The sequence below is a fragment of the Burkholderia diffusa genome, from assembly GCF_902499115.1.
Taxonomy (GTDB): domain Bacteria; phylum Pseudomonadota; class Gammaproteobacteria; order Burkholderiales; family Burkholderiaceae; genus Burkholderia; species Burkholderia diffusa.
Genome location: NZ_CABVPN010000001.1, coordinates 227,254 through 338,325 on the forward strand (window position 1 = coordinate 227,254; position 111,072 = coordinate 338,325).

Here is a 111,072-nt window from a genome sequence, read left to right on the forward strand (position 1 = left end):
GCGCATGCGTGCGGCCGTCGCGAACCAGCCGATCTCGGTCCGGCCCGAGCTGTTCGCACCGTTCATCGCCGATGTCGAGACCGCACGCCGCGCGCCGCCGATCACGCGCGCGGACCTGCGCGGCACGTCGATGGCGCTCGCCGTCGACGCGCTGCTGACCGAGCGCGCGGGCCGCTGGAGCGCGATGTTGCCGCTGCGCGCGCCTGATGCCGCACGTACCGCGTCGCCGGCCACGCCGGCGCTCGACGCCGCGTCGATCCGCGGGGCGGTCGCGCGCGCCGGCGTGCCGGATGCGCTGTTCGTCGACATGAAGGCCGAGGCCGACCGCCTGTACGTGAACTACGTGCACGAGGACATCCGGCTGTCGCTCGCGGGTTTCGCGGCGATCGCCGTGCTGCTGCTGATCGCGCTGCGCTCGCCACGTCGCGTCGTGCGCGCGCTCGCGCCGCTGGTCGCGGCCGTGCTGGTGGTGACGGCCGGCTTCGCGCTCGCCGGCGTGCCGCTGACCATCCTGCATCTCGTCGGTATGCTGCTGATCGTCGCGGTCGGCTCGAACTATGCGCTGTTCTTCAACAAGCGCGACGACGCACAACCGGTCACGCCGCATACGCTCGTGTCGCTGCTGATCGCGAACCTCGCGACGGTGGCCGGCTTCGGCCTGCTCGCGATGTCGCGCGTGCCGCTGCTCGAAACCTTCGGGCTGACCGTCGGCCCTGGCGCGATGCTCGCGCTCGCGTTCGCCGCGATTCTCGCGCCACGCGCCGCAGCGACGAGCAGCGCTCGTCCCAACCTGACAGGAGCCCGCGCATGAATGCGCCGTCGTCCGTTCCACCGCGGCAGCCCGGCGATGTGCGCCGCTGGAAACCGACGCCGCTGATCGCGGGCACGGCGGCGCTGCACGCGGGCGCGCTCGCGGCCGTCGTCGCGCAACCGGCTGCATGGCCGTGGGCAGCCGGCGGCGTGGTCGCGTCGCATCTCGCGCTGACTGCCGCCGGCCTGTGGCCGCGCAGCGCGCTGCTCGGACCGAACTGGACGCGCCTGCCGGCGGGCGCCGGCCGCCGGATTGCGCTGACGATCGACGACGGCCCGGACCCCGACGTCACGCCGCGTGTGCTCGACCTGCTAGATCGTCACGATGCGCGCGCGACGTTCTTCTGCATCGGCGATCTCGCGCGCCGCCATCCGCGGTGGATCGAAGCGATCGTCGCGCGCGGCCATGCGGTCGAGAACCACAGCCAGCGGCACCGGCATACGTTCTCGCTGTCGGGGCCCGCCGCGCTGCGGCGCGAGATCGCGGCCGCGCAGCAGACGCTGACCGAGATCGCCGGCACGCGCCCGCGCTTCTTCCGCGCGCCGGCCGGCCTGCGCAATCCATTTCTCGAGCCGGTGCTGTGCGAGCTCGGCCTGCAGCTCGCCAGCTGGACGCGCCGCGGCTTCGACACGCGCGCGAGCGACGCGGACATCGTCACGCGGCGCCTGCTCGACGGTCTGGCGCCGCGCGACATCCTGCTCGTGCACGACGGCCACGCGGCACGCGACGCGCGCGGCGAACCGGTCGTGGTCGACGTGCTGCCGGCGCTGCTGCGCGCCGCCGCCGATGCGCAGTTGCAGTGGACCACGCTGCGCGCCGCGCTCGCGCCCGAATCGCCCGCCCAGCCCGGCACGCCGGCCCCCCCGTTTGATAAAATCTGACCCTGCCCGGCGCGCCCGCCAGCCCTGCTGCGGCGCCCGTTCCGGCCACCGGATACGACCCTCGTGAAACCTCTCCTGCTCTCGCACTTCACCGCCACCAGTTGCATCGGCAGCGGCCTCGATGCGACCCTCGACGCGCTGCGCAATGCACGCGGCGGGCTCACGCCGTGCGACTTCGAACGCGCCGATCTCGACACCTGGATCGGCGCGGTGGACGGCGTCGATGCGCATCCCGTGCGCACGGATCTGGCCGACTTCGACTGCCGCAACAACCGCCTCGCACAACTCGGCCTCGTCCAGGACGGCTTCGACGCACGCGTCGCGGCGGCCGTATCGCGCCATGGCGCCGCGCGCGTCGGCGTGTTCATCGGCACGAGCACGTCCGGCATCCTCGAGACCGAACGCGCGTACGCGCAACGCGATCCGGCGAGCGGCGCGCTGCCCGCAGGGTTCCGCTATGCGCACACGCACAACCCGTATTCGCCGGCCGCGTTCGTGCGCGCGTATTTCGCGCTGCGCGGGCCGGCGATGGCGATCTCGTCAGCGTGTTCGTCCGGCGCGAAGGTATTCGGCTCCGCGCGCCGGATGATCGAAGCGGGGCTGATCGATGCGGCCGTCGTCGGCGGCGTCGATTCGCTGTGCCTGACGACGCTGTACGGCTTCAATTCGCTCGAACTGCTGTCGCGCAGGCCGTGCCGGCCGTTCGACGTCGCGCGCGACGGCATCTCGATCGGCGAAGCGGCTGCGTTCGCGCTGCTCGAACGCGTGCCGGATACACGCGCCGCGCTCGACGACGACGCGATCCTGCTGCTCGGCATCGGCGAATCGAGCGATGCGCATCACATGTCGTCGCCGCATCCGGAAGGGCTCGGCGCGCGCATCGCGATCGAACAGGCACTCGCGTCGGCCGGCCTCGCGGCAGGCGACATCGACTACGTGAACCTGCACGGCACCGCGACGCCCAGCAACGATGCCGCCGAAAGCCGCGCCGTCGGCGCGCTGCTCGCGCGCACGCCGTGCAGCTCGACGAAGGGGGCGACCGGGCACACGCTCGGTGCGGCCGGCGCGCTCGAAGCGGTCGTCGCCGCGATCGCGCTGCGCGAGCAGTTCGTGCCGGCCGGCGTCAACACGACGCAGCCCGACCGGGCGCTGGCCACCGACTACGTGCTCGCGAGCCGCGCGGCGCGCGTGCGTGCGGTCCTGTCGAATTCGTTCGGATTCGGCGGCACGAACTGCAGCCTGATCCTCGGCCGCGCCGAGCATGCCCGCCGCCGGGAGCCGACATGACCCTCACCGCCTTCATCGAAAGTGTCGGCCTCGTCGGGCCGGGATTGAACGACTGGCCGCACGCGGCCGACGTGCTCGCGGGCCGCGCGGCCTATGCGAGCGCGCGCACCGTGCTGCCGCCTCCCGCCAGCCTGCCGCCGGCGGAACGCCGCCGCACCGGCCCCGTCGTGCGCGTCGCGCTTGCGGTCGGCCTCGAGGCGGCAGCCGCGAGCGGGCGCGATGCCGCCACGCTCGCGACCGTGTTCAGCGCGTCCGGCGGCGACGGTCAGAACTGCCACGCGATCTGCGAGACCCTCGCCGGCGACGATCGCCACCTGTCGCCCACCCGCTTTCACAACTCCGTGCACAACGCGCCGGCCGGCTACTGGAGCATCGCGACCCGCGCGATGGCGACGTCGAACGTGCTGTGCGCTCACGACGGCAGCTTTGCCGCGGGCTTGCTGGAGAGCCTGTGCCAGGTCGCGGTCGATCATGTGCCGAGCCTGCTGATCGCCTACGACACCGACTATCCGGAGCCGCTGCGTGCGGTGCGACCGATCGTGGACGCATTCGGCGTCGCGCTCGTGCTCGTGCCCGACGCGAGCGAACGCACGCTCGCGCGCATCGACGTGCGGCTCACCGACGCGCCGGCGACGACGCTCGCGAACCCCGAACTCGACGCGCTGCGCACCGGCAATCCGGCCGCGCGCGCACTGCCGCTGCTCGACGCGCTCGCGGCTTGGCACACGGCGAGCGTCGTGCTCGACTATCTGGACGATACACGCGTGCAGGTCGATATCGCGCTGGCGAATCCCGCGGCGGAGCACGCGCAATGACGACGCCGACGCCCGCGCTGACGACGGCAACGCTCGATCGCGCATGGATCGCCGCGCACATTCCGCACGAAGGCGCGATGTGCTTGCTCGATCGCGTCGAAGCATGGGATGCCGTGCGGATCCGCTGCAGCGCGACGAGCCATCGCGATCCGCACAACCCGCTTCGCTCGCACGGCCGGCTCGCATCGGTCTGCGGAATCGAATACGCGGCACAGGCGATGGCCGTGCATGGCGCGCTGGTCGGTACGCAACACGCGCAAACGGAACCTGCGCGGCCGCGCGCCGGCTATCTGGCGAGCGTGCGCAACGTCGACGCGTTCGTCGATCGGCTCGACACGTTCGAGCTGCCGCTGATCGTCGACGCCGAGCGCATCGGCGGCGACGACCGCTCCGTGCTGTACGGCTTCACGCTGCGCTGCGGCGAGCGCGTGCTGCTCGGCGGCCGCGCCGCGGTGATGCTCGATGCATCGGCGGCCGGCGTATTCGTTCCGCCGCCTGCCGGCGGCGCGGACCCTCGATGACTAGCCCCAAGGAAACCAGGTCGTGAAAGCACGTCAGTTCATTTGCACCGCGTTCGTTCTCGCGTTGATCAGCCCGATCGCGCACGCGGACATGTCGGAAGTGAAGCAGGACATCAAGCGCGATTCGAAAGAAGCTGCGCACAAGACCGGCGAGGCCGCGCGAAGCTTCGGCCACGCAACCGCGAGCGCCGCGAAGACGGTCGGCCACGGCATCGCGCACGCGTCGCGCGAGGGCTGGGATGCCACCAAGCGCACGACGAAGCGGATCTTCCACAAGAACGATTCGGGCGAAGGTTCGGCGAAAAGCAGCGATTGACCGCGGGCGTTCCGCGTACCGCACACGAACGCGCGCGATGCGGCACGACGCGTGAACGCGCCGTTGCCGCACCGCCGCCGTCAGCGCGCGCCGCTACGCGTGCGACGCGCCGGCCCGCGCGCGAGTCGCTTGCCATACGCGACGAGCCAGCAATCGAGAGGATCGAAGTTGCGCAGCCGCCGCGCACGGCGCCGCTCGAGCCAGTGAAGCGCGATCGCCATCGTCAGCGCGACGGCCAGTGCCGAGCCGCCGATCGCGAGTCCCATCCAGGTGTCACCCATGCCTCCTCCAGAATGCGAGGCCGGGGCGGCGCGCGTGCCGCGCCGCGGTAGTCGGAACGCGGGCGCACACGGCCCGCCGCATGCGCGGCGAACCTGCGTCCGTGATCCGTCACCGCGCGCATGCCGCGCCATCCCGGCGCTGGATACAGCGGAAGCACGGCCCGGGCGCGCGCGAACGCCGCCCGGGCCGCCGCACGTCAGTGCATGTGCTGGCCGCCGTTGATCGCGATGTTGGAGCCCGTCACGAAGCCGGCCTCCTCCGAGCACAGATACGCGATCAGCGCCGCGACTTCCTCGGGTTGACCGAGCCGTCCCGCCGGAATCTGCGGAAGGATCTTCGTATCGAGGATGTCCTGCGGGATCGCCGTCACCATCTTCGTCGCGAGGTAGCCCGGCGATACCGTATTCACCGTCACGCCCTTGCGCGCGATCTCGAGCGCGAGCGATTTCGTGAAGCCGTGCATGCCGGCCTTCGCGGCCGCGTAGTTGGTCTGGCCGACCGAGCCCTTCGAGCCGTTGACCGACGAGATGTTGACAATGCGTCCCCAGCCGCGCTCGACCATGCCGTCGCAGACCGGCTTCGTCATGTTGAACACGGAATCGAGGTTGGTGCGGATCACCGCATCCCAGTTGACCTTGTCGAGCTTGCGCAGCGTCATGTCGCGCGTGATGCCCGCGTTGTTCACCAGGATGTCGACCGGGCCGACGTCCCGCACGATCGTGTCGATGCACTGCTGGCACGAATCGTGGTCGGCCACGTCCACCGGATACGCATGGAATTCGCGGCCGGCCGCATGCATTTCCGTCAGCCAGCGATCGGCGCCCGCGTTGTTCGGCGAATACGTGACGACGACCCGGTGGCCCGCATCGTTCAACCGGATGCTGATCGCTTCGCCGAGGCCGCCCATTCCACCAGTCACAACTGCAATTCGCTTAGTCATCCTATAAGTTACCGACAAAAAGGTAGTCAATGATGCGGAGCGACGGCATGGCACATGCTGCCGCCCCACCGCTGCGATGCGCTGGCACCCGCAAGGCGGGCGCGGCGCACCGGTACATCACGCTTGTTGTTGGTTGCTTGTTCCGCGCGAAGGTTGCTGCGCACGCGGGCGGCACCGGCCGGCGCCGTCCGCGTGCAATATCGTCAGACCCTGCTCAACCGCGTTCGACCGCGAGCGCGACGCCCATCCCGCCACCGATGCACAGCGACGCCAGCCCGCGCTTCGCATCGCGCTTGACCATCTCGTGCAGCAGCGTCACCAGGATCCGGCAGCCCGACGCGCCGATCGGGTGACCGATCGCGATCGCCCCGCCGTTCACGTTCACCTTCGACGTGTCCCAGCCCATCTGCTTGTGCACCGCCAGCGCCTGCGCCGCGAATGCCTCGTTGATTTCCATCAGGTCCAGGTCGCCCGGCGTCCAGCCCGCACGCTCCAGGCAACGGCGCGAGGCCGGCACCGGACCCATGCCCATCACGCTCGGATCCACGCCCGCGTTCGCGTATGCCTTGATCCGCGCAAGCGGCGTCAGGCCCAGCGCTGCCGCCTTCTGCGCCGACATCACCAGCACCGCCGCCGCGCCATCATTCAGCCCCGACGCGTTCGCCGCCGTCACCGAGCCGTCCTTCGAGAACGCCGGCTTCAGCCCCGCCAGCGATTCCGCCGTCACGCCGTGACGCACGAACTCGTCAGTCGCGAACTGCAGCGGCTCGCCCTTGCGCTGCGGAATCGACACCGGCACGATCTCCGCATCGAAGCGCCCGGCCTTCTGCGCGGCTTCCGCCTTGTTCTGCGACAGCGCCGCGAACGCGTCCTGCTCCTCGCGCGTGATCCCGTATTCCTTCGCGACGTTCTCCGCCGTGATGCCCATGTGGTACTGGTTGTACACGTCCCACAGGCCGTCCACGATCATCGTGTCGACCAGCTTCGCGTCGCCCATCCGGAACCCGTCGCGCGAGCCCGGCAGCACGTGCGGCGCCGCGCTCATGTTTTCCTGGCCGCCCGCGATCACGATGTCCGCGTCGCCCGCCACGATCGCGTTCGCCGCCAGCATCACGGCCTTCAGGCCCGAGCCGCACACCTTGTTGATCGTCATGCCCGGCACCGCGGTCGGCAGGCCGGCCTTGATCAGCGATTGGCGCGCCGGGTTCTGCCCCGAACCCGCCGCCAGCACCTGGCCCATGATCACTTCGCTCACCTGCTCGGGCTTCACGCCCGAACGCTCCAGCACCGCGCGAATCACCGTCGCCCCCAGCTCCGGTGCCGCGATCTTCGCGAGCGAACCGCCGAATTTGCCGACCGCGGTCCGCGCGGCCGATACGATCACTACGTCCGTCATGTTCTCTTCCTGCATTGAAATCAGTGGGTCGATCCGTATTGCGTGCCGGTACCGCGCGGCGGCGGCGCGTGAGCGCCGTGCGGCCGGCGATGCGGCTGCACGTTCGCACGCTCACGCGTGCCGCTCATCCGCCCGCCCCGACCGTGTCCGGGCACGCTGCGGCGGCCGGACATACGCCGAACGCCACGCGGCACACGCGGCGGCCGGCGCCCGCCGGCGCCGCTCAATCAGTGTCGCGCCAGCGCGCGACATGCGCTTATGCGGCCGATTCGCGCGAAGCGGTTTCCTTGCGAGCGGCGGCGGCGGTCTGCTTGGCACCGCGGGCCGTCGTTTCGCTGACTGCGTCGAAACCGCTTTGCGCGGCTTCGATCGCCTGCCCCGTCGCTGCACGCACGGAGTCGGCCGCGGCCGTCGCCGCGGACAGCGCCGAATTCAGCGCGGCGACCACGGCGCCCGAACCCGCCGGCGCATGCTTCGTCAACTCGCCGACCACTTCCTTCACGCGCTGGTCGTTCTGTTCGTACTGAGCCTGGGCAACCTTCGCCCACTCGGCCTGAGTCGACACGGCAATATCGAACAGATGGCGACCGTATGCGACGGCCTTGCCGGCGGCTTCCTGCGGTGCGGCGACTTGCTGCGCGAAGCCTGCAGCCGGGTTGCTCGCGTTGAACGCGTTCTTCAGCTTGTCCTCGTATTCCTGGAGCGCCGTCTTGGCCGCTTGCAGGTTGAGTTCGACGACTGCCTCGAAACCATTGATTGCCGGACGGGCAATCGCGAACCATGCGGCGATTCCGGACTGATAATCGGCGGCGAATTTTTCGGGGGCAAATACGGACATCGGGCACGCTCCTGTTGGCAATGCGAGAGACGACGTAAAGAAAATGGAAGTCAGATCGAGGGCCTGCTTCCTTATTCACAACCCTCAGGCACGATTGATTGTGAAGAGTTGAGGATGGCCATTTTAGATGGATTAATTGTCAATTAAGTGGCATTAATACTAGGTGAAAACCCTTAAATGTCGAAGTGACCGCTTCATGACGGCGCTTGTTAATAATGGGGTCGCCTCGCAACACCTTGCCTGACAATGACTTTTACTTTTTTACAGCATAACCCACCGTAGCCAGCCGCAACATTTACCCCGTCATTATTCCCGTTATTAGAAAAAGGGCGCGCATTGAAAACGGGACAGATGATTATGTAATCGTTTTTCCAGATTTATTTTGAAATCGTTTCCGGGATTATTAATGGCGAATTCAATGATCGTATATGAATTGCCGGGAGGGGGCTGCGGCGACCCCCTCACCCGACCAGTTCGCGATGCAGTGCCCGAAACTCCTGCGCGAGCTTGTGCGCCGGCTCGAGATGAATCACCGGCGTCGACTGCTGATGCGACTCGCGGATCTTCACCGACGCCGACAGCCGCGACGCCAGCACCGGCAGGCCTTCCTCGACGAGTTCGTCGACCAGCCGCTGCGGCAGGCTCGCGCGCGGCTGGAACTGGTTGATGACGATCCCTTCGACCTCGAGCGCCGCGTTGTGGTCCTGCTGGATTTCCTTCACGTTCTCGAGCAGCGTGTACAGGGCCCGACGCGAGAAGTCGTCGCAGTCGAATGGAATCAGGCAACGCTCGACCGCGATCAGCGCCGAGCGCGTGTAAAAATTCAGCGCGGGCGGCGTGTCGATGTAGACGGCATCGTAGGTGTCGAGCTCGTTGAGCGCATCGCGCAGCTTGTAAATCTTGTAGCGCGATTCGAGCTTGCCGTGCAGCGCGTCGAGGTCCGGATGCGCAGGCATCACGTCGAGCCCGTCGAACGGCGTCGGATGGATGAACGAGGCAACGTCGACCGGCCGGAAGTTGAACGTCAGCGCGGTCTCGAAGAATTCGGCGACGCCGGGATGCGCGTCGGCCGCGCGGTCGCCGAGCAGGTAGCGCGTGGAATTCGCCTGCGCGTCGAGGTCGATGACGAGCGTGCGCAGCCCTTCGCTCGCGCTGATCGCCGCCAGGTTGCAGACGATCGTCGACTTGCCCACACCGCCCTTCTGGTTGAATACGACCCGCCGCATGGTGTCTCCTTCGATCGAAACGTCGAAAGGACGAGCTTAGCCGGTCAATCGTGGCGACCGCGTGACATACGTCAGATGCGCGGCAGCGGTCCCGACACATGACGGTTGCCGGGCACGCTCCATCGCCAGGGCAGCTCCTGGCCGACGCGAATGCCGACGCGCGGCCCGCCCGCCAGGTTCGCGGGCGGCGCCATGCCGTCATCCACGAGCGCGAAACCTTCAAGCGCGGCGACCAGATCGACCCCGTCCTGCGCGCCGGCGATGCCGAGTGCCTGGGTCAGCCGCGCGGGCCCCCGGCACAGATCGCGGTCGCGCGTCAGCGGCGGCCGGGCCGCACGCATCCGTTCGAGCCCGTGCAGCGGCTCCAGCGCACGGATCAGCACGCCCGTCCCGGCGCCTTGCGGACCGCACACGCAGTTGCAGCACCAGTGCATGCCATAGGTGAAATAGACGTACATATGCCCGGGCGGCCCGAACATCGTCGCATTGCGCGGCGTTTTGCCGCGGTAGGTGTGCGCGGCCGGGTCGATCGCACCCGCATAGGCCTCCACTTCGACGATCCGGCCGGCACGGCCGTCCGCTGCCGCCAGGATCTTGTTCAGCAGTTGCGGTGCGACTTCGGTGGCCGCGCGATCGAAGAACGCGCGCGGCAACAGCGCGCCCGGCCAGCACGACGCGGGCTTATTGCTCGGCATCCGACGTCCCCTTCTGCCGGCGGCCCGAAACGGCTTGCGCCGCTTCTCGTAGCTCGCGATACGCGTCGACCAGGTCGTCGATGCCGAATGCGCGGTTCCTGCCGCTCGGATTCGGCAGGATCCAGACGGTCGCGCGCTGCATGTGCTCGGCTTGCCGGCCCCACGTGATCTCGCGTCGTCCGGAGAGCGCGGCGTACGCGGCCTTGCCCAGGAACGCGACGAAGCGCGGCGCGTAATGCACGATCTTCTGCTCGAGGACGGCCACCTCGGCGACGAATTCCGCGTGCGACAACTGATCGGCGCTCGCGGTCGGTCGCGGTACGACCGCGGTCAGCCCGCATCCGTACGCGAGGATCGTCCGGTCGTCCCTCGGCGCGATTTCGTCCGGCGTGAAGCCCGCGAGATGCAGCACGCGCCAGAAGCGGTTGTTCCTGCCCGCGAAGTGATGCCCTGTCGCGGCGGCGGTCATGCCGGGGTTGATCCCGCAGAACAGCACATCGAGCCGCGGGGCGATGAGGTCGGGGAGCGCGTCAGCCACTGGCGGTCTCCGGGGCGCGGGGCGTAAACGGAAAAAGACCCGAAGGTCCGTGCCAAGCGATTGGCTTGACTCGGACATTCGGGCCCATTCCGGTGCGGGATGCCGACGTTCCGTCAGAACGGAATATCGTCGTCCATCTCGTCGAAACCGCCGCCTGCCGGCGCGCTCGGACGGCTCTGACCGCCGCCTGCACCGCCGCGCGGCGCACCGCCGGCACGGCCGCCGCCACCGCCGCGTTCCATCTGTTCGCCGCCGCGACCGCCGCCACCACCACCGTAGCCGCCGCCGTAACCGCCTTCGTCACCGCCGCCACCGCCGCCGCCCGAACCGCCGCGGCCGCCGAGCATTTGCATCTGGTCGGCGACGATTTCGGTCGAATAGCGATCCTGGCCGTCCTGGCCCTGCCACTTGCGCGTGCGGATACGGCCTTCGATATAGACCGACGAACCCTTCTTCAGGTATTCGCTGACGATTTCAGCGAGACGGCCGAAAAACGCGACGCGGTGCCACTCGGTCATTTCCTTGAAATCGCCGCTTGCCTTGTCCTTGTAGCGATCGGTCGTCGCGAGACGGATGTTCGCAACCGCGTCGCCGCTCGGCAGGTAACGGACTTCAGGATCGGCGCCGAGATTGCCGACGAGGATGACCTTGTTGACGGATGCCATGTGTTTCTCCAGTAAATTCGATGCCGGGCCGCCCGCGAATATCGTCGGAGCGGCCCGCCGGGCAAGCCGGCGAGCGTCGCCGGTGCCTGCCCGAAAAGAGGGTTCAGGCCTTGCGCGGCGGCGCTTTCATGCTGGCCGCGATTATAAGCCACGCCGCCACGAGCCCCGAGCAGGCATAGAAGACGGTGTTCGCGCCGCCGTGCTTCAGCAGCCAGCCGCCCACGATGCCGCCGAGCGCGAGCCCGATCGATTGCGTGGTGTTGTAGACGCCCGTGGCCGCGCCCTTGCGCGAACCGGGCGCGAGCTTCGACACGAGCGACGGCTGCGACGCTTCCAGGATGTTGAAGCCCAGGAAGTACACGAACAGGATCGCCGCCACAATCAGGATGGTATGCGGTGCGCTGCCGAGCAACAATTGGCCGATCAGGATAGCCAGAATGCCGCCGAGCAGCACCGGTTTCATCTTGCCCCGTTTTTCTGCGACGATGATCGCCGGGACCATCATCACGAACGCGAGCCCCATCACCGGCAAGTAGACCTTCCAGTGCGCGGCGACCGGCAGCCCGCCATCGACCAGCAGGCGCGGCACGACGAGGAACAGCGCCGTCTGCGTCGCGTGCAGCACCAGCACGCCGAAGTTCAGGCGCAGCAACTCGACGTTGTGCAGCACCTCGCCGAACGGCGCCGGCACGTGCACGGGCTTGGCTGCATCGGGCACGATCCACACCACGACGCCGATCGCGAGGATCGACAGCACGCCGACGATCGCGAACAGCCCGCTCATCCCGACCCAGTGGAACACGATCGGCGCGCCGACGATCGCGACCGCGAACGACACGCCGATCGAGCCGCCGACCATCGCCATCGCCTTCGTGCGGTTTTGCTCGGAGGTCAGGTCGGCGATGAACGCGAGCACTGCGGACGACACGGCACCCATGCCCTGGATCACGCGGCCGACGATGATCCACGTGATGTCGTGCGCGAACGCGGCGACGAAGCTGCCGAGCGCGAAGATCAGGAGGCCGGTGGCGATCACGGGCTTGCGGCCGAACTTGTCGGACGCCCAGCCGTAGAAGATGTAGAACAGCGACTGCGTGACGCCGTAGGCACCGAGCGCGATACCGACGAGCAGCACGTTATCGCCGCCCGGGATGGTTTTCGCATAGACCGAGAACACCGGCATGATCATGAACAGGCCGAGCATGCGCAGCGCGAAGATCGCCGCGAGCGACGTGGTCGCGCGCAATTCGGGCGCGGTCATGCGGGAAGACGTGGCGGACGGATTGGACATCGGGAATGAATTTCGAATGATCGGAATGTCCGCCCGGCGGCGGGCGGCGGAAGATCAGGGCCACCGGCCCGGCAGGCGCTTTCCGGGACCGCTTTCCGGGAGGTCACGCAGGCTGCCTGCGGGCCGCCTCGAGCCGTGCGGCGCGGCCGCTTCCCCGGCGTGGACACCGCCTTGCTGCCAGCTGCTGCAAAGGCTGGGGACCCCCAACGACGGCCTCGAAAAGCCGTTATAGTAGCAGGTTTGGTTCCCTCCATTTTCGCCAGGTTCATGGAACAGATCCGTATCCGTGGGGCACGCACCCACAACCTGAAAAACGTCAATCTCGACCTGCCGCGCCACAAGCTGGTCGTGATTACCGGGTTGTCCGGGTCGGGCAAGTCGTCGCTCGCGTTCGACACCCTTTATGCCGAGGGCCAGCGCCGCTACGTCGAAAGCCTGTCCGCGTACGCCCGCCAGTTCCTGCAACTGATGGAGAAACCCGACGTCGACCTGATCGAGGGCCTGTCGCCCGCGATCTCGATCGAGCAGAAGGCGACGTCCCACAACCCGCGTTCGACCGTCGGCACGGTCACCGAGATCCACGACTACCTGCGACTTTTGTTCGCACGTGTCGGCACGCCGTATTGCCCCGACCACGACATCCCGCTCGAGGCGCAGAGCGTGTCGCAGATGGTCGACGCGGCACTCGCGCTGCCCGAGGAAACCAAGCTGATGATCCTCGCGCCCGTGGTCGCGAACCGCAAGGGCGAGCACGTCGAGCTGTTCGAGGAGATGCAGGCGCAGGGCTTCGTGCGCTTTCGCGTGCGCTCGGGCGGCGGCACCGCGAACGAAGGCGTCGCGAAGATCTACGAGGTCGAGTCGCTGCCGAAGCTCAAGAAGAACGACAAGCACACGATCGACGTCGTCGTCGACCGCCTGAAGGTGCGCCCGGACATGAAGCAGCGCCTCGCGGAATCGTTCGAGACCGCGCTGCGCCTCGCCGACGGCCGTGCAATCGCGCTGGAAATGGACACCGACCGCGAACACCTGTTCAGCTCGAAGTTCGCCTGCCCGATCTGCTCGTACTCGCTGCAGGAGCTCGAGCCGCGCCTGTTCTCGTTCAACAACCCGATGGGCGCGTGCCCGGAATGCGACGGCCTCGGCCAGATCACGTTCTTCGATCCGAAGCGGGTCGTCGCGCACCCGTCGCTGTCGCTCGCCGCGGGCGCCGTGAAGGGCTGGGACCGCCGCAACCAGTTCTACTTCCAGATGCTGCAGAGCCTGGCGGCATTCTACGAATTCGACATCGACGCCGCGTTCGAGGACCTGCCGGAGAAGATCCGCAAGGTGCTGCTGTTCGGCTCGGGCAAGCAGACGATCCCGTTCTCGTACATCAATGAACGCGGTCGCACGACGATCCGCGAGCACGTGTTCGAAGGGATCATCCCGAACCTCGAGCGCCGCTACCGCGAAACCGATTCGGTCGCGGTGCGCGAAGAACTCGCGAAATACCAGAACAACCAGCCGTGCCCGTCGTGCGACGGCACGCGGCTGCGCCGCGAGGCGCGCCACGTGCGGGTCGGCACCGGCGACTACGCGCGTGGCATCTATGAAATCAGCGGCTGGCCGCTGCGCGACGCGCTCGGCTATTTCGACGGCCTGTCGCTCGACGGCGCGAAGCGCGAGATCGCCGACAAGGTGATCAAGGAAATCGTCGCGCGCCTGACCTTCCTGAACAACGTCGGCCTCGACTACCTGTCGCTCGAGCGCAGCGCCGAGACGCTGTCCGGCGGCGAGGCGCAGCGCATCCGCCTCGCGTCGCAGATCGGCTCGGGCCTGACGGGCGTGATGTACGTGCTCGACGAGCCGTCGATCGGCCTGCACCAGCGCGACAACGACCGCCTGATCTCGACGCTCAAGCACCTGCGCGATCTCGGCAACTCGGTGATCGTCGTCGAGCACGACGAGGACATGATCCGCACGGCCGACTACGTCGTCGACATGGGCCCCGGCGCGGGCGAGCATGGCGGCGTGGTGGTCGCCGAAGGCACGCCGAAGCAGGTGCAGTCGAACCCGCAGTCGCTGACGGGCCAGTATCTCGTCGGCAAGCGCACGATCGAATATCCGGACGAGCGGATCGCGCCCGATCCGGAGCGGATGCTGCGCATCGTCGACGCGCACGGCAACAACCTGAAGCACGTCGATCTCGAGCTGCCGGTCGGCCTGTTGACCTGCATCACCGGCGTGTCGGGTTCCGGCAAGTCGACGCTGATCAACGACACGCTGTACCACGCGGTCGCGCGCCACCTGTACGGCTCGTCGGCCGAGCCGGCGCCGCACGAGGCGATCGAAGGCCTCGAGCACTTCGACAAGGTGATCAACGTCGACCAGTCGCCGATCGGCCGCACGCCGCGTTCGAACCCGGCCACCTACACGGGCCTGTTCACGCCGATCCGCGAGCTGTTCTCGGGCGTGCCGACCGCGAAGGAGCGCGGCTACGATCCGGGCCGCTTCTCGTTCAACGTGAAGGGTGGCCGCTGCGAGTCGTGCCAGGGCGACGGCGTGCTGAAGGTCGAGATGCACTTCCTGCCGGACGTCTACGTGCCGTGCGACGTGTGCCACGGCAAGCGCTACAACCGCGAAACGCTCGAAGTGCAGTACAAGGGCAAGAACATCAGCGAAGTACTCGACATGACGGTCGAGCACGCGTACGAATTCTTCAGCGCGGTGCCGGTCATCGCCCGCAAGCTGAAGACGCTGCTCGACGTCGGCCTGGGCTACATCCGCCTCGGCCAGTCGGCCACGACGCTGTCGGGCGGCGAGGCGCAGCGCGTGAAGCTGTCGCTGGAGCTGTCGAAGCGCGACACGGGCCGCACGCTGTACATCCTCGACGAGCCGACCACCGGCCTGCATTTCCACGACATCGCGCTGCTGCTCGAGGTGATCCACCGGCTGCGCGACCAGGGCAACACGGTCGTGATCATCGAGCACAACCTCGACGTGATCAAGACGGCCGACTGGGTGATCGACCTCGGCCCCGAAGGCGGCGCCGGCGGCGGCCAGATCATCGCGCAGGGCACGCCCGAGCAGGTCGCGAAGACGAAGGCGAGCTTCACCGGCAAGTACCTCGCGCCGCTGCTCAAGCGTCCGACCCGCAAGGCGGCGGCCGGCTGACAATTGCCGTTCCCGCGCGCGGCTGCCGGCCGCGCGCGCCCGGCGCCCGCGGCGGCGCCGGCGTCATCGTTTTCCCTTCCGCGGTTTTCCCCTCTGCGTTTACACCACGAGCCAAACAGCCCCGTGGCGGACCATAATGGCAGCTATACTTTACGGTCGTAAGGTTCGCCATCCGCACCAATCCGGTGCGGCGCCGGGCGACCGCCGTCCTGCCGCCCACCGCGCGGCATGACACACGAACGACAGGAATCCACGATGGAGAAGCAACAAGAGTCGCGCGACGCCCAGAGCCGCGAGCCGCACCTGCGCAGTGTGCGGCTGACGAGCGACTTCAGCCTGCCGAAGCTGTCGGCGATCGAGATCGGCAGCTATCTGTTCGCCCTCGTCGCGATGGTGCTCGTCATCGAGCTCAAGCTGCTGGGCGGGCTGCTGGCCGGCCTGCTGGTCTATCAGCTGATCCACACGATCGCGCCGGTCATCGAACGCCACACCACAAGCATGCGCGCCCGCTGGGTCGCCGTCGTGCTGCTGTCGATCGCGATCGTCGGCGGGCTCACCGGCCTGACGATCGGCATCATCGAGCACTTCGAGCACACGGTGCCGAACCTGCAGAGCCTGCTCGACCAGCTGATGCAGATCGTCGAGCAGACCCGCGCCCGCACGCCAGCCTGGATCGCGAACCTGCTGCCCGTCGACGTCGAACAGATGAAGACCAAGGCGGCGCTGCTGATGCACTCGCACATGGATCAGCTCCAGCAAGGCGGCAAGAGCGTCGCGCGCGGCTTCGGCCACGTGCTGTTCGGGATGATCATCGGCGCGATGATCGCGATCGGCGTCGAGCACGGCAAGGTGCGCCGGCCGCTGTCGACCGCGCTCGTCACGCGCGTGTCGCGCTTCGCCGAGTCGTTCCGCCGGATCGTGTTCGCGCAGATCAAGATCTCGGCGATCAACGCGGCATTCACCGCGGTCTACCTGCTCGTCGCGCTGCCGATCTTCCACCAGCGGCTGCCGCTGTCGAAGACGCTCGTGCTCGTCACGTTCATCGTCGGGCTGCTGCCGGTGATCGGCAACCTGATCTCCAACACGCTGATCGTCGCGGTGTCGCTGTCGGTCAGCATGGGCACCGCGATCGCGTCGCTCGCGTTCCTCGTCGTGATCCACAAGTTTGAATACTTCCTGAACGCGAAGATCATCGGCGGCCAGATCGAGTCGCGCGCGTGGGAACTGCTGCTCGCGATGCTGATCATGGAAGCCGCGTTCGGGCTGCCGGGCGTGATCGCCGCACCGATCTTCTATGCGTACCTGAAGCGCGAGCTGTACATGCTGCGGCTGATCTGACGCAACGCTGCCCGGCGCGTCACGCGCGTCACGCGATAAAAAAACGCCGCGCCCCGTCAAGGGCGCGGCGTTTTTGCATCCGGGCCAGCGGCCGGCCAATGGCCGCCCCGCACCGCCGATCAGCGGAACACGACCGTCTTCGTGCCGTTCAGCACGACCCGGTGCTCGACGTGCCACTTCACTGCGCGCGCGAGCGTCACGCACTCGACGTCGCGGCCGATCGCGGTGAGCTGGTCGGGCGTCATGCTGTGGTCGACGCGCTCGACTTCCTGCTCGATGATCGGGCCTTCGTCGAGATCGGTCGTCACGTAGTGCGCGGTCGCGCCGATCAGCTTCACGCCGCGGTCGAACGCCTGGTAGTACGGTTTCGCACCCTTGAAGCTCGGCAGGAACGAATGGTGGATGTTGATCGCCCGGCCGGCGAGCTGCTGGCACATATTCGGCGACAGGATCTGCATGTAGCGCGCGAGCACGACGAGATCGGCCTGGTGTTCGTCGATCACTTCGAGCACACGCGCTTCCTGCGCGGCTTTCGCCGCATCGGACGAACCGCCGACGAGCGGGAAGTGATGGAACGGAATGTTGTAGCTCGCGGCGAGCTGGTAGAACTCCTTGTGGTTCGACACGATCGCCGGGATCTCGATCGGCAGCTGGCCGGTGCGGTAGCGGAACAGCAGGTCGTTCAGGCAGTGGCCGATCTTCGACACCATGATCACGACGCGCGGTTTCACGGCCGCGTCGTGCATCTCCCAGCGCATCGCGAACTGCTCGGCGAGCGGCGCGAATTCGTTGCGAAGCGTGTCGAGCGCCGACGCGGCATCCGCGCCCCCGCCGTCCTGCACGAAGTGCACGCGCATGAAGAACTCGCCGGTGCGGCTGTCGCCGAACTGCGCCGAATCGAGGATGTTGTTGGCGCGTTCGAACAGGAAGCCCGAGACTGCGTGGACGATGCCGTGCCGGTCGGGGCACGACAGTTTCAAGATAAAGCTGTGATCGGTCGACATGACCGCTACTCCCTTCGTTTCGGTGTTCGTCAAATAGGCCATTCGTTCGGCCGCGCCCGGGCCGGCGTGCTGCGCATTACGCGGCCGGCGCGAACAGCGCGTCGATGCCCGCTGCGTCGGCCGCCGCGAGCCAGCGATGGCGCAGCAGCGTGTCGAGCATCGCGAGGCTCGCATCCATCGTCGCGCGGCCTTCGCGCAGCCAGCCGACCACTTCGGATACACCGGCCAGCAGGTGCTCGGCCACTTCGCCATCCTGGTTGTGCGGCGCGAAGTCGCGCGGCAGCGGCAGGTCGTACACGAAGATCAGTTCGGACTGCGTGCCTTCCGGCAGCGAGCACAGCACCTGCACCGCCCGGCCCGCGATCGCGCGCGCCGCCAGTTCGGCCGGCATGCCGGCCTCTTCCCAGCATTCCTTCGTGAGCGTCTCGTGAACGCCCAGGCCCCAGCCGATGCCGCCCGCGACGACGTTGTCGAGCATGCCGGGATCGGTTGCCTTGGTCGCGCTGCGGCGGCCGAGCCACATCCGCGGCACGGCCGGCTCACCCGGCGCAACCGCATATTCTACGATGCCGTTCAGGTGCACTGCATAGGTCTGCGTGCCGAAGAAGCGCGACGCGGCGCGTTCGATATACGCGAGCGGTGGATCGTCGAAGCGGTTGCGGATCGCGTAGATCTCGTCGCGCCAGCCCGGAATCGCGCCCTCGGCCGCCAGCGCACCGATCGCGCTCGCGAGCGCCATGCTGCGCGCGTCGACCGTGTCATAACGTGCCGACAGCACGACGCGCGTGTCGGTCAGCTCGAACACGTCGGGCCAGCGGGCGAGCTTGGCGATGTCCTGGCGACGCACCCAGCCGACCTGCTCGCCGGCGATCTCGAAACGCAGGTGCGCGGCCGGATCGAAGCGGCGCGCGGCCGCGATGCAAGGAAACGTCATCGGGCTCAGTCCTTCAGCGCGACGCGAATGCCGATCGCGATGAACGTCGCGCCGGCGATCCGGTCGAGCCATACGCCGGCCTTCGGGCGGCGCTTCAGCCATGTGCCGATCGCGCCCGCGCCGACGCCGAACAGCGAGAACACCACGGCCGTCTGCAGCATGAACAGCGCCCCGAGCTCGAACATCTGCAGCGTCACGCCCTGCACGCCATGCGGATCGACGAACTGCGGCAGGAACACGACGAAGAACAGCGTGACCTTCGGGTTCATCAGGTTACCGATCACGCTCTGCCGGAAGATCGCGCCAAGCGGCTGCGGCGGACGCGCGTGCGCGTTCGCGAGCCCCTGGCTGCGCAACGCCTTGATGCCGATCCACACGAGGTACGCGGCGCCCGCGAGCTTCAGTGTCTGGAACGCGACCGGCGACGAGCGCAGCACGGCCGCGACGCCGAGCGCCGCGAGCGTCGTATGGAACAGGATCCCGGCCGTGAAGCCGAGCGCGGCGACGAAGCCGGCCGCGCGGCCCTGCGAGATGCCGCGCGCGAGCACTTGCAGGTTGTCGGGACCCGGCGCGAACGTGATCGCGATCGACGTGGCGAGAAACAGCATGAAGTTGGGCATCGTGACCTCGCGGCGTGGGCCGGCGTCCAGTGGTTCAGTGGCCGGCGAATTCGGTGACGGTATAGACGGGCAGCCCCGCGTTGCGCAGCAGCGTCGAGCCGCCAAGATCGGGCAGATCGATGATCGCCGCACCTTCGACGACGACCGCGCCGAGCCGCTGCAGCAGGTTGCGCCCCGCCATCATCGTGCCGCCGGTCGCGATCAGGTCATCCATGATGATCACGCGGTCGCCGGCGCGGCACGCGTCTTCGTGGATCTCGACGGTCGCGCTGCCGTATTCGAGGTCATACGACTCCGAGCACGTCTTGTACGGCAGCTTGCCGACCTTGCGGATCGGCACGAAGCCGACGCTCAACTCGTACGCGACGATCGGCGCGATGATGAAGCCGCGCGCGTCGAGGCCCGCGACATAGTCGAGCTTCGCATCGACATAGCGTTCGACGAACAGGTCGACGAGGATGCGCAGCGCCTTCGGGCTCTGCAGCAGCGTCGTGATGTCGCGGAACATCACGCCCGGTTGCGGCCAGTCGGGCACGGTGCGGATCTGGCTGTGGATGAAGGCGACCGGATCGAGCGGTGCGCCCGACGACGAATGCGGCATGAAATTCTCCGAAAAAAACGGTGCGCGAAGATCGGGCACCGTTTCGAGTAAATACGGGTCAGGTTATCGAATCGCGACTCACGCGACTGCGGCCGGCGGTTCGCGCCGATGCCGCGACAGCCGCTCCTCGGCAAGCGCGAGCGCCTCGGGCAGCCCGCGCAGCACGACGATGTCGCTCGCGCGCAGCTTGGTCTGCGGATCGGGTTCGACGCCGCGGATGCCGTGCCGGCGGATCGCCGTGACTTCCAGCCCGAGCGCATACAGCCCGAGTTCCTCCAGCGAGCGTCCGACCGCATCCGCGCGCGCGTCGACCGGCACCGATTGTAGCCGCACCTGCTCGTGATCGTCGTCGTCCGCATCGTCCGCGCCGCGGAAATAGCCGCGCAGCAGGCTGTAGCGCTCGTCGCGCATCTCCTCGACGCGCCGCACGACCTTGCGCATCGGCACGCCGACCAGCACCAGCGTGTGCGACGCAAGCATCAGGCTGCCCTCGACGATCTCCGGAATCACCTCGGTCGCGCCGGCCGCGAGCAGCTTCTCGAGATCGGCGTCGTCGACCGTGCGCACGATCGCCGGCAGCGTCGGCTCGAGTTCGTGCACGTGATGCAGCACGCGCAGCGCGGACGGCGTGTTCGCATACGTGATCGCGACGGCCGCCGCGCGATGGATACCGGCCGCGAGCAGCGACTCGCGACGCGCCGCGTCGCCGAACACGACCGATTCGCCGGCCGTCGCAGCCGCGCTCACGCGATCGGGGTCGAGGTCGAGCGCGACGTATGGAATGCCTTCCTGCTCGAGCATGCGCGCCAGGTTCTGCCCCGCGCGGCCGTAGCCGCAGATGATCACGTGGCCGCGCTGCTTGAGGCTTTGCGTCGCGATCCGCGTCATCTGCAGCGACTGCTGCATCCATTCCGTCGACGACAGCCGCATCACGATCCGATCGGCGTTCTGGATCAGGAACGGCGCGGCGAGCATCGACAGCAGCATCGACGCGAGGATCGCCTGCAGCAGCGTCGAATCGACGAGATGGCGGTCGAGGATCAGGTTCAGCAGCACGAAGCCGAATTCGCCGGCCTGCGCCAGGCCGATGCCGGTGCGCATCGCGACGCCCGGCGTCGCGCCGAACAACCGCGCAAGTCCGGCGATCGTCGTCGCCTTGAACAGGATCTGCCCGACGAAGAAGCCGAACACGAGCACCGGATGCTCCCAGATCACGCGCGGATCGAGCAGCATCCCCGTCGTCACGAAGAACAGGCCGAGCAGCACGTCGCGGAACGGCTTGATGTCCTCCTCCACCTGATGGCGGAACGGAGTCTCGGAGATCAGCATCCCCGCGATGAACGCGCCGAGCGCGAGCGACAGGCCAAAGCGGTCGGTGATGAACGCGGCGCCGAGCGTGACGAGCAGCAGGTTCAGCACGAACAGCTCCTGCGAGCGGCGCCGAGCGACGACGTTCAGCCAGCGCGTCATGAAACGCTGCCCGATGACCAGCAGCAGCGTCAGCGCGATCACGATCTTGACCGCCGCGAAGCCGAGCGTGAGCGCGAGATCCTTCGACGACTCGGCGCCGAACGCGGCGATCACGATCAGCAGCGGCACCACGGCCAGATCCTGGAACAGCAGCACGCCGAAGATGTTGCGGCCGTGCGCGGTCTCGATCTCGAGCCGCTCGGCGAGCATCTTCGACACGATCGCCGTCGACGACATCGCGAGCGCGCCGCCGAGCGCGATGCAGCCCTGCCACGTGATGTGCACCCAGCGCTCGAACAGCAGGCCGAGCGCCAGCGCGAGCACGAGCGTCGCGACCACCTGCAGGAGACCCAGCCCGAACACGAGCCGCTGCATCGCCCGCAGCTTCGCGAGCGAGAATTCGAGGCCGATCGAGAACATCAGGAACACCACGCCGAATTCCGCGAGATGCTCGGCCCGCTCCAGATCCGCGGCGACGCCGAACGCGTGCGGCCCGACCAGGATGCCGACGGTCAGGTAGCCGAGCATCGGCGGCAGGTTCAGCGAGCGAAATACGACGACGCCCACCACCGAGGCCAGCAGCAGCAGCAGGGTCATTTCGAGCGGGGAAATCACGGGCGAAGCGTCCTCGTTCGTCGGGGCCACGGCAATGCGGGCGCGGGTGGTGGCGGTGGGCAAGCGGCATCGGACGAGTCCGAAGGCGCGGCGCGGCGAACAAACGCCTTTGCTATACTCCGCGCATGATAGCGAAAATCAATGATGATCGGGCGCTCGCGCTCGCCCGCGACGTGCTCGACATCGAGGCGGACGCCGTGCGCGCGCTGCGCGACCAGCTCGACGGCGACTTCGTCCAGGCCGTCGCGCTGCTGCTCGGCTGCCGCGGTCGCGTCGTCGTATCCGGCATCGGCAAATCCGGGCATATCGCCCGCAAGATCGCGGCCACGCTGGCGAGCACCGGCACGCCGGCCTTCTTCGTCCACCCGGCCGAGGCCAGCCACGGCGACCTCGGCATGGTCACGTCGGACGACGTCTTCATCGGCATCTCCTATTCCGGCGAGTCGGAAGAACTCGTCGCGATCCTGCCGCTCGTGAAGCGGATCGGCGCGAAGCTGATCGCGATCACGGGCCGTGCGGAATCGAGCCTCGGCACACTCGCCGACGTGAACCTGAACGCCGCGGTCTCGAAGGAAGCCTGCCCGCTGAACCTCGCCCCCACCGCGAGCACGACCGCCGCGCTCGCGCTCGGCGACGCGCTCGCCGTCGCGGTGCTCGACGCGCGCGGCTTCGGCTCCGAGGATTTCGCGCGCTCGCATCCGGGTGGCGCGCTCGGCCGGCGCCTGCTCACCCACGTGCGCGACGTGATGCGCTCGGGCGACGACATTCCGCGCGTCGGGCTCGACGCGACGCTGTCGGACGCACTGTTCCAGATCACCGCGAAGCGCCTGGGCATGACCGCCGTGGTCGACACCGACGGCCGCGTGGCCGGCATCTTCACCGACGGCGACCTGCGCCGCGTGCTGGCGCGCGACGGTGATTTCCGCACGCTGCCGATCGTCGACGTGATGACGCGCGAACCGCGCACGATCGGCCCCGACAATCTCGCGGTCGAGGCCGTGGAACTGATGGAGCGCCACCGGATCAACCAGATGCTGGTGGTCGATGCCGACGGTGCGCTGATCGGCGCGCTGAACATGCACGACCTGTTTTCGAAGAAGGTGATCTGATGAGTGCAGCGCTGACTGCGGCCGAACGCGCGAGCCGCGTGAAGCTGATGGTTTTCGACGTCGACGGCGTGCTGACCGACGGTGGCCTGCTGTTTACCGCGGCAGGCGACGCGATGAAGTCGTTCAATTCGCTCGACGGCCACGGCGTGAAGCTGCTCGGCGAGGCCGGCATCGCAACCGCGATCATCACCGGCCGCCGCTCGGACATCGTCGCGGCCCGCGCGAAGGAAATGAAGATTGCGCATCTGTTCCAGGGCGTCGAGAACAAGCTCGCCGTGTTCGGCGACCTGATCGCGTCGCTCGGCATCACCGCCGACGCTTGCGGCTATATGGGCGACGACTGGCCCGACCTGCCGGTGATGCTGCGCTGCGGCTTCGCGACGGCACCGGCCAACGCGCACCCCGAGGTGATCGCCCGCGCGCACTGGGTGGCCGAGGCCCGTGGCGGCCACGGCGCGGTGCGCGAAGTCTGCGACGCGATCCTGCGCGCGCAGCGCCGCTACGACGCGCTGCTCGCCGCTGCCTGCGGAGCCTGACGGATGAACACGCATTTCCGCTGGACCCAGCTGCTGCCGCTCGTCGCGGTCGCCGCGCTCGCGGGCATCACGTGGTGGCTGCTGCAGGCGACGCTGCCGCCGCCCGGCGAAGGCACCGTGCAGCCGAAGCGCCACACGCCCGACTATTTCGCGGACAACTTCTCGGTCACCGAGCTCGACCAGACGGGCACGACGCAGTACCGTCTGACGGCCGCGAAGCTGATTCATTACGAAGACACCGAAAACAGCGACCTGACCGATCCGGCCATGCGCGCATTCCAGCCCGGCAAGCCGGTCGTGACGACCACCGCGAAGCGCGGCACCGTCAACGGCGACGTGTCGATCGTCGACTTGTACGACGACGCGCGCATCCTGCGCGTGGCCGGCGGCGGCGACCCGCAGATGCAGGCCGATTCCCAGCATTTCCGGATCTTCGTCAATGACGATGTGATCCAGACCGAAAAGCCGGTTAAACTTCAGCGCGGCCTGTCGCTCGTCAACGCGACCGACGGCATGAAGTACAACAACGTCACCCGGGTCATCGAGCTTTACGGCAACGTGCGCGGCACGATCGCCGCGGCGGACACGTCCGGCGGCTCGAAAGGTCAATCCAGGTGACGCATCCCTCACGTGACTGCATGAACGAACCGTTCCCTCGACAGAATTCCGGCGGCGCTGCGCGCGCCGTCCGCGCCGCGCTCGCCGCGACGCTCGTGGCGCTCCCGCTCGTCGGGCTGGCGCCGCTCGCCCATGCCGAGAAGGCCGACCAGAACAAGCCGATCAACGTCGAGGCGGACAACCTGACCTATGACGACCTGAAGCAGGTGACGGTCGCGACCGGCAACGTCGTGATCACGAAAGGCACGATCATCATCAAGGGCGACCGCGTCGAAGTGCGCCAGGATCCCGAAGGCTATCAGTACGCGACATCGTTCGGCAGCGGCAAGAAGCACGCGACGTTCCGTCAGAAACGCGAAGGTCTCGACGAATACATCGACGGCGACGCCGAGCGTATCGACTACGATGGCAAGCAGGACCTGACGACGCTGACCACCGCCGCGACCGTGCGCCGCCTGCAGGGCACGTCGACGATCGCCGACACCGTGCACGGCAGCGTGATCACGTACGACGGCCAGCGCGACTTCTACACCGCGAAGGGCGGCAAGGACGTGGCGGCACCGGGCAACCCGAACGGCCGCGTGCGCGCGATGCTGTCGCCGAAGAACGGTGGCCCCGGGCAGCTGAACGGCGCGCCGGCGAAGTTGTCGCCGTCGACCACGATCCAGGGAGCGCCGGGCCAATGAACGCGCTTTCGAACCGCCAGCCGGCCGGCACGACGAGCTCGCTCGTCGTCCGCAACCTGAAGAAACGCTACGGCTCGCGCACGGTCGTCAAGGACGTGTCGCTCGACGTGAAGAGCGGCGAAGTCGTCGGCCTGCTCGGCCCGAACGGCGCCGGCAAGACGACGTCGTTCTACATGATCGTCGGCCTCGTGCCGCTCGACGCGGGCGAGATTTCGCTGAACGGCAGCTCGATCAGCCTGCTGCCGATCCACAAGCGTGCGTCGCTCGGCCTGTCGTACCTGCCGCAGGAAGCGTCGGTGTTCCGCAAGCTGACCGTCGAGGAAAACATCCGCGCGGTGCTCGAACTGCAGCACGGCGACGACGGCAAGCGGCTGTCGAAGGACGCGATCGCGGCGCGCACCGAGGCGCTGCTCGACGAGCTGCAGATCGGCCACCTGCGCGAGAACCCGGCGCTGTCGCTGTCGGGCGGCGAACGCCGTCGCGTCGAAATCGCGCGCGCGCTGGCGACCAACCCGAACTTCATCCTGCTAGACGAACCGTTCGCCGGCGTCGACCCGATCGCAGTGCTCGAGATCCAGAAGATCGTCAAGTTCCTGAAACAGCGTAACATCGGCGTGTTGATTACCGATCACAACGTCCGCGAAACGCTCGGCATCTGCGACCACGCATACATCATCAGCGACGGTTCGGTGCTCGCCGCCGGCGCGCCGAGCGAAATCATCGAAAACGAAAGCGTGCGCCGCGTGTACCTCGGCGAACACTTCCGCATGTAACCTTCCCCGCGGCTGGCCGCCCCCTCCGGCGTCCGGCGGCTCCCGCCTGCGGCCGTGCGCCGCGCCGCGCGTAATCGCGGATGGCTCAAGGCACCTGGGTCGTGGCAAACTGCCGGTATGACTCCCTCTCTGCCATGAAAGCCAGCCTTCAACTCCGCCTGTCGCAACACCTGGCACTGACACCGCAACTGCAGCAGTCGATCCGGCTGCTGCAGTTGTCGACGCTCGAACTGCAGCAGGAAGTCGCGATGGCCGTCGCGCAGAATCCGCTGCTCGAGAACGATGACGAATGGATCGCGAGCCCGCTGCGCGTCGCGGCGGACGGATCGCTGATCGCGCAGACGCCTCCCAGCCAGAATACCGAGTCGGGCGCCGCGAACGGCAGCAGCCAGTCGAGCGATCGCGCCGAGCGCGACGAACCGGCCGCCGCCGACGAATACGACAGCTACGCATCGGGCGACGCGGGCGACGGCCCGCAGTGGAATCTCGACGAGTTCGGCCGTTCGAGCGGCGCATCGGACGACGACGACCTCCCGCCGCTGCAGGTGCAGGAAGCCGCGACGTCGTTGCGCGACCACCTGTCCGCGCAATTGCGCGTCACGCAGGCCAGCCCGCGCGATCGCGCGCTCGTGATGTTCCTGATCGAATCGCTCGACGACGACGGTTACCTGACCGCCTCCCTCGACGAAGTGCTCGCCGACCTGCCGCCGGAACTGGAAATCGACTGCGACGAACTGAATGCGGCGCTCGCGCTGCTGCACAGTTTCGACCCGGCCGGGGTCGGGGCCCGCTCGGCGTCCGAATGCCTGAAGCTGCAGTTGCTGCGCCTCGATCCGTCCCCGACACGCACGCTCGCGCTCGAGATCGTGTCGCAGCATCTCGAACTGCTCGCCGCCCGCGACTTCACGCGGCTGCGCAAGCACCTGAAGGCGAGCGACGACGCGCTGCGCGACGCGCACGCGCTGATCCGTTCGCTGGAGCCGTTCCCCGGCGCCGCGTACGGCAAGGCCGAGGCAGACTACGTCGTGCCCGACATCATCGTGAAGAAGGCCGGCCAGGGCTGGCTCGCGGAACTCAATCCGGAAGTGATGCCGCGCCTGCGAATCAACAACCTGTACGCGAACATCCTGCGCAACAGCCGTGGCGACCCGTCGGCCGGATCGTTGAAACAGCAGCTCCAGGAAGCACGCTGGCTGATCAAGAACATCCAGCAGCGATTCGACACGATCCTGCGTGTCGCGCAGGCTATTGTCGAACGTCAGAAGAATTTCTTTGCGCACGGTGAAATTGCCATGCGCCCCTTGGTTTTGCGGGAAATAGCTGATACGCTGGGCCTACACGAGTCGACTGTCAGCCGTGTGACAACTGGCAAGTACATGCTGACCCCGTTCGGGACGCTTGAATTTAAGTACTTCTTCGGATCACACGTTTCGACCGACACCGGAGGCGCCGCATCGTCGACCGCCATCCGAGCCCTGATCAAGCAACTGATAGGAGCTGAAGACCCAAAATCGCCACTTTCGGACAGCCGCATTGCCGAGCTGCTGGCAGAACAGGGATTCGTGGTCGCGCGCCGCACGGTTGCCAAGTATCGCGAAGCCCTCAAAATCCCGGCAGTGAATCTGCGCAAGTCTCTTTAAGCCTGCTGCCTGCCCGGCGGCAGGCGTGTTCCGGCCACCGCGCACACGGGGAACAGGCCGGGCGACTTGTCCGCGAATGTGCCGCTACCTGCGGCAGGGGCAAGTCGACCGGAGCGCCGCCTCGATGCGGCCGGGTGGTCACTCGCTTGGAGAAGCACTATGAACCTGAAGATCAGTGGACATCATCTCGAAGTCACGCCTGCAATTCGCGAATACGTGATCACCAAGCTGGACCGGGTGCTACGGCATAGCGATCAGGTAATCGATGGCACTGTGATCCTCTCGGTCGACAATCACAAGGAAAAGGACAAGCAGCAGCGCGCGGAAATCAATCTGCATCTGAAGGGCAAGGACATCTTCGTCGAAAGCGCGAACGGCAACCTGTACGCTGCGATCGATCTGCTGATCGACAAGCTGGATCGCCAGGTCGTCAAGCACATGGAGCGTCTGCAGACCCATGCGCACGACCCGATCAAGCTGCAGCCGTCGATCGACCAGATCGAACTGCCGCCGCAATAACGTTCACCGCAATACACATGCCGCCCGGTTCGCCGGGCGTTTTTTTTGTGTCCGAGCGGCAGTGGTGCGACCGGTCCGTCCATGCCGCGCCACGCACGCGGCTGTGCTCTATAATGTTCCGGTTATCGCCGGGGGGCGTTGGGTGCGGTAGCTGCCTTGCAGGTTTCCGATGCCGAACGCCTTGATATCGCCGAACATGGAAAATCAGTCTGCCGCCGCAAGGAGACCCCAGGCCGCCCAATCGCCTGCCAACATGAATCGCCTAGCCAAAATCCTGCCCATAGAGAACGTCGTCATCGACCTCTCCGTCACCAGCAAGAAACGCGTCTTCGAACAAGCCGGGTTGATCTTCGAGAATCAGAACGGCATCGCCCGCAGCACCGTCACGGATAACCTGTTCGCGCGCGAGCGCCTCGGTTCGACCGGGCTCGGCGAAGGCGTCGCGATTCCGCACGGGCGCATCAAGGGGCTCAAGCACCCGCTCGCCGCGTTCGTGCGGCTGGCCGACGCGATCCCGTTCGAAGCGCCCGACGGCCAGCCCGTCGGTCTCCTGATTTTCCTGCTCGTCCCCGAGCAAGCCACCCAGCAGCACCTCGAGATCCTGTCGGAAATCGCGCAACTGCTGTCCGATCGCGACGCGCGCGAGCGTCTGCACAACGAAACGGATATCGCCGAGTTGCATCGCCTGCTCACTCAGTGGCAACCTTGAGTTGATCCGGGCGGAATTTTTCCGGTACGCGGCGGCACACGCCGTCGTCCAGGGCCGCCCGGCATGGCGACGTCCGTCGCCGCGCGCCTGCACACCGGCCCATTGGAGTGACGAGAGTCATGGATACGTCCAGCATCAACGCCCAGAGCATCTTCGACGACAACGCGGCCACGCTGAAGCTGAGCTGGCTGACGGGGCATGAAGGCTGGGAGCGCGGTTTTTCGGCCGACACCGTCGCCAACGCAACGTCGAGCGCCGACCTCGTCGGCCACCTGAACCTGATCCACCCGAACCGGATCCAGGTGCTCGGCGAAGCCGAAATCGACTACTACCAGCGGCAGACCGACGAAGACCGTTCGCGCCACATGGCCGAGCTGATCGCCCTCGAGCCACCGTTCCTCGTCGTCGCCGGCGGCGCTGCGGCGCCGCCCGAACTCGTGCTGCGCTGCACGCGCTCGTCCACGCCGCTGTTCACGACGCCGATGTCGGCCGCCGCGGTGATCGACAGCCTGCGGCTCTACATGTCGCGCATCCTCGCGCCGCGCGCGACGCTGCACGGCGTGTTCCTCGACATCCTCGGGATGGGCGTGCTGCTCACCGGCGACTCCGGGCTCGGCAAGAGCGAACTGGGCCTCGAACTCATCAGTCGCGGCCACGGCCTCGTCGCGGACGATGCCGTCGATTTCGTCCGACTTGGCCCCGATTTCGTCGAAGGCCGCTGCCCGCCGCTGCTGCAGAACCTGCTCGAAGTGCGCGGTCTCGGCCTGCTCGACATCAAGACGATCTTCGGTGAAACGGCGGTCCGCCGGAAAATGAAGCTGAAGCTGATCGTCCAGCTCGTGCGCCGCCCGGACGGCGAATTCCAGCGGCTGCCGCTGGAAAGCCAGACGGTCGACGTGCTTGGCCTGCCGATCAGCAAGGTCACGATCCAGGTTGCGGCCGGCCGCAACCTCGCGGTGCTCGTCGAGGCGGCCGTGCGGAATACGATCCTGCAGTTGCGCGGAATCGACACGTTGCGCGATTTCATGGATCGGCAACGACTCGCAATGCAAGATCCCGACAGTCAGTTCCCCGGCAAGCTCGTGTAACGCTCCCCGCGCCGGCCTCGCAGCGCCGACGCGTCGAGCCGGTGCTATGATGAAACGTCAGGATTCTCTGCTTCCCATGCGCATCGTCCTTATCACCGGCATCTCCGGCTCAGGCAAGTCCGTCGCGCTGAACGCGCTCGAAGACGCAGGCTACTACTGCGTCGACAACCTGCCGCCGCACGTGCTTCCCGAACTCGCCCGCTACCTGGCCGACGGCGGCCAGCACCGGCTCGCAGTCGCGATCGACGCGCGTTCGAGCGCGTCGCTGGACGAAATGCCCGGTCTGATCCGCGCGCTGTCGCTCGAGCACGATGTCCGCGTGCTGTTCCTCAACGCGAGCACGCAGGCGCTGATCCAGCGCTTCTCCGAAACGCGCCGGCGCCACCCGCTGTCCGGCTCGCCGTCGCACGACGCGAACGTCGGGCTGCTGTCGTCGCTCGAGGAAGCGATCGAGCGCGAACGCGAGCTGGTCGCACCGCTCGCCGAATTCGGCCACCAGATCGATACCAGCACGCTGCGCGCGAACGTGCTGCGCACGTGGGTCAAGCGCTTCATCGAGCAGAAGAACAACGACCTGATGGTGATGTTCGAGTCGTTCGGCTTCAAGCGCGGCGTGCCGCTCGATGCCGACCTGATGTTCGACGTGCGCGCGCTGCCGAACCCGTACTACGACCATGAGCTGCGCCCGCTCACCGGGCTGGACCAGCCGGTCATCGCCTTTCTCGACGCACTGCCGATCGTCCACCAGATGATCGACGACATCCATGCGTTCCTGACGAAATGGCTCCCGCACTTTCGCGAAGACAACCGCAGCTACCTGACCGTCGCCATCGGCTGCACGGGCGGTCAGCATCGCTCGGTGTTCATCGCGGAAACGCTCGCCGCGCGCCTCGCGCACGATGCGAACGTGATCGTGCGGCATCGTGACGCGCCCGTGGATGTCGACGCGTCGTCGCGGCTCGTCGCCGAGGTCGAACGACCTTAGCGACACCGCCCTCTTGCCGGTGCGCCATGTCCACGCTATCGACCACCCTGATCGACCTGCCGCTGTTTCCGCTGCACACGGTGCTGTTCCCCGGTGGCTGGCTGCCGCTCAAGGTGTTCGAGGCGCGCTATCTCGACATGTCCCGCGCATGCCTGCGCGACGACGCGCCGTTCGGCGTGTGCCTGCTGAAGAGCGGGCCAGAAGTCGCGCAGGACGGCGCCGTGTCGGTGCCCGAGACGATCGGCTGCATGGCGCGCATCACCGAGTGCGATACCGGCGAATTCGGGATGCTGTACCTGCAGGCGATCGGCACGCAGCGATTCGAGCTGCTGTCGTATCGCGTCGAAGGCAACGGGCTGCTGGTCGGGATCGCGGAGCCGCTGCCCGACGACATCCCGCTCGAAGGTGAACAGGCGCTCGCGCAATTCGGCTCGTGTGCCGAGGTGCTGGAGCGCATCATCGAAGCGCTGAAGAAATCCGAACCGGACAAGATGCCGTTCGCCGAACCGTTTCGTCTCGACGACCCGAGCTGGGTATCGAACCGCCTCGCTGAACTGCTGCCGCTCGACCTGCGTGCGCGGCAGAAATTGATGGAATTTCCGGACGTCGGCGCGCGGATCGATGCCGTGCACCACGTGCTCGATCGGCACGGTTGGCTGTAAGCCTCGGCTGACCAAGCGCGTCGCAGCGGCGTCGCCGAGCGAATCATCCTGGCGGGCAAAACACCCGCGGCGGCCCGGCGCTTCCGTGAGCGCGCCGCGCCCTTCCCTTTTCTTTACAGCAGCGACCCGCTCAACGCATCGAGTAGCTTGCGCACGGGCGCCGGCACGCCGTACGCATCGAGCCCCGCCAACGGCACCCACGCCGTCTCGGCATCCTGCACGTGCGTGAGCGGCCGCCCGCCGTTCGCCACATCGCTCAGCCGCGGCTCGATCTCGAGCCGGAAATGCGTGAACGTGTGCGTGAACGGCGCGAGCGGCACCGGGCCGCCACCGCCGAAGCCGCGTGCGAGTTCCGCGAGTGCCACATCGCCGTCTGCCTGCGGCAGGCACCACAGGCCGCCCCAGATGCCGGCCGGCGGACGCCGCTCGAGCAGCACGGCGTCGCCGTCGCGCAACACGAGCATCCAGGTCTTGCGCGTCGGCACCGCCTTCTTCGGCCGCGCGGCCGGAAGTTCGCGCTGCCGGCCCGTCGATTGCGCGACACAGTCGCCCGCGAACGGGCAGCGCGCGCAATCCGGCTTGCCGCGCACGCACAGCGTCGCGCCGAGATCCATCAGCCCCTGCGTATAGGCACTCACGTCGGCCGCGTTCGCGGCATCCGGCAGCAGCGATTCCGCAAGCGCCCACATGTCGTTCTCGACGCGCTTCTCGCCCGGAAAGCCTTCGACGCCGAACACCCGCGCCAGCACGCGCTTCACGTTGCCGTCGAGGATCGTCGCGCGCGCACCGTACGCGAACGACGCAATCGCCGCGGCCGTCGAACGGCCGATGCCCGGCAGTTCGGCGAGCGCTTCCGGCGTCGACGGGAATACGCCGCCATGCTCGGCGACGACGACCTGCGCGCAGCGATGCAGGTTGCGTGCGCGCGAGTAGTAGCCGAGCCCGGCCCACAGCGCCATCACGTCGTCGGACGGCGCGGCCGCGAGCGCGGCGACGTCAGGAAAGCGCTCGAGAAAGCGCGTGTAATACGGGACGACGGTCGAGACCTGCGTCTGCTGCAGCATGATTTCCGACAGCCAGATCCAGTAGGGATCGCGGGTGTTCTGCCACGGCAGGTCGTGGCGACCGTGCACGCGCTGCCAGGCGATCAGGCGCGTGGCGAACGTGCGATGCAGCGGTGTGACGGGGAACGGAGCGGGAGCAATGCGGGGCGGCTTCAAGTGTTCGAATCTTTGGAAAGAGGTTGCAACGCGCGACTCAACGCTGGCAGGTCGGGCAGAAATAGGTCGAGCGCTGCCCCTGCACGATCTGGCGGATCGGCGTGCCGCATGTGCGGCAAGGTAGCCCCGCCCGGTCGTAGACGAAGCAGTCGAGCTGGAAATAGCCGCTTTCGCCGTCGCTGCCGACGAAATCGCGCAGCGTGCTGCCGCCGCGCTCGATCGCGTCGGCGAGGGTCGCGCGCACCGCGTCGGCCAGCCGCTCGTAGCGCGGCAGCGACACCTTGCCGGCGGCGGTCGTCGGCCGGATGCCCGCGCGAAACAGGCTCTCCGACGCATAGATGTTGCCGACGCCGACGACCATGTTGCCCGCGAGCAGCGCCTGCTTGACCGACACCGTGCGGCCGCGCGTGCGCGCGTGCAGCAGCGCGCCGGTGAACGCCGGCGAGAACGGCTCGACGCCGAGGCTGGCGAGCAGCGGATGCGCATGCACGTCGCCCGCTTCGCGCGGGTGCCACAGCACCGCGCCGAAACGGCGCGGATCGCGGAACCGGAGCACGAATTCGTCGAAGATCCAGTCGATGTGGTCGTGTTTCGCGGCGACCGGCACGCCGGCCGCGGGCAGCACGCGCAGCGTGCCCGTCATCCCGAGATGAACGATGAACCAGCCCGCGTCGACCTCGAACAGCAGATACTTGCCGCGACGCTCGACGGCGAGCACCTCGCGCGCGCGCAATTGCTCGGAGAGCTCCGCCGGCACGGGCCAGCGCAGCATCGCGGTACGGACGTCGACACGCTCGACGCGGCGGCCCGCGACAAAGGGCTCGATGCCCCGGCGCGTGACTTCGACTTCTGGCAACTCTGGCATGTTTTGCGGGTCTGAGACTGGATTCACGATCGTGCGTGTATTGTAGCGAGCGCGTTACAATCGGTTGAAACATCGAACGGATTTCCATGACCCTGCCCTCGAAGCTGCTTCTGAAGCGCCCCGCCGCCGTGCGCGGCGCGCGCGCCTTCCCGGTCCGCCGTGCGCTCGGCGCCGCGCTGTTCGCCGCGTGGACCCTCACCGCCTTCCCGGCTCACGCGCAGAATCCGGCATCGGACGACGCGGCGCCGCAGGGCGCGTTCGAGCACGTAATGCCGGACGAGAAAAAGGATCTCCCGGGCGTCCCGCTGACGAGCCAGATCGTCTATCAGGTGCTGGCCGCCGAGGTCGCGCTCCAGCGCAACCAGCCCGCGCCGGCCTACCAGACCTACCTCGCGCTCGCCCGCGACACGCGCGACCCCCGCATGGCGCAGCGTGCGACCGAGATCGCGCTCGGCGCGCAAAGCCCGGCCGACGCGCTGTCCGCAGCCAATCTGTGGCGCCAGTACGCACCCGATTCGAACCGCGCATCGCAAGTCGACGCCGCGCTGCTCGTGCTCGCCGGCAAGCCGGCCGACGCGCAGCCGATGCTCGCGCGCGAACTGGCCCGCGCGACCGGTGAAACGCGCGGCCCCGCGATCCTCGCGCTGCAGGCACTGCTGGTGCGCGGCGCCGACCGCGTCGGCGGCCTCGCGGTGCTGAAGGACATGCTGAAGAACGACATGAACCGCCCCGAGGCGCAGCTCGCGATCGCGCGGCAGCAAATCGCGGTCGACGACAAGGAAGGCGCGGCGCAGTCGCTGAAGCAGGCGCTGCAGATCCGCCCCGACTATCTGCCGGCGGCGCTGATGCTGTCGCAGATGGGGCCCGCCGAGCGCGCGGCCGGCATCGCGTCGTTCGAGAAATATGTTCAGCAGAATCCGAAGTCGCGCGATGCGCGCCTCGCTCTGTCGCAGCTCTATCTCTCCGACGACCGCCTCGACGACGCGCAGAAGCAGTTCGAGACGATGCGCAAGCTCGACTCGAAGGACCCGACGCCGCTGATGGCGCTCGCGCTGATCAAGATCCAGCAGAAGAAGCTCGACGACGCGAGCGCGTACCTGAAACAGTACGTGCAGCTCGGCGACAAGCAGCCGAACCTCGACGTCGGCCAGGGCTACATCTACCTCGCGCAGATTTCGATCGAACAGGGCAACGATGCGCAGGCGTCGCAATGGCTCGACAAGGTCGACCAGACGAGCCAGCACTACCTGCCCGCGCAGATCACGCGCGCGCAGCTGCTGCAGAAACAGGGCAAGACCGACGAGGCACGCAAGGTGCTCGACGACCTGCCGATCAGCGATCCGCGCGATGCGGCCGTGGTCGCACGCACCGATGCGTCGATCCTGTTCACCGCGAAGCGCTATCCGGAAGCCGAGGCGCGACTCGCGCAGGCAGTCCAGGATTTCCCGGACGATCCCGACCTGCGCTACGACTACGCGATGGCGGCCGAGAAGACCGGCCACTACGCGGCGATGGAAAAGCAGCTGCGCGAGCTGATCCGCACGCAGCCCGACAACCCGCAGGCGTACAACGCGCTCGGCTATTCGCTGGCCGATCGCAACCAGCGCCTGCCCGAGGCCAGCAAGCTGATCGACAAGGCACTGTCGCTCGCGCCGAACGACGCGTACATCATGGACAGCCTCGGCTGGGTGAAGTACCGGATGGGCGACACGGCGGGCGCGACGAAGGTGCTGCGGCGCGCGTACGAGCTGCAGCCGAACGCCGAGATCGGCGCGCACCTCGGCGAAGTGCTGTGGAAGAGCGGCGCGCAGGACGACGCGCGCGTCGCGTGGCGTGCCGCGCAGAAGCTCGAACCCGACAACGACACGCTCGTGCAGACGCTCAAGCGCCTGCAGGTCAACGGCCTGTGATGCGGATGTTCCCGATGCTTTCCCCGTCTTCCCGCGCGCTGCGCGCGCTTGCCGCGGCTGGCGCCGCGCTCGCGCTCGTCGGCTGCGCGAGCACGCCGCCGTCGGCAAATGCGCCGTCGGGCGCCGTGCTGCAGACGGCCGCGACACACGCGTACCACGGCCGCTTCGCGGTGCAGTACAGCGACCGCCTCGGCCGACCACAGAACGTGTACGGCAACTTCGACTGGCAGGAGCACGGCGACGACGTGTCGCTCGAACTGCGCAGCCCGCTCGGCCAGACGCTCGCGGTCGTGAAATCGACGCCGCAGGCCGCATCGCTCGAACTGCCGAACCGCCAGCCGCAATACGCGACGGACGTCGGCGAACTGATGCAGAACGCGCTCGGCTTCTCGCTGCCGCTGGCCGGTCTGCGCTATTGGCTGCTGCCGACGCCCGCGCCCGCGACGCCCGCGCAGACGGTGCGCGACCCGGCGGACACGACGCACGTCAAGCAGATCCGCCAGGACGGCTGGACGATCGACTATCTCGCCTACGCGGACGCACCGGCGACGGGCGTCAAACGCGTCAACCTCGTGCGCGCGACGCCGCCGCTCGACATCAAGCTCGTGCTCGACCAGTAAGCACGTGAACCTAGCCCCGACATACGCATGACCGATTCGACCCGCTCGCTGCGCAACTGCCTTGCGCCCGCGAAACTCAACCTGTTCCTGCACATCACCGGCCGTCGACCGAACGGCTATCACGATCTGCAGAGCGTGTTCCAGCTGCTGAACTGGGGCGATACGCTGCACTTCACACTGCGCGACGACGGTCGCGTCGCACGCGTCACCGACGTGCCGGGCGTGCCCGAGGAAAGCGATCTCGTCGTGCGCGCGGCTAACCTGCTGAAAACGCACACGGGCACCACGGCCGGCGTCGACATCGAGATCGACAAGCGCCTGCCGATGGGCGCGGGCCTCGGCGGCGGCAGCTCAGACGCGGCGACGACGCTGCTCGCGCTGAACCGCCTGTGGCAACTCGATCTGCCGCGCACGGAACTGCAGTCGCTCGCGGTGAAACTCGGCGCGGACGTCCCGTTTTTTGTTTTTGGAAAAAATGCGTTCGCAGAGGGTATCGGAGAAGAATTAGCTGAGGTAGAATTGCCGACTCGCTGGTTCTTGGTTGTGACGCCACGAGTTCATGTCCCCACCGCTGAAATTTTTTCAGATGAGTTGTTGACAAGAGATACGAAGCGCGTCACAATTACGGACTTTCTTGCACAGCAAAGCCGCGATGCGGGATGGCCAGACAGCTTCGGCCGGAACGACATGCAGCAAGTTGTGACAAGTAAGTACGCGGAAGTTGCGCAGGTGGTCAAATGGTTGTATGATGTGACCCCCGCGAGGATGACCGGCTCCGGAGCAAGCGTGTTTGCAGCGTTTCATAGCAGGCACGAGGCAGAAGCGGCGAAAGCCAAGCTGCCCACCAGTTGGAACGGTGCAGTTGCCGAGAGTCTGAACGAGCATCCGCTCTTCGCTTTCGCGTCATGAAGTTTTGCTTTATCGGATAGCCTACAAGTCCGGTGAAGTTATCAGTTGAGTGTAGGGGAGTCGCCAAGTTGGTCAAGGCACCGGATTTTGATTCCGGCATGCGAGGGTTCGAGTCCTTCCTCCCCTGCCAAAAATTTTCCCGCATTTCCCGCCTAAGCCTGAAGCAGGTGCACGATGAGCAGCCACAGCCATGATGGCTTGATGGTCTTTACTGGCAACGCGAATCCCGCGCTCGCCCAGGAAGTCGTCAATATCCTTGGAATCCCCCTCGGCAAAGCAATGGTCAGCCGTTTCTCCGACGGCGAGATCCAGGTCGAGATCCAGGAAAACGTGCGCGGCAAGGACGTCTTCGTCCTGCAATCCACGTGCGCGCCCACGAACGACAACCTGATGGAACTGATGATCATGGTCGACGCGCTCAAGCGTGCGTCCGCCGGCCGGATCACTGCCGCCATCCCCTACTTCGGCTATGCCCGCCAGGACCGTCGCCCGCGCTCGGCGCGCGTCGCGATCTCGGCGAAGGTCATCGCGAACATGCTGGAAATCGCCGGCGTCGAGCGGATCATCACGATGGATCTGCACGCCGATCAGATTCAAGGCTTCTTCGACATCCCGGTCGACAACATCTACGCAACGCCGATCCTGCTGGGCGACCTGCGCAAGCAGAACTACTCGGATCTGCTCGTCGTGTCGCCGGACGTCGGCGGCGTGGTCCGTGCCCGGGCACTCGCGAAGCAGCTCAACTGCGATCTCGCGATCATCGACAAGCGTCGTCCGAAGGCGAACGTCGCCGAAGTGATGAACATCATCGGTGAAGTCGAAGGCCGCACCTGCGTGATCATGGACGACATGGTCGATACGGCAGGCACGCTCTGCAAGGCAGCGCAAGTGCTGAAGGATCGCGGTGCGAAGCAGGTGTTCGCGTACGCGACGCACCCGGTTCTGTCGGGCGGCGCCGCCGACCGCATCGCCGCATCGGCACTCGACGAGCTGGTCGTCACCGATACGATCCCGCTGTCGGCCGAATCGCTGGCGTGCTCGAAGATCCGCTCACTGACGAGCGCGAGCCTGCTGGCCGAAACGTTCTCGCGGATTCGCCGCGGCGACTCGGTGATGTCGCTGTTCGCGGAATCCTGATCGCGGAACGACACGACATAGCATGCGCGGAAAGCGAAGCGGCAACGCTTCGCTTTTTGCACAATCGGACGGGATAGACGAAGCCACGTCCGTTTCATCGGGGGCCGCCATTTCGCCGGCCCCGTTTTACTGCCTGGTCGCGGGCAGCTAATGGAGAATCACATGAAAGTCGTCGCTTTCGAGCGCCAACAGCAAGGTACGGGTGCGAGCCGCCGCCTGCGCAACGCCGGTAAGACCACGGGTATCGTCTACGGTGGCGAAGCAGCCCCGCAAAAGATCGAACTCGATCACAACGCGCTGTGGCACGCACTGAAGAAGGAAGCCTTCCACTCGTCGATCCTCGACCTCGAAGTGGCTGGCCAGTCGCAACAGGTTCTGCTGCGCGACGTGCAATACCACCCGTTCAAGCAACTCGTGCTGCACGTGGACTTCCAGCGCGTCGACGCGAAGAAGAAGCTGCACACGAAGGTGCCGCTGCACTTCCTGAACGCTGAAGTCAGCCCGGCAGTGAAGCTGTCGAGCGCAATCGTCTCGCACGTCACGACGGAAATCGAAGTCGAGTGCCTGCCGTCGGCTCTGCCGGAATTCCTGGAAGTCGATCTGTCGAAGATCGAAGCAGGTCAGTCGCTGCACGCGAAGGACATCGCACTGCCGAAGGGCGTGACGCTGGTCGCGCACGTCGACGCGGAAAACCCGGTTGTCGCATCGGCGACGGTCCCGGCTGGTGCCGTGTCGGACGCAGCAGGCGAAGGCGAAACGCCGGCTGCCTAAACGGCCGCCTACGCGCCCGTTCGATCCGTTTCAAGAAACGGTCGACACAACCCGCCGCGGCTTGCCCGGCGGGTTTTTCTTTTTCTGCGCCCAGGCGGGCGCTGCCGCCTACGAAACGTCATGATCAAACTGATCGTCGGCCTCGGCAATCCCGGGGCAGAATATACTGCGACGCGCCACAACGCCGGCTTCTGGCTGATCGACCAGCTCGCCCGCGAAGCAGGCGCGACGCTGCGCGACGAGCGCCGCTTCCATGGCTTCTATGCGAAGGCGCGCCTGCACGGCGAGGAAGTCCACCTGCTCGAGCCGCAAACCTACATGAACCGCTCCGGCCAGTCGGTCGTCGCGCTCGCGAGCTTCTTCAAGATCCTGCCCGACCAGATCCTCGTCGCACACGACGAACTCGATCTGCCGCCCGGCACGGTGAAGCTGAAGCTCGGCGGCGGCAGCGGCGGTCACAACGGCCTGAAGGACATCACCGCGCATCTGTCGTCGCAGCAGTACTGGCGCCTGCGCATCGGCATCGGCCATCCGCGCGACCTGATCCCGGAAGGCGCGCGCGCCGGCGCGAAGCCCGACGTCGCGAACTTCGTGCTGAAGCCGCCGCGCCGCGAAGAGCAGGACGTGATCGACGCATCGATCGAGCGTGCGCTCGCCGTCATGCCGATGGTCGTCAAGGGCGAACTCGACCGCGCGACGATGCAGTTGCATCGCAACTGACTGCGCACCGCACCGGCATGGTGCAACGTGCCGTCCGGCGCCGCCGGGCGGCGTCTCGGTCGTGCGCAATCGCGCACCGCCGCATCCACATGCGGTAATCTGGTTGTTTTTGCCCGTCAGGAGCCAAGCGGTGAGCCGTTACTGGAGCGACATCGTTCAGCAACTCGTGCCTTACGTGCCGGGCGAACAGCCCGCGCTCGCACACCCCGTCAAGCTGAACACCAACGAGAATCCCTATCCGCCTTCGCCGCGCGTCGTCGCGGCGATCGCACGCGAACTCGGCGACACCGGCGACACGCTGCGCCGCTATCCCGACCCGCTCGCGCGCGCACTGCGCGAGACGGTCGCGGCCCATCATCGCATCAAGCCCGAGCAGGTCTTCGTCGGCAACGGCTCCGACGAGGTGCTCGCGCACGCGTTCCAGGCACTGCTCAAGCATGACCGGCCGCTGCGCTTTCCCGATATTTCGTACAGCTTCTACCCGACCTACGCGCGCCTGTACGGTGTCGAGACCGCAATCGTGCCGCTCGCGGACGACTTCTCGATCCGTGTCGAAGACTATCTCGACGATGTGGGCGGCGTGCTGTTTCCGAACCCGAACGCGCCGACCGGGCGCGCGCTGCCGCTCGCGGACATTGAGCGGATTGCGGCCGCGAACCCGTCGTCGGTCGTGTTGATCGACGAGGCGTACGTCGATTTCGGCGCGCAATCCGCGATCACGCTGATCGACCGCCATCCGAACCTGCTCGTCGTGCACACGACGTCAAAGGCGCGCTCGCTCGCAGGCATGCGCGTCGGCTTCGCGTTCGGCGATGCGGCGTTGATCGACGCACTGAATCGTGTGAAGGACAGCTTCAATTCCTATCCGCTCGACCGGCTCGCGCAGGTCGCCGCGCAGGCGGCATACGAGGACACCGACTACTTCGGTGCGACCTGCCGACGCGTGATCGACAGCCGCGCGCGGCTCACGCACGCGCTGGAGGCACTCGGTTTCGACGTCGTGCCGTCGAGCGCGAATTTCGTGTTCGCGCGCCATCCCGCGCACGATGCGGGCACGATCGCGGCAAAGCTGAAGGATCGGGAAATTTTTGTACGGCACTTCCGGGCGCCACGCATCGACCAGCATTTGCGCATCACCGTCGGCACCGACGCCGAATGCGACGCGCTCGTCGCGGCATTGCGCGACCTGATCGGCTGAAGCGAAGGGAGAAGTGGAACCGGCGCCGAACGGCGCCGGTCAGGGAATTCATGACGTTGCGACGCGCGCGTCACCACACGGTCACTGCGCGTCGTCGCCCTTCGCGGCGGTCAACGCGTGATACTTCGCCATCAACTGCGCGTGCGATTCCTCATGCTGCGGATCGCGCGGAATGCATTCGACCGGACACACCTGCTGGCATTGCGGTTCGTCGAAATGGCCGACGCACTCGGTGCACTTGTTGGGGTCGATCACGTAGATATCCGGGCCCATCGAAATCGCGCCGTTCGGGCACTCTGGCTCGCACACGTCGCAATTGATGCACTCGTCGGTAATCATCAGGGCCATGCTTGAACCAACTTTCCTAGAAAAAACAATACATTATAGCTTTTCAGCCTTCCGCACGGTCGTGCTAAATTCCCCGAAATCCATGTTTTTGAGTTGCGGCTGAGTTGCACAGGTGTTGCAGATTTTGCAGCGCGCAAAGTCGAGATAGCACGCCACGCCATGAGCAACAAGACGTTTTCAGCACAATTGCGACGTATGCGAGCCCGAGTGCCCGAACGGCGCGATTTCGATGGGCCCGGAAATCGACGTGGTCGATCCGACACGGCTCAGCAGTAACCAGCAATTGTCGGTCAACCGACATAGCAGATCTCAGAAATCGCCGCCAAGCCACTGCTACCAGTGCTCTTCTGCTGATGAGCACGTCGTTGCAGTTACGTCTGAACCCCCGTAGTATTTCCCCATATCAAAAAAAGCTACGGGGCTATATGGCTGGTTTTCGCTATTACAACGTGCAGTTGCTTCCCATCAACGTGCACGAGCGGGGCGACGTCGGGAAAAAAGGGTATCAAACGTTTTTCGCCGGTCTGAAACAACGCGTCGTCAAGGCGGTACAGGATCGCCGAGTTGAGGCAATCGCATACGGCCTTCGGAGCGGCCTACTCTTTTCGGCCTTCACCGTTGAGCCCGCCGACGATTACGCTCGCGGCAAATTTCTGAAATTCGACGTTGCCGAATCGGTCATAGACATCTACACCAGCCAGACCGTGTTCACGGCTTCCCCTGGCGCGAGCGCTCACCCGACGTACTTCCGGTTCGCCTTCGACTATGATCGGCACATCTTGGCAATCGAAGACACGCAGGGTCGGCTACCGTCGACTGGACAACTGATCAAGGCTTTATCGCATCTGCTTGAGCCGGTCCGATCTGACCTCTACCCAGAATACATTCTGACGATTGATCAGCTTACCGCAAGCGACGCCGTACAAAAAGTCTTTAAGGAAGCAAAGGGCTTCAGACGTGTTCACGTGACGGTCACGTTCGCAAATTCGGACAAATTCGTCCAGAGCTTGCAGAAAGAGCTTCGTGACAAGAATATCCATCAGGTTGAGCATATCGAAAAGGCGAGCAAGGGCAGCCTTATGGATTCACCAACCGAGTTCGGGAAATTCCTCTTGCAAATCGCTCAACGTTATGGGAACGCATCAATAAATTACGTCGCGGGCCAAGGGAAAACCCTGAAACGAAAAATCTTTCGCATGAAGGATCACCCTGTTAGGCAAATCCTCAAGGAAGGAAAGAAGGAAACCGAACCTCAGTTCATCGATCGCGTATTCCAATCAATTCCCGGTGCCGAAAAGAAAGCCAGCGCGCCCGTAAACGACGCTCACGATTGAACGCAAAAATGTGGGACTCCATCCATCGATTTCTGTATGCGCTCTTGATCCGGGTTCCGATCTTGGGAGATGTCGTTCTCATCGTGAACGGTTACGCTTATGAGGGTGAGCACGACGCACTGGTGAGATTCGCACCGCCAATGCACTGGTTTCGTCGAATTGTTCCGAAGCTCGTGCTATCTGGGCTTTTTGCAATTTGGATCACATGCAAGCTAACGTCGCACTTCAGCAAGCTCCCAGATCCGGCGACCAAGTTTACCGACATGCTAACTGGCATATTTCCCAATCTGCTTGGCTTCGGAATTGGGGTTTATGCGTTAATTTTCGCCCTACCCGAGTCTTTCTTTAAGTCTTTGCGAGGGGAGCGAAAAACAACGACGCAGACCGCTGGGCAGCCGAGTTCACCGCAAGCAAATTCCGAAACGCCTCCAAACATGATTAATGCGGATATGGCGTATCCGCTGGTCATGATAGCACTATCGATCGCTTTCGGTGCTTTCGTACAGTTCTTCATGACCATTTTGAGCTTCTATGTCTCAGTGTGGCTGCTTTCATACTGCTTCGTCCTGATGCTTGAGCTGATCAGCCTAATTTACGTTTCCGCCTATAAGTCGATCAGTGACAAGCAGTGAAAAATGCGGCGAAACCGCGTCGTATGTGAATCCGCCACAAGTCCACGGAAGGTCTGTCAAACCAGCGCCTCGCTGCCTGCGACTGTCCATGTAATCGACATTTCCCCTACGGTTGGCCCAACGAGCCGCCAAGCGTTTCTCTAGCCGAATCGACACCAGCGCAGCCTCACGCTAAAGCAAAGCGCCAGAACGCCGTTAAATCGATGCGGCAGCACGGCACGCGTCCTCCTCCGAAATTTCCTCAACATCTCATGATTGACACCGTACTTACACGCAAATTCGGCGAACCTTTCCCAATCTTTGACTCGATCGAAGCGGCATCCGACGCAATCATAAAAGCGGCGTTTCGTCTCTACGTTGTGATGAACCCCAATCATTCGGCAGACGATTTTCTAACGGAAATCCTCATACCTATAGCGCAGTCATCGCCTGAAAATCCCGCGCAGATCGAGGTTCGCGCATTCCAGAACCACTCGAAGCACTCATTCATGATCTACATGCGGGCAATCTGCCATGCCTGCGCATACGTGCAGGCGGCGCGCAACGCTCACGAGGAAGGCCGCGACCGCGAAGGATGGTCCCATATCGCCAACGCACACTATCTTCTGGGGTTCGCAGAGGGCGTTTTCGCGCTGGAACCTGCGCTGGTTGGTGTCATCTCGCGCCAAGGCAAGGCGGGCTCGACGGCGCGTAACGAAAAATATGACGCGTTGCGCCAATTCGCACGTGAGCTTGCTAAAAAGGGGGGCTACCCAAGCAAGCGTAATGCCGCGTTGTCCATCAAGCCGATGGTTCTAGCCAAAGCGAAAGCCGATGGAAAAGTAAATCTATCAGAAGCGCAGGCGGAACGCACCATTACCAAGTGGCTTGACGGTATGACGTTTGCCCGCAAACAGTGAACCACTTACAGGCGAACGGTGTACGTGATGTAGAACACGGGATATTTTTTAAAGCCGCTCCGAAATAAAGTTTTCCTTGTCGATTAACTGATCGACAATTATCTTAACTTTACAGGAGAATTTCATGAACGCCTCCGCACAAATTTCGCGCATTACAAGTCGACGTAGACATAACCTCAAGGGCAATCCCATGATTGCCCGCATCAAGATCGGCAGTCGCGATACACTGAACGTCAAGTGCAAAACGGAAAGTCGATCGCAAACGTCCGAGCCTCCCGAGCAACCAACTACCAACAGCAAAAATTACGTCCGCCCCGCCTTTGATAAAGGCACTGTTCTACCGCAGTTTCGCGCCGCCCTTTCTGAAATTTCTGATCTCGGGAAGGAGATTACTGAAGTCGAGGAGGAATTTCGAACAAACATTCAGGATCGCGCTATTGCAGGGTTAGCGAAGATTCTTGAAGTACGCCGCGCATATTTCGATTCCGCCACCCCTGAGATCAGCAAAGTACTTCTCGACGATCTATATCAGCAGTGTAAAAACCATGGCCTCAAAGGTCGCACGATTAGAACGACCGAATTTCATCTTCTCTCGCGCTTGCTACGTAAATCGGATCGGAAACAGGCATCTGCCGACGCGAAAATCTTGATTCGAGCACACAACGAAGGACAATCGTCGGAGACTTTTCCTGAGTGGGTGAAGAAGCTTAATGGGCTAAACGCGATCAGAAAAGATATCGAATCTCACGAGAAGGGAAATCGCTCTAGTAAAGCTCGGAACGAGCTAGCTCATATCAAAAGGCAACTTTATGCGAGCGTGAAGAAAGGAACGGGATTTTGGTCTAGCCGCTTAGTCTTTCCATTTGATGGCCCACACGATACTTGGACTGAATTGCTTCCGGAAGACAACTCATGGACAACGGTACTCGTCAAGAGAGAAGGGAATCAAGTGAAACTCTATGCTCTGCCGGCAGATGATAGTGATTCGCCGGCATCAACATAGCCCACGTCGTGAAATTTTTAGGCTCCCCAGCTGATAATCGTCGGCGCCTTAAACTGAACTCATGCGGTGGAATGTCGGCCGGACCGACATTCCGAGCAACGACGAACATCGTCCACAACCGTGCCGGTGCTCGTTAAACAGAGAGGCGAACCGGGACGCCCGACTGCCCTGCTTTTCTTACGGAACCGTTAGATTAGACCTTGGGGAGTAGCAAGCCAAAATCTCGTGCCTGCAAGCGACGCTCGCCGCTCTTGCGCTTGGCTCTGAATACGCTATACTTTTTATATCGTTATAAATTTCATACCAGAACAGCCCTAATCCGGCCCACGCCATGCGCGACTACCCACGGCAAGATATGTACGCGATCACCCACTTTCACAATTTCATGTCCTTGTACCAAGGACGCTTCGCAACCGCCCTTGCGAAAACCCTCAATACATCGGTGTTCGCAGCAAGTGCCCTCGACATCGCGCTGGCGACAGGTGCTATCTCACTCGACAAGCTGCATCTGCTGCTAGGATGCAGCCGAGGTCAGGCGATCGGCGGCGCTTTCGATCTGCAGGAACAGGGACTCGCCAAGGACATCGAATCCACGAAAAGCCAGAGTGGGGAATACTTCCTCGTTCCCATCGATGAGCGATGCGAGGCCGCCCGGCTCTACCGGACAAAGCTGGAAAAATTGAGCCGACAGCAGGGCTTGTCTGATGCCTTCGACAAAACGCTGCCCGCTTTACAGGCAATCTTCCTGGAAGCGCTGTCCGCAATGGAAAGCAAACATATCAATCAAAGCTCATCCTGATACGATCCGTTTGTCCCCGTCGGCACCGTCTTTCCGCGTCATGTTGCGACGCTCGGCCGGGCTTGGAAGTACCGACAGCAGTATCTTGATGGTGTACAGGATGATTAGAGTGCCTGACAGGTCACCGACGAACATGGCAAAGAATCGTTCGCCAATGTTCGTCGTTTGCCCGCGCAACGCCAACCAGATGTTAGTCAACAGCGGATTCGCAACGGAAAAGGCAAGGGCTAGGACAAGCAATCGCTTCGGCGTGAGATTGGTCAGCGAGGCATGCAGGCCGTAATGCTCTCTTGCAAGCCGGTATGTCGCATAGGGAGCAACCGTCGCAATGATGCCACCAGCTATCGAGCGGATCGGATCGTTAGGAAAGAAGTACAGGAAGTCCACCAGCCAGCTTGCTACAAGCAGGCCGATAGCGCCATCGCTACCGAGCAGCAATGTCGCAAGAAGCCTGACGCCCGACGGCAAGTAGATCCAGTTCACGCCACGCACGAACTCCGAATGCGTGAACACCTCTTGATTCACCCAGAGCGAAACAACGAAAACCAAGGCTGTGCCGATGACCGATGCGAACCGTAAGCGCCAGTTGCTCATTGAAGTACAATTCCCCGTTCCGATGTACACCGCCGACGCATCGATCTTCGTTTTCCGTACGGCGGTGTTAGCGTTCTGGTCAACGGAGCGTCGGACTCGATATGACACGCCCTGCTGATATCTACCTACGCTTTCTGCAACTTACTGAAGCCCTGCGCGGACTACCGTCGCTACCGGCGCTTGACCCACTCGAAGAAAAGATCCTTGAGTTCGTTGCTCGCATGACGCAAAAAAACGAGCGTCTCTCCGTACGCGACATGATGGCACAGAGTGATCTCGGTTCGCCGGCAACACTGCACGCCCGACTCAAGTCGATGCGTGAAAAAGGCTGGCTCACACTTGGCGACACCGACGACTCGCGGCGCAAACAGATCGAACTCACTCCTGCCGCCCTAAAGCATTTCGATAAACTCGCCGAAGCGTTCGCCAGAGCCGCCAAGGGTACCTGACTTCCCTCTGGATTGTCGGTTAAACCGACAATTCGATCCGCCGCTCCGGAAATTTACCGAACGGGCTTCATAGTGCCGTGACCTCCGCAACGCAAGCAACCGTCGTTGCTGCTCCAATTGTGGTTCGTACAGCGATGATCGCGGCATCCGACAGCGCCGCATTTCATGCAACGGTAGAGCGTCGCAGAGTGTTGACCTGCCTGATTGGGAATGCGACCTGCGCAACTTGCCATGAGATTTTTCTCCGTAGGTTTTCTATACGTTCGTGACCCTGAATAGGCCTGCTTTGTCCGACGGCGCAAACCGGGCAATGCCGTTGCGCCGATTGAATAGTTGGACTGCTTTCTCAAAATACTGCTGATCGGTCAGCCGGTGCATGTCCTGTCCGAGCGACCAGCCGTTACCGAGTACGTGCGCCAGTTCCGGCCTGTTGTCATGCCTGAACGCAAGAGCAAACCGGCGACGTGCTTCTATCTGAGCAAAATTCGGGCGGCTCATCACACAAGATCCACGGCCTTGCGCTGCATGTCGTCGTTGACGTCGATGTATCGCTGCGTTGTCGAGATATCTCGATGTCCAGCAAGCGACATCAACACTCGCACGCCGACGCCCTTGCTTGCCAGATTCGTGATGAACGAGCGTCGGCCAGAATGGCTGCTTGCGCCTTGAATGCCCGCTTCCTTGTAGAGCCAGTGGAAGTACTGGCAGAGCGTGTTGGCCGTGAATCCGGCCCGCTTCTGCGTATAGAACAGCGGTTGTTCCGGTCGCGGATTCTTCAGGCTCGCAACATACGCGGCCAGCTCACGCCGCAATTTCTGCCCGAGGAAAACCGTGCGCGCATGTCGGCCCTTGGTCTGTTCTGGGGCAAGCCGGATTTCTGACTTGATCGAGCCATCCGTATCGAGCACGTCGCCCACGAACAGCGCGGCGACTTCTCCAACACGCATGCCCGCCCAATGCGTCAGCAGCACCATCACTCGATTACGCAGCGCGTGACGTCGCAACGAGATATAGGTCAGTACCTGCTTGAGTTCCTTTTCCGTAAATGTCTTGGCCTGCTTCATTTCGCCCCTGAACAAATAAAAACCACGCCCAGAGGATGTATTCTTTAGTTATACGTATCAACAAATGAATGACACCGCGCAGATACCAGAGGAAACAAGCACTTGCGCAACAACCAAAGGTTTTAGCAAAAACCTTTAATTTCGACCTGATGCCGAAATGGAATGTCGGTTAAACCGACAAGTGCGAGTGCGCTGCTGCGGAAATTTCTTGCTAACAACGCCGTTGAAGTGGAAACGGAAGTAAGGGGGAAGTGAAAAAGTAACAAATGTGATGTCGTCTGGCTATTTCTTATCGTATGTCCTACTCGACATTTGCTCTTCGCATTGCATCACATGTAGATATCTGTAATTTCTTCGAGCAGTTCTTCATCGGAATCTATAACCGTAGTAAATCATTAAAGAGCCTCGCATGCTGAAGCTCTTCGTGTTGAAAGCTGCGAGGACATTTAGTCATCACGCAGCTAGGCGTTTCTGTCGGAACTTTATTCTTCGGGTATGTGGACGTTATCGTAGTCCACGTTGTCGGCGTCGCCTATGCCGACTTCTTTGGTGATGTAGTCGATCCAGCCTTCCGAGGTCAGAGATTGAATGTCGATCTGAACATTGCCGAAGTCTGTTTTAAGCCATGCGGTACGGATTGCACTGTCGATCAGTGCTTCGTCGGCACCTACGCGGAAATTTCCGATCATACAGTGATAGTGCAGTTGCTTATTCGTTGCAAGACCTTCCAGAACAGGGATCACATGAACACTTGCACCGAATCGCTTGGCGGCGTTGCCGTACACGATGGAGTTCAGGCATTGAATAAATTGTCGGAAATTCTCTTTCGCCTCGATTTCCGTCAGATACCTTTGCATGAGCCCCTTGGGACCCATATATTCGCAACGAGACTTCATCGTAAGCGTGACCGCATGAGTGAAATTAGATGCATGCTTACACATCCAATCCTGCGTCTCTTGCCTTAGTTTTTCGTTTTTGTTTGTCATAGCCGTATTTATTTCAGCCAGGACAAAACAGCCTATATAACGTCGAAATTATGTTGATTTCACCAGTGGCCGAATACATCCTCCTCTGTATCGAAACGACATATGAGGCATACATGAGCGTAATTGCAAATCTGAAGATCGTCGCCGCTAAGCGTCCCGGCGCACTGCCGCAGATCGTACAGCGTCGTAACCGGCTGATCGCTCAAATCTGGGAACAGACGGAACTGGCGAAGGCTCAACAGGCCGGAACGTCGTTTACACCGACGAAGTTTCGCTCAGTTAAGGATGCCGAAACCGGCGAACGGCGTAACGTGGAAGTGCAGAAGCGCATTCGTGCTTGGTGGTGGACCGCAGAGAACGGCCGCGTCCACATGTTCGTCAAGTACGGTGCTAAGACGCTGGAACTTGCCAAGGGCAAGACGGCCATCGAGATCGGTGTTCTGGAAGACCTGATTCCGACGCTCGACACACTCAAGGCGGCAGTTACCGCCGGCGAACTCGATGCTCAGATCGAGGCTGCCAGTGGCCAGATGCGCTCAGGGTTTGTTAGCAAGAAGTGAAGTGCCTGGCAGGTCCGAACTTCGGACCTGCCATTAATCACTTATCGGTCTGTCGCAGGCTCTTGATACATTTTAAATCCCTCGACATGCTTGAGATCGAGCCGCCTGAATCGCATCAATCCCCCTTGAGATGTTGGCCAAACACCTTTTATATCTGGCGAAACATGCACGGCATTTACACCGCCGCTGAGTTTTGTCGCATCCCACACACATGAACCGATGGCTTTAGGTTGATAGTTGCCGGGCACGCCTACTAAGGTGATCATCGCTTTACTCATCGCCAGTCCAACCCCAAGGGAAATTTCTGGCAGATTGTAGCGTTCCGCGATTGCGTCATTAATCAGCGTCCTCATACCACCGATACAGTCTTTCGCGGCACGGTATGCGAGCCGAACAGAACTTTCCCTATCGTCCTTGTCTACACTGAACAATACCAATCCGCCATCACCTAAATATTCTGTAACCATGCCATCTTTGAAGCCGCAGGTAACGGCGACAGCTGGGAGAAGTGCTGACGTTTCGTAGTAAACCCGTTGTAGCCCATTGACTTTCGCATTTTTTATATGCGTCTTGAGTCGTTGGGTGGATCCACGCATGTCAATTACCAGCGCGATAAACTCATCGACTTGCGGATGATCTGCCGACACAACCCGATAACCCGGGATGTTTGAGTCGGCGCTGTCGGCAGCGTATGACTCCATTGACTTTTGTAGCCGTGCCTCTACCAACAAATGCCCGACTTTTCTCCAATTGGACTCGGCACGATCGAGGCCTTGCTCGATCGCGGCACGCACCTTCGCAGTCTCATTATTGTTCATCGATTTACTTTCGCGATGTGCGCGCGAACCTTCTTCCATGCTGCTGCCATATCGCGGTTCGGGGCATCATCGGATAGCTTTGCTGGATAGTCGATGGTTGTTACGCCAGCAAGATCGCTCGGCAGCTTTATAGCTACGCCCTTCGGCTTCATCAAAATGGTTCGGCGGCGGCCAAGCCGTCCCATGAATAACCCAAGCTCGAATATGACGTTGTCTCGTGGGCTCGGGCTCCTCCCCTTGCGAGATGTTGTCAGATCATCATCTTGTGCGATTGCAATAGCAAAATCGGCCGTTTCAAGATGCTGTTCGAGGTCTTCGAGTGGATAACTGCTCACTCCAAAAACGTTGTCAGGCCAGTTCCAGAATCTGATATTTTCCTCATGCTCAAATGCAAGGACACCTGTTTCGGCGACCGGCAGAGCTTCAACTGAGGAAATCGCAAATACGTTTACCTTTTGATCTGCGCGGGCAAGTGCCTTGTTGCGTCGTTCCAAGCGACGCGCTAGCTCAGTAGCAATATGCTTGTATATCCGAGGAAATTGATCAGCCAACTCTATAAACTGAGACTCTGAGAGTTTGGCCGCCACAACAGTGCCATCGGCGACTACAGTTGCGGATCGCGGTAACGCTTCGATTGCGGCCATTTCACCCACGTGTCTACCCGCATCAACGCGATCAACCTCTTTCTTACCTACGACGATCTTCGTGCCACCGGTCAATAACAAGTAAACGTCGCTTGACTGATCACCCTGCACGATCAGCCTCTCGCCATCACGAAACTCGACAAGCTCACAGGTATCGGCCAGCCGCTCCGGCAAGCCGGGAATGTCCCGGCAAACTCCCTGCATTCCAAGCGCCTCAATGAGATTTTGACGACGCGCCTCTCCCTCGAACCTTTCTTTCATTATCACCCCGTTGCGTATAGCGAAATTTTCGTTCTTCGGCTAGCCAATGTACAACTGCAACTACGCTTCGTTAATTTGCAAGTATCGCGCATGGTGGATCACTCACGATCGCCTCCCATATAAATACTCGCGCCAATGACGGAGACAATGTCCATGCGATACCACGAAATCCTAGCTCGATCCGGTCTGTATGAAGTTGCAGACCTTGAACAACAGCGCATCAAAGCGCAGCAGCAGGCTGCCAAGCGACAGACCGCCACCGCCAAGCGTGCGGACCTGACACACCGAATAGATAAGCTGAGGAAACAGCTTTCCGACCTCAACGCCAAGCCGATTTGATCAGCCCTTGGTAAATGTCGGTCGACCCGACATTTGCAGTGAGCAAGAGCCGAGACTAAAGCCGAGGCACTCGCTCACACTCCATTTCTCGCCGACTTGATGTCGAGGAGGTTGATTTGATCGATCTTGTCCTTGTGAATGACGATGGTCAATTTTGCCGGATACTTAAATCGCATCTCGCTGATTCTGAATGTCCACAGCATTATTTTCAGCAAATCTTCATCGCCAATGTTCTTGTGACCTTTGATTCGCGTAATTCCCGACCCAAAGACAGTGGTCGAAACGCTCTTTTGAGCGTACACATTGTTCACTTTATCCCAAAAATTTATCAAAAACTCCAGGTACTCCGGCATCGTCAGCAATGCCCTGTTGTTTTCATCGAACTTAGAGAATGCAGTAAGAAGATAATCCTTATAAAGACAAACTGTCCCGATTTGATATCGCCTCTTTTTACCCAGCTTTCTGGCCTCGTTACTTCCCACCACCTCACTGAGATCGAAAGCATAATTATCTATATAGTGATCCAATTCTGAGACAGGCGTACCGAGATGCTTCTGAATGAAGATACCGTTGAGGGACTTTTCGCCAATTATTTTATTGTCTACTAAAGTATCGAAGTACTCATTGAAAGCAATTGCTTTCAATCCCGATTCCTGAAATATATCGCCAACCTTGACAGTGACATTACTTCCCTCTACGTCTATGTCGATGCTATTCAGATTGTTCGACCAAACCCACAGCGCCACGTAAATTACGGCTAACAACGCGAGGAAGATCCAACCACCGCGCAATTTCCAGTTAGCAGGAATATCAACAAATAGCACGACCACTGATAATGCACTGCCGATTACGGACGTGCTTCCAAGGAATTTTTTGACAATTCGCTTATCAAAGAAACTTACCTTTGCCATAGAGTTCGAAACTCGCTCGGGTGTTATTTTTTATGGCGTGTATCGATAGACATCGGGGTTCGCCTTACTCCCGACGACGAAGCCACTATTCAAAAGCGCACTTTTAATAACGCTTTTTTGCATAGGAACATGAAGTGTAGGCACGTTCTTCATTGAGTCGCGAAAAATAGGAAGATTGTTCCAGAGATTTTTCACCGTTTGCTTCAACGCCCCGTTCACCAGAAGGCTCTCCTTCGAGTCGTACTCGGGATATATAACGATGACCGGCAGCCCTTGATCATTGATGCCATAGTCGATCTCTTCCCTGAGTGCCAAGGAATTTTTTGTGGCCGAGCTCAAAATTAGGACGATATTCTTCGAACTCCGAAGACGCTCCCTGAGTCGCGGCTTCAAGGTCAACTCCCAATTGCTACCGTCTCGGACGCTGTAGGTCTTGTCGTGCGCGTCATTAAAGGGAAACGACGCGTCGGCCCCTTTCCACGTCCGAAGAAGGTTGTAGAAGCAGAAATCTTTCGTCGCATGAGCACCTAATGAACTAGGATTGAATGGCTCAGAGACATAGAAGGCAGTGTAGTTTCCGTTTCGATACGCCATAACAACTCCCCTATGTGTAGGGAAAACGAGTGCATTCGAACTTCGATATGCATCACTTCTTGCAGTGATGCGAATTTATGACAGCTGCCCCGAGACAGCTGCAAATAACAACTGCGTCGGCGACCGAATACGCTCGGACTTGCTTGCAAATGAGCTGTCGGCATCGCAACGTTGAGGCCGCTTCGGAGCCTTTCGGCGATGTCTTGCTACTCTCGATCCGAGTGCTAACCGAAAACGGTCACTTGACTTGCAAGATTGTTTGCGGCCGAATGCGCTACCACATCGTACTTTTTGCCACCCCACACCGTCGCCGGTAAACACTACCGTAAACCTTTCATCAGATAAAGATCTGAACACAAAATACGCCGGAAAAACGCTTCCGTCACGCAAGATGTCGTACTCCGCAAGCCATGCACAACTCGGTGTCCGTTCCCGAATCGCAAGCCGATCTGACCAGCTTTCGGTAAATTGTCGGTCGAACCGACGTTTTGGAAGAACGAAGCCCTGTTCGCACGTAATCGAACAGGGCTTCGTCGTCAGAGAATTGCATTTTTCGAGGTTTCTCTTGTGTACGGTATACACAAGTTATCAGGACTTATCCGAGCTTCTTCGCCAGTTCGCTCGCCGACGTGTGGTAGTACCGACTCAGCATCTGAACGTTCGAATGTCCGGTCACGGATGCAAGCTCGATCACGTTCGGCAGCTTTTTAGCAAGACTCGTCGTTGCCATATGCCGTAGATCGTGAAAGTGAAAGTTTTCGATTCCGGCACGCTTGCACGCTCGCGGCCACGCACACAAGACAACGTTCTGGCTGATCGGAATAACGCGCTCGTCGATGCGCTCCAACCCCTCCAGAATCGCAATCGCGGCACTGCTCAATGGAACATACCGATCCCTACCGTTTTTCGTCATCGGCAGATAGGCCGTGCGCTGATCGAAATCGACGTGCCTCCATTCCAGAGACAGCAATTCGCCCTGCCGCATCGCTGTCTCCAGCGCAAGCTTCGCGAGCGGGAGCAGCCACCTGCTCCGTAATTCATGGCGCTCCGCATGCAGTTCATGCAGGAGGCGATCAAGCTCGGCAGGCTTCAATATGCGATTCCGCCCAGGCGGCAATCGGGGCTTTTTCACAAGCTTCGTCGGATTGCTTACTGAGAGTCCCCATTCACGTTGCGCATGCGTGATCACGGCGCTGATCGTCGCGAGTTCGCGACAGACGCACGAGTTGGTAGCCACCTTGAGACGTTGATCGCGGTAATCGGCCAACAGACTGGCCGTCAGATTGCGCATGCTGTACTCGGCGATCTTGTGGCGCAGCATTTTGCCGATCCGATATTCTTCGCTGCGCCTGCTACGCTTGGTCGGCGTGATCGATTCCTTGTAACGCTCCAGCAGTTTGCCGAAGGTTATGTCGGTCGTACCTGCCGGATCGACCCACGTTCCGTCGTCCATCGCGGCTTCGACGGAACGTGCCCAGGCTTGCCCTTCTGCCTTCGTTGCAAATGATTTGTACTGCGTAGGAAATCCCTTGCGATTAATTTTGACTTGCCAGCGTCCGTTGCGCTGACTGAATGTAGCCATGTTTTTGCCTCTGAGTTGCAGTTGAGTTGCAAAAACATGATTTCGGACAATTGGAAAAGCTGGAAAGCCTCAGCCCACGGTCAAGTCAATGATATGACCCCAATTTTCAATTGATGCACTCGTCGGTAATCATCAAAGACATACTGATCTCACTTCTTCAGGCCGGCGGCCGGCTTCGCAACGAAACCGGCCGGCGCCGCGTCACGCGGCCGGGCCTCCCATCGCGGCGACTTTCTCGGTCAGCCACTTCTCGACGGACGGGAACACGAACTTGCTGACATCGCCGCCCAACTGCGCGATTTCGCGCACGATCGTCCCCGAGATGAACTGATACTGATCGGATGGCGTCATGAACATCGTCTCGACGTCAGGCAACAGATAGCGGTTCATCCCCGCCATCTGGAACTCATATTCGAAATCGGACACGGCACGCAGGCCGCGCACGATCACGCGCGCGTTGTTGGTGCGGACAAAGTCCTTCAACAGGCCCTTGAAACCCATCACCTTCACGTTCGGATAATGGCCGAGCACCTCGTTCGCAATCTTCAGACGTTCTTCCAGCGAGAAAAACGGCTTCTTTGCGCGGCTGTCGGCAACACCGACCACCAGCGTATCAAAAATGCTCGATGCACGCCGCACGAGGTCTTCGTGCCCGCGTGTCAGCGGATCGAACGTACCGGGATACACGGCGACTACCATGTCGCTCCTCCTGTCATCACGCAAACGGGGTGGCAGCCGTGCGACGCGCACGCCGCTGCCGAGATGGGCATGCGTCGCCTTTGCGGCGCGCCGCCTCGTATGGAACGCGCATTATTCATCATTTTCGCGCCGCAGCAAATGAAAGTGAACCGCACCCGCCTTGCCGTGCTTCACCACCTGCCAACCGGCCAGCGCTTCGTGGGCGGCCGGGTCGAGCTCCGCGCCCGTCTCGACGTACAGGGCGCCCTCCGGCGCGACGAGCGGCGCCGCCAGCGCGATCGCGCGATCGAGTACGGCCGGCTCACCGAACGGCGGATCGAGGAACACGACGTCGAACGCACCCGGGGTCAGCCCGGCCGCGAGCCGCAGCGCGTCGGCTTCCGCGACCTCGACCGAGCGTGCGCCGAGCTTGTCCTTGATCGCGCGCAGTTGCTGCGCCGCGCGCGGGTGGCGCTCGACCATCACGACGCTCGTCGCGCCGCGCGACGCGGCCTCGAACCCGAGCGCACCGGTGCCCGCGAACAGGTCGAGGCAGCGCCGGCCTTCGAGATCCTGGCCGAGCCAGTTGAACAGCGTCTCGCGCACGCGATCGGGCGTCGGCCGCAGGCCGTCGAGATCGAGCACGGCGAGCGGCGTGCGTTTCCAGTCACCGCCGATGATGCGGATCGTGTGCGGCTTGCCACGGCCAGGGGGGGCCGTCGGGCGGCCGGAAGAGGAACGGGACATACGGAATATCGACAACGGGGGGACCGGGTGCGCAGGAGGGCGCACCGCCAAACAGGCGCACGTTACCACAGCGGCGGCACCGGCTGACGCGAGTGCGCCGCCGCACTGATAAAATGCCCGGTTTCGGCCGCCATGCGCACGCACGACGGCCCGTCCGGCGCTGCGCCCTAGCGGCGCCCCGCCCTCTTCCCGACGTCAGACCATGTTCAGCTTCTTCAAACGATTCAAGAAAACGCAGGAGCCCGACTCCGCGGAATCGCAATCGATCGATGCGCCGCAACCGGACGAACCGTCCGACACGCGCCAGGCGATCGAAGCGCCGCAAGCACCCGCGCAACCTCAGCAGGCCGCGCCTGCCGTCGTGATGACGGTCACGCCGACCAACGACGGCAGCGACGAAGTCGTCGAAGCGGTCGAGATCGTGCCGCCGCCGACGCAGGACGCCTCCGCGAAGAAATCGTGGCTCGCGCGCCTGAAGTCGGGCCTCGCAAAGACGGGCTCGAGCATCACCGGCGTATTCGTCAATACGAAGATCGACGAGGACCTGTACGAAGAGCTCGAGGCCGCGCTGCTGATGTCCGACGCCGGCGTCGATGCGACCGAGTACCTGCTCGGCGCGCTGCGCGAGAAGGTGCGCGCTGGCCGGCTGACCGATCCGCAGCAGGTGAAGGGCGCGCTGCACGACCTGCTCGTCGAACTGCTGAAGCCGCTCGAGAAATCGCTGATGCTCGGCCGCGCGCAGCCGCTCGTGATGATGATCACGGGCGTGAACGGCGCAGGCAAGACCACCAGCATCGGCAAGCTCGCGAAGCACCTGCAGAGCTTCGACCAGTCGGTGCTGCTGGCTGCGGGCGACACGTTCCGCGCGGCCGCGCGCGAACAACTGGCGGTCTGGGGCGAGCGCAACAACGTGACGGTCGTCCAGCAGGAAAGCGGCGACCCGGCCGCCGTGATCTTCGACGCGGTCAGCGCGGCGCGCGCGCGCAGGATCGACGTGATGATGGCCGACACGGCCGGCCGCCTGCCGACGCAGCTGCACCTGATGGAAGAGCTGAAGAAGGTGAAGCGCGTGATCTCGAAGGCGCACGATGGCGCGCCGCACGAGGTGCTGCTCGTGATCGACGCGAACACGGGCCAGAACGCGCTCACGCAGGTGAAGGCATTCGACGATGCACTCGGCCTCACGGGCCTGATCGTCACGAAGCTCGACGGCACCGCGAAGGGCGGCATTCTCGCCGCGATCGCGCGGCAGCGCCCGGTGCCCGTCTACTTCATCGGCGTCGGCGAGAAAGTCGAGGACCTGCAGCCGTTCAGCGCAGTCGAATTCGCGGACGCGCTGCTCGACTGAACGCCGCCGGCCCGCACCGCACGGGGCGCCTTCTGGCGCCCTTTTTTCATGCACGTCCGGAAGCCGTCAGCGGGCGGCCGGCTGACCCACGGCGTCATTCGGCGTCATTCGGCGTCGGGCTGCGCGCCGGGCTCGGCGGCCTTGAACGCGTCCAGCGTCGACGCATGATCGGCGATCCGCTGGATCGTCGGAAAGCGCGTCGTGTCGATCGAGAAACGGTTCGCGTTGAACACCTGCGGCACGATGCAGATATCGGCGAGCGTCGGCGTGTCACCGAAGCACAGCTTGCCGGTGCGCGGATCGTTCGCGAGGCGCGTCTCGAGCGATGCGAAACCCGCCTCGATCCAGTGCCGGTACCAGTCGTTCTTCGCTTCCTCGGACACCTTCAGCGAGTGCTTCAGGTACTTGAGCACGCGCAGGTTGTTCAGCGGATGGATCTCGCACGCGACCTGCAGCGCAATCGCCCGCACATATGCGCGGTCGACCGGCTGCTTTGGCAACAGCGCCGGTTCGGGATGCGTTTCCTCGAGATATTCGATGATCGCGAGCGATTGCTGCAGCGTGGCATTGCCGTCGATCAGCGTCGGCACGACCGCATCCGGATTCACCGCGCGGTAGGCGTCCTTCAATTGCTCACCGCCGTCGCGCAGCATGTGCACGGGAACCGTGTCGTACGGCAGCTGCTTCAGGTTCAGGGCGATCCGCACGCGGTACGACGCGGAACTGCGGAAATAGCTGTAGAGCTTCATGGGATGTCTCTCTGGTTCGTATTCGGCCGGCGACTGCGTCCGCGGCGCACGCGGCACCGCCGGGAACCCGAGTTTAGCGCGCCGCGCCGCGTCGGCGCGCGCGGCCGTGCCCGTGCGATACTCGGGGCATTCCTCACCGCTCACCGCGCGGCCCGATGCCGGCCGCCCGCCCCACGCCCCGATGACCGCTCCCCTCGACCCAGCAGCCTCGCCGTTTCCTTGCGCCCGCTTCATCAAGGAAATCGGCCGCGGCCCGCACGGCGCACGCGCGCTGTCCGCCGAAGACACGTTCGAGCTCTATCGCGCGATGCTCGATGCGCGCGTGTCGGACGTCGAACTCGGCGCGATCCTGATCGCCTATCGCCTGAAGGGCGAAAGCGCCGACGAACTGGCCGCGATGCTCGCCGCCGCGCAGGCGTCGTTCGAACCCGTGCACGTGCAGGACGCCGCGTTCCGCCCGGTGTCGATCCCGAGCTACAACGGCGCGCGCAAGCAGCCGAACCTGGTGCCGCTGCTCGCGCTGCTGCTCGCGCGCGAAGGCGTACCGGTGCTCGTACACGGTGTCGAGCGCGATCCGGGCCGCGTGACGAGCGCGGAGATCTTCTCTGCGCTGTCGATCCCGCCGTCGACATCGCACGACGCGATCGAGGACACGCTCGCGGAGCGCCGCGTCGCGTTCGCGCCCATTGACGCGCTGGCGCCGCGCATCGCGCGTCTGCTGTCGCTGCGCGGCGTGCTCGGCGTGCGCAACTCGACGCACACGCTCGTGAAGATCCTGCAGCCGTTCGCGCCGGCCGGGCTGCGGCTCGTCAACTACACGCATCCGCCGTACCGCGACAGCCTCGCGCAACTGTTCCGCGATCATCCGGACGCCGCACTGGGCGGCGCGCTGCTCGCGCGCGGCACCGAAGGCGAAGCGGTGGCCGACACGCGGCGCCAGGTGCAGGTCGACTGGCTGCACGACGGCGTGTGCGACACGCTGATCGAGCCAGAGCGCTCGTCGAGCGACGCGCCGCCTGTGGCGCTGCCCGAATCGCGCGACGCGGCCACCACGGCCGCGTGGACGGACGCCGTGCTGCGCGGCGAAATTCCGGTACCCGACACGCTTGCGCGGCAGGTCGAGACGATCGTGCGGATCGTACGAATCGAGCGGACAGCCCGGCTCGCACCGTGACCGGCGTCCCGGGCCGGTACGCCGTCGCGCCGGCCTTTCAACCGACCATTTGACACGCGCATGCATCCTGACATAGAGTTGTCGCCATGCGTTCCTTTCCGAACACCCTCCGAATTACCTTCGGCCGCCTAGCGCGGTCGCTATCGCTACGACTAGCCTAAGGCTGTCGTAGCGCCGTGTGCTGTCCGCACGGTCCCTCCCTGCAGTTCCTCGCAGCACCCTTCTCGCAGTTTTTACAACCCGAAGTCGTCAGCATTCGTCCGTCTATCCGTCGGCCGATTCGCGAAGATCATCCGCATCCGCAGCGCGTTTCCGGCGCCACGGTGCGAGGCAGCGCCACCCGTCGCCCATGCCGCCCGTCTTCGCTCGCGACTTGAGACCCGAGGTCCAGAAGATGAAGCGCAACCCGCAAGACAAGTACCGTCCGTTCGAACCCGTCCGCATCAATGGCCGCCGCTGGCCGACCCGCACCATCGAGCGTGCGCCGGTCTGGATGAGCACCGACCTGCGCGACGGCAACCAGTCGCTGATCGAGCCGATGAGCATCGAACAGAAGCTGGAATTCTTCGACATGCTGGTCGCGATCGGTTTCAAGGAGATCGAAGTCGGTTTTCCGTCGGCGTCGCAAACCGATTTCGATTTCGTCCGCAAGCTGATCGACGATAAGCGCATTCCCGACGACGTGACGATCGAAGTGCTCGTGCAGTCGCGTGAAGACCTGATCGCGCGCACCTTCGACGCGCTCGAAGGCGTGCCGCGCGCGATCGTGCACCTGTACAACGCGATCTGCCCGTCGTTCCGGCGCATCGTGTTCGGGATGTCGAAGGACGACGTGAAGGCGCTCGCGGTCGAGGGCACGCGACTCATCAAGGAACACGCGGCGGCCCGCCCGGACACGCACTGGACCTACCAGTACTCACCGGAAACCTTCAGCATGACCGAGCTGACGTTCGCGCGCGAGGTGTGCGACGCGGTCGCGCAGGCGTGGCGTCCGACCCGCGATCACAAGATGATCGTCAACCTGCCGGCGACCGTCGAAGCCGCGAGCCCGAACGTGTTCGCCGACCAGATCGAGTGGATGGACCGCAACCTCGCGTATCGCGACAGCATCGTGCTGTCCGTGCATCCGCACAACGATCGCGGCACCGCGGTTGCGGCCGCGGAACTCGCGCTGCTCGCGGGCGCCGACCGCATCGAGGGCTGCCTGTTCGGCAATGGGGAGCGCACCGGCAACGTCGATCTCGTCACGCTCGCGCTGAACCTCTATACGCAGGGCATCGATCCGGGCCTCGATTTCTCCGACATCGACGCGGTGCGCCGTGTGGTCGAGCGCTGCAACCAGATTCCGGTGCATCCGCGCCATCCGTACGCAGGCGACCTCGTATTCACCGCGTTCTCGGGCTCGCACCAGGATGCGATCCGCAAGGGCTTCGCGCAGCAGCGCCCCGACGCGGTGTGGGAGGTGCCTTACCTGCCGATCGACCCGGCCGATCTGGGCCGCAGCTATGACGCGGTCATTCGCGTGAACAGCCAGTCCGGCAAGGGCGGCGCGACGTTCCTGCTCGAACGCGGGATGGGCTTCACGCCGACGCGGCGCGTGCAGATCGAATTCAGCCACGCGGTGCAGACACTCGCCGATGTCTCCGGCGAGGAAGTGACCGGCGACGCGATCTGCGCGCTGTTCGCCCGCGAATTCTTCGAGACCGACGGCCCGGCCGCGCGCCACGGCGACGCCGCACGCTGGCAGAACCGCGACATCGCGGGCGCACCGCCGGCCGACGCGACACCGGAAGAGGTCGTGCAACGAATGGCCGCGGCCTTCGCGACGGCGGCCGGCGCGACGGTCGACGTCGCCTCGTGCGAACACGCGCGCACGACGGACGGACGAATCGCGGTATCGGTCGGCTGCCGGGTCGGCGATGCGCCGCTGCGGCACGGCGTCGGAGTGCATGCCGATGCGACGAGCGCCGCGCTCGATGCGGTCGTCAGCGCGATCAACCGCTCGGCCTGGCAGTGCGCCGACCGCCGTGCGGCGGCCTGACCGGCAGGTTTTCGCTTCAGGGTTCAAACGTCAAGCGAGCGGTGCGTGACCGCCCGTGCTGCGCGCAATCCGCGCCGCACAGGCAATAAAAAGCGGCCCAGAAGGCCGCTTCGGTCGGGACACGAAAAAGGAGCGCCACGCGCGCTCATGTCTCGGTCGCGCACCGCGTCGCCTGCCACGCCAGCAGGCGCCACTGCCCCTGCTCATGGGTATGGACGGCGGTATAGGCGATCGGAAACACCAGCCCGCCGTTGTTCGTTTCCATCTCGATCAGAGCGCGCCCGGTGACGACGCAGGTTGCGTCACCGACGGGAAGCAGATCCTGCGACTGGATTTCGATCTGGCGATAGCGGCGGCGGCCGGCGACGATGGCGTCGATGAACTGCTGCTTGGTTTCGCGTTTGCCGTTGGTGTGCACGAAGAACACCTTGTCCGACAATTGCGCATCGAGCGCCTCGCCGTCCCCGTCGACCATCGCCCGGAACCGATCGCGCTCGAGTGCGCGAATCGCATCGACCACCTTCGCCATCGCCTGACTCCTCGGCAACGCGCCCGCCGTGCGCGGGCGTGCGGATCAGAAGTTGTACTGCACGTAGAACTGGTGGAAATTTATACCAGGATTCGGCTCTTTGATACCCGCGTTAGACACATGTTGAAAACGGTAGCCGAGCTGGTACTGTTGCCGTTCTCCGAACTGCGCGCCGACACCGGCGACGTCCACGAACTGGAACGACGTCGCCAGCGACAGTTTGTTGGAGATCGTCGGGGAAGTCAGGAAGCGGATGCCGGCGCCGGCCTCGATGAACGGACGTACCTGGCCCGCGCTCTTGATGAAGCGGAACATCGGCGTCGCGCCGAATTCACCGATGCTGCCATGAACATTGCCGCCCGTGTGCCAGTAGCCGGCGTGGCCTTCCATCACGAACGCGAAGTGCCAGCCGCCGATTTCCCACCAGTTCCAGCCCGGATCCCACACGACGCCGAGATCGGCCTTGTCGATCCCGTGGCGATCGGAAAACCCGCCGCCCGCCTGGATTCCCCATCGATCCGCGAACGCCGCACCCGATCCGCCCAGCAGCGACGCCGCCAGCAGCGCATGCAGCGCAAGCCGGCTACGGGGCCGGCAATTCTTCTTATTGTTCATCAGACACTCCAACATTGTGGATTGAATGGAGCCTTGCCGCAGCGGCCGGGCCCGAGCGAACTGAATGGTATGGTAAAGGACTTTTCGGATCGGCATCACGAAGCGAAATTGTTTGCTTCCAAAACTACAAAAATCGAAACCGTCTACTGATTACTATCAGAAACAACAACTTACGGAACTTCCTCCGGTCAGCCTTGTCGCAAATTAGACTATCGATTCGACAAGTTCGATAGAGAATCGGGAACTCGGATGCCCCCGTCCCCTCTAAGGAATTAGCACTCAGATTACGGGAGTGCTAAGATGAGCCTCGGAATCTCATCCGAGACCAGGGGTTTGTCCCTGATTCCAAAGGAGTTTTTTAGTGAGCTACGCCCTGACCCTTCCGAACACCCTGAGCCCGACGCCGGCCAAGGCCGAATCGGCAGGCTCGCTGGCGCTCGCAACTCAATCGATGTTGCCGGGCCAGCTTGGCAACATCGACGCGTACATCCAGGCCGTCAACCGGATCCCGCTCCTGACCGCCGAAGAGGAACGCCAGTACGCGACCGAATTCCGCGAAGACAACAACCTCGACTCGGCACGCCGCCTCGTGCTGTCGCACCTGCGGCTTGTCGTGTCGATCGCGCGCAACTACCTCGGCTACGGCCTGCCGCACGGCGACCTGATCCAGGAAGGCAATATCGGCCTGATGAAGGCTGTGAAACGTTTCGACCCGGCGCAAAACGTGCGCCTGGTGTCGTATGCGATCCACTGGATCAAGGCCGAGATCCACGAGTACATCCTGCGCAACTGGCGGATGGTGAAGGTCGCGACGACGAAGGCGCAGCGCAAGCTGTTCTTCAACCTGCGCAGCCACAAGAAGAGCATGCAGGCGATGACGCCCGAGGAAATCGACGGCCTCGCGCAAGAGCTCAACGTCAAGCGCGAAGACGTGACCGAGATGGAAACCCGTCTGTCGGGCGGCGACATCGCGCTCGAGGGCCAAGTGGAAGATGGCGAGGAGTCGTACGCACCGATCGCCTACCTGGCCGATTCGCACAACGAGCCGACCGCCGTGCTCGCCGCGCGTCAGCGCGACATGCTGCAGACGGACGGCATCGCGCAGGCGCTCGAGGCGCTCGACGCGCGCAGCCGCCGGATCATCGAGGCGCGCTGGCTGAACGTCGACGACGACGGCTCGGGCGGCTCGACACTGCACGATCTCGCGGCCGAGTTCGGTGTGTCGGCGGAACGCATCCGCCAGATCGAAGCGAGCGCCATGAAAAAGATGCGCACGGCACTCGCCGAATACGCCTGACTCCCGATTTAGAGCGCTTCACCCAAAACCGCTGCCCGCCCGGCAGCGGTTTTTTTTCGTCTGTTATTTCGCCTCGATCACGCCGCGTTAATCGACCGTATTGATCGGGTATCGGGCAAATTCCGGCCCCTTCCGCATAACCTTGATCTACCTCAAGTTTTGACATGCGCTTCGCGACGGTCTGCCGCAGCGCAGCACTCGGCATCGGAAAGCCGGCATTTTAAAATTGGCATGTCGGCTTAAAAGGATTAAAACAGCTTAACCGCCGTCATAAATCCGACGTAGAGTCGCCCCCAAACCCACGTAAATCGATTCAGGATAATCACCTTGATCTCGATCAATAAAGAGCCTGCGCCGCCTCCCCCGCAGGCCACCGGCACGCTCGGCTGGCGCGCGCGCATCGCCGCGTGGGCTCGCGGGCCAACCCTCGCCCGCGACATCACCCTGGTGTTGATCGTCAAGCTGATCCTTTTGACGTCGCTCAAATACGCATTCTTCAATCATCCGCAGGCTGAGCACATGTCGCTTCCGCCTGCCGCCGTCGCCGAGAAGTTGCTCTCGGTACCGGCGCCCGCATCTACCGAGGGAGACCACCATGATAAGCAGTGAAGTCGTCGATCTGTCACGTCTGCAGTTCGGCATCACGGCGCTCTACCACTTCCTGTTCGTGCCGCTGACGCTCGGCCTGTCCTGGCTGCTCGTCATCATGGAAGCCGTCTACGTGATGACCGGCAAACAGGTCTACAAGGACATGACCCAGTTCTGGGGCAAGTTGTTCGGGATCAACTTCGCGATGGGCGTGACGACCGGCATCACGCTCGAATTCCAGTTCGGCACGAACTGGTCGTACTACTCGCACTACGTCGGCGACATCTTCGGCGTGCCGCTCGCGGTCGAAGGGCTGATGGCGTTCTTCCTCGAATCGACGTTCGTCGGCCTGTTCTTCTTCGGCTGGAACCGCCTGTCGAAGGTCAAGCACCTGATGGTCACGTTCCTCGTCGCGCTGGGCTCGAACCTGTCCGCACTGTGGATCCTCGTCGCGAACGGCTGGATGAACAACCCGGTCGGCGCCGAGTTCAACTATCAGACGATGCGCATGGAGCTGACGAACCTGTTCGACGTGCTGTTCAACCCGGTCGCGCAGGTGAAATTCGTGCACACGGTGTCGGCCGGCTACGTGACGGCTGCGATGTTCGTGCTCGGCATCTCGTCGTGGTACCTGCTGAAAAAGCGCGACACCGATTTCGCGCTGCGCTCGTTCGCGGTCGCGGCCGGCTTCGGCCTCGCGTCGACGCTTTGCGTGATCGTGCTCGGCGACGAGTCGGGCTACACGACCGGCGAAGTGCAGAAGATGAAGCTCGCCGCGATCGAGTCCGAATGGGAAACGCAGCCGGCACCCGCATCGTTCACGCTGATCGGCCTTCCGAACCAGGAAGAACAGCGTACCGACTACGCAATCAAGATTCCGTACGCGCTCGGCCTGATCGCGACGCGCTCGGTCGACGAACCCGTGGTCGGCCTGCGCGAACTCGCGAAGCACAGCGAGGAGCACATCCAGAGCGGGATGGTCGCGTACGGCGCGCTGCAGAAGATGAAGGAAGGCGACACGAGCGCGGCCACGCGCGAACTGTTCGACCAGCACAAGCAGTATCTCGGCTACGGGCTGATGCTCAAGCAGTTCACGCCGAACGTGGTCGATGCGACGCCCGAGCAGATCAAAGCCGCCGCGAAGAAGACGATCCCGCCGGTCGCGCCCGTGTTCTTCTCGTTCCGGATCATGGTGTTCCTCGGTTTCCTGTTCCTCGCGACCTTCGTCGCCGCGTTCTGGTTCTGCGCGCGCCGCCAGCTGCTGCAGGACAACCGCCGCTGGTTCCTGCGCTATGCGGTGTGGGCGATTCCGCTGCCGTGGCTCGCCGCGGAATTCGGCTGGGTCGTCGCCGAGCTCGGCCGCCAGCCCTGGACGATCGCGGGCATCCTGCCGACGCATCTGTCCGCGTCGAGCCTCACGCCCTCGGACCTGTACCTGAGCCTCGCCGGTTTCATCGCGTTCTACACGGCGCTGTTCATCATCGAGATCAAACTGATGTTCAAGTACGCACGCCTCGGCCCGTCGTCGCTGCATACCGGCCGCTATCACCACGAACTCGCCGCGGCCAGCGAGCGCGCTCCGGCCTGAGCACGCACCTGAAACGGAACAAGGAATCGCTATGGACTATGCAACTCTCAAGCTGATCTGGTGGCTGCTCGTCGGCGTGCTGCTGATCGGCTTCGCCGTCACCGACGGCTTCGACATGGGCGCGACCGCGCTGCTGCCGTTCCTCGGCAAGACCGACGAGGAGCGCCGCATCATCGTCAACACGGTCGGCGCGACGTGGGAAGGCAACCAGGTGTGGCTGATCACGGCCGGCGGCGCGATGTTCGCCGCCTGGCCGCTCGTCTATGCCGCGTCGTTCTCCGGCTTCTACTTCGCAATGCTGCTCGTGCTGTTCGCGCTGTTCTTCCGGCCGGTCGGCTTCGACTATCGCAGCAAGCGGCCCGACCCGCGCTGGCGCGCGGGCTGGGACTGGGGCCTGTTCGTCGGCGGCTTCGTGCCGGCGCTGGTGTTCGGCGTCGCGTTCGGCAACCTCCTGCAGGGCGTGCCGTTCAAGTTCGACAGCGACCTGCGCGTAACCTACTACGGCGGCTTCTGGGCGTTGCTGAACCCGTTCGCTCTGCTCTGCGGGCTCGTCAGCCTCACGATGCTGGTCGCGCACGGCGCCGCGTTCATCAAGATGAAGACCGACGGCGTGATTGCACGCCGCGCATCGGTCGCGCTGCGCGTGTCGGCGCTCCTCGCGGTCGTGCTGTTCGTGCTGGCCGGCGTGCTGATCGCGTCGACCATCGGCGGCTTCCACATCACGCACGCCGCGCCGACCGACACGGTCGCGAACCCGCTGCTCAAGGACGTCGCCGCCGGCTCGGGCCTGTGGCTCGCGAATTACGGCGAGTATCCGTGGATGATCGCGGCACCCGTGGTCGGGATCGCGGGCGGCCTGCTCGCGCTGCTGCTCGCCGGCTCGAAGCAGGAAAAGACGGCGTTCTTCTGCACCGGCCTGATGATCGCCGGCGTGATCCTGACCGCAGGCTTCTCGATGTTCCCGTTCATCATGCCGTCGTCGCTCGACCCGCGCAGCAGCCTGACCGTGTGGGATTCGACGTCGAGCCACAAGACGCTGCAGGTGATGCTGTTCGCGGTGATCGTGTTCCTGCCGATCATCCTGCTTTACACGAGCTGGGTGTACCGCGTGATGCGCGGCAAGGTCACGCATCAGTCGCTCGAAGAGAACAAGCACTCGATGTATTGAACCCGGCCGGGGCGCCTGCGCGCCCTCGCCCACCGTTTCGCAAGGAGTCGGATCATGTGGTATTTCAGCTGGATTCTCGGTATCGGCGTCGCGCTGTCGTTCGGCATCGTCAACGCGATGTGGCTCGAAGTGCGGCAGAAGCCGCAGGAAGCGCCGGTGCGCGCGCGTCGCGACTGATCGCGCGCGGGAGGCGCACCGCCCCTCCCGTCCGGAACGAACCTCGCGTCACGCGAGGTTTTTTTTCGTCCGTACCATCGGCGCACCCGCGATTCTTCGATGCCAATTTAGCGCCAGATTGATACCACTTGAATACCAATCAAAGGTTTCATAAGATCTTTGAACACGGCCGCCGACAGGCCGAATCCATCGGGTGGGGGAGACATGCGAATCCCGTGTCTGGCGCGCGCCTGCGTGCCGAGTTGCCATGCGTATGCGGCAGCGTCTGCCGTTGCGATCATGCGCGGCCGGTCGAACGCGGCCTGCTGCGGCCGCATCGTTGCCGCGGCGTTTACCGTGCGCCGCCGATGAGCACCCTTATGCCGCCCCGCCGATCCGATCGGCACGCGTGCCCGCCTCCCGTTCCGTAACGCACGCCCCTGCGTGCCGAATGCGCGCGGTGCAGCCGCATCGCCCCGTGCGCGGGTATCTCCCGCAGCTCCATTGAAAGACCCCGATCGCAGCGACGTCGTCCCACGACGCCGCTACGCCTACTTTTTTCTCAGGAGTTCGAATGAAGCACACCTTGCCATCCTTCGTTGCCGGCCTGTTCATCGCAGCGCTGCCGCCTGCCGCGATCGGCGCGCAGCCGACACCGACCGCCGCCGTCGCCGTCGCGACTGCCGGCATCGCACAACCGGCCGCGCAAGCGGCCAGTCTCGCGACGCTTCTGTCGAACGACCTCGCGCTGCGCGTCGCCGTCGACAACAACCACGCGGCCGCGGCCGGCGTGCCGTGCGCCGATCTCGGCGCCGACGGCGCGGCCTGCGCGACCGGCCGCCTGATCCTGCAGAACCGCGGCCACCAGACGATCGCCGACGGCGGCTGGAAGCTGTACCTGCACAGCATCCGACGCCTGCTGCGAATCGATCGTCCGGGCTTCGCGTTGCGGCGGCTCACCGGCGACCTGTACGAGCTGACGCCGCAGCCGGGCTCGGTGCGGCTTGCGCCCGGCGAACGCATCGAACTGCCGTTCGTCGCCGAATACTGGCTGCTGCGCTACAGCGACGTGATTCCGCGCCCGTACGTCGTCGTCGACGGCGCACCGCCCGCCGTGCTCCGCTACAACGACACCGACGACGAGCTCCGCTATGTCGAATCGCTGCCGGCCGACGCGCAAAATAATTCGACCGGCAACGCGCCGCCCGTGGCGGCACGCCCCGACGCGAGCCGCGCGCTGCCGAGCGTGAAGCGCGAACAGCGGCTGCCCGGCACGCTCGACCTGCGCGGCATCGAGCTCGCGCTGCCGGACCTGCCGGACGTGCAGGTCGCGGCGCTGCGCGAACGTGCGACGACACTCGGGCTCGACGGCGCGCGCGTGCCGGTCCGCGGTGCCGTCGCACCGCGCCGGCTGCCGGCCGACATTGCGGTGCCGGGCGGGTACCGGCTCGCGATCGGGCCGCGCGGCGTGCTGATCGAAGGCTACGATCGCGCGGGCCTCTACTACGGCGTGCAGACGCTCTACTCGCTCGCGCCCGCCGGCGGCGGCCCGATCCCGGCGATGCTCGTCGAGGATGCGCCGCGCTTCACGCATCGCGGGATGCACGTCGACCTGGCGCGCAACTTCAAGCACCCGGCGACGCTGCGCCGCCTGATCGACCAGATGAGCGCGTACAAGCTCAACCGCCTGCACCTGCATCTGTCCGACGACGAGGGTTGGCGTATCGAGATTCCCGGCCTGCCGGAGCTGACCGAAATCGGCTCACGCCGCTGTCACGACCCGAGCGAGACACGCTGCCTGCTGCCGCAACTCGGCTCGGGCCCCGACAACCGCTCGGGCGGCGGCTACCTGACGCGCGACGACTACGTGGCGCTCGTGCGCTACGCAGCTGCCCGCTTCGTCACGATCATCCCCGAGATCGACATGCCCGCGCATGCGCGTGCGGCCGTCGTGACGATGGAGGCGCGCTACCGCCGGCTGCATGCGGCCGGCCGCGAGCAGGAAGCGAATGCGTACCGGCTGCTCGATCCGCAGGACACGACGAACCTGACGACGGTGCAGTTCTACGACCGGCGCAGCGACCTGAACCCGTGCGTGCCGGGCGCGCTCAATTTCGCATCGAAGGTGATCCGCGAGATCGCGGCGATGCATGCGGACGCGCAGGCGCCGCTGCACACCTGGCACTACGGCGGCGACGAGGCGAAGAACATTTTCCTCGGCGCGGGCTTCCAGCCGCTGAACGGCACCGACCCGAACAAGGGGCGCATCGATGTCGCCGCGCAGGACAAACCGTGGGCGCGTTCGCCCGCGTGCACGGCGCTGCTCCAGCGCGGCGAGATCAAGTCGATCGACGAGTTGCCGACGCGTTTCGCGAAACAGGTGAGCGCGGCGGTCGACGCGAACGGAATCGACACGATGGCCGCGTGGCAGGACGGCATCAAGCATGCGAACGGGCCGCAGGACTTCAGCACGCGATACGTGATGGTGTCGCTGTGGGACACGATCTTCTGGGGCGCATCGGACAGCGCGCGCGATCTGAGCGGCAAGGGCTACCTGACGGTGCTCGCGCTGCCCGACTACCTGTACTTCGACTTCCCGTACACGCTCAACCCGCGCGAGCGCGGCTACTACTGGGGCTCGCACGCGACGGACGAGTACAAGGTGTTCTCGTTCGCGCCCGAGAACCTGCCGCAGAACGCCGAAGTGATGGGCGATCGTGACGGCAACGCGTTCGAGGTGACGGGCTCGGGCCCCGCGCCGCGCATCGAAGGCATGCAGGGGCAGGCGTGGGGCGAGGTGATGCGCAACGACACCTTCCTCGAATACATGGCCTATCCGCGGCTGCTCGCGCTCGCCGAGCGCGCGTGGCACCGGGCCGACTGGGAGCTGCCGTATGCGGCCGGCGTGCGCTTCAAGCGCGGCGACACGCATCACGTCGACCTGGCCGCGCTGCAGCGCGACTGGGCCGGCTTCGCGACGCTGCTCACGCAGCGCGAATTGCCGAAGCTCGACCGGGCCGGCATCGGCTACCGGAAGCCGACCTTCACGCTGACGAATCCGTGAACGGTGAAGCGGTTGAGCAACTGAGCGGTTGCTGATCCACGCAAACGGTGCGCGGTGCGGACGAATGCATCGCGCACACGCCCCGCCAAGAAAAAACGGCTTGCGACGTATCGCAAGCCGTTCTCGTTTTACCGACCGGCGGCCCGAACCCGCCACGCGGACCGGGCCTGCCTCATCGCATCATGCCGGATCAGGCCGGTTGCGGGGCCGCCCCGCCGCCCGTCGACGTCAGGCGCGCGCCGAGCTGTTCCGCGTAGCGTGCCGCCGCGTTGCCGCAGACGATGTGGAACGTGTCCGGCGACACCCATGCGACATCGAGCGCGCCGAGTCGAGCGCGATCGACCGCCGATGCGTCACGCACGACGACGCGCAGGCGCGTGGTCGCGATCGCGTCGAGCGAAGCGACGTTGGTCGCACCGCCGAACACCGCGAGCCAGCGCAGCGGATCGGGATCGAGCGGACCGGCCGCCGCACCCGTGACCGGCTGAGCTGCAGGGGCCGTAGCCGTCGCCGCCGCGATGGTCGCGCCGCTGCTGATCGCCGAGCGCATCTCGTCGGCAATGATGTCGGCCTCGGGCCCGATGATCACCTGCACGCTGTTGCCGCCGCGCTTGAGCACGCCGCGCGCGCCGATCGACTTCAGTTCCGGCTCCGACACCTTCTCCGGATCGACGACGGTCAGGCGCAGGCGCGTCGTGCATGCGTCGACGACCGTCAGGTTGCCGGCGCCGCCGAGCGCGGCGATGTAGCGCTGCGCACGCGGTGCCGCCGCCGCGCCAGCTGCCGGCGCGACGAAGCCGCCCGATGCGTACGACTCGGCCGCAGCGTCGGTCGAGGCCGGCTCGCGGCCCGGCGTCGCCATGTTGAACTTGCGGATGAAGAAGCGGAACAGTCCGTAATACGCGACGCCGTATGCGATACCGAGCGGCACCGCGATCCAGCCCTTCGTCGACAGCCCATAGTTCAGCACGTAGTCGATCGCGCCGGCCGAGAACGTGAAGCCGAGCTTCACGCCGAGGATCTGGCAGATCGCGAGCGACAGCCCCGTGAGCACCGCGTGGATCACGTACAGCACCGGCGCGAGGAACATGAAGCTGAATTCGATCGGCTCGGTCACACCGGTCAGGAACGACGTGAGCGCCATCGAGAACAGCAGGCCGCCGACCATCGCACGGCGCTCCTTCGGTGCTTCGTGCAGCATCGCGAGACACGCGGCCGGCAGGCCGAACATCATGATCGGGAAGAAGCCGGCCATGAAGGTGCCCGCGGTCGGATCGCCCGCGAAGAAGCGGTGCAGGTCGCCGTGCACGAGCTCGCCGCCGGCCGGCGGCGTGAAGTTGCCGAACACGAACCACGCGAGCGAATTGATGATGTGGTGCAGGCCCGTGACGAGCAGCAGGCGGTTCAGGAAGCCGAACACGAACGCACCGATCGCGCCCGCCGTCGTCAGCCACTGGCCGGCCGCGTCGATCGCATGCTGGACCGGCTGCCACACATACCCGAACACGATGCCGAGTACCACGCAGACCAGCCCCGTGATGATCGGCACGAACCGTTTCCCGCCGAAGAACGCGAGGTAGTCGGGCAGCTTGATGTCCTTGTAGCGGTTGTACAGCAAGCCCGCGACCACGCCCGCGATGATCCCGGACAGCACGCCCATGTTCAGCTTGGGATCGATATCCTTCATGATCGCGGTTTCGATCAGGTAACCGATCGCACCCGCGAGTGCCGCCACGCCGTTGTTGTCCTTCGCGAAACCGACCGCCACGCCGATTGCGAACAGCAGCGGCAGGTTGTCGAAGATCGCGCCGCCGGCGTCGGCGATCATCTTGATGTTGAACACGTCCGGCTGTCCGAGCCGCAGCAGGATGCCGGCGACCGGCAACACCGCGATCGGCAGCATCAGCGCCCGGCCCAGGCCCTGTATCTTCAGAAACGGATTCCCGTCCATTCAGTCCTCCAATCCTTGTCTCGTCATTAATCGTCGTTGACCTAATTGCTTGCGTCGTGAAACGCTCGCGCGCCCGCCGTCGACGTTCAGTCGAGCGGCCAGACCTCGCGGCTTGCTGCCCTTACCGCCTGTGCCGAGTCGAGTGCGAGCAGATCCTGCGCACGCTGGCGACACAACTGGTAATCGAGACGGCGCACACGCGCCTTGATGCCCGGCACCGACACCGGGTCGACCGACAGTTCGGTCACGCCGAGGCCGACGAGGATCGGTACCGCGAGCGGATCGCCGCCGAGCGCGCCGCACACGCCGACCCACTTGCCGTGCTTCGCCGCGCCGCGCACCGCGATGTCGATCAGGCGCAGCACGGCCGGATGCAGGCCGTCGGACTGCGCGGCCAGATCGGCCTGGCAGCGGTCCATCGCGAGCGTGTACTGCGTCAGGTCGTTGGTGCCGATCGACAGGAAATCCGCATGCTGCGCGAGCTGGTCGGCGAGCAGCGCCGCCGACGGCACCTCGATCATCACGCCGACTTCGATCGGCTCGGTACGGCCCTGCGCACGCGCGAATTCGTCGATACGCTTGCGCAGCCGCACGAGCTCGCCCGCATCCGTCACCATCGGCAGCAGGATCCGCACCGCGCCGAACGGCTTCACCGCGAGCAGGCCCTGCAGCTGATCGTCGAGCAGATCGGGGCGCACCTGCGCGAGGCGAATGCCGCGCAGGCCGAGCGCCGGGTTCGGTTCGGGCGGCAGCGTCAGGTAGTCGACTTCCTTGTCGGCGCCGACGTCGAGCGTGCGGATGATCGCGGTGCGGCCCTGCAGCGCGTCGACGATCGATTGGTAGCTGTGCTGGTGCTCGACGACGCTCGGCGCGGCCTGGCGATGGATGAACATCAGTTCGGTGCGCAACAGGCCGACCGCATCCGCGCCGTTGTCCACCGCGGTGTTCGCGTCGTCGAGCGTCGCGATGTTCGCGGCGATCTCGATGGCGCGGCCGTCGACGGTCGCGGCGGCGGCGCCGGCCAGTTGCCGGTTCGCTTCGCGCACGCCGTCCAGGCGCTGGCGTTCGTGGCGCGCGCGTTCGACGTCGAGCGCGGTCGGCGCGTGTTCGAGACGGCCCGCGCTCGCATCGACGACGACCTGCGTGCCGTCCGGAATCGCGTACAGCGCGTCGCCGACCGCGACGAGCGCCGGAATGCCGAGCTGGCGCGCGATGATCGCCGCATGCGACGTCGCGCCGCCGCGTGCCATCACGAGCGCGGTCACACGCTGGCGATCGAGCGACGACAGGTCCGACGGCGTGAATTCCTCGGCCGCGAGCACGGCCTCGTCGGGCAGCGTGCGCGTCGCGCCGCTCGTGTGGCCGAGCGCGCGCAGCACGCGCTTCTCGATATCGCGCAGGTCCGCCGCACGCTCGGCGAGCAGTGCGTCGTCGAGCTTCGACAGCGTGTCGATCTGCGTGCGGATCGTCGCGCGCCACGCGAAGCCCGCGCTCTTGCCGAGGCTGATCAGGTCGCGCGCCGCGTCGACCAGCGTCGGGTCCTCGAGCAGCACGCGATGCACCGCGAAGATCCCCGCCTCGCCGACCGCGCCGCGCGCCGAGGCGCTGCGCACCGTTTCGTCGAGTTCGGCGTCGACCGCCATCAGCGCCTGGTCGAGCCGGCGGCTTTCCGACGCGGGCGTGCCGGTCGCCTGCTCGGGCGGCACGATATCCGCATCGTCGAGACGCACCAGCGTGCCGACCGCAATGCCGGGCGCCGCGCACACGCCCGCGAGCGTGTTCGGATCGAGTGTTGCGCCGGTGTTGCGCACGATCGGCTGCGGTGCGGGCGACTTGAGCCGCGCCGGCGTTTCCTCGACCTCGCCGTGCGCTTCGCGCAGCAACTCGTGCTCGACCGCTTCGACGGCTTGCTGCGCGTGCGCACCGCGGCCGACCAGCTCGATCGTCGCGCCCTCGCCGGCGCCGAGGCCGAGCAGGCCGACCACGCTTGCGATCGGCGCCTTGCGACCGTCGAAATGCACTTCGACATGTGCGTCGAGCCCGCGCGCGGCTTCGCGCGCCCGCGCGGCCGGACGCGCATGCAGGCCACCGGGCTGCGTCAGCACGACCTTGCGGCGCACTTCGTTCATCGCCGCCGCGCCGGCCTGCGCCGCCTGCGCGGCGGCCTCGCCCTTGCCGCGCAGCGTCAGCAGCGGCGTCTCGCCGGCCGTCGCGATACCGCTCGCGCGCTCGACGACGTCGAACGCGTCGGAGTTCGCGATGGCGATCACGGAGACCAGCGAATGCGCGCTGCGTGCAACCACGTCCTGGTCGAACTCGATCAGCAGGTCGCCCGCCGCGACACGCGCGCCGGCTTCGACGCGCGCGGTGAAGCCCTGTCCGTTCAGCTCGACGGTGTCGATGCCGATGTGCAGCAGCACTTCCGCGCCTTGCGGCGTCGTGATCGTCACCGCATGGCCGGTGCGCGCGAGATGCGACACGATACCGGCGCACGGCGCGACGAGCCGGCCCGCGAGCGGATCGATGCCGATGCCGTCGCCGAACATCCCGCCGGAGAACACCGGATCGGGCACATCGGCCAGCGCGACGATCGGCCCGGTCAGCGGGGCAAGCAGGACGATCTGATCATGGGTGGAACTCTTCAACTGGGACTCCTCGGCGCGTCTCATCGGCTGTCTCGGCTATCAGTGCGTTTCGGTGACTTTGTTCAGGTGGCGCGGCGTGTCGGGATTGCGGCCGCGCGCGACGGCGAGATCCGCCGCCATCACGTAGAACGAAAGAATGGCGGCGATCGGGTCGAGCGCCGAATGGGCGGACTGCGCGAGCGGCAAGGTCGCGCCGGGCGTGCCGGCGGGCGCCGCGAGCAGCACGGCCGCGCCACGTGCGCGCATGTCCTGCGCGAGCTGCAGCAGCCCGGCCTGCTCCGGGCCCGGCGGCGCGAACACGAGCAGCGGATAGTCGCGGTCGATCAGCTCCATCGGGCCGTGACGGACTTCGGCACTCGAGAATGCCTCGGCCTGGATGCCGGAGGTTTCCTTCAGTTTCAGCGCGGCTTCCTGAGCGATCGCAAGACCGAGGCCGCGGCCGATCACGATCATCCGCTCAATGCCCGCGAGCGCGGCAACGGCCGGCGACCAGTCGAGCCGGCCGGCCTGCGCGAGCACGTCGGGCAGGCCGCGCAATGCCGTCATCAGCGCGGCGTCGCGCTGCCAGTACGCGACGATCTGCGCGGACAGCGACAGCATCGCGATGTAACTCTTGGTCGCGGCGACCGACAGTTCGGGGCCGGCAAGCAGCGGCAGCTGGTGCTCGCATGCATCGGCGAGCGGCGACGGCAGGACGTTGACGGCGGCGACGGTGCGCGCGCCGGCTTCGCGCAGCGCGGCCATGGTGTTGACGAGGTCGGGGCTCTTGCCCGACTGGGAAAATGCGATCGCGAGTTGGTCCTGCACCTTCAGCGGCGCCTGCTGCAGCGTCGCGACCGACATCGGCAGCGACGCGACGGGCACGCCGAGGCGGCTCATCGTCAGGCTCGCGAAATAGCTGGCGGCGTGATCCGAGCTGCCGCGCGCGACCGTCAGCGCGACGGCCGGCGGGTGATCGAGGAGTTGGCCCGCGAGCGCTTCGACGCGCGTGGTGTCGGCGAGTTGCGCGGCGACGACCTGGGCGGACTCGCGCGCTTCCTTAAGCATATTCGACAATCGATTCTCCTTCGACGTAGGTCGCGGTGAGGTTCAGGTCGCGATCGAACACCACGAGGTCGGCCCATGCGCCTCGCTCGAGGCGGCCGCGATCGGTGACGCCGAGGTAGTCGGCCGCATAGCGCGACATCCGGTTCGACACGTCGGCGATCGGCAGGCCGAGCGACACGAGGTTGCGCAGCGCCTGGTCCATCGTCAGCGTGCTGCCGGCGAGCGTGCCGTCGGCCAGCCGCACGCCGCCGAGGCACTTCGTCACGTGCTGGCTGCCGAGCCGGTATTCGCCGTCGGGCATGCCGGTGGCGGACGTGCTGTCGGTCACGACGTACAGGCGCGGGATCGCGCGCAGCGCCGCACGAATCGCGCCCGGGTGCACGTGCAACAGATCGGGGATGATTTCCGCGTATTCGGCATGCGCGAGTGCGGCGCCGACGAGGCCCGGGTTGCGGTGATGCAGCGGCGACATCGCGTTGAACAGGTGCGTGAAGCCGCATGCGCCGTGCTTGAGCGCGGCGACGGCGTCGTCGTAGGTCGCGAGCGAGTGGCCGAGCTGCACGCGCACGCCGCGCGCGGCCATCTCGCCGATGATCTCGATGTGACCGGCGATTTCCGGCGCGAGCGTGACGACCCGGATCGGCGCGATCGACAGATACTTCAGCACTTCGTCGAGCACGGCCGACACGGCCGCGTCCGGCTGCGCGCCGAGCTTGCCGGGGTTGATGTACGGCCCTTCGAGATGCACGCCGAGCACGCGCGCGCCGCCCGGCGTGCGGGTGCGCGCGACCGTGCCGAGATTCGCGACGACCTGCATCAGTTCGTCGCGCGGCGCGGTCATCGTCGTCGCGAGCAGGCTCGTCGTGCCGAACTGCGCGTGTGTACGTGCGATCGTCTCGATCGCGTCGCCGCCTTCCATCACGTCGGCGCCGCCGCCGCCGTGCACGTGCAGGTCGATGAAGCCGGGCAGGATGTACGGCGCATCGTTCTTCGCGGGATCGGCGGGCGTGCCGTCGAGCGTGGTGATGCGGCCGTTCTCGCTGTCGAGCGAGCCGAGAATCCAGCCGTCGGGGGTAAGGATGTTGCCAGTCAGCATGACGTTTCTCTTGATGATCTGGTGACGCGGACATCCGCGTCGCGATTTGCAAATCCGTTGTGCTTCGTTGCGCTGCGCCGCGCGTAGCGCGCGGGCAGTCTCGCGCGTCAGCGTTTCAGTTCGGCGACGAAGTCGTAATAGTCGTCGCGGCAATACGTTTCGGACACTTCGATCGCGCGCTGGTCAGCACCGTAGCCGATGCGCGTGATCACGAGCAGGGCCGAGCCCGGCTTCACTGACATCCACTTCGCGATCTCGTGCGTCGCGTTCGCCGCGCGAAAGTGCTGCAGCGCGCGCACGACGGTCATCCCGCGCGCGTCGAGGTATTCGTACAGCGACGCGCCAAGCGCCTGAGGATCCGGCACCACCGCGGCCGGCAGCGTCGAATGCTCGACGGCCATCACGATGCCGTCGGCGCGGCGCAGCCGCTCGAGCCGCGCGACCGTCGCGCCCGGCGCGAGGCCGAGACGCGTGATCTCGTCGCGGCTCGCGGTGCGCAGCGTTCGCGACAGCCACACCGAATCGGGCACGAAACCGCGCTGCCGCATCTTCGCGGTGAAGCCGACGAGACGCGACAGCGGATCGGCAACGCGCGGCGTGATGAAGCTGCCCGCCCCGCGCGCCCGCTTGATCAGCCCCTGCTCGACCAGCAGCGCGAGCGCACGGCGGGCCGTGATCCGCGACACGCCGACCGTCCCCGACAGCAGCCGCTCCGACGGCAGCGCCTCGCCGGCCCGCCACGCGCCGGCGTGAATCGCGCTCGCCAGGTTGCGGGCGAGCTGCAGATAGAGCGGCGTGTCGTCGAGGGGATCGGGCGCCAGTTCGGACCAGCCGGTTTCCATGTGCCTCCGGGTGTCGGACGACGACCTCGTGCCGTCGAAAGTGAACGCATTATATAACCACAATAATACCAGTCAACGAACTGGTATTAGTGACGCGAAAATCGCCGAAAGCCTTGCCCGGCAAGCGTTTTAGTTGCCAGAAATCCTTTGTTTACAAAGCGATGCAGGATAGGGATTTACCCGGATTGGTATGCAAGGGGACAGTTCCCGGGCCGGATTTCCCAGGCTTGGGAAGCTGGAAACGATACCGGAATAGAACCAGTTTGGCCGACTGGTATGCATGCGGCGGCGGCGCGCGGGCGGCGTGCCGGCGCGCCGTGTCAGTGGAACTCGCGGCTCGACGTGCGCAGGCCGCCGAGCAGCGGCGTCAGATCCTCGAAATGCTGCGCGACGAGGTGCCTCACGTCGCTGACGACCTGCCATACGCCCGATGCCGCGAGCAGTCGCGAATCGAGCGTTTCGCGGCGCTGCCGCGCGAGCAGCTCGGGCCGCACGATCACGTTCACGCAGCCCGTCTCGTCCTCGAGCGTCATGAACATCACGCCCTTCGCGGTGCCCGGCATCTGCCGTGCGGTCACGAGCCCGCACGCGCGCGCGAGCCGGCCATCGGGACGGTCGCGCAACTCGGCCGCGGACGACAGCCGCTGCGCGCGCAACGCGGGCCGCAGCAGCGCGACCGGGTGGCGGTTCAGCGTGAGGCCGGTGGTGTGATAGTCGGCAAGGATGTCGTCGGCTTCCGAAGGCGCGCCGAGCACGGGCTGCTCCGTTTCGTCGATCGGCGCGGCGGCGAGCAGGTCGCGCTCCGGTGCTGCGGCGACGGCCTGCCACAATGCATCGCGGCGATGGCCGGCGAGCGTCGCGAGCGCGTTCGCGGCGGCGAGCGCTTCGAGATCGCGTCGTTCGAGCTGCGCGCGGCGCGCGAGCGCGTCGACGTTCTCGAACGGGCCGGCCGCGCGCGCGGCCTCGATGCGCCGCGCGGCAGCCTCGCCGAGGCCGCGCACGAGCGACAGGCCGAGCCGCACCGCGGGCTGACCATGCGGCGGCGGCTGGCCGGGCAGCGCTTCGAGCGAGGCTTCCCAGTTGCTTTGCGTCACGTCGATCGGCAGCACCTTCACGCGATGACGCTTCGCGTCCTGCACGAGTTGCGACGGCGGATAGAAACCCATCGGCTGGCTGTTCAGCAGCGCGGCGAGGAAGATCGCCGGTTCGTGGCATTTGAGCCAACTGCTCGCATAGGCGAGTTTCGCGAAACTGGCCGCATGGCTCTCGGGGAAACCGTATTCGCCGAAGCCCTTGATCTGCTCGAAGATCTGCTCGGCGAATTCGCGTGTGTAGTTGCGTTCGAGCATCCCGTCGACGATCTTGTCGTAATACTTCTCGAGGTTGCCCTTGCGTTTCCACGCGGCCATTGCCCGGCGCAACTCGTCGGCCTCGCCAGGCGTGAAGCCTGCCGCGACGATCGCGATCTGCATCACCTGTTCCTGGAAAATCGGCACGCCGAGCGTGCGTTCGAGCACTTCCTTGAGCGCATCGCTCGGATACGTGACCTCACCCTCCTCTTCGCCGGCCATGATCCTGCGCCGCTTCAGATACGGATGCACCGCGCCGCCCTGAATCGGACCGGGCCGCACGATCGACACCTGGACGACGAGATCGTAGTAGTTGCGCGGCCTCAACCGCGGCAGCATCGACATCTGCGCACGCGATTCGATCTGGAACACGCCGACCGTATCGGCGCGGCAGATCATGTCGTAGGTTGGTTCGTCATCCTGCGGAATATGCTTCAGCGTGAACGGCTCACCACCCGGCTCCGGCGGCCCGCGCCATGCGGTGCGCATGTCGAACGCGCGATGCAGCGCCGACAGCATGCCGAGCGCGAGCACGTCGACCTTCATCAGCCCGAGCGCCTCGAGATCGTCCTTGTCCCATTGAATCACGCGCCGCCCGTCCATCGCCGCGTTCTCGACCGGCACGAGCCGCGTGAGCTTGCCGCGGCTGATCACGAAGCCGCCCGAATGCTGCGACAGGTGGCGCGGAAAGTTGAGCAAGCGCCCCGCGAGTTCGGCCCATGCGCGAATGATCGGCGTGGCCGGGTCAAGCCCGGTCGTCGCGAATTGCTGCAGCAGATCGCGACTGCCGTCGAACCAGCGATGCCCTTTCGCGACGCGATCGATCAGCATCGGATCGACACCGAGCGCCTTGCCGGTTTCGCGCAGCACGCCGCGCGGGCGATACGTCGAGACCGCCGCCGCGAGTGCTGCGCGGTCCTTGCCGTATTTTTCGTAGATATGCTGAATGACCTCTTCCCGGCGCTGATGCTCGAAGTCGACGTCGATATCCGGCGGCTCGCCGCGCTCCTCGCTGATGAAGCGCTCGAACAGCATCGTGCTCTGGTCGGGATCGACCTCGGTGATGCCGAGGCAGTAGCAGACGACCGAGTTTGCCGCCGAGCCCCGGCCCTGGCACAGGATGTTCTGGCTGCGCGCGTATTTGACGATGTCGTAGACGGTCAGGAAGAACGGTTCGTAGCTCAACCTCGCGATCAGGTCGAGTTCATGGCGGATCTGCTTCTCGACCTTCTCCGGAATGCCTTGCGGATAACGCCCCGCCGCCCCCGCGAAGGTTTCCTGTTCCAGATAGCGCGTCGGCGTCAGCCCCTTCGGCACGATCTCGTCGGGATACTCGTAGCGCAGCGAATCGAGTTCGAAAAGACAAGCATCGAGAATCGCGCACGTCTCCGCGATCTCCTCCGGCGAGTACAGTTGCCCGATCCGCTGTCGCGAACGCAGATGCTGTTCCGCATTCGGCGCGAGCGCATAGCCGCATTCTGAAACCGGCATTCCGACGCGGATCGCCGTCATCACGTCCTGCAGCGGCTTGCATGAACGCCGGTGCATCGTCACATCGCCAAGCGCGACGATACGCACGCCGCGCCGCGCGCCGGCCGCACGAATCTCCTCGCGCTGCGCACCGTCCAGCGCGCGCTGCAACTGCACGAGCCCGAGCCGCGCCCGTTCGCCGAACGTCGCGCGAAACCACGCGACCTGCGCATCGAGTACATCAGCACGCACCGGATACGTGGGCACGAGAATCGCGAAGCAGTCGGGCATGCCGCGCAAGTGGGCAAACTCGGCAGGCGGCGCCGACAGCATCCGCGACGTCAGCTTGTAAGTGCCCTTCGGCGATGCCATCCGCCGCCACGAGATCAGCTCGGAAAGATTGCCGTAACCCTCGCGGTTCTGCGCAAGCAACACGAGCCCGAACGCGCCGGGGCCCGGATCGTGGCCGGGCGCGACTTCATCCGGCGTGACTTCGAAATACGAACCGATGACGAGCGGCAGCCCTTTCGCCTTCGCCGCGACATGCATGCGCGGCGCACCTGCGAGCGAGCATTCGTCGGTGATCGCGATCCCGCGATAGCCGAGTTCGGCCGCGCGCTCGACCAGCTCGTCCGCATGCGACGCGCCATGCAGGAACGAAAAGTTCGATCGGCAGAACAACTCCGCGTAATCGGGCAGCCAGCTGAATTCTGCAATCATGACGGCTCACCCGAACAGGCCGTGCAGGAACCAGCGCGGCTCGGACTCGCTCCCCGCCCGTTCCTTGAATACCCAGTAGCACGCACCGACCTCGTCTTGCGCGACGTAGTAATCGCGTGCGGCCAGTTGCCCGTCGAACCACCCGGCTTCGATCCGCTCGGCCGACGACATCATCCTGAGCGGCGTATGGAACACCGGCCGGTTCTCGCGCATCAGGAGCGGCTGCGGCTCGGCCAGCAGCCATGCGGGGCGCGGCGGCACGGCCGGCGGACCAGCGGCCGGCTTGCCTGCTTGCGCATCGAGCGGCAGCCAGCGGTTCGCGGCCTCCGGACGGTGATCGGCGACGGGTGCCGCGCGCAGCACGTTCTCCGCGCCGAGCCGTGCGATCAGCAGTTCGAACAGCCGCGCGCGCGTCTCGCGCGTGCCGCCCGGCTCGGGAAAGAGATCGTCGGCCGGCGGCGCGACCGATTCGACGCGCGTGGCCTTCAGCCGCACCGCGATCACCGCGGACGGCAATTCGACGCGCGCGAGCCGCTCGCCGAGCAGCCGCATGAAGTGCGTCTCGTCGCGCACGGGCGCGGCGAACGCGAGTTCGAGCGGTGTCGGCGGCACGGCCTGACGGCCGCGCTCGTGCTCGAGATCGAACGTCATCGCGGCCAGCGACAGCTGCCGCGCGGCCAGCCACCCGCAGAGCTGCACGACGAGCCGCCGCGCGGCGAACAGCACAGCTTCCGCGTATTCGACGCGCTCCGGCAATTCGAGCCGCACGTCGAACACGGGCGGCACCGCCATCCACGCAAGCGGCTCGACCGCATCGCCGTACGCGCGATCGAGTGCGGCGAGCAGCGCCGGGCCGCAGCGGCGCTGCAACCCCGCGCGCGGCAAGCCGCGCAGATCGGCGAGCGTGCGGCAACCGAGGCCGTCGAACCAGCCCGCATACGGGCGCGCGTCGGGCAGCAGCGCGCACGGCAGCCCATCGAGCGCGCGAACCAGCGACGCAGGGGCGGCCAACCGGCGCCGGATCCGCGCGCGGGCCGAGACACGCGCGAGCAGCCACGCACCGCGCCCGGTCGGCGCGGCGGACAGGCGCGCCGCATAACCGAGCGTCGCGAGCGTCGCGCGCACCTGACGGCACAGCGACGGCAAGCCGCCGAACAGGCGCAGGCTCGGACCGACGTCGACGATCAGCGTCGCTTCGTCGTCGAGCGCGACGCACGGCGAGAAGCGCAGCAATGCGAGCGCGACCGCGCGCAGCGCATCGGCCTCGCGCGCGGGATCGCGTTCGACGAGTCGCGTCTCGGGCGCGAGCGTCAGCACGCCGCCGCGCTTCATGCCCGCGCGCACGCCTTGCCGGCGCGCGGCTGCATCGGCGATCAGCACGACGCCTTGCTCGAGCACCGCGCAGCCGGCGCCGCCGGCCGCTGCGTCAGACGGCTGCGGGGCGCACACGTCGAGCGGCAGGCGCGGCAGATGGATGCCGAGCAAGACGCGCATAGCGGCTCTCCACGATGGGCGACGGCAGGTCGAGCACGAGCGGCTCGCCGCTCGCAGGCCCGCGACGCTTGACGATGTCGAGCGACACACCGCCCGGCACGGGATACAGCGCGACGCGCAGCACGGCCGGCGACGGCTGCCGCGCGGCCGACAGCGGGCGCAGCATCACGAACAGCGTGTCGCCCGTGCGCGCGGCCGCGAGATGCAGGCGCCGCAGTGCATCGGGCCGCGCGTCCTGCCAGAGCAGCAGCGCGCCGCAACAGCCGGTCTTGAGCGCCTGTTCGGCGGCCCATAACGCATCCGTGCGGCTGCCGGCGCGCAGCCACAGCAACGCGTCGGCCGGCACGCCGAGACTGGCGAGCGCGGTCGCATGCGGCGATTGCGGCGGCGCGATGAGCGCGAGCGGACGCCGGGCGTTGACGGTACGCGCGAGCGCGGGTGCAAGCAGCCGCATCTCGCCGCAGCCCGGCTGCGCGGCCAGCAGTTCGACGAGCCCGCCGACCGGCCAGCCGCCGCCCGGCAGCTCGGCGGACAGCGGCGCAAAGCCGGTGTCGATCGTGCGCAAACCGCCGCGCGCGAGCTGCGAGCCACGCCAGAGCGATGGATGAAGGGATTCGGGAGAAATGGAGGATGCGAGCATGACGCCACCCACAACTGTATGGATATACAGTATATGGCAATGCGCTCGCATCGCACAGCGCCGGTGCGAAACCGGCTTTTGTCGGAGGAAAAACGGGGAGAAAGCCGGCGCGCCCCGTCATGCTACGGCGCGCCGGATCGGGCGTGGCCGGATCGCGCCGCCCGAACGCCCGCCCCAACCATCCGGCCCGATGCGGCGCACGCGCGCCGAATCTCCCGGCCGGATCGGCATGCCAACCCTCACGCAAACCGGCACGATGCAGCACCTCGCACTGCGCCGGCCCGCCCGCCGCGCGTCAGCCGAGCAGCAACGCGTCATCGTCGAGCTGCTCGTGCCGCACCTTCTCGAACATCTGCAGCAGGTCCGGCACGTCGAGCCCGCGGCGCTGGTCGCCCGACACGTCGAGCACGACCTGCCCCTGGTGCAGCATCACCGTGCGGTCGCCGTAGTCGAGCGCCTGCCGCATGCTGTGCGTGACCATCATCGTCGTCAGCTTGCTTTCGGCGACGATGCGCGCGGTCAGTTCCAGCACGAACGCGGCCGTCTTGGGGTCGAGCGCGGCCGTGTGCTCGTCGAGCAGCAGGATCCGCGACGGCCGCAGCGACGCCATCAACAGGCTCACCGCCTGCCGCTGACCGCCCGACAGCAGCCCGATCCGGTCGGTCAGCCGGTTCTCGAGACCGAGGTTCAGCAGACGCAGCTTGTCGCGGAACAGCTCGCGCGACGGACGGTCGAGCGCGGCCCGGAAGCCGCGCCGCACGCCGCGCGCCGTCGCGAGCGCCATGTTCTCCTCGATCGTCAGCGCCTCGCAGGTGCCGGCCATCGGATCCTGGAACACGCGCGCGACGAGGTGCGCGCGGTCCCACGCGGGCTGGCGCGTGACATCCGTGCCGTCGATCGCGATGCGTCCCGAATCGACGCGCTGGTCGCCGCTGACCGCATTGAGGAAGGTCGACTTGCCGGCGCCGTTCGAGCCGATCACCGCGACGAACTGGCCGTCGGGAATCTCGAGCGACAGCCCGCGCAGCGCACGCGTCTCGATCGGCGTGCCGGGATTGAACGTGAGTTTCAGGTCTTGTGCGGACAGCATGTCAGGCCCCTCCGTTCTTGCGCGCGAACAGCTTCTTGCGCGTCGCCGGCAGCACCAGCGCGATCGTGACGAGCGCAGCCGTCACGAGGTTCAGGTCCTGCGCTTTCAGGCCGATGAATTCGCTGTTCAGCGCGAGCGCGATGAAGAAGCGGTAGACGATCGCACCGAGCACGACCGCGAGCGTCGTCAGCACGAGCCGGCGCGCGGGCAGCAGCGTCTCGCCGATGATCACCGCGGCCAGCCCGATCACGATCGTGCCGATCCCCATCGAGATGTCGGCGCCGCCCTGCGTCTGCGCAAACAGCGCACCGGCGAGCGCGACGAGCGCGTTCGACAGCGCCATCCCGGCGAGCGTCGCGCGGCCCGTCGCGATGCCCTGCGCGCGCGCCATCCGCGGGTTCGCGCCGGTCGCGCGCATCGCGAGGCCGAGCTGCGACGAGAAGAACCAGTCGAGGCCGAGCTTCGCGACCACGACGACGATCGCGAGCAGCGCCGGGCGCAGCACGTAGTCGGGCATCCAGTCGGGCTGCAGCACGGTGAAGATCGTCGGCTCGGTGATGAGCGGTACGTTCGGCCGGCCCATGATCCGCAGGTTCACCGAATAGAGCGCGATCATCATCAGGATGCTGGCGAGCAGGTCCATGATCTTCAGGCGCACGTTGAGCCAGCCCGTGACGAAGCCGGCCAGCGCGCCCGCGACGATCGCGAGCACCGTCGACGTGAACGGGTCGTGGCCGGCGGAGATCAGCGTCGCGGCGACGGCGCCGCCGAGCGGAAAGCTGCCGTCGACGGTCAGGTCGGGGAAGTTGAGGATGCGAAACGAGATCAGCACCCCGAGGGCGACGAGACTGAAGATCAGGCCGATCTCCAGCGCGCCCAGAAACGAGAACAGAGACATGATGGGGAAATCCTGTTGCTTCCCGGCTTCACGTGTACGGCCGGGCGAAGCGGGCGGGCGGCCCCGGGTGGGAGCCGCCCGTCCGGCGGTTTCGTTCGGGCCCGGATCGGGCCCGCAAGCGCGGCGGTCGGGCCGCGGCTTACTTGATGACCGTCTTCGCTTCCTTGAGCAGATCCGGCGACAATGTCACGCCCTGCTTCGCGGCCGCGCCCGTGTTCGCGAACAGCTCGAGGTTGCTGCTCGTTTCCGACGCGATCGCGCCCGGCTTCTCGCCCTTCAGGATGCGCGCGATGACCTTGCCGGTCTGCCGGCCGAGGTCGCCGTAGTTGATGCCAAGCGCCGCGATGCCGCCGCGCTTCACGCTGTCGGTGTCGCCGGCGACGAGCGGGATCTTCGCTTCGTTCGCGACCTTCACGAGCGCTTCGTACGCGGACACGACGTTGTTGTCGGTGTTCGTGTAGATCACGTCGACCTTGCCGATCAGGCTCTTCGCGGCCGGGCCGATGTCGACGGTGCGCGGCGCGGCCGCTTCCTTCAACGTCATCCCCTGCTTCGCGAGGATCTCCTTGAGCTCCTTCACGACCACGACCGAGTTCGCCTCGCCCGGGTTGTAGACCATGCCGACCGTCTTCGCCTTCGGCACGACGCGCTTGATCAGCGCGACCTGACGGTCGAGCGGCAGCTTGTCGGAAACGCCCGTCACGTTGGTGCCCGACGGGCCCCAGCCCTTCACGAGCTGGGCTGCGACCGGATCGGTCACCCCCGAATAGACGACCGGCACGCTCTTCGTCGATGCAACCACCGCCTGCGCGGCCGGCGTCGCGATCGCGACGATCACGTCGGGCTGGTCGCCGACGAACTTGCGCGCGATCTGCGCGGCCGTGCCCGTGTTGCCCTGCGCGCTCTGGTATTCCCACTTGAGCTTGTCGTCGCCGTAGCCTTGCGCCTTCAGTTCGGCGCGCACGCCGTCGCGGATCGCATCGAGTGCCGGGTGGTCGACGATCGACAGCACCTTGACCGTCTGTGCGTGCGCGGCGCCCGCGAGCGCGAATGCGGCGACGCCGGCCGTGATCGAACGGATCGCGAAAATCTTGAAACGCTTCATGGGTGAGTCTCCCCCGTATTTGTGTCGGTTCTGGATGATGGATTCCCGCCGCCGTCATGCAGGTGCCGAGCACGCGCAACCGGGTGACGGTGTGGGCGGCAGCGGCCCCGCGCGGGCCCCGGGAAGGCGCGCGGCGGCGAACGCACGAGGATACCATTTCCGCAGACCACCACCTGACTTCGCGCTTTCGGGCGTCCGGCCGGCACACGCGGCCGCCGAGCCGCTGCGAAACGCTCGCGAAGCCCGGCCGGCGGCGCTTGGCGCCGGCCCCGGCGCAACACGTCAGCCGCGTTCACAGCTTTACGTTATGCTGTCCGCGGACCCAATCCACACCAACGGAGCGTGCATGAAACGGGGAATCCGTGCGATCGCGTGCGCGGTCGTCGCGCTGGCGCTGCCGGGTGCGGCATTCGCGCTGACCGACGGCTATGCGCAATACGACGACTGCATGCTGGGCGCGCTGCGCGAGAGCCGCAACGGCGCGGCCGCGCAACTGATCCAGCGCTCGTGCGACGCGCTGTACCGCAACAACGCGATGCTGCTGCCGCGCGAGCGGCGCTTTCACGAGTGCGTCGTGCAGTCGCTGCCGGGCGTGCGCGACAACTACGCGATCCAGCAGATCATGGCGATCTGCTCGCGGCGTGGCGAGATGTGAGCCAGCGCTGAACGCCGGGCGCCGCGCAATGATCTGCGGCCGCGCCAATGAAAAAGGGCCTGCGCGAGGCAGGCCCTTTCGTTTCAGCGGTCCGACCGGTGTGCGGCGTTCAGAACGACGCGACCATCGAGCCCTTGAACTGCTTCTTGATGAATTCCCGCACTTCCGGCGACTGGTACGCCTTGACCAGCTTCTTCACCCACGGCTGATCCTTGTCCTTCGCGCGCACGGCGATCAGGTTCGCATACGGGCTCGTCAGCGATTCGAGCGCGATCGCGTCCTTGGTCGGCTGCAGGTTCGCGGCGAGCGCGTAGTTCGTGTTGATCACGGCGGCGTCGACATCCGACAGCACGCGCGGCAGTTGCGCGGCGTCGAGCTCGGAGATCTTCAGCTTCTTCGGATTCTCGGCGATGTCGAGCACCGTCGCGTTGTTGCCGCCCGTGCCGGCGCCGGCCTTCAGCTTGATCACGCCTTGCGTCTGCAGCAGCAGCAGCGCGCGGTTCTCGTTCGACGGATCGTTCGGCACCGCGAGCTTCGCGCCTTGCGGCAGGTCCTTCAGCGCCTTGAACTTCTTCGAGTACACGCCGATCGGCGAGATGTAGGTCAGGCCCGCGCTGACGATCTTGTAGCCGCGCTGCTTCACCTGGCTGTCGAGGTAGGGCTGGTGCTGGAAGCTGTTCGCGTCGAGGTCGCCCGCATCGAGCGCCGCGTTCGGCTGCACGTAGTCGTTGAACTCGATGACCTTCACGTTCAGGCCTTCCTTCTCCTTCGCGACCTTCTGCACGACCTGCCACACTTCCGCATCCGGGCCGGCGACCGTGCCGACCTTGATGACCTTGTCTTCGGCGTGCGCGCCCGCCGACAGCGTCAGCGCGGCACCGGTGGCCAGCACGGAAAATACCTTCAGGAGACTGCGACGCTTCATCTGTTTCTCGCTTTCTTGCTAACTGAAAATGGGGCGCGATACGGGTATCCCCGAACTCGCAGGAAGGGGCAAATGGTGTCACAGGATCGGCCGGAAGTGAAATACATCCCGCTCATATGGGTATGCACCGCAGCGGTGCTGGCGAACGATGCGCGACCAGGCCGCTACCACGCCGCCATCAGGCCGTTAGTTGCGTTCAATGCACGCGGCCACCGGCATCGGCGACCCGGAACGCGCTGATCGCGTCGCGCAGCCGGCCGGCCTGCTCCTGCAGCGACGCCGCGGCCGCGCTGGCCTCCTCGACGAGCGCCGCGTTCTGCTGCGTGACCTGATCCATCTGTGTGACCGCGCGCCCAACCTGCGTGATGCCGCTCGCCTGCTCTTCGGACGCCGCCGCGATCTCGCCCATGATGTCGGTCACGCGCGCGACCGCCTGCAGGATCTCGCCCATCGTCGTGCCGGCCTGGCCGACCAGCGTCGAGCCGTTACGCACGCGCTCGACCGAATCGACGATCAGTTGGCGGATCTCCTTCGCGGCCGTCGCGCTGCGCTGCGCGAGCGAACGCACCTCGCCCGCGACCACCGCGAAGCCGCGCCCCTGCTCGCCGGCCCGCGCTGCCTCGACCGCCGCGTTCAGCGCGAGGATGTTGGTCTGGAACGCAATGCCCTCGATCACGCCGATGATGTCGGCGATCTTGCGCGAGCTGTCGTCGATCTCGCCCATCGTTCCGATCACGCGACTGACGACGTCGTTGCCCGCCCGCGCGATCTCCGATGCGTTGTTCGCGAGCCCGCTCGCCTGCCGCGCGTTGTCGGCGTTCTGCTTCACCGTCGCGGTCAGCTGCTCCATGCTCGCGGCCGTTTCCTCGAGCGACGCGGCCTGCTCCTCCGTGCGCTGCGACAGGTCGTCGTTGCCGGACGCGATCTCGCGGCTCGCCGACGCAATCGACTCGGCCGACTGGCGGATTCCGCCGATCGTCGCCTGCAGGCGCGCCTGCATGTCGCGCATCGCCGCCATCATGCTCGTGTCGTCGCCTGCGCGCACCGGCACCGGCCGCGTGAGGTCGCCCTGCGCGATGCGGGTCGCCAGCGCGGCCGCTTCGTCCGGCTCGCCGCCAAGGCTGCCGCGCACGTTGCGGATGATCACGAGCATCGCCGCGCTGATCGCGAAGCCGATCGCGAACACGACCGCGAGGTGGCCGAACAGCGTCCGGTAGTAGACGGTATCGATGTCCTTGAGGAACACGCCGCTCGAGATGTTCCAGTCCCACGGCGCGAAGCGCGTGACGTAGCTGATCTTCGGCACCGCGGTCTCGCTGTGCGGCAGCCGCCCGCGATACTCGGCGAAGCCGCTGCCGGTCGCCTTCGCGGCGTTCAGGATCGTGACGAACAGCGGCTTGCCGTCCGGGTCGAGATAGTCGCCGACCTGCGTGCCGACAAGTTTCGGCAGCGTCGGGTGCATCAGCACGACGGGTTTCGAATCCATCACGAACACATAGCCCGACTCGCCGTAGCGCATCGCGGCCACGCTCGCGAGCGCGTCGCGCTTCGCGTCGGCCTCGGACAGCGTGCCGCTCTGCGCGAGCGCGTGATATGCGCTGACGATGCCGGCCGCCGAGTCGACCAGGTTGGCGATGCCTGCCTTGCGTTCGGCGAGCATCGTCGCGCGCGTCTCGTATGCGCTCCATGCGCCGACGCCGAGCAAGCCGATCCATACCAGCGCAAGCGCGAGCCACAGCTTGCGATTCAAACTCATTCTGCTCATCTGCGTGCCTTGTTGTCGAAGTCGATGCCCGCGATACGCGCGAACGGCCGGTCGCGCGCAAACGGTTGCCTCCGTATTTACGGCAACGAGACTTACAACTTGAATACACGCACGACGGCCGGCACGACACGGGACGGCCGCTGTGCTAAAAAGACCGGCTGACCGGCACACGACGCGCCGGCGACATTCCAGGGCCATCCATGTACGTCATCGACATCCACTACAACGCGTCGCTCGAGCGCATCGACGATGCGCTCGAACGCCATCGTGCGTATCTGCAGCCGCTGTTCGAGCGCGGCATCTTCATCGCAGCGGGGCCGAAGGTGCCGCGCGAAGGCGGCGTGATCCTCGCGGCCCGCATCGACCGCGACGAACTGGACGCGATCCTCGAGACCGATCCGTTCGTGACCGAAGGGCTCGCGACGTATCGCGTGACGGAATTCCGGATCACGCGTGCCGCGCAGGGCTTCAACGTGCCGGCACTGCCGTAACGCGCGCCGGTGCGCGAATGTGCGCACGCACGCCGCCTCGCGAGGCGGCGCATGCAGATCGAAGGGAAACAGGAAGAATGCGTGACGGCGCATCGCGGCCGTCACGCGTTTCGCCGGGCGAACGCCCGCGCGAACATGCGGCGCGCGCCGCTCAGTCGACCAGCAGCTTCAGGTCGTGAACCCACGGGCCGGGGCCCTGGCCGTCGCGCACGAACAGGCGCAGCTTGCCGTCGCGGTCGAACACGTAGCTCGCGGCGGTGTGATCCATCGTGTAGCTGCCGGGCGTCTTGCCGGGCACCTTCGCGTAGTACACGCGGAAATCCTTCGTGACCTTCTTGAGCGCCGCTTCGTCGGCAGGCCGCAGGCCGATGAACGACGGATCGAACGCGGGCACGTACTGGCCGAGCAGCGCCGGCGTGTCGCGCTCCGGATCGACGGTGACGAACAGCACCTGCACGCGCTTCGCGGCGTCGGGCCCGAGCTGCTTCAGTGCTTCAGACAGTTCGGCCATCGTCGTCGGGCACACGTCCGGGCAGTGCGTATAGCCGAAGAACATCACGACCGCACGGCCCTTGAAGTCGGCGAGCGTGCGTACCTTGCCCGTCGTGTCGGGCAGCGAGAAATCGCTGCCGAACTGCGTGTTGCCGGTGATGTCGAGATTCTGGAACTTCGGCGCGTTGTCGCAGCCGGCGAGCAGCGTGGCTGCCGCGAATGCGCACGCGAGCATCCAGCCTTGGCGCGCGCGGCGCCCGAACCATGAATGGAGCATTGCGTTCAAACCGTGCGGTTACACGCCGAGCAGCGGGCGTGCATAGTGATCGACGAGCAGCGCGGCGAACAGCAGCGACAGATAGACGATCGAGTAGCGGAAAGCCTTGCGGGCGAGTTCATCCGAATAGTCGCGGTGGATCTTCCAGGCATAGGCGAGGAACACCGCGCCGAGCAGCACCGCGCTCGTCAGGTAGACGGCCCCGCTCATCCCCGAGATGAACGGCATCAGCGTGACCGCGAACAGGATCACCGTGTACAGCAGGATGTGCAGCCGCGTGAATTTCTCGCCGTGCGTGACGGGCAGCATCGGCAGGCCCGCGTTTTCATAATCCTTGCGGCGATACAGCGCGAGCACCCAGAAATGCGGCGGCGTCCACACGAAGATGATCAGCACGAGGATCCAAGCATCGCCGGGCACCGCGCCGGTGACCGCGGCCCAGCCGAGCGCCGGCGGCATCGCGCCCGATGCGCCGCCGATCACGATGTTCTGCGGCGTCATCGGCTTGAGCAACAGCGTGTAGATCACCGCGTAGCCGACGAAGGTGGCGATCGTCAGCCACATCGTCAGCGGGTTCGTGAACGTATAGAGCGTCCATGCGCCGACGCTGCCGAGCACGGCCGAGAACAGCAGGATCTGCGGGGTCGTGATCTCGCCGCGCGCGGACGGACGCCATGCGGTGCGCCGCATCATCGCGTCGATCTTCTGTTCGACGAGGCAGTTGATCGCGAACGCCGCGCCGGCCAGCAGCCAGATGCCGACGGTGCCGCCGATCAGCACATGCCACGGCACCATGCCCGGCGTCGCGAGAAACATGCCGATCACCGCACAGAACACCGCAAGCTGCGTGACACGCGGCTTCGTCAGCGCCATGTACTGAGAAAACCGGCTACCGGGCGATTGGGAAAGGGTGCTTTGCATGGGGGCGGTCACGCCGGGGCGGCGTCGCGCGCGGGCTGCGCGACACGGCCGGGGCGGCTTGAAAGGATGCGAAAGTTTAACATGACGACGAGCAGCAGCAGGATCGCGGCGCCGCCGTTGTGCGCGACGGCGACCGGCAGCGGCCACTGCAGCACGATGTTGGTCAGGCCCGTCAGGAACTGCAGCAGGACCACCAGCAGCACGCCGTTCGCGGGCCGGCGCAGCGACTCGAAGCGGCGCATCTTCAGCGCGAATGCGACCAGGAACGCGACCACGACGAACGCGAACGTGCGGTGCGTCCAGTGGATCGCGACCAGCGCGTCCTGCGTGATCGCGTCGCCATCCTTCGTCATGCCGAGCGCGCGCCACAGATGGAAGCCCTGCTCGAAATTCATCGGCGGAATCCACTGACCGTTGCAGGTGGGGAAGTCGGTACACGCGAGCACCGCGTAGTTGGTGCTCACCCAGCCGCCGAGCGCGATCTGCACGACCAGCAGCACCAGCGCCGCGAGCGCGGCCGCGCGGTAGCGGCCGGCCTCCGGGTCATGCGACGGCAGCGGCGTCTGCCGCGCCGCGAGCCAGCCGAGCGTGCCGAGCAGCGTGAGGCCGAGCAGCAGGTGCGTCGTGACAATCACCGGCTGCAGCTTCATCGTGACCGTCCACGCGCCGAACACGCCCTGCACGACGATCAGCAGCAAGAGGCTCGTCGGCCACCACGGCGACACGTGCAGCGGGCGGCGGCGCAACCGCGCGGACCACGCAATCACGACCTGCGCGATGATCAGCACGCCGATCGCCATCGCGAAATAACGGTGGATCATCTCGATCCACGCCTTCGTCATGCTGACGGGGCCGGTCGGCATCGCCTGGTGCGCGGCCGTGATCGCGGCGTGCGCGATGAACGGCGACGACGTGCCGTAGCAGCCGGGCCAGTCCGGGCAGCCGAGGCCCGAATCGGTCAGCCGCGTGAAGCCGCCGAACATCACGAGATCGAGGGTCAGGAACGTGGTGATCCACACCAGCTTGCGGAACTTGTCGTCGTCGGCCTTGACCCACACGTACGACAGCGGCAGCAGCGCGATGCAGAGGCCGATCAGGCCGAGTTGCAGTAGATACGACATTGAATGGTTGCCTCGTCGTCTCGCCTTAGCCGATGCTCGACCACTTCAGCAGCTTCGTGACGTCCGCCTTGATCTTGCTGGGGTTCGGGTCCTTCGGGAAACGCATCATCAGGTTGCCGTTCGGATCGACCATGTAGATGTGGTCGCTGTCCTTGGTGCCGGCTTCTGCCGGCAGCCACGCAGCGACCGCGGCCGGATCGGCGACCAGCCGGCGCGTGTCCGGATAGGCCTCCAGCACCTTCGGCGGTACCGCGCCCGCATCGCTGCGCAGCCATACCATCGTGATCCGGTGCCGCTCGCCCGCCTGCGTGACGCGGACCTGGCGCATGAAGTAGAGCTTTTGCGCGCAGGCGTCATCGCACGCGCTGCGGTCGGTCATCACGAACAGCCACACGCCGCGCAGCGACGACAGCGGTACCGTCTTGCCGGCTTCGTCGGTCACCTGCAGGTCGGCCGGGATCGGCCGCTGCGGCTCGATCAGCGTGCCGTAGTTGGTCGAGCCGCCCTTCGGCTTGATCACGTAATAGGTGAAGTACGACGCGATGATCGGTGCTGCGCACACGAGACCCAGCAGCACGAGCATCCAGCGGCCGCGCTTGCGGGCCGCGGGCGAAATCGGCGCTGAGGCCGGACCCCGACGGGAAGATTGCATGGACAAATCAGACCTCTCGAAACGAACCCGCGGCGCGTGCGCCGCGTCCTGTCATGGCGCTCACGCGCCGGCCGATTTCTTCGCCGCACGCCGCGCGGCGTACAGGCCGAAACCGAGCGCGGCAGCCGCCATGGCCCACCACTGAAACATGTAACCGTAATTGCGCTCGACGCCGGTCGTCGCCGCCGGCCAGTCGCGCACGAGCTTGTCGCCATCGTCGCTCGTCTGCTGGATCACGAACGGCTGCAGCGGCAGCCCCGTTTCCTTCGCATACGCGGCGACGTCCAGGTTCTGCCGGATCTTCTGGTGCGCGGCCGAGCCGCCTTCGCCAAGCTCGAACGCGCGCGACGCATCGGCCCGCGCGATGCCTTCGATCTCGATGTCGCCATCCGGCGTCGAAAACGGCTCGATCGCCGTGCGATCGGCGATGTTGCGCGGCAGCCAGCCGCGGTTCACCAGCACGACGCCGCCGCCCGAGAGTTTAAACGGCATCACGACGTAAAAACCCGGCTGGTCGTTATACGGCCGATTGTCGAGGAACACCGCTTGCTCCGGCAGGAAGCGCCCCCTGGCCCGCACGCGATGGAACTCGATCGACGCGAGCGGAATCGGCTGCGCACCGACGTCGACGGGCACCGCGTGCTCGTAGCGCACGATGCTCGCCTGCAGCGCCTCCTTCTGATGCGCACGGTCGCGCTGCCAGAACCCGAGGCGAATCGTGACCGCGACGATGGCGAGTATCAGCAGCGCAGGCAGCCAGCGGATCCTCATCGGGCCACCCGCGAGACGCATTCGCGAAAGCGAAGTGCGATAATTATCCTCTTCCTTTCGAATTGCCGTCGTCCGGTTCGCGTCATGCACATCCTCGTTCCCATCGCCTTCGTCCTCATCGTCGCCAGCATGGGCTCGGCGCTCTACTTCATGATGCAAGACCGCGGCCACACGAAACGCATGGTGTGGTCGCTTGCCACCCGCGTCGGGCTGTCGGTCTCGCTGTTCCTGTTCATCCTGTTCGCGAACTGGATGGGCTGGATCCATTCGACCGGCCTGCCGATCGGGCGTTGATGCATTCGTGCCGGCGGTCACCGTGACCGCCGCGACCGCTGTGACATTTCGCCGCACAACGGCGCCACCAAGCAAAAGCGCCGCCTGACGAAGTCGCGGCGGCGCCGGGTTGGCGTTGAGCGCAGGCAACCAGCCGCTGCCCCGTCCCCGCCAATGAAAACGGCCCGCGCATCGCTGCGCGGGCCGTTCCTGCATTTACAGCCAGTAGACGACGACGTACAGGCCGAGCCAGACGACGTCGACGAAGTGCCAGTACCATGCGGCGCCTTCGAATGCGAAGTGGTGATCGGGCTTGAAGTGGCCGCGGATCATCCGCACCAGCACCACCGCGAGCATCGTGCCGCCGAGGAACACGTGGAAGCCGTGGAAGCCCGTCAGCAGGAAGAAGGTCGAGCCGTACACGCCCGAGTTCAGCGTCAGGTTCAGTTCGTTGTACGCGTGGTAGTACTCGAAGCCCTGCATGAACAGGAAGCAGACACCGAGCACGAGCGTCGCGGCCAGCCAGGCGATCGCCTTGTTGCGGTGATCGTCGCGCAGCGCGTGGTGCGACACCGTCAGCGTCGCACCCGACGTCAGCAGGAATGCGGTGTTCAGCGTCGGGATCGGCCACGGGCCCATCGTCTTGAAATGACCGGCGAGGGCAGCGGGGCCTTCGTTCGGCCACACGGCGGAGAAGTCCGGCCAGATCAGCTTGTAGTCGAGGCTGCCGAGTTGGTGCAGCGCGATTTCACGCGCATAGAACAGCGCGCCGAAGAATGCGCCGAAGAACATGACTTCGGAGAAGATGAACCAGCTCATGCTCCAGCGGTACGACTTGTCGACGTTCTTGCCGTAATGACCGCCTTCCGACTCGGCGATCGCGTCGCCGAACCAGTGATACAGCGTGAAGAGCAACCACAGCAGGCCAAGCAGCGCCGTGTACGGAGCCCAGTCGTGACCGTTGATCCACAGCGCCACCGACGCGAGCATGACCAGCAGGCCGATGGCCGCGCTGATCGGATGCTGCGACGGATGCGGCACGAAATAGTACGGGGTCTGGTTTTGACCGCTCATGCTTGATTCTCCACTTCAGTCCAATTTGTGTACCGGAAACCGCTCCGGCTTTATTTCTTGCACGGCGCGTGCCGCCGCCGCTCTTTCCCGCACGCAGCGCCCGGGCGCCACGCACTGCATTCTTTCGTGGCCGCGGGCCTCAACCCACGACCGCGCGCACGATCAGGATCAGCACGCCGATGAACACACCGGCCGCGATCAACGCGACGATCAGCACGTGCAGCGGATTGAGCTGCGTCGCGTCGGCCTCCAGGTCGCGCCGCTTGCGCACCCCGAAGAACGACCACAGCACCGCTTTCACCGCCTGGCCGAACGACCCGCTCCGCTTGGTCTCTGTCACCGCCCCGTCTCCGTCGTCATGCGTCCGGCTTCGCCGCGCCCTGCGCCGCCGTCTTGCGCGGTGCCGGCGCCGGCGCGGCCGGCGTGTTCAGCTCGAAGAACGTGTACGACAGCGTGATCGTCTTCACGTCCTTCGGCAGCTTCGGATCGATCACGAACACCACCGGCATCTTGCGCGACTCGTTCGCGGCCAGCGTCTGTTGCGTGAAGCAAAAACATTCGATCTTCTTGAAGAATTCCGTTGCCTGCTTCGGCGCGTAGCTCGGAATCGCTTGCGCCACCATCGGCCGGCCCTGCCCGTTGGTCACGTCGTACACGATCGTCGTCAGCTCGCCCGGATGCACGTCGAGGCTGTTGTGCTCCGGCTTGAACCCGAGCGGGCCGCGCGCATTCGCATCGAACTCGACCGACACCGTGCGGCTGTAGTCGACCTGCGAGTTCTTCGCCTCGCGTTCGCTGACATCGCGCTGCACCAGGTTGTTGATGCCGGTGATCTGGCAAATCGCGCGATACATCGGAATCAGCGCGAAGCCGAAGCCGAACATCAGTCCGGCCACGACGAAGAGCTTCATCAGCATCGAACGATTGAACGCGCGATCGACGGCGCCCTCTTCCGGCTTCGACATACGACTACTTCCTCGCTACTGCGTCAGTTGCTGCATCAGTGAGTGGACAGCCACCACTGCTTGATCACGACACCCACAAAAAAAACGGCGGCGATGACGAGCAGGATGAGGCCGAGCCGCTTGTTGCCCGCGCGAATCTGCTCGGGCGTTCGTCTTTCTTGTGGATTCCGGTTCATCTTAAACTTCGCTGAAACTTCGATTCGGCGCCCGCCGCGCCTGCCTGCACGGCAGGCAGCGACGGAACGCCAAGTGAAACTTATTCGACGTGCGGCGGTTGCTCGAACGTGTGGAAGGGAGCCGGGCTCGGCACCGTCCACTCGAGGCCGGTCGCGCCATCCCACGGCTTGTCCGACGCCTTTTCCAGCTCGCCGCCGCCACGGTAGGCCGGCAGCGCGACCGCGAACAGGAAGTACACCTGCGCGAGGCCGAAGCCGAATGCACCGATCGTCGCTACCTGGTTGAAGTCCGTGAACTGCGCCGGGTAGTCCGCATAGCGGCGCGGCATGCCCGCGAGACCGACGAAGTGCATTGGGAAGAACGTCAGGTTGAAGAAGATCATCGACGCCCAGAAGTGGATCTTGCCGCGCGTCTCGTTGTACATCCAGCCCGTCCACTTCGGCGCCCAGTAGTACCAACCCGCGAACAGCGCGAATAGCGAACCGGCCACCAGCACGTAGTGGAAGTGCGCCACCACGAAGTAGGTGCCGTGATACTGGATGTCGAGCGGCGCCATCGCCAGCATCAGGCCCGTCAGACCGCCGAACGTGAACACGAACAGGAAGCCGATCGCGAACAGCATCGGGGTTTCGAACGTCATCGAGCCGCGCCACATCGTCGCGAGCCAGTTGAACACCTTCACACCCGTCGGCACCGCGATCAGCATCGTCGCGTACATGAAGAACAGCTGGCCGGTGACCGGCATGCCCGTTGCGAACATGTGGTGCGCCCAGACCATGAACGACAGGATCGCGATCGAAGCCGTCGCGTACACCATCGAGCTATAGCCGAACAGCGTCTTGCGTGCGAACGCCGGGATCACCTGCGACACGATCCCGAACGCCGGCAGAATCATGATGTACACCTCGGGGTGGCCGAAGAACCAGAAGATGTGCTGGTACATCACCGGGTCGCCGCCGCCTGCCGCGTTGAAGAACGACGTGCCGAAGTGGCGGTCGAACAGCACCATCGTGATCGCGCCTGCCAGAACCGGCATCACGGCGATCAGCAGGTACGCGGTGATCAGCCAGGTCCATGCGAACATCGGCATCTTCATCAGCGTCATGCCCGGTGCGCGCATGTTCAGGATCGTCACGACGATGTTGATCCCGCCCATGATCGACGAAGCACCCATGATGTGGACCGCGAAGATCGCGAAGTCCATGCCCGGGCCCATCTGCGTCGACAGCGGTGCGTACAGCGTCCAGCCGGCGGCCGTCGCGCCGCCCGGCGCGAAGAACGAACCGACCAGCAGCACGGCCGCGACCGGCAGCAGCCAGAAGCTGAAGTTGTTCATCCGCGCGAACGCCATGTCGGATGCGCCGATCTGCAGCGGAATCATCCAGTTCGCGAAGCCGACGAACGCCGGCATGATCGCGCCGAACACCATGATCAGGCCGTGCATCGTCGTGAGTTCGTTGAAGAACTCCGGACGCATGATCTGCAGGCCCGGCTCGAACAGCTCGGCACGGATGGCGAGCGCCATCACGCCGCCCGACAGGAACATGATGAACGAGAACAGCAGGTACAGCGTACCGATGTCCTTGTGGTTGGTGGCGAACAGCCAGCGCCGCCAGCCGTGCGGGGCTTCGTGCGCGTGGTCGTCGTGCGCGTGGTCCGCGGCTACGTCGTGCCCGATGCTAGACATGAGAATCTCCTAATGCGAATACGTCGACTAACTCAGCGACACGTCAAGCCGCCGGCCCGATCTCGACACGCCGGGCTTCCTTGGCGTCAGCCCCGCCCGTGATCGTTTCCGGCTTTTTGAGAATAATGTGGTCTTCCGCCACGCCTGCTGCCTTCAGCGCGTCGCGCACGGCCTGTGCACGATGCTTGGCGAGTTCGGCATTCGCGTCGGCCGAGCCCGTCTTGTCGGTGAAACCCGACAGCGCGAGCTTCGCGTCCGGATGTGCCTTCGCATAGTCGGCCGCTGCAGCGATCGCCGCTTTCGCGTCGGCCGGCAGCACGCTCTTGCCCGTCTCGAAGTAGATCGTCGACAGCGCAGCCGATGCCGACGCTGCCTCCGCGCCCGACGCGGCTTGCGCCGGTGCCGAGGCCGCTTCGGCCGGGGCCGCCGCACCTGCCGCGTCTTCCGGCATCTTGCCGTTGCGCGCGTCAGCCACTTGCTTCGGCTGCAGCAGGTCGTTCTTGTGGTTGCCCCACGAATTGCGCTCGTACGTGATGACCGATGCGATGTCGAGGTCCGACAGCGATGCCCACGACGGCATCGCACCCTTGCCGTGCAGCACGCGCTCGACGTGACCTGCGATCGGGCCGTTCACGATCTGGCTGCCGTCCATCGCCGGGAAGGCGCCGAGGCCCTTGCCGTTCACCTGGTGGCAGGCCGCGCAGTTCGCCTTGTAGACTTCCTCGCCGTGCGCGACGAGTTCGGCCATCGTGTAGACCTTGTTCGGATCGACCGAAGCGCTGGCCAGCTTGGCCTTCTGCGCGGTCACCCACTTCGCGTAGTCGTCGTCCGACAGCACCACGACCACGACCGGCATGAACGCGTGTTCCTTGCCGCACAGTTCGGTACAGAAGCCGCGGAACGTGCCGACCTTGTCGGCCTTGAACCACGTGTCGCGCACGAAGCCGGGGATCGCATCCTGCTTCACGCCGAACGCGGGCACGTACCACGAGTGAACGACGTCGTTCGCGGTCGTGATGATGCGGATCTTCTTGTTGACCGGCACGACGAGCGGGTTGTCGACTTCCTGCAGGTACGTCTCGGTGATCGGCTTCTTGCCCATCACTTCGTCACGCGGGGTGCTGAGCGTCGACAGGAAGCTGATGCCCTCGCCCGGGCCCTTCACGTAGTCGTAGCCCCACTTCCACTGGTAGCCGGTGACCTTGATCGTGAGATCGGCGTTGGTCGTGTCCTTCATCGCGACGACGGCCTTCGTGGCCGGCAGCGCCATCAGCACGACGATGATGAACGGCACGATCGTCCAGATGATTTCGACGGTCGTGCTTTCATGGAAATTGGCGGCCTTGTGGCCTTTGGATTTGCGATGCGCGAAGATCGAATAGAACATCACGCCGAACACGCCGACGAAGATCACCGTACACAGGATCAGCATCATCGTGTGGAGATCGTAGAGCTCCTCGGCGATCTTCGTGACAGGCGGCTGAAAATTGATTTCGTTGACGCGGGGGCCGCCCGGGCTATCACCGACCGCCAGAGCAGCGCCGGCAAAGAGCAATCCGCTGCATGCCAGCACGCCCGTGAGGGCTCGCTTGATTGTTTTCATAGCATCCTTACCCAAAATTTCCATTCAAACCCCTCCCCCGTCGCAAGCCGCCGGCCCGTTCCGGCCGATGCCCGCGCCTCGTCAGCCGCAGCGCCTGAGCGACACGCGCAGTTCGTCGGCGAACTGCGCACGCTTGTGCTGCGCGAGATGCTGCCCAATTACGACGGTCTGCCCGCGCGATACGAGTCGAATCGGATCGCGTGGCGTCGCCCCCGGCTCGACCCGCACCCAGCGCGGGTTGAATTCGATCTGCGTGAACCGCTCCGCATCCATCCGCTCGATCACGAGCCGGTGCGGAAACAGCCTGATGCGCTCGTAATCGACCGCATGACGGGCGTAGACCGCAAACGCGACGCCTACCGCCAGCAATTCGATTCCGGTGAAGGGCATGACGAGCCAGGCCCCCCGCCACATCAGCAATGCCGCGATCACCAGCGAGAAGCCCGCGAGCGACGCGTAAAACAGCACGAACTGGCGCGGCGACACCGAACAGTTACGTTTCATGAGCCAGTCTTCGAGGACCGGCTCACCGTTCGTCGTCTCCGCCAAAACCCTCGCTGCTTCCATCGCCGCCTCACGCGAATGGCATGCGATGCATGCCTGCATCGGACTCGCCGGCCCGTATTGCGGGGACCCCGGGACGACAAGCTGACGCATTATAGGCGGGTTCAATGGCATCCACAAGCAAGCGGCTATCGGCCCGCGAGCCAAGCGCCACAAGCTTCCCGGCCGTTTTTCACGTCAATTCGACCCCGCTTTGCGCCGCTAATTTCGGGCATAACAAAACCCCTCTTTACCGCTTTACCGATTCTTCGGACGCCCCTTTCCGATATCTTCGATGCGCACGATCCCGTGCCCCTCGGCGGTCGTGCGCGGCACGGCCTTCCACGCATGGCCGTAGATCACTTCGAACGTCAGGGCAATCGTGCCGTCCGCGCGCCGGCGCGCTTCCAGCGCATCGCCGAGCGCCGCGCGAAAGCGCCGCGCCGCGCGCTGCGGCACCGCGCGGTCGAACGGATAGGCGCCCCAGCGGCGCACGTCGGCCAGCAGGGAATCGGGCGTCTTGTACGTCACGGTCAGCACTTCCTGGTCCATCACCGGAATCTCGAAGCCGCTTTCGACGAGCATGTCGCCGAGGTCGTGCATGTCGACGAAATCGACGACGCGCGCGGCGGGCGGCGCGATGCCGAGCGCCGCTTCGGCGTCCGCGCAGGCCGCGCGCAGTTCGCGCAGCGTGTCGGGGCCGAGCGTGCTGAACATCAGCAGGCCGTTCACCCGCAGCACGCGCTGCCATTCAGGAAATACCGCATCGGGACGCGAATGCCAGTGCAGCGCGAGATTCGACCAGATCAGGTCGAACGCGCCGGCCGCGAACGGCAGCATCGAGAAGTCGGCCTGCGCGACGCGCGGGCCGCGCTGGCCCAGCGCCCGGCCGAGCGACGCGGGCAGCCAGCGGCGCCAGCTCGTCTGCTCGACCTCGCGGTGGCCCGCCCGCGCGAGCATCGCGCCGGACAGGTCGACACCGAACACCGGCGCTTCGGGAAAGCGCGCGCGCAGCGCCGGCAGGTCGTCGCCCGGACCGCAGCCCGCGTCGAGCACGGCCGCGGGGCTCACCTTGATGTATTCGAGACGCTCGTTCATCCGCTGCGCGATCTCGCGCGGCAGGAACGCGACCGCGTCGAACGCGGCGGCGCGGCGATCGAAGATCCGCCGCAAACGCCGGGCGTCATTGGCCGGACGGCCGGTTGAAGTCGAAGCTGGGGACATGTCAGGCACACTGGCGAAGAGCCCGAAGTATACTCGCTCGCCTCGCGGCCTTCAGCGAGACGGGGGCCGCCAGGAGTGTTCGCAATGGATCGCCGTTTCGCCCCGCGCCCGATGCGCGTCGTTTTGTCGCAGGTTCGTGCGCTAGCCGTGCGCGTCGTCGCGCTCGCGTTGCCGAATCGGTGCGCACTGTGCGGCAATTTGTCACATACGGTGATTTGCGGCGCCTGCGACGCAGCGTACTGGAACGAAGCGCGGCTGCGCTGCGACGTCTGCGCGGTGCCGCTGGGCGTCGGGCAGCCGCGGCTGCGCGAAGCGCGCGGCCGGCACTGTGGTGCCGCTTCCGCATCCGCGTACCGGTGCGACGCATGCTGCGCGACGCCGCCGCCGTTCGATGCAACGCTCGCGCTCGCCGATTACCGCGCGCCACTCAACGGGCTCGCGCGCGGCCTGAAGTTTCATGCGCGGCTCGCGCTGGGTGCGGAATTCGCGGCCCGGCTCGCGGAGCGGATCGAAGACACGGACGCGATGCGCGCCGCCGGCGGCTTCGACGTGATCGCACCGGTGCCCCTGTCGCGCGGACGGCTCGTCGCGCGCGGCTACAACCAGGCGTGGGCGATCGCGCGGCCGCTCGCGCGCCGGCTCGGCGTGCGCGCCGACACGGCGCTGCTTGCACGCGTGACCGAAACCGCGCCGCAGTCGCGGCTCGACCGGCGTGCGCGGCGCGACAACGTGCAGGCAGCGTTCGCAGCGTCGGGCGACCTCACCGGCCGCCACGTGGCGCTCGTTGACGACGTGATGACGTCCGGTGCGACGCTCGCGGCAGCCGCGCGTGCATTGAAGGCGGCGGGTGCCGCGCGCGTGACGAATCTGGTTGCGCTGCGCACCGCCAGGGATTAATTAGTTAGAGAGGCCGGCCGCCCGCATGCGGCGACGGTCGTCACGAACCGGCCGGCCGGGACGGAATGCACGCTGCTCCGCCCCGGCCAGCCCAGCCAGACCCAACCATGTTCAACGTCGTCCTCGTCGCCCCCGAAATTCCGCCGAACACCGGCAACGTGATCCGCCTGTGCGCCAATACCGGCGCGCGTCTGCATCTGATCGAGCCGCTCGGCTTTCCGCTCGACGACGCGAAGATGCGTCGCGCGGGCCTCGACTATCACGAGTACGCGGAAATGCGCGTGCACCGCGACTGGGACGCGTTCGTCGCCACCGAAGCGCCCGATACCGCGCGAATGTTCGCGTTCACGACCCGCGGCTCGGGCCGCTTCCACGACCATGCGTTCGTGCCCGGCGACTGGTTCGTGTTCGGCTCCGAGACGCGCGGCCTGCCGGCCGAATTGCTGGAACGCTTCCCGAACGAACAGCGCGTACGCCTGCCAATGCGGCCGGGCAACCGCAGCCTGAACCTGTCGAACACGGTGGCCGTGGTCGTGTTCGAGGCGTGGCGTCAGGCCGGTTTCGAAGGCGGCGCCTGACGCGCGCCCGGCCCGAACCGCACCGCGCGGCCGGGCAGCGCTAGCTGCGCGCGAGCCGCGCGCGATACAGGTCGTAGATATCGGATGAAAAACACGCGAATATCACGCGTGCAAGGTTCGGCGCCTGCGGCAGCATTTCGGCGACCGTGCCGACGGCGATCTCGACGGCCTCCTCGGCTGGATAGCGGTACACGCCGCAGCTGATCGCCGGGAAGGCGATCGAGGTCGCCGCCACCTCCTCGGCCAGCTCTATCACGCGCCGGTAGCATGCCGCGAGCAGCTCGGGCTCGCCGCGCCCGCCGCCGTGCCACACCGGGCCGACTGCATGAATCACATATTTCGCCGGCAACCCGTGGCCACGCGTGAGCTTCGCGTCGCCGGTGTCACAGCCGCCGAGCGTGCGGCACTCGGCCAGGAGGCCCGGGCCGGCCGCGCGATGGATCGCGCCGTCGACCCCGCCACCGCCGAGCAGCGAACCGTTCGCGGCGTTGACGATCGCGTCGACGTCGAGCGTCGTGATGTCGACGAGTTGCGCGTCGAACGTGGTGGAACCGATCTGCAGCATGACACCCTCCCGAAACGCCGGAGACAGTTCAAGCGTAGTGCGCTTTGGCGCGGCCCGCTTTGCGCGAGCGCGCCCGGCCGCAATAATCGGTGCGATTCGTCCGTGCTATTCGGCGCGCGCGTCGCGCCGCAGCAGGCCGCTGACCGCATCGCGCGGTGCGCCGCCGTCGAACAGCACGCCGCACACGGCTTCGGTAATCGGCATTTCGATCGCTTGCGCGCGCGCGAGCGCGAGCACGGCCTGCGCGCAGCGCACGCCTTCGGCCACATGGCCGAGCGCGCCGAGGATGTCGTTCAGCGAGCGGCCAGCCGCCAGTTGCAGGCCGACCGTGCGATTGCGCGACAGGTCGCCCGTCGCGGTGAGGATCAGGTCGCCGAGGCCCGTGAGGCCCGTGAAGGTTTCAGCACGGCCGCCGAGCGCGACGCCGAGCCGCGACATTTCGGCGAGGCCGCGCGTGATCAGCGCGGCGCGCGCGTTCAGCCCGAGCCCGAGGCCGTCGGAGATGCCGGTCGCGATCGCCAGCACGTTCTTCACCGCGCCGCCGACCTCGACGCCGACCACGTCGTCACCCGTGTAGATCCGCATCGCGCCGTGATGGAACGCGGCGAGCGTGCGCTCGCGGCATTCGGCGGAGGTGCTTGCGACCGTCAGCGCGACGGGCAGCGCGAGCCCGACCTCGCGTGCGAAGCTCGGCCCCGACAGCACGCCGTTGCTGTGCTGCTCCGGCAGCTCGGCCGCGATCACCTGATGCGGCAGCAGGTGCGTGTCGGCCTCGAAGCCCTTGCAGACCCACACGATGTGCGCAGGCACGCAGCCTGCGTCGCGCATCGCGCCGAACAGCGTGCGCAGCCCGGCCACGGGCGCGGCGATCACGCACAGCGCGTCGTCCGCGGCGCCGTGCGCGAGCGCGGCGCCGAGATCGGCGTCGTAGCGCAGCGCATCGGGCAGCGCGATGCCGTCCAGATAGCGGGAATTTTCGTGCCGGGCCTGCAGCCCGGCGATCAGCGCAGCGTCGCGCGCCCAGAGAAGCGTATCGTGCCGCGCGGCCAGATGGCCCGCGAGCGCGGTGCCCCAGGCACCGGCGCCGAGAACGGCTACTTTCATACCCAGCACCGGTCCGGAGTGAAACGTCAGTTCAGCGTCGTGCCGTTCGGCGCGCCTGCCGCACCGGCCTGCTGCTGCTGAAGCTGCGCGAGACGCTGCTCGTACAGCGCCTGGAAGTTGATTTCCGCCAGGTGGATCGGCGGGAAGCCCGCACGCGTGATCGCGTCGGCGATGTTCGAGCGCAGGTACGGGAACAGGATCGTCGGGCACGCGATGCCGACGAGCGGGTCGAGCTGTTCGTCCGGAATGTTGCGAATGTCGAAAATGCCGGCCTGCTTCGCTTCGATCAGGAACGCGACCTTGTCCTTCACCTTCGCGGTGACGGTACCCGACACGACGACCTCGAACACGCTTTCCGCGAGGCGTTCGGCCTTGACGTCGACTTCGACTTCAACCGACGGCATGTCCTGCTCGAGGAAGATCGCCGGCGAATTCGGCTGCTCGAGCGACATATCCTTCAGGTAGACGCGCTGGATGTTGAAGAACGGTTGGTTTTCGACGTCGGACATGGTGTTTCCCTAAAAGTGGTGACGGGGCGGCCCGGCTTCACGCCGGCCGCCTCGGTTGAATCCTGCGCGCTCGAGCCGCGGCGCGACCGGCGGCCATTCTGCCCTAATCAGGCCGCTTGCAGAAGCGGCAAGAGCCCGCCTTCGCGGTCGAGCTTCGACAGATCGTCGTAACCGCCGACATGCGTGTCGCCGATGTAGATCTGCGGCACCGTGCGACGGCCCGTGCGCGTCATCATTTCCTCACGGCGGGCCGGGTCACGGTCGATCAGCACCTTCTCGATCTGCTCGACGCCGCGCAGCTTCAGCAGGCGCTCGGCCTGAATGCAATACGGACACACCTGCGTGCTGTACATCAAAACCTTGCTCACTTCGCCACTCCTTGTTTGACGACCGGCATCCCGGCCTGCTGCCAGGCGGCGACACCGCCCTCGAGCACGTGCACCTCGGCATAGCCCGCCGCCTCGACCTCGCGCGCCGCCTTCTGCGACTGCTGGCCGTTCTGGCAGACGAGCAGCACGGGGGTGCTCTTGTTTTTCGCGACCTGCGCGATCTTCGCGCCGATCTCGCCGGCGGCGACCTGGCGCGCCGACGGCAGATGGCCGGCGGCGAAGTCGGACGCGGTACGCAGGTCGATCACGACCGCGTTGCGGCGATTGATGAGCTGCGTCGCCTCCGCGGCCGACAGGCCGCCGCGGCCGCGGCGCAGGGCCGGCCATGCGAGCAGGCCGCCGGAAACCACCAGGATCGCGATAAGGGCCAGGTTCGTGTAATTGGTAAAGAACGTCACGGAATGCCGCCGGAAAAAGAGAAATCGGAAAAGGACAATCCCGCCATTATAAAATAACCGTCTTGCGCGATGGCGGACCCGGACCGGGTACCGCGCGACGCGCCCCGCTTCCTTCACTACCGACCGCAAGATCCATGTACAAACTCGTTCTCATCCGCCACGGCGAATCGACGTGGAACAAGGAAAACCGCTTCACCGGCTGGGTCGACGTCGACCTGACCGAACAGGGTCGCAACGAGGCCTACCAGGCCGGCGAATTGCTCAAGGAAGCCGGCTACACGTTCGACATCGCGTACACGTCGGTGCTCAAGCGCGCGATCCGCACGCTGTGGCACGTGCAGGACAAGATGGACCTGATGTATCTGCCGGTCGTTCACTCGTGGCGCCTGAACGAGCGCCACTACGGCGCGCTGTCGGGCCTGAACAAGGCGGAAACGGCCGCCAAGTTCGGCGACGACCAGGTGCTCGTGTGGCGCCGCAGCTACGACACGCCGCCGCCGGCGCTCGAGCCGACCGACGAGCGCGCGCCGTTCGACGACCCGCGCTACGCGAAGGTGCCGCGCGAGCAACTGCCGCTCACCGAGTGCCTGAAGGACACGGTCGCGCGCGTGCTGCCGCTGTGGAACGAATCGATCGCGCCGGCCGTCCGTGCGGGCAAGCAGGTGCTGATCGCCGCACACGGCAACTCGCTGCGCGCGCTGATCAAGTACCTCGACGGCATCTCGGACAGCGATATCGTCGGCCTGAACATCCCGAACGGCGTGCCGCTCGTGTATGAACTCGACGAGAACCTGAAGCCGATCCAGCACTACTACCTGGGCGACCAGGACGCGATCGCGAAGGCTCAGGCCGCCGTCGCGAAGCAGGGCAAGGCGGGCTGATACCGCGATGCCGGGCATGCCGCCGCGCGCGCGGCCTGCCCGGCGCACCCCGGCGTGCGGCGCGAACCTTCGCGGCCCCGGTGCTGTCGAATCCGCTTTCGAATCCGCTGCGCGTGGGGCGGCACCCCGCCGGGAACCAGGGCTCCGGGGCCATTTCGCACCGTTGCACTGAGCAATCGGACGAACAGTTATACTTGTCCGCTACATCCCCGCTACCGCCACGCGCTTCCCGACCGCACCAGACTCTCTATGCGAATGAAATTGAAGAACATCGGCCTGATTGCCGCGGGCCTCGCCACGGGCGTATTCGCCACGCTGCAGGTTTCGGCGTCGGCCGAGCAGACCGCCACGGCGCCGCTTCCCCTCGACCAGCTCCGCCTGTTCGCGGAAGTGTTCGGCCAGATCAAGCGCGAGTACGTCGAACCGGTCGACGACAAGAAGCTGCTGACGGCGGCGATCAAGGGCATGGTGTCGAGCCTCGACCCGCATTCGTCGTTCCTCGACAAGACCGACTATGACGAACTGCAGGAGCAGACCAAGGGTCGCTTCGCGGGTCTCGGCATCGAGATCTCGCAGGAAGACGGCCTCGTCAAGGTGATCTCCCCGATCGAAGATACCCCCGCGTTCCGCGCCGGCATCCGTCCGGGCGACCTGATCACCCGCATCAACGACAAGCCCGTGCGCGGCATGACGCTCGACAAGGCCGTCAAGCAGATGCGCGGCGAGCCGGGCACCAAGGTCACGCTGACGATCTTCCGCAAGAGCGACGACCGCACGTTCCCGATCACGGTCACGCGCGCGATCATCAAGGTCCAGAGCGTGAAGATGAAGCTGCTCGACCCGGGCTACGCATACATCCGGATCACGAGCTTCCAGGAGCGCACGACGCCCGATCTCGCCGCGAAGCTGCAGGACATCGCACGCCAGCAGCCGAATCTGAAGGGCCTGATCCTCGACCTGCGCAACAACGGCGGCGGCCTCCTGCAAAGCGCGGTCGGCGTCGCCGGCGCGTTCCTGCCGCCCGACTCCGTCGTCGTGTCTACCAACGGCCAGATTCCGGATTCGAAGCAGGTCTACCGCGATACCTACGACAACTATCGCTTGCCTTCCTTCGACAGCGATCCGCTGAAGAACCTGCCTCCGGTCTTCAAGACCGTGCCGATGGTCGTGCTGACAAACGCGTATTCGGCGTCCGCGTCGGAAATCGTCGCCGGCGCGCTGCAGGATTCGAAGCGCGCGCAGATCATGGGCAAGACGACGTTCGGCAAGGGCTCGGTGCAGACGGTCCGTCCGATGACGGCCGACACCGCGCTGCGCCTGACGACGGCCTACTACTACACGCCGAGCGGCCGTTCGATCCAGAACAAGGGCATCACGCCCGACGTACCGGTCGATCAGTACGCGGACGGCGATCCGGACGACGTGCTCGTGACGCGCGAGGTCGACTACACGAACCACCTCGCAAACACGCAGGATCCGAACGAGAAGAAGGAGCAGGAAGCACGCGAGCAGCGCCGCATGGACCAGCTGCGCGTCCTCGAGGAGCAGAACGACAAGAAGACGCCGGAGCAGCGCCAGAAGGACCGCGATCGCAAGCCGATCGAGTTCGGCAGCACCGACGACTTCATGATGCAGCAGGCGCTCAACAAGCTGGAGGGCAAGCCGGTGCAGGAATCGAAGTCGCTGCTCGCCGAGAGCACGGCGAAGAGCCCGGCCGGCAAGGCCGCGTCCACCACGAAGGCGTCGGGCGCGAAGGCGGCCGCACCGAAGCCCGCGTCGGCACCGCAGTAAGCGCCGGCCGGCATCCGACGGGCCATCGCGGGAAGACCGCGATGGCCCGTTTTTCATGTACGCCTAGAATGAATCGATACGCCGGCGCTTCCGCCCCGCTCACGACTGTCCCATGAACGACGATCAACTCCTCCGCTACTCCCGCCACATCCTCGTCGACGAAATCGGCATCGAGGCGCAGCAGCGCTTTCTCGACGCGCATGCGATCGTCGTCGGCGCCGGCGGTCTCGGCTCGCCGGCCGCGATGTATCTCGCGGCGTCCGGGGTCGGTACGATCACGCTCGTCGATGCCGACACGGTCGACCTCACGAACCTGCAGCGGCAGATCCTCCACGTGACCGCATCGGTCGGCCGCAGCAAGGTCGAATCGGGGCGCGCCGCGCTCGCGCAGCTGAACCCGGAAGTGACCGTGCATGCGGTCGCGGCGCGCGTCGACGATGCGTGGCTCGACGAACACGTGCCACGGGCAACCGTCGTGCTCGACTGCACCGACAACTTCGCGACGCGCCATGCGATCAACCGTGCGTGCGTCGCGCACGGCGTGCCGCTCGTGTCGGGCGCCGCGCTGCGCTTCGACGGCCAGATCAGCACGTTCGACTTCCGCGACCCTAGTGCGCCCTGCTACGCGTGCGTGTTTCCGGAAGACCAGCCGTTCGAGGAAGTCGCGTGCGCGACGATGGGCGTGTTCGCGCCGACGGTCGGCATCATCGGTGCGATGCAGGCTGCCGAGGCGCTGCGCGTGATCGGCGATATCGGCAAGACGCTCAACGGCCGGCTGATGATGCTCGATTCGCTGCGGATGGAATGGACGACGATGAAGATCGCGCGCCAGGCCGACTGCCCCGTGTGCCAGGGCCGGCACTGACGCGCGCGGGATGCATGCGCCGGGCGGCGCATGCGTGACGTTTCGCAACCTTCGCGACGGTTCCGCGGCGCGTTCCGCCTAGGCGGCCGCGTCCGCACGCGGTTCCGCGACCGACAGGCGCTTGAGCGCCGCCTGCACTTCTTCCGGTTCGAACGCGGCCAGCACATCGGCCGTGGGCTTCTCGAGCGCCTTCAGGTGCGCGCGCAGGATCTCCTGCTTCACGACCAGCAACTGGCTCGGGTGCATCGAGAACTCGGTGAGCCCCATCCCGAGCAACAGGCGCGTGAGCGCCGGATCGCCCGCCATCTCCCCGCACACCGACACCGACACGCCCGCCCGCTTCGCTTCGCGCAGCGTATAGGAGATCAGGTGCAGCACAGCCGGATGCAGTGGGTCGTACAGGTGCGCGACCGCGTTGTCCGCGCGGTCGATCGCGAGCGTGTACTGGATCAGGTCGTTCGTGCCGATCGACAGGAAATCGAACCGCTTCAGGAACAGCGGCAGCGCGATCGCCGCGGCCGGAATCTCGATCATCGCACCGATGCGCACGTTCGGATCGTACGCGAGCCCCGCATCGTCGAGCTGGCGCTTCGCCTCGCGGATCAGGTCGAGCGTCTGGTCGATTTCCTGCGCGTGCGCGAGCATCGGGATCAGGATCTTC

Annotated in this window: 114 protein-coding genes, 1 tRNA gene and 1 pseudogene (2 of these 116 cut by a window edge); 53 read left to right on the plus strand and 63 right to left on the minus strand. The window is 65.3% G+C overall.

Annotated elements, in window-relative coordinates:
- The 6 genes from BTE28158_RS01045 to BTE28158_RS01070 form a co-directional block, all read left to right on the plus strand.
- Positions 1-811, plus strand: partial view of an MMPL family transporter gene (locus tag BTE28158_RS01045; protein WP_174919618.1) — the 3' end only. 1,670 nt of this gene lie to the left of the window's left edge; the window shows 811 of its 2,481 coding nt (coding positions 1,671-2,481); the start codon falls outside the window, past its left edge; its stop codon occupies positions 809-811.
- A complete protein-coding gene (locus BTE28158_RS01050; RefSeq protein ID WP_174919620.1) occupies positions 808-1,692 on the plus strand; it encodes a polysaccharide deacetylase family protein in 885 nt (294 codons plus the stop codon). The genes BTE28158_RS01045 and BTE28158_RS01050 overlap by 4 nt, the downstream gene beginning before the upstream one ends.
- A gap of 63 nt (positions 1,693-1,755) precedes the next feature.
- Entirely contained in the window at positions 1,756-2,979 is a 1,224-nt protein-coding gene (locus tag BTE28158_RS01055; RefSeq protein ID WP_151052703.1) for a beta-ketoacyl-[acyl-carrier-protein] synthase family protein, read from the plus strand.
- The gene (locus tag BTE28158_RS01060; RefSeq protein WP_174919621.1) at positions 2,976-3,794 is read left to right on the plus strand and encodes a beta-ketoacyl synthase chain length factor; all 819 of its coding nucleotides are present in this window, start codon (positions 2,976-2,978) and stop codon (positions 3,792-3,794) included. Before BTE28158_RS01055 ends, BTE28158_RS01060 begins: the two co-directional genes overlap by 4 nt.
- Complete coding sequence (locus BTE28158_RS01065; RefSeq protein ID WP_151052544.1) at positions 3,791-4,315, plus strand: hotdog family protein; 525 nt, start codon at positions 3,791-3,793, stop codon at positions 4,313-4,315. The genes BTE28158_RS01060 and BTE28158_RS01065 overlap by 4 nt, the downstream gene beginning before the upstream one ends.
- A 22-nt stretch (positions 4,316-4,337) precedes the next feature.
- Complete coding sequence (locus BTE28158_RS01070; protein WP_059447900.1) at positions 4,338-4,631, plus strand: hypothetical protein; 294 nt, start codon at positions 4,338-4,340, stop codon at positions 4,629-4,631.
- An 80-nt stretch (positions 4,632-4,711) separates the two neighbouring features.
- Here BTE28158_RS01070 and BTE28158_RS01075 read toward each other — a convergent pair whose 3' ends face one another.
- From BTE28158_RS01075 to BTE28158_RS01115, 9 genes are all read right to left on the minus strand, one after another.
- On the minus strand, positions 4,712-4,912 hold the full coding sequence (locus BTE28158_RS01075) for a hypothetical protein (protein WP_151052546.1): 201 nt from the start codon (positions 4,910-4,912) through the stop codon (positions 4,712-4,714).
- Between the two features lie 197 nt (positions 4,913-5,109).
- Entirely contained in the window at positions 5,110-5,853 is a 744-nt protein-coding gene (gene phbB, locus BTE28158_RS01080; protein WP_124900901.1) for an acetoacetyl-CoA reductase, read from the minus strand.
- 214 nt (positions 5,854-6,067) lie between these two features.
- On the minus strand, positions 6,068-7,249 hold the full coding sequence (locus tag BTE28158_RS01085; protein ID WP_108064745.1) for an acetyl-CoA C-acetyltransferase: 1,182 nt from the start codon (positions 7,247-7,249) through the stop codon (positions 6,068-6,070).
- A gap of 256 nt (positions 7,250-7,505) precedes the next feature.
- Positions 7,506-8,087, minus strand: a complete 582-nt coding sequence (phaP, locus tag BTE28158_RS01090; RefSeq protein WP_059603023.1) for a TIGR01841 family phasin — start codon at positions 8,085-8,087, stop codon at positions 7,506-7,508.
- Between the two features lie 461 nt (positions 8,088-8,548).
- Entirely contained in the window at positions 8,549-9,313 is a 765-nt protein-coding gene (locus BTE28158_RS01095; protein ID WP_059603020.1) for a ParA family protein, read from the minus strand.
- Positions 9,314-9,384: 71 nt separating this feature from the next.
- Entirely contained in the window at positions 9,385-10,008 is a 624-nt protein-coding gene (locus tag BTE28158_RS01100; RefSeq protein WP_124626283.1) for a DNA-3-methyladenine glycosylase, read from the minus strand.
- Positions 9,995-10,546 carry a G/U mismatch-specific DNA glycosylase gene (mug, locus tag BTE28158_RS01105; RefSeq protein WP_151052519.1) on the minus strand — a complete coding sequence of 184 codons (552 nt, stop codon included), beginning with the start codon at positions 10,544-10,546 and terminating at the stop codon, positions 9,995-9,997. The genes BTE28158_RS01100 and mug overlap by 14 nt, the downstream gene beginning before the upstream one ends.
- 113 nt (positions 10,547-10,659) lie before the next feature.
- A complete protein-coding gene (locus BTE28158_RS01110) occupies positions 10,660-11,211 on the minus strand; it encodes a single-stranded DNA-binding protein (protein ID WP_059603013.1) in 552 nt (183 codons plus the stop codon).
- A 103-nt stretch (positions 11,212-11,314) separates the two neighbouring features.
- On the minus strand, positions 11,315-12,502 hold the full coding sequence (locus BTE28158_RS01115; protein ID WP_151048294.1) for an MFS transporter: 1,188 nt from the start codon (positions 12,500-12,502) through the stop codon (positions 11,315-11,317).
- A gap of 267 nt (positions 12,503-12,769) precedes the next feature.
- Between BTE28158_RS01115 and uvrA the strand changes: the two genes are divergently transcribed.
- Together uvrA and BTE28158_RS01125 are read left to right on the plus strand one after the other, a co-directional pair.
- On the plus strand, positions 12,770-15,655 hold the full coding sequence (gene uvrA, locus BTE28158_RS01120) for an excinuclease ABC subunit UvrA (protein ID WP_059598825.1): 2,886 nt from the start codon (positions 12,770-12,772) through the stop codon (positions 15,653-15,655).
- A gap of 255 nt (positions 15,656-15,910) precedes the next feature.
- Entirely contained in the window at positions 15,911-16,993 is a 1,083-nt protein-coding gene (locus tag BTE28158_RS01125; RefSeq protein ID WP_059681689.1) for an AI-2E family transporter, read from the plus strand.
- A 119-nt stretch (positions 16,994-17,112) separates the two neighbouring features.
- On the opposite strand, the gene purU is transcribed toward BTE28158_RS01125, so the two are convergent.
- From purU to BTE28158_RS01150, 5 genes are all read right to left on the minus strand, one after another.
- Positions 17,113-17,997: a formyltetrahydrofolate deformylase gene (purU, locus tag BTE28158_RS01130; protein ID WP_124626287.1), complete on the minus strand. Its 885-nt coding sequence runs from the start codon at positions 17,995-17,997 to the stop codon at positions 17,113-17,115.
- 76 nt (positions 17,998-18,073) lie between these two features.
- Positions 18,074-18,931 (minus strand): NUDIX hydrolase, encoded by an 858-nt coding sequence (locus BTE28158_RS01135; protein ID WP_151048295.1) that lies wholly within the window; start codon positions 18,929-18,931, stop codon positions 18,074-18,076.
- Between the two features lie 5 nt (positions 18,932-18,936).
- A complete protein-coding gene (locus tag BTE28158_RS01140) occupies positions 18,937-19,551 on the minus strand; it encodes a LysE family translocator (RefSeq protein ID WP_059598829.1) in 615 nt (204 codons plus the stop codon).
- Between the two features lie 34 nt (positions 19,552-19,585).
- Entirely contained in the window at positions 19,586-20,152 is a 567-nt protein-coding gene (locus BTE28158_RS01145) for an adenine phosphoribosyltransferase (protein WP_059526281.1), read from the minus strand.
- A gap of 78 nt (positions 20,153-20,230) precedes the next feature.
- Positions 20,231-22,237 (minus strand): monovalent cation:proton antiporter family protein, encoded by a 2,007-nt coding sequence (locus BTE28158_RS01150; RefSeq protein WP_124626291.1) that lies wholly within the window; start codon positions 22,235-22,237, stop codon positions 20,231-20,233.
- Between the two features lie 125 nt (positions 22,238-22,362).
- Here BTE28158_RS01150 and kdsD point away from each other — a divergent pair, with 125 nt between their 5' ends.
- The 11 genes from kdsD (at position 22,363) to BTE28158_RS01205 (ending at position 31,562) form a co-directional block, all read left to right on the plus strand.
- The gene (kdsD, locus tag BTE28158_RS01155; RefSeq protein WP_059598830.1) at positions 22,363-23,346 is read left to right on the plus strand and encodes an arabinose 5-phosphate isomerase KdsD; all 984 of its coding nucleotides are present in this window, start codon (positions 22,363-22,365) and stop codon (positions 23,344-23,346) included.
- On the plus strand, positions 23,346-23,882 hold the full coding sequence (locus tag BTE28158_RS01160) for a KdsC family phosphatase (protein WP_059598831.1): 537 nt from the start codon (positions 23,346-23,348) through the stop codon (positions 23,880-23,882). Before kdsD ends, BTE28158_RS01160 begins: the two co-directional genes overlap by 1 nt.
- Before the next feature lie 3 nt (positions 23,883-23,885).
- Entirely contained in the window at positions 23,886-24,500 is a 615-nt protein-coding gene (lptC, locus tag BTE28158_RS01165) for an LPS export ABC transporter periplasmic protein LptC (protein WP_059451451.1), read from the plus strand.
- 20 nt (positions 24,501-24,520) lie between these two features.
- Positions 24,521-25,186: a lipopolysaccharide transport periplasmic protein LptA gene (gene lptA, locus BTE28158_RS01170; protein WP_059464489.1), complete on the plus strand. Its 666-nt coding sequence runs from the start codon at positions 24,521-24,523 to the stop codon at positions 25,184-25,186.
- Positions 25,183-25,959 carry an LPS export ABC transporter ATP-binding protein gene (gene lptB / locus BTE28158_RS01175; protein ID WP_059598832.1) on the plus strand — a complete coding sequence of 259 codons (777 nt, stop codon included), beginning with the start codon at positions 25,183-25,185 and terminating at the stop codon, positions 25,957-25,959. Before lptA ends, lptB begins: the two co-directional genes overlap by 4 nt.
- A gap of 134 nt (positions 25,960-26,093) precedes the next feature.
- Positions 26,094-27,599: an RNA polymerase factor sigma-54 gene (locus tag BTE28158_RS01180; protein WP_059598833.1), complete on the plus strand. Its 1,506-nt coding sequence runs from the start codon at positions 26,094-26,096 to the stop codon at positions 27,597-27,599.
- A gap of 159 nt (positions 27,600-27,758) precedes the next feature.
- Positions 27,759-28,118 (plus strand): ribosome hibernation-promoting factor, HPF/YfiA family, encoded by a 360-nt coding sequence (hpf, locus tag BTE28158_RS01185; RefSeq protein WP_006477786.1) that lies wholly within the window; start codon positions 27,759-27,761, stop codon positions 28,116-28,118.
- A 169-nt stretch (positions 28,119-28,287) separates the two neighbouring features.
- Positions 28,288-28,827, plus strand: a complete 540-nt coding sequence (locus BTE28158_RS01190; RefSeq protein ID WP_059598834.1) for a PTS sugar transporter subunit IIA — start codon at positions 28,288-28,290, stop codon at positions 28,825-28,827.
- A gap of 119 nt (positions 28,828-28,946) precedes the next feature.
- Positions 28,947-29,915 (plus strand): HPr(Ser) kinase/phosphatase, encoded by a 969-nt coding sequence (hprK, locus tag BTE28158_RS01195; protein ID WP_010090664.1) that lies wholly within the window; start codon positions 28,947-28,949, stop codon positions 29,913-29,915.
- Between the two features lie 76 nt (positions 29,916-29,991).
- Positions 29,992-30,900 carry an RNase adapter RapZ gene (rapZ, locus tag BTE28158_RS01200; RefSeq protein WP_059526093.1) on the plus strand — a complete coding sequence of 303 codons (909 nt, stop codon included), beginning with the start codon at positions 29,992-29,994 and terminating at the stop codon, positions 30,898-30,900.
- Positions 30,901-30,926: 26 nt separating this feature from the next.
- Positions 30,927-31,562, plus strand: a complete 636-nt coding sequence (locus BTE28158_RS01205) for an LON peptidase substrate-binding domain-containing protein (protein ID WP_059598835.1) — start codon at positions 30,927-30,929, stop codon at positions 31,560-31,562.
- 113 nt (positions 31,563-31,675) lie between these two features.
- On the opposite strand, the gene mutY is transcribed toward BTE28158_RS01205, so the two are convergent.
- Positions 31,676-32,782 (minus strand): A/G-specific adenine glycosylase, encoded by a 1,107-nt coding sequence (mutY, locus tag BTE28158_RS01210; protein ID WP_151048296.1) that lies wholly within the window; start codon positions 32,780-32,782, stop codon positions 31,676-31,678.
- A 37-nt stretch (positions 32,783-32,819) separates the two neighbouring features.
- The gene (gene mutM / locus BTE28158_RS01215) at positions 32,820-33,647 is read right to left on the minus strand and encodes a bifunctional DNA-formamidopyrimidine glycosylase/DNA-(apurinic or apyrimidinic site) lyase (protein ID WP_151048297.1); all 828 of its coding nucleotides are present in this window, start codon (positions 33,645-33,647) and stop codon (positions 32,820-32,822) included.
- 86 nt (positions 33,648-33,733) lie between these two features.
- On the opposite strand from mutM, the gene BTE28158_RS01220 reads away from it, so the two are divergent.
- The 8 genes from BTE28158_RS01220 (at position 33,734) to hisC (ending at position 40,912) form a co-directional block, all read left to right on the plus strand.
- The gene (locus BTE28158_RS01220) at positions 33,734-35,557 is read left to right on the plus strand and encodes a tetratricopeptide repeat protein (protein ID WP_151048298.1); all 1,824 of its coding nucleotides are present in this window, start codon (positions 33,734-33,736) and stop codon (positions 35,555-35,557) included.
- Positions 35,557-36,177: a lipoprotein insertase outer membrane protein LolB gene (lolB, locus tag BTE28158_RS01225; RefSeq protein WP_124626472.1), complete on the plus strand. Its 621-nt coding sequence runs from the start codon at positions 35,557-35,559 to the stop codon at positions 36,175-36,177. Before BTE28158_RS01220 ends, lolB begins: the two co-directional genes overlap by 1 nt.
- Before the next feature lie 27 nt (positions 36,178-36,204).
- Positions 36,205-37,086: a 4-(cytidine 5'-diphospho)-2-C-methyl-D-erythritol kinase gene (ispE, locus tag BTE28158_RS01230; RefSeq protein ID WP_151048299.1), complete on the plus strand. Its 882-nt coding sequence runs from the start codon at positions 36,205-36,207 to the stop codon at positions 37,084-37,086.
- 53 nt (positions 37,087-37,139) lie between these two features.
- Positions 37,140-37,216, plus strand: a tRNA-Gln gene (locus BTE28158_RS01235).
- A gap of 44 nt (positions 37,217-37,260) precedes the next feature.
- A complete protein-coding gene (locus BTE28158_RS01240) occupies positions 37,261-38,223 on the plus strand; it encodes a ribose-phosphate pyrophosphokinase (protein ID WP_006483739.1) in 963 nt (320 codons plus the stop codon).
- Between the two features lie 162 nt (positions 38,224-38,385).
- Complete coding sequence (locus BTE28158_RS01245; protein ID WP_059598854.1) at positions 38,386-38,994, plus strand: 50S ribosomal protein L25/general stress protein Ctc; 609 nt, start codon at positions 38,386-38,388, stop codon at positions 38,992-38,994.
- 120 nt (positions 38,995-39,114) lie between these two features.
- Positions 39,115-39,714: an aminoacyl-tRNA hydrolase gene (pth, locus tag BTE28158_RS01250; protein WP_059451462.1), complete on the plus strand. Its 600-nt coding sequence runs from the start codon at positions 39,115-39,117 to the stop codon at positions 39,712-39,714.
- 130 nt (positions 39,715-39,844) lie between these two features.
- Entirely contained in the window at positions 39,845-40,912 is a 1,068-nt protein-coding gene (gene hisC / locus BTE28158_RS01255; protein ID WP_124626301.1) for a histidinol-phosphate transaminase, read from the plus strand.
- A gap of 81 nt (positions 40,913-40,993) precedes the next feature.
- Here hisC and BTE28158_RS01260 read toward each other — a convergent pair whose 3' ends face one another.
- Positions 40,994-41,260 (minus strand): YfhL family 4Fe-4S dicluster ferredoxin, encoded by a 267-nt coding sequence (locus BTE28158_RS01260; protein ID WP_151048300.1) that lies wholly within the window; start codon positions 41,258-41,260, stop codon positions 40,994-40,996.
- Positions 41,261-41,444: 184 nt separating this feature from the next.
- Here BTE28158_RS01260 and BTE28158_RS01265 point away from each other — a divergent pair.
- The 6 genes and pseudogenes from BTE28158_RS01265 to BTE28158_RS01290 all read left to right on the plus strand — a co-directional run.
- Positions 41,445-41,525: pseudogene (locus BTE28158_RS01265) on the plus strand (YfhL family 4Fe-4S dicluster ferredoxin); the annotation flags it as partial.
- 100 nt (positions 41,526-41,625) lie between these two features.
- Positions 41,626-42,594 carry a DUF4747 family protein gene (locus tag BTE28158_RS01270; RefSeq protein WP_170296402.1) on the plus strand — a complete coding sequence of 323 codons (969 nt, stop codon included), beginning with the start codon at positions 41,626-41,628 and terminating at the stop codon, positions 42,592-42,594.
- 8 nt (positions 42,595-42,602) lie between these two features.
- Complete coding sequence (locus BTE28158_RS01275) at positions 42,603-43,226, plus strand: hypothetical protein (RefSeq protein WP_105855315.1); 624 nt, start codon at positions 42,603-42,605, stop codon at positions 43,224-43,226.
- A gap of 251 nt (positions 43,227-43,477) precedes the next feature.
- Positions 43,478-44,125 (plus strand): hypothetical protein, encoded by a 648-nt coding sequence (locus BTE28158_RS01280; RefSeq protein ID WP_105847292.1) that lies wholly within the window; start codon positions 43,478-43,480, stop codon positions 44,123-44,125.
- Between the two features lie 124 nt (positions 44,126-44,249).
- Entirely contained in the window at positions 44,250-45,128 is an 879-nt protein-coding gene (locus tag BTE28158_RS01285; RefSeq protein WP_151048302.1) for a hypothetical protein, read from the plus strand.
- A gap of 331 nt (positions 45,129-45,459) precedes the next feature.
- Positions 45,460-45,927 carry a hypothetical protein gene (locus BTE28158_RS01290; RefSeq protein WP_239007053.1) on the plus strand — a complete coding sequence of 156 codons (468 nt, stop codon included), beginning with the start codon at positions 45,460-45,462 and terminating at the stop codon, positions 45,925-45,927.
- On the opposite strand, the gene BTE28158_RS01295 is transcribed toward BTE28158_RS01290, so the two are convergent.
- Entirely contained in the window at positions 45,919-46,521 is a 603-nt protein-coding gene (locus BTE28158_RS01295) for an MASE1 domain-containing protein (RefSeq protein ID WP_151048303.1), read from the minus strand. The genes BTE28158_RS01290 and BTE28158_RS01295 overlap by 9 nt on opposite strands.
- 101 nt (positions 46,522-46,622) lie before the next feature.
- Here BTE28158_RS01295 and BTE28158_RS01300 point away from each other — a divergent pair, with 101 nt between their 5' ends.
- Positions 46,623-46,970, plus strand: coding sequence for a winged helix-turn-helix domain-containing protein (locus tag BTE28158_RS01300; protein ID WP_012214169.1), 348 nt, complete (start codon positions 46,623-46,625; stop codon positions 46,968-46,970).
- A gap of 255 nt (positions 46,971-47,225) precedes the next feature.
- Here the strand turns inward: BTE28158_RS01300 and BTE28158_RS01305 are convergent, their stop codons facing one another.
- The 3 genes from BTE28158_RS01305 to BTE28158_RS01315 form a co-directional block, all read right to left on the minus strand.
- A complete protein-coding gene (locus BTE28158_RS01305) occupies positions 47,226-47,468 on the minus strand; it encodes a hypothetical protein (RefSeq protein WP_151048304.1) in 243 nt (80 codons plus the stop codon).
- On the minus strand, positions 47,468-48,034 hold the full coding sequence (locus BTE28158_RS01310; RefSeq protein WP_105847290.1) for a tyrosine-type recombinase/integrase: 567 nt from the start codon (positions 48,032-48,034) through the stop codon (positions 47,468-47,470). Before BTE28158_RS01310 ends, BTE28158_RS01305 begins: the two co-directional genes overlap by 1 nt.
- A 482-nt stretch (positions 48,035-48,516) precedes the next feature.
- Positions 48,517-48,891 carry a hypothetical protein gene (locus tag BTE28158_RS01315; protein ID WP_239007054.1) on the minus strand — a complete coding sequence of 125 codons (375 nt, stop codon included), beginning with the start codon at positions 48,889-48,891 and terminating at the stop codon, positions 48,517-48,519.
- Positions 48,892-49,133: 242 nt separating this feature from the next.
- On the opposite strand from BTE28158_RS01315, the gene BTE28158_RS01320 reads away from it, so the two are divergent.
- Positions 49,134-49,580, plus strand: a complete 447-nt coding sequence (locus tag BTE28158_RS01320) for a DUF6641 family protein (RefSeq protein ID WP_151048306.1) — start codon at positions 49,134-49,136, stop codon at positions 49,578-49,580.
- A 41-nt stretch (positions 49,581-49,621) separates the two neighbouring features.
- Here BTE28158_RS01320 and BTE28158_RS01325 read toward each other — a convergent pair whose 3' ends face one another.
- Together BTE28158_RS01325 and BTE28158_RS01330 are read right to left on the minus strand one after the other, a co-directional pair.
- Positions 49,622-50,437, minus strand: a complete 816-nt coding sequence (locus tag BTE28158_RS01325; protein WP_203249519.1) for a hypothetical protein — start codon at positions 50,435-50,437, stop codon at positions 49,622-49,624.
- Positions 50,395-51,303, minus strand: a complete 909-nt coding sequence (locus BTE28158_RS01330) for a TIR domain-containing protein (protein ID WP_151048307.1) — start codon at positions 51,301-51,303, stop codon at positions 50,395-50,397. Before BTE28158_RS01330 ends, BTE28158_RS01325 begins: the two co-directional genes overlap by 43 nt.
- 153 nt (positions 51,304-51,456) lie before the next feature.
- On the opposite strand from BTE28158_RS01330, the gene BTE28158_RS01335 reads away from it, so the two are divergent.
- Positions 51,457-51,642 (plus strand): hypothetical protein, encoded by a 186-nt coding sequence (locus tag BTE28158_RS01335; protein ID WP_151048308.1) that lies wholly within the window; start codon positions 51,457-51,459, stop codon positions 51,640-51,642.
- A gap of 74 nt (positions 51,643-51,716) precedes the next feature.
- On the opposite strand, the gene BTE28158_RS01340 is transcribed toward BTE28158_RS01335, so the two are convergent.
- From BTE28158_RS01340 to rsmD, 5 genes are all read right to left on the minus strand, one after another.
- A complete protein-coding gene (locus BTE28158_RS01340; protein ID WP_151048309.1) occupies positions 51,717-52,553 on the minus strand; it encodes a macro domain-containing protein in 837 nt (278 codons plus the stop codon).
- Between the two features lie 30 nt (positions 52,554-52,583).
- Positions 52,584-53,147: a TIR domain-containing protein gene (locus BTE28158_RS01345; protein WP_151048310.1), complete on the minus strand. Its 564-nt coding sequence runs from the start codon at positions 53,145-53,147 to the stop codon at positions 52,584-52,586.
- 595 nt (positions 53,148-53,742) lie between these two features.
- Positions 53,743-54,729: a site-specific integrase gene (locus BTE28158_RS01350; RefSeq protein ID WP_151048311.1), complete on the minus strand. Its 987-nt coding sequence runs from the start codon at positions 54,727-54,729 to the stop codon at positions 53,743-53,745.
- A 201-nt stretch (positions 54,730-54,930) separates the two neighbouring features.
- Positions 54,931-55,428 (minus strand): pantetheine-phosphate adenylyltransferase, encoded by a 498-nt coding sequence (gene coaD, locus BTE28158_RS01355; RefSeq protein ID WP_006398238.1) that lies wholly within the window; start codon positions 55,426-55,428, stop codon positions 54,931-54,933.
- A 111-nt stretch (positions 55,429-55,539) separates the two neighbouring features.
- Positions 55,540-56,154 (minus strand): 16S rRNA (guanine(966)-N(2))-methyltransferase RsmD, encoded by a 615-nt coding sequence (gene rsmD / locus BTE28158_RS01360; RefSeq protein WP_124902034.1) that lies wholly within the window; start codon positions 56,152-56,154, stop codon positions 55,540-55,542.
- Positions 56,155-56,356: 202 nt separating this feature from the next.
- Between rsmD and ftsY the strand changes: the two genes are divergently transcribed.
- On the plus strand, positions 56,357-57,502 hold the full coding sequence (gene ftsY / locus BTE28158_RS01365) for a signal recognition particle-docking protein FtsY (RefSeq protein WP_059598844.1): 1,146 nt from the start codon (positions 56,357-56,359) through the stop codon (positions 57,500-57,502).
- Between the two features lie 104 nt (positions 57,503-57,606).
- Here ftsY and maiA read toward each other — a convergent pair whose 3' ends face one another.
- Positions 57,607-58,251, minus strand: coding sequence for a maleylacetoacetate isomerase (maiA, locus tag BTE28158_RS01370; RefSeq protein WP_124626308.1), 645 nt, complete (start codon positions 58,249-58,251; stop codon positions 57,607-57,609).
- A 181-nt stretch (positions 58,252-58,432) separates the two neighbouring features.
- On the opposite strand from maiA, the gene ybiB reads away from it, so the two are divergent.
- Together ybiB and leuA are read left to right on the plus strand one after the other, a co-directional pair.
- Positions 58,433-59,425, plus strand: a complete 993-nt coding sequence (gene ybiB / locus BTE28158_RS01375; protein ID WP_124902032.1) for a DNA-binding protein YbiB — start codon at positions 58,433-58,435, stop codon at positions 59,423-59,425.
- A gap of 394 nt (positions 59,426-59,819) precedes the next feature.
- The gene (gene leuA / locus BTE28158_RS01380) at positions 59,820-61,466 is read left to right on the plus strand and encodes a 2-isopropylmalate synthase (RefSeq protein ID WP_124902031.1); all 1,647 of its coding nucleotides are present in this window, start codon (positions 59,820-59,822) and stop codon (positions 61,464-61,466) included.
- Positions 61,467-61,611: 145 nt separating this feature from the next.
- On the opposite strand, the gene BTE28158_RS01385 is transcribed toward leuA, so the two are convergent.
- Together BTE28158_RS01385 and BTE28158_RS01390 are read right to left on the minus strand one after the other, a co-directional pair.
- Complete coding sequence (locus BTE28158_RS01385) at positions 61,612-61,995, minus strand: nuclear transport factor 2 family protein (protein ID WP_059464474.1); 384 nt, start codon at positions 61,993-61,995, stop codon at positions 61,612-61,614.
- Between the two features lie 45 nt (positions 61,996-62,040).
- The gene (locus BTE28158_RS01390; protein ID WP_124626314.1) at positions 62,041-62,610 is read right to left on the minus strand and encodes an acyloxyacyl hydrolase; all 570 of its coding nucleotides are present in this window, start codon (positions 62,608-62,610) and stop codon (positions 62,041-62,043) included.
- 361 nt (positions 62,611-62,971) lie between these two features.
- Here BTE28158_RS01390 and rpoH point away from each other — a divergent pair, with 361 nt between their 5' ends.
- From rpoH to BTE28158_RS01420, 6 genes are all read left to right on the plus strand, one after another.
- Complete coding sequence (gene rpoH, locus BTE28158_RS01395) at positions 62,972-63,907, plus strand: RNA polymerase sigma factor RpoH (protein WP_059541288.1); 936 nt, start codon at positions 62,972-62,974, stop codon at positions 63,905-63,907.
- A gap of 327 nt (positions 63,908-64,234) precedes the next feature.
- Entirely contained in the window at positions 64,235-64,516 is a 282-nt protein-coding gene (cydP, locus tag BTE28158_RS01400; RefSeq protein ID WP_151048312.1) for a cytochrome oxidase putative small subunit CydP, read from the plus strand.
- Positions 64,503-66,083, plus strand: coding sequence for a cytochrome ubiquinol oxidase subunit I (locus BTE28158_RS01405; RefSeq protein ID WP_124626318.1), 1,581 nt, complete (start codon positions 64,503-64,505; stop codon positions 66,081-66,083). The genes cydP and BTE28158_RS01405 overlap by 14 nt, the downstream gene beginning before the upstream one ends.
- A 31-nt stretch (positions 66,084-66,114) precedes the next feature.
- The gene (cydB, locus tag BTE28158_RS01410; protein ID WP_151048313.1) at positions 66,115-67,251 is read left to right on the plus strand and encodes a cytochrome d ubiquinol oxidase subunit II; all 1,137 of its coding nucleotides are present in this window, start codon (positions 66,115-66,117) and stop codon (positions 67,249-67,251) included.
- Between the two features lie 54 nt (positions 67,252-67,305).
- Positions 67,306-67,428, plus strand: a complete 123-nt coding sequence (gene cydX, locus BTE28158_RS01415) for a cytochrome bd-I oxidase subunit CydX (RefSeq protein WP_059598852.1) — start codon at positions 67,306-67,308, stop codon at positions 67,426-67,428.
- A 553-nt stretch (positions 67,429-67,981) separates the two neighbouring features.
- Positions 67,982-70,471, plus strand: coding sequence for a beta-N-acetylhexosaminidase (locus BTE28158_RS01420; protein WP_174919622.1), 2,490 nt, complete (start codon positions 67,982-67,984; stop codon positions 70,469-70,471).
- A gap of 190 nt (positions 70,472-70,661) precedes the next feature.
- Here BTE28158_RS01420 and nagE read toward each other — a convergent pair whose 3' ends face one another.
- The 11 genes from nagE to BTE28158_RS01475 form a co-directional block, all read right to left on the minus strand.
- The gene (gene nagE, locus BTE28158_RS01425; protein ID WP_151052282.1) at positions 70,662-72,422 is read right to left on the minus strand and encodes an N-acetylglucosamine-specific PTS transporter subunit IIBC; all 1,761 of its coding nucleotides are present in this window, start codon (positions 72,420-72,422) and stop codon (positions 70,662-70,664) included.
- A gap of 86 nt (positions 72,423-72,508) precedes the next feature.
- Positions 72,509-75,091 (minus strand): phosphoenolpyruvate--protein phosphotransferase, encoded by a 2,583-nt coding sequence (ptsP, locus tag BTE28158_RS01430; RefSeq protein ID WP_174919624.1) that lies wholly within the window; start codon positions 75,089-75,091, stop codon positions 72,509-72,511.
- A 15-nt stretch (positions 75,092-75,106) separates the two neighbouring features.
- Positions 75,107-76,114 (minus strand): SIS domain-containing protein, encoded by a 1,008-nt coding sequence (locus BTE28158_RS01435; protein WP_059599886.1) that lies wholly within the window; start codon positions 76,112-76,114, stop codon positions 75,107-75,109.
- A complete protein-coding gene (nagA, locus tag BTE28158_RS01440) occupies positions 76,107-77,210 on the minus strand; it encodes an N-acetylglucosamine-6-phosphate deacetylase (RefSeq protein WP_059819816.1) in 1,104 nt (367 codons plus the stop codon). Before nagA ends, BTE28158_RS01435 begins: the two co-directional genes overlap by 8 nt.
- A gap of 107 nt (positions 77,211-77,317) precedes the next feature.
- On the minus strand, positions 77,318-78,052 hold the full coding sequence (locus BTE28158_RS01445; RefSeq protein ID WP_059599884.1) for a GntR family transcriptional regulator: 735 nt from the start codon (positions 78,050-78,052) through the stop codon (positions 77,318-77,320).
- A gap of 320 nt (positions 78,053-78,372) precedes the next feature.
- Positions 78,373-81,591 carry an error-prone DNA polymerase gene (locus tag BTE28158_RS01450; RefSeq protein ID WP_174919626.1) on the minus strand — a complete coding sequence of 1,073 codons (3,219 nt, stop codon included), beginning with the start codon at positions 81,589-81,591 and terminating at the stop codon, positions 78,373-78,375.
- A 6-nt stretch (positions 81,592-81,597) separates the two neighbouring features.
- Positions 81,598-83,085: a Y-family DNA polymerase gene (locus tag BTE28158_RS01455; protein ID WP_174919628.1), complete on the minus strand. Its 1,488-nt coding sequence runs from the start codon at positions 83,083-83,085 to the stop codon at positions 81,598-81,600.
- Positions 83,018-83,725, minus strand: coding sequence for a translesion DNA synthesis-associated protein ImuA (imuA, locus tag BTE28158_RS01460; RefSeq protein ID WP_151050640.1), 708 nt, complete (start codon positions 83,723-83,725; stop codon positions 83,018-83,020). Before imuA ends, BTE28158_RS01455 begins: the two co-directional genes overlap by 68 nt.
- Positions 83,726-84,020: 295 nt before the next feature.
- On the minus strand, positions 84,021-84,815 hold the full coding sequence (locus BTE28158_RS01465; protein ID WP_059599880.1) for an ABC transporter ATP-binding protein: 795 nt from the start codon (positions 84,813-84,815) through the stop codon (positions 84,021-84,023).
- Position 84,816: 1 nt separating this feature from the next.
- On the minus strand, positions 84,817-85,713 hold the full coding sequence (locus BTE28158_RS01470; RefSeq protein ID WP_059599879.1) for an ABC transporter permease: 897 nt from the start codon (positions 85,711-85,713) through the stop codon (positions 84,817-84,819).
- A gap of 139 nt (positions 85,714-85,852) precedes the next feature.
- A complete protein-coding gene (locus BTE28158_RS01475) occupies positions 85,853-86,818 on the minus strand; it encodes an ABC transporter substrate-binding protein (protein WP_151050638.1) in 966 nt (321 codons plus the stop codon).
- Positions 86,819-87,164: 346 nt separating this feature from the next.
- On the opposite strand from BTE28158_RS01475, the gene BTE28158_RS01480 reads away from it, so the two are divergent.
- The gene (locus BTE28158_RS01480; protein WP_059599878.1) at positions 87,165-87,473 is read left to right on the plus strand and encodes a VF_A0006 family four-cysteine protein; all 309 of its coding nucleotides are present in this window, start codon (positions 87,165-87,167) and stop codon (positions 87,471-87,473) included.
- A gap of 109 nt (positions 87,474-87,582) precedes the next feature.
- Here BTE28158_RS01480 and BTE28158_RS01485 read toward each other — a convergent pair whose 3' ends face one another.
- Together BTE28158_RS01485 and BTE28158_RS01490 are read right to left on the minus strand one after the other, a co-directional pair.
- Positions 87,583-88,398 (minus strand): MetQ/NlpA family ABC transporter substrate-binding protein, encoded by an 816-nt coding sequence (locus BTE28158_RS01485; RefSeq protein WP_059599877.1) that lies wholly within the window; start codon positions 88,396-88,398, stop codon positions 87,583-87,585.
- A 196-nt stretch (positions 88,399-88,594) separates the two neighbouring features.
- On the minus strand, positions 88,595-90,163 hold the full coding sequence (locus BTE28158_RS01490; protein ID WP_124902024.1) for a methyl-accepting chemotaxis protein: 1,569 nt from the start codon (positions 90,161-90,163) through the stop codon (positions 88,595-88,597).
- A 200-nt stretch (positions 90,164-90,363) separates the two neighbouring features.
- Here BTE28158_RS01490 and BTE28158_RS01495 point away from each other — a divergent pair, with 200 nt between their 5' ends.
- Entirely contained in the window at positions 90,364-90,654 is a 291-nt protein-coding gene (locus BTE28158_RS01495; RefSeq protein ID WP_044848209.1) for a YciI family protein, read from the plus strand.
- A gap of 151 nt (positions 90,655-90,805) precedes the next feature.
- Here the strand turns inward: BTE28158_RS01495 and BTE28158_RS01500 are convergent, their stop codons facing one another.
- The 5 genes from BTE28158_RS01500 to BTE28158_RS01520 are packed head-to-tail and all read right to left on the minus strand — an operon-like array spanning position 90,806 to position 94,888.
- Positions 90,806-91,423, minus strand: coding sequence for an SCO family protein (locus tag BTE28158_RS01500; RefSeq protein WP_059599875.1), 618 nt, complete (start codon positions 91,421-91,423; stop codon positions 90,806-90,808).
- An 18-nt stretch (positions 91,424-91,441) separates the two neighbouring features.
- Positions 91,442-92,344, minus strand: a complete 903-nt coding sequence (gene cyoE / locus BTE28158_RS01505; RefSeq protein ID WP_006477738.1) for a heme o synthase — start codon at positions 92,342-92,344, stop codon at positions 91,442-91,444.
- A gap of 8 nt (positions 92,345-92,352) precedes the next feature.
- On the minus strand, positions 92,353-93,465 hold the full coding sequence (locus BTE28158_RS01510) for a COX15/CtaA family protein (protein WP_151050636.1): 1,113 nt from the start codon (positions 93,463-93,465) through the stop codon (positions 92,353-92,355).
- 25 nt (positions 93,466-93,490) lie between these two features.
- Positions 93,491-94,117 carry an SCO family protein gene (locus tag BTE28158_RS01515; protein WP_059599873.1) on the minus strand — a complete coding sequence of 209 codons (627 nt, stop codon included), beginning with the start codon at positions 94,115-94,117 and terminating at the stop codon, positions 93,491-93,493.
- Between the two features lie 60 nt (positions 94,118-94,177).
- The gene (locus tag BTE28158_RS01520; protein ID WP_059599899.1) at positions 94,178-94,888 is read right to left on the minus strand and encodes an SURF1 family protein; all 711 of its coding nucleotides are present in this window, start codon (positions 94,886-94,888) and stop codon (positions 94,178-94,180) included.
- An 84-nt stretch (positions 94,889-94,972) separates the two neighbouring features.
- Here BTE28158_RS01520 and BTE28158_RS01525 point away from each other — a divergent pair, with 84 nt between their 5' ends.
- A complete protein-coding gene (locus tag BTE28158_RS01525) occupies positions 94,973-95,182 on the plus strand; it encodes a twin transmembrane helix small protein (protein ID WP_059599872.1) in 210 nt (69 codons plus the stop codon).
- 195 nt (positions 95,183-95,377) lie between these two features.
- Here the strand turns inward: BTE28158_RS01525 and BTE28158_RS01530 are convergent, their stop codons facing one another.
- From BTE28158_RS01530 to BTE28158_RS01565, 8 genes are all read right to left on the minus strand, one after another.
- Complete coding sequence (locus BTE28158_RS01530) at positions 95,378-96,235, minus strand: cytochrome c oxidase subunit 3 (protein ID WP_059599871.1); 858 nt, start codon at positions 96,233-96,235, stop codon at positions 95,378-95,380.
- A 139-nt stretch (positions 96,236-96,374) separates the two neighbouring features.
- Positions 96,375-96,575: a DUF2970 domain-containing protein gene (locus BTE28158_RS01535; RefSeq protein WP_059599870.1), complete on the minus strand. Its 201-nt coding sequence runs from the start codon at positions 96,573-96,575 to the stop codon at positions 96,375-96,377.
- Between the two features lie 16 nt (positions 96,576-96,591).
- Entirely contained in the window at positions 96,592-97,200 is a 609-nt protein-coding gene (locus BTE28158_RS01540) for a cytochrome c oxidase assembly protein (protein WP_059511915.1), read from the minus strand.
- Between the two features lie 35 nt (positions 97,201-97,235).
- The gene (locus BTE28158_RS01545) at positions 97,236-97,376 is read right to left on the minus strand and encodes a cytochrome oxidase small assembly protein (protein WP_006760728.1); all 141 of its coding nucleotides are present in this window, start codon (positions 97,374-97,376) and stop codon (positions 97,236-97,238) included.
- Between the two features lie 80 nt (positions 97,377-97,456).
- Positions 97,457-99,064, minus strand: coding sequence for a cytochrome c oxidase subunit I (gene ctaD / locus BTE28158_RS01550; protein ID WP_059599869.1), 1,608 nt, complete (start codon positions 99,062-99,064; stop codon positions 97,457-97,459).
- A gap of 43 nt (positions 99,065-99,107) precedes the next feature.
- The gene (gene coxB / locus BTE28158_RS01555) at positions 99,108-100,691 is read right to left on the minus strand and encodes a cytochrome c oxidase subunit II (protein WP_124626341.1); all 1,584 of its coding nucleotides are present in this window, start codon (positions 100,689-100,691) and stop codon (positions 99,108-99,110) included.
- 57 nt (positions 100,692-100,748) lie between these two features.
- Positions 100,749-101,273, minus strand: coding sequence for a DUF2244 domain-containing protein (locus BTE28158_RS01560; protein ID WP_059599867.1), 525 nt, complete (start codon positions 101,271-101,273; stop codon positions 100,749-100,751).
- 195 nt (positions 101,274-101,468) lie between these two features.
- The gene (locus tag BTE28158_RS01565) at positions 101,469-102,434 is read right to left on the minus strand and encodes a methyltransferase domain-containing protein (RefSeq protein WP_059599866.1); all 966 of its coding nucleotides are present in this window, start codon (positions 102,432-102,434) and stop codon (positions 101,469-101,471) included.
- An 84-nt stretch (positions 102,435-102,518) separates the two neighbouring features.
- Here BTE28158_RS01565 and BTE28158_RS01570 point away from each other — a divergent pair, with 84 nt between their 5' ends.
- Together BTE28158_RS01570 and trmL are read left to right on the plus strand one after the other, a co-directional pair.
- A complete protein-coding gene (locus BTE28158_RS01570) occupies positions 102,519-103,331 on the plus strand; it encodes a ComF family protein (protein WP_174919630.1) in 813 nt (270 codons plus the stop codon).
- A gap of 107 nt (positions 103,332-103,438) precedes the next feature.
- Positions 103,439-103,909 carry a tRNA (uridine(34)/cytosine(34)/5-carboxymethylaminomethyluridine(34)-2'-O)-methyltransferase TrmL gene (gene trmL, locus BTE28158_RS01575; protein WP_059599864.1) on the plus strand — a complete coding sequence of 157 codons (471 nt, stop codon included), beginning with the start codon at positions 103,439-103,441 and terminating at the stop codon, positions 103,907-103,909.
- Positions 103,910-103,949: 40 nt separating this feature from the next.
- On the opposite strand, the gene BTE28158_RS01580 is transcribed toward trmL, so the two are convergent.
- From BTE28158_RS01580 to BTE28158_RS01600, 5 genes are all read right to left on the minus strand, one after another.
- Entirely contained in the window at positions 103,950-104,474 is a 525-nt protein-coding gene (locus tag BTE28158_RS01580) for an O-acetyl-ADP-ribose deacetylase (protein WP_151051243.1), read from the minus strand.
- Positions 104,475-104,579: 105 nt separating this feature from the next.
- Positions 104,580-105,578, minus strand: coding sequence for an NAD(P)H-dependent glycerol-3-phosphate dehydrogenase (locus BTE28158_RS01585; protein ID WP_151051241.1), 999 nt, complete (start codon positions 105,576-105,578; stop codon positions 104,580-104,582).
- 26 nt (positions 105,579-105,604) lie between these two features.
- The gene (gene secB / locus BTE28158_RS01590; RefSeq protein WP_014895954.1) at positions 105,605-106,087 is read right to left on the minus strand and encodes a protein-export chaperone SecB; all 483 of its coding nucleotides are present in this window, start codon (positions 106,085-106,087) and stop codon (positions 105,605-105,607) included.
- A 107-nt stretch (positions 106,088-106,194) separates the two neighbouring features.
- On the minus strand, positions 106,195-106,455 hold the full coding sequence (gene grxC / locus BTE28158_RS01595; RefSeq protein ID WP_012364773.1) for a glutaredoxin 3: 261 nt from the start codon (positions 106,453-106,455) through the stop codon (positions 106,195-106,197).
- Positions 106,452-106,874, minus strand: a complete 423-nt coding sequence (locus BTE28158_RS01600; RefSeq protein WP_059599861.1) for a rhodanese-like domain-containing protein — start codon at positions 106,872-106,874, stop codon at positions 106,452-106,454. Before BTE28158_RS01600 ends, grxC begins: the two co-directional genes overlap by 4 nt.
- Positions 106,875-107,008: 134 nt before the next feature.
- Here BTE28158_RS01600 and gpmA point away from each other — a divergent pair, with 134 nt between their 5' ends.
- The 3 genes from gpmA to BTE28158_RS01615 all read left to right on the plus strand — a co-directional run bounded on the left by gpmA (position 107,009) and on the right by BTE28158_RS01615 (position 110,411).
- Positions 107,009-107,755, plus strand: a complete 747-nt coding sequence (gene gpmA, locus BTE28158_RS01605; RefSeq protein WP_059599860.1) for a 2,3-diphosphoglycerate-dependent phosphoglycerate mutase — start codon at positions 107,009-107,011, stop codon at positions 107,753-107,755.
- Positions 107,756-108,004: 249 nt separating this feature from the next.
- Positions 108,005-109,546, plus strand: coding sequence for a S41 family peptidase (locus BTE28158_RS01610; protein ID WP_151051239.1), 1,542 nt, complete (start codon positions 108,005-108,007; stop codon positions 109,544-109,546).
- Between the two features lie 112 nt (positions 109,547-109,658).
- Positions 109,659-110,411: a HesA/MoeB/ThiF family protein gene (locus tag BTE28158_RS01615; protein ID WP_151051237.1), complete on the plus strand. Its 753-nt coding sequence runs from the start codon at positions 109,659-109,661 to the stop codon at positions 110,409-110,411.
- Positions 110,412-110,489: 78 nt separating this feature from the next.
- Here the strand turns inward: BTE28158_RS01615 and ptsP (BTE28158_RS01620) are convergent, their stop codons facing one another.
- On the minus strand, positions 110,490-111,072 hold the 3' end of the coding sequence (gene ptsP / locus BTE28158_RS01620; RefSeq protein WP_124626352.1) for a phosphoenolpyruvate--protein phosphotransferase. Its footprint extends 1,190 nt past the window's final position; 583 of the gene's 1,773 nt are visible here — the last part of the coding sequence; its start codon lies beyond the right edge, outside the window; the stop codon is at positions 110,490-110,492.

What these genes read in the sequence shown, in the direction of transcription:
- BTE28158_RS01050 (WP_174919620.1), top strand. Translation starts at nt 808, where the DNA reads ATGAATGCGCCGTCGTCCGTTCCACCGCGGCAGCCCGGCGATGTGCGC.
- BTE28158_RS01060 (WP_174919621.1), top strand. Translation starts at nt 2,976, where the DNA reads ATGACCCTCACCGCCTTCATCGAAAGTGTCGGCCTCGTCGGGCCGGGA.
- BTE28158_RS01065 (WP_151052544.1), top strand. Translation starts at nt 3,791, where the DNA reads ATGACGACGCCGACGCCCGCGCTGACGACGGCAACGCTCGATCGCGCA.
- BTE28158_RS01075 (WP_151052546.1), bottom strand. Translation starts at nt 4,912, where the DNA reads ATGGGTGACACCTGGATGGGACTCGCGATCGGCGGCTCGGCACTGGCC.
- phbB (WP_124900901.1), bottom strand. Translation starts at nt 5,853, where the DNA reads ATGACTAAGCGAATTGCAGTTGTGACTGGTGGAATGGGCGGCCTCGGC.
- BTE28158_RS01085 (WP_108064745.1), bottom strand. Translation starts at nt 7,249, where the DNA reads ATGACGGACGTAGTGATCGTATCGGCCGCGCGGACCGCGGTCGGCAAA.
- phaP (WP_059603023.1), bottom strand. Translation starts at nt 8,087, where the DNA reads ATGTCCGTATTTGCCCCCGAAAAATTCGCCGCCGATTATCAGTCCGGA.
- BTE28158_RS01095 (WP_059603020.1), bottom strand. Translation starts at nt 9,313, where the DNA reads ATGCGGCGGGTCGTATTCAACCAGAAGGGCGGTGTGGGCAAGTCGACG.
- BTE28158_RS01100 (WP_124626283.1), bottom strand. Translation starts at nt 10,008, where the DNA reads ATGCCGAGCAATAAGCCCGCGTCGTGCTGGCCGGGCGCGCTGTTGCCG.
- BTE28158_RS01110 (WP_059603013.1), bottom strand. Translation starts at nt 11,211, where the DNA reads ATGGCATCCGTCAACAAGGTCATCCTCGTCGGCAATCTCGGCGCCGAT.
- BTE28158_RS01115 (WP_151048294.1), bottom strand. Translation starts at nt 12,502, where the DNA reads ATGTCCAATCCGTCCGCCACGTCTTCCCGCATGACCGCGCCCGAATTG.
- uvrA (WP_059598825.1), top strand. Translation starts at nt 12,770, where the DNA reads ATGGAACAGATCCGTATCCGTGGGGCACGCACCCACAACCTGAAAAAC.
- BTE28158_RS01125 (WP_059681689.1), top strand. Translation starts at nt 15,911, where the DNA reads ATGGAGAAGCAACAAGAGTCGCGCGACGCCCAGAGCCGCGAGCCGCAC.
- purU (WP_124626287.1), bottom strand. Translation starts at nt 17,997, where the DNA reads ATGTCGACCGATCACAGCTTTATCTTGAAACTGTCGTGCCCCGACCGG.
- BTE28158_RS01135 (WP_151048295.1), bottom strand. Translation starts at nt 18,931, where the DNA reads ATGACGTTTCCTTGCATCGCGGCCGCGCGCCGCTTCGATCCGGCCGCG.
- BTE28158_RS01140 (WP_059598829.1), bottom strand. Translation starts at nt 19,551, where the DNA reads ATGCCCAACTTCATGCTGTTTCTCGCCACGTCGATCGCGATCACGTTC.
- BTE28158_RS01145 (WP_059526281.1), bottom strand. Translation starts at nt 20,152, where the DNA reads ATGCCGCATTCGTCGTCGGGCGCACCGCTCGATCCGGTCGCCTTCATC.
- kdsD (WP_059598830.1), top strand. Translation starts at nt 22,363, where the DNA reads ATGATAGCGAAAATCAATGATGATCGGGCGCTCGCGCTCGCCCGCGAC.
- BTE28158_RS01160 (WP_059598831.1), top strand. Translation starts at nt 23,346, where the DNA reads ATGAGTGCAGCGCTGACTGCGGCCGAACGCGCGAGCCGCGTGAAGCTG.
- lptC (WP_059451451.1), top strand. Translation starts at nt 23,886, where the DNA reads ATGAACACGCATTTCCGCTGGACCCAGCTGCTGCCGCTCGTCGCGGTC.
- lptA (WP_059464489.1), top strand. Translation starts at nt 24,521, where the DNA reads ATGAACGAACCGTTCCCTCGACAGAATTCCGGCGGCGCTGCGCGCGCC.
- lptB (WP_059598832.1), top strand. Translation starts at nt 25,183, where the DNA reads ATGAACGCGCTTTCGAACCGCCAGCCGGCCGGCACGACGAGCTCGCTC.
- BTE28158_RS01180 (WP_059598833.1), top strand. Translation starts at nt 26,094, where the DNA reads ATGAAAGCCAGCCTTCAACTCCGCCTGTCGCAACACCTGGCACTGACA.
- hpf (WP_006477786.1), top strand. Translation starts at nt 27,759, where the DNA reads ATGAACCTGAAGATCAGTGGACATCATCTCGAAGTCACGCCTGCAATT.
- BTE28158_RS01190 (WP_059598834.1), top strand. Translation starts at nt 28,288, where the DNA reads ATGCCGAACGCCTTGATATCGCCGAACATGGAAAATCAGTCTGCCGCC.
- hprK (WP_010090664.1), top strand. Translation starts at nt 28,947, where the DNA reads ATGGATACGTCCAGCATCAACGCCCAGAGCATCTTCGACGACAACGCG.
- rapZ (WP_059526093.1), top strand. Translation starts at nt 29,992, where the DNA reads ATGCGCATCGTCCTTATCACCGGCATCTCCGGCTCAGGCAAGTCCGTC.
- BTE28158_RS01205 (WP_059598835.1), top strand. Translation starts at nt 30,927, where the DNA reads ATGTCCACGCTATCGACCACCCTGATCGACCTGCCGCTGTTTCCGCTG.
- mutM (WP_151048297.1), bottom strand. Translation starts at nt 33,647, where the DNA reads ATGCCAGAGTTGCCAGAAGTCGAAGTCACGCGCCGGGGCATCGAGCCC.
- BTE28158_RS01220 (WP_151048298.1), top strand. Translation starts at nt 33,734, where the DNA reads ATGACCCTGCCCTCGAAGCTGCTTCTGAAGCGCCCCGCCGCCGTGCGC.
- lolB (WP_124626472.1), top strand. Translation starts at nt 35,557, where the DNA reads ATGCGGATGTTCCCGATGCTTTCCCCGTCTTCCCGCGCGCTGCGCGCG.
- ispE (WP_151048299.1), top strand. Translation starts at nt 36,205, where the DNA reads ATGACCGATTCGACCCGCTCGCTGCGCAACTGCCTTGCGCCCGCGAAA.
- BTE28158_RS01240 (WP_006483739.1), top strand. Translation starts at nt 37,261, where the DNA reads ATGAGCAGCCACAGCCATGATGGCTTGATGGTCTTTACTGGCAACGCG.
- BTE28158_RS01245 (WP_059598854.1), top strand. Translation starts at nt 38,386, where the DNA reads ATGAAAGTCGTCGCTTTCGAGCGCCAACAGCAAGGTACGGGTGCGAGC.
- pth (WP_059451462.1), top strand. Translation starts at nt 39,115, where the DNA reads ATGATCAAACTGATCGTCGGCCTCGGCAATCCCGGGGCAGAATATACT.
- BTE28158_RS01260 (WP_151048300.1), bottom strand. Translation starts at nt 41,260, where the DNA reads ATGGCCCTGATGATTACCGACGAGTGCATCAATTGCGACGTGTGCGAG.
- BTE28158_RS01275 (WP_105855315.1), top strand. Translation starts at nt 42,603, where the DNA reads ATGTGGGACTCCATCCATCGATTTCTGTATGCGCTCTTGATCCGGGTT.
- BTE28158_RS01280 (WP_105847292.1), top strand. Translation starts at nt 43,478, where the DNA reads ATGATTGACACCGTACTTACACGCAAATTCGGCGAACCTTTCCCAATC.
- BTE28158_RS01285 (WP_151048302.1), top strand. Translation starts at nt 44,250, where the DNA reads ATGAACGCCTCCGCACAAATTTCGCGCATTACAAGTCGACGTAGACAT.
- BTE28158_RS01290 (WP_239007053.1), top strand. Translation starts at nt 45,460, where the DNA reads ATGCGCGACTACCCACGGCAAGATATGTACGCGATCACCCACTTTCAC.
- BTE28158_RS01295 (WP_151048303.1), bottom strand. Translation starts at nt 46,521, where the DNA reads ATGAGCAACTGGCGCTTACGGTTCGCATCGGTCATCGGCACAGCCTTG.
- BTE28158_RS01300 (WP_012214169.1), top strand. Translation starts at nt 46,623, where the DNA reads ATGACACGCCCTGCTGATATCTACCTACGCTTTCTGCAACTTACTGAA.
- BTE28158_RS01305 (WP_151048304.1), bottom strand. Translation starts at nt 47,468, where the DNA reads ATGAGCCGCCCGAATTTTGCTCAGATAGAAGCACGTCGCCGGTTTGCT.
- BTE28158_RS01310 (WP_105847290.1), bottom strand. Translation starts at nt 48,034, where the DNA reads ATGAAGCAGGCCAAGACATTTACGGAAAAGGAACTCAAGCAGGTACTG.
- BTE28158_RS01315 (WP_239007054.1), bottom strand. Translation starts at nt 48,891, where the DNA reads ATGCAAAGGTATCTGACGGAAATCGAGGCGAAAGAGAATTTCCGACAA.
- BTE28158_RS01320 (WP_151048306.1), top strand. Translation starts at nt 49,134, where the DNA reads ATGAGCGTAATTGCAAATCTGAAGATCGTCGCCGCTAAGCGTCCCGGC.
- BTE28158_RS01325 (WP_203249519.1), bottom strand. Translation starts at nt 50,437, where the DNA reads ATGGAAGAAGGTTCGCGCGCACATCGCGAAAGTAAATCGATGAACAAT.
- BTE28158_RS01330 (WP_151048307.1), bottom strand. Translation starts at nt 51,303, where the DNA reads ATGAAAGAAAGGTTCGAGGGAGAGGCGCGTCGTCAAAATCTCATTGAG.
- BTE28158_RS01335 (WP_151048308.1), top strand. Translation starts at nt 51,457, where the DNA reads ATGCGATACCACGAAATCCTAGCTCGATCCGGTCTGTATGAAGTTGCA.
- BTE28158_RS01340 (WP_151048309.1), bottom strand. Translation starts at nt 52,553, where the DNA reads ATGGCAAAGGTAAGTTTCTTTGATAAGCGAATTGTCAAAAAATTCCTT.
- BTE28158_RS01345 (WP_151048310.1), bottom strand. Translation starts at nt 53,147, where the DNA reads ATGGCGTATCGAAACGGAAACTACACTGCCTTCTATGTCTCTGAGCCA.
- BTE28158_RS01350 (WP_151048311.1), bottom strand. Translation starts at nt 54,729, where the DNA reads ATGGCTACATTCAGTCAGCGCAACGGACGCTGGCAAGTCAAAATTAAT.
- coaD (WP_006398238.1), bottom strand. Translation starts at nt 55,428, where the DNA reads ATGGTAGTCGCCGTGTATCCCGGTACGTTCGATCCGCTGACACGCGGG.
- rsmD (WP_124902034.1), bottom strand. Translation starts at nt 56,154, where the DNA reads ATGTCCCGTTCCTCTTCCGGCCGCCCGACGGCCCCCCCTGGCCGTGGC.
- ftsY (WP_059598844.1), top strand. Translation starts at nt 56,357, where the DNA reads ATGTTCAGCTTCTTCAAACGATTCAAGAAAACGCAGGAGCCCGACTCC.
- maiA (WP_124626308.1), bottom strand. Translation starts at nt 58,251, where the DNA reads ATGAAGCTCTACAGCTATTTCCGCAGTTCCGCGTCGTACCGCGTGCGG.
- ybiB (WP_124902032.1), top strand. Translation starts at nt 58,433, where the DNA reads ATGACCGCTCCCCTCGACCCAGCAGCCTCGCCGTTTCCTTGCGCCCGC.
- leuA (WP_124902031.1), top strand. Translation starts at nt 59,820, where the DNA reads ATGAAGCGCAACCCGCAAGACAAGTACCGTCCGTTCGAACCCGTCCGC.
- BTE28158_RS01385 (WP_059464474.1), bottom strand. Translation starts at nt 61,995, where the DNA reads ATGGCGAAGGTGGTCGATGCGATTCGCGCACTCGAGCGCGATCGGTTC.
- BTE28158_RS01390 (WP_124626314.1), bottom strand. Translation starts at nt 62,610, where the DNA reads ATGAACAATAAGAAGAATTGCCGGCCCCGTAGCCGGCTTGCGCTGCAT.
- BTE28158_RS01405 (WP_124626318.1), top strand. Translation starts at nt 64,503, where the DNA reads ATGATAAGCAGTGAAGTCGTCGATCTGTCACGTCTGCAGTTCGGCATC.
- cydB (WP_151048313.1), top strand. Translation starts at nt 66,115, where the DNA reads ATGGACTATGCAACTCTCAAGCTGATCTGGTGGCTGCTCGTCGGCGTG.
- cydX (WP_059598852.1), top strand. Translation starts at nt 67,306, where the DNA reads ATGTGGTATTTCAGCTGGATTCTCGGTATCGGCGTCGCGCTGTCGTTC.
- BTE28158_RS01420 (WP_174919622.1), top strand. Translation starts at nt 67,982, where the DNA reads ATGAAGCACACCTTGCCATCCTTCGTTGCCGGCCTGTTCATCGCAGCG.
- nagE (WP_151052282.1), bottom strand. Translation starts at nt 72,422, where the DNA reads ATGGACGGGAATCCGTTTCTGAAGATACAGGGCCTGGGCCGGGCGCTG.
- ptsP (WP_174919624.1), bottom strand. Translation starts at nt 75,091, where the DNA reads ATGAGACGCGCCGAGGAGTCCCAGTTGAAGAGTTCCACCCATGATCAG.
- BTE28158_RS01435 (WP_059599886.1), bottom strand. Translation starts at nt 76,114, where the DNA reads ATGCTTAAGGAAGCGCGCGAGTCCGCCCAGGTCGTCGCCGCGCAACTC.
- nagA (WP_059819816.1), bottom strand. Translation starts at nt 77,210, where the DNA reads ATGCTGACTGGCAACATCCTTACCCCCGACGGCTGGATTCTCGGCTCG.
- BTE28158_RS01445 (WP_059599884.1), bottom strand. Translation starts at nt 78,052, where the DNA reads ATGGAAACCGGCTGGTCCGAACTGGCGCCCGATCCCCTCGACGACACG.
- BTE28158_RS01450 (WP_174919626.1), bottom strand. Translation starts at nt 81,591, where the DNA reads ATGATTGCAGAATTCAGCTGGCTGCCCGATTACGCGGAGTTGTTCTGC.
- BTE28158_RS01455 (WP_174919628.1), bottom strand. Translation starts at nt 83,085, where the DNA reads ATGCGCGTCTTGCTCGGCATCCATCTGCCGCGCCTGCCGCTCGACGTG.
- imuA (WP_151050640.1), bottom strand. Translation starts at nt 83,725, where the DNA reads ATGCTCGCATCCTCCATTTCTCCCGAATCCCTTCATCCATCGCTCTGG.
- BTE28158_RS01465 (WP_059599880.1), bottom strand. Translation starts at nt 84,815, where the DNA reads ATGCTGTCCGCACAAGACCTGAAACTCACGTTCAATCCCGGCACGCCG.
- BTE28158_RS01470 (WP_059599879.1), bottom strand. Translation starts at nt 85,713, where the DNA reads ATGTCTCTGTTCTCGTTTCTGGGCGCGCTGGAGATCGGCCTGATCTTC.
- BTE28158_RS01475 (WP_151050638.1), bottom strand. Translation starts at nt 86,818, where the DNA reads ATGAAGCGTTTCAAGATTTTCGCGATCCGTTCGATCACGGCCGGCGTC.
- BTE28158_RS01480 (WP_059599878.1), top strand. Translation starts at nt 87,165, where the DNA reads ATGAAACGGGGAATCCGTGCGATCGCGTGCGCGGTCGTCGCGCTGGCG.
- BTE28158_RS01485 (WP_059599877.1), bottom strand. Translation starts at nt 88,398, where the DNA reads ATGAAGCGTCGCAGTCTCCTGAAGGTATTTTCCGTGCTGGCCACCGGT.
- BTE28158_RS01490 (WP_124902024.1), bottom strand. Translation starts at nt 90,163, where the DNA reads ATGAGCAGAATGAGTTTGAATCGCAAGCTGTGGCTCGCGCTTGCGCTG.
- BTE28158_RS01495 (WP_044848209.1), top strand. Translation starts at nt 90,364, where the DNA reads ATGTACGTCATCGACATCCACTACAACGCGTCGCTCGAGCGCATCGAC.
- BTE28158_RS01500 (WP_059599875.1), bottom strand. Translation starts at nt 91,423, where the DNA reads ATGCTCCATTCATGGTTCGGGCGCCGCGCGCGCCAAGGCTGGATGCTC.
- cyoE (WP_006477738.1), bottom strand. Translation starts at nt 92,344, where the DNA reads ATGCAAAGCACCCTTTCCCAATCGCCCGGTAGCCGGTTTTCTCAGTAC.
- BTE28158_RS01510 (WP_151050636.1), bottom strand. Translation starts at nt 93,465, where the DNA reads ATGTCGTATCTACTGCAACTCGGCCTGATCGGCCTCTGCATCGCGCTG.
- BTE28158_RS01515 (WP_059599873.1), bottom strand. Translation starts at nt 94,117, where the DNA reads ATGCAATCTTCCCGTCGGGGTCCGGCCTCAGCGCCGATTTCGCCCGCG.
- BTE28158_RS01520 (WP_059599899.1), bottom strand. Translation starts at nt 94,888, where the DNA reads ATGAGGATCCGCTGGCTGCCTGCGCTGCTGATACTCGCCATCGTCGCG.
- BTE28158_RS01525 (WP_059599872.1), top strand. Translation starts at nt 94,973, where the DNA reads ATGCACATCCTCGTTCCCATCGCCTTCGTCCTCATCGTCGCCAGCATG.
- BTE28158_RS01530 (WP_059599871.1), bottom strand. Translation starts at nt 96,235, where the DNA reads ATGAGCGGTCAAAACCAGACCCCGTACTATTTCGTGCCGCATCCGTCG.
- BTE28158_RS01540 (WP_059511915.1), bottom strand. Translation starts at nt 97,200, where the DNA reads ATGTCGAAGCCGGAAGAGGGCGCCGTCGATCGCGCGTTCAATCGTTCG.
- BTE28158_RS01545 (WP_006760728.1), bottom strand. Translation starts at nt 97,376, where the DNA reads ATGAACCGGAATCCACAAGAAAGACGAACGCCCGAGCAGATTCGCGCG.
- ctaD (WP_059599869.1), bottom strand. Translation starts at nt 99,064, where the DNA reads ATGTCTAGCATCGGGCACGACGTAGCCGCGGACCACGCGCACGACGAC.
- coxB (WP_124626341.1), bottom strand. Translation starts at nt 100,691, where the DNA reads ATGGAAATTTTGGGTAAGGATGCTATGAAAACAATCAAGCGAGCCCTC.
- BTE28158_RS01560 (WP_059599867.1), bottom strand. Translation starts at nt 101,273, where the DNA reads ATGCAGGCATGCATCGCATGCCATTCGCGTGAGGCGGCGATGGAAGCA.
- BTE28158_RS01565 (WP_059599866.1), bottom strand. Translation starts at nt 102,434, where the DNA reads ATGTCCCCAGCTTCGACTTCAACCGGCCGTCCGGCCAATGACGCCCGG.
- BTE28158_RS01570 (WP_174919630.1), top strand. Translation starts at nt 102,519, where the DNA reads ATGGATCGCCGTTTCGCCCCGCGCCCGATGCGCGTCGTTTTGTCGCAG.
- trmL (WP_059599864.1), top strand. Translation starts at nt 103,439, where the DNA reads ATGTTCAACGTCGTCCTCGTCGCCCCCGAAATTCCGCCGAACACCGGC.
- BTE28158_RS01580 (WP_151051243.1), bottom strand. Translation starts at nt 104,474, where the DNA reads ATGCTGCAGATCGGTTCCACCACGTTCGACGCGCAACTCGTCGACATC.
- BTE28158_RS01585 (WP_151051241.1), bottom strand. Translation starts at nt 105,578, where the DNA reads ATGAAAGTAGCCGTTCTCGGCGCCGGTGCCTGGGGCACCGCGCTCGCG.
- secB (WP_014895954.1), bottom strand. Translation starts at nt 106,087, where the DNA reads ATGTCCGACGTCGAAAACCAACCGTTCTTCAACATCCAGCGCGTCTAC.
- gpmA (WP_059599860.1), top strand. Translation starts at nt 107,009, where the DNA reads ATGTACAAACTCGTTCTCATCCGCCACGGCGAATCGACGTGGAACAAG.
- BTE28158_RS01610 (WP_151051239.1), top strand. Translation starts at nt 108,005, where the DNA reads ATGCGAATGAAATTGAAGAACATCGGCCTGATTGCCGCGGGCCTCGCC.
- BTE28158_RS01615 (WP_151051237.1), top strand. Translation starts at nt 109,659, where the DNA reads ATGAACGACGATCAACTCCTCCGCTACTCCCGCCACATCCTCGTCGAC.